The sequence below is a fragment of the Streptomyces sp. S4.7 genome (assembly GCF_010384365.1).
Lineage (GTDB): Bacteria > Actinomycetota > Actinomycetes > Streptomycetales > Streptomycetaceae > Streptomyces.
Map to the genome: position 1 here is coordinate 2,580,298 of NZ_CP048397.1, position 115,343 is coordinate 2,695,640.

At 71.3% G+C, this 115,343-nt stretch carries 89 protein-coding genes, 1 tRNA gene, 1 other RNA gene, 1 pseudogene and 1 riboswitch (1 of these 93 running past the window's edge); of the genes and pseudogenes, 30 read left to right on the forward strand and 62 right to left on the reverse strand.

Annotated elements, in window-relative coordinates; all coding sequences use genetic code 11:
• The 7 genes from SSPS47_RS11325 to clpS all read right to left on the reverse strand — a co-directional run.
• Positions 1 to 75 carry the beginning of an ABC transporter ATP-binding protein gene (locus tag SSPS47_RS11325; RefSeq protein WP_164250735.1) on the reverse strand. 729 nt of this gene lie to the left of the window's left edge, so the window shows 75 of its 804 coding nt (coding positions 1-75); the start codon lies at positions 73 to 75; its stop codon lies off the left edge, out of view.
• Positions 72 to 1,124, reverse strand: a complete 1,053-nt coding sequence (locus SSPS47_RS11330; protein WP_164250737.1) for an iron ABC transporter permease — start codon at positions 1,122 to 1,124, stop codon at positions 72 to 74. Before SSPS47_RS11330 ends, SSPS47_RS11325 begins: the two co-directional genes overlap by 4 nt.
• A 409-nt stretch (positions 1,125 to 1,533) precedes the next feature.
• A complete protein-coding gene (locus SSPS47_RS11335) occupies positions 1,534 to 2,520 on the reverse strand; it encodes an ABC transporter substrate-binding protein (RefSeq protein WP_164250739.1) in 987 nt (328 codons plus the stop codon).
• A 40-nt stretch (positions 2,521 to 2,560) separates the two neighbouring features.
• Positions 2,561 to 2,695: riboswitch (cobalamin riboswitch) on the reverse strand.
• Complete coding sequence (locus SSPS47_RS11340; protein ID WP_164250741.1) at positions 2,695 to 3,108, reverse strand: M67 family metallopeptidase; 414 nt, start codon at positions 3,106 to 3,108, stop codon at positions 2,695 to 2,697. Its footprint overlaps the riboswitch before it by 1 nt.
• Positions 3,109 to 3,225: 117 nt before the next feature.
• Positions 3,226 to 4,686, reverse strand: a complete 1,461-nt coding sequence (locus tag SSPS47_RS11345; protein WP_164250743.1) for an amino acid permease — start codon at positions 4,684 to 4,686, stop codon at positions 3,226 to 3,228.
• Between the two features lie 296 nt (positions 4,687 to 4,982).
• Positions 4,983 to 5,570, reverse strand: coding sequence for a DUF2017 domain-containing protein (locus SSPS47_RS11350; protein WP_164250745.1), 588 nt, complete (start codon positions 5,568 to 5,570; stop codon positions 4,983 to 4,985).
• Positions 5,570 to 5,875 carry an ATP-dependent Clp protease adapter ClpS gene (clpS, locus tag SSPS47_RS11355; protein WP_147875504.1) on the reverse strand — a complete coding sequence of 102 codons (306 nt, stop codon included), beginning with the start codon at positions 5,873 to 5,875 and terminating at the stop codon, positions 5,570 to 5,572. Before clpS ends, SSPS47_RS11350 begins: the two co-directional genes overlap by 1 nt.
• Before the next feature lie 201 nt (positions 5,876 to 6,076).
• Here clpS and SSPS47_RS11360 point away from each other — a divergent pair, with 201 nt between their 5' ends.
• Positions 6,077 to 7,432 carry a nicotinate phosphoribosyltransferase gene (locus tag SSPS47_RS11360; RefSeq protein WP_164250747.1) on the forward strand — a complete coding sequence of 452 codons (1,356 nt, stop codon included), beginning with the start codon at positions 6,077 to 6,079 and terminating at the stop codon, positions 7,430 to 7,432.
• Between the two features lie 136 nt (positions 7,433 to 7,568).
• Complete coding sequence (locus tag SSPS47_RS11365; protein WP_147875506.1) at positions 7,569 to 8,153, forward strand: isochorismatase family protein; 585 nt, start codon at positions 7,569 to 7,571, stop codon at positions 8,151 to 8,153.
• Positions 8,154 to 8,406: 253 nt separating this feature from the next.
• Here the strand turns inward: SSPS47_RS11365 and SSPS47_RS11370 are convergent.
• Both SSPS47_RS11370 and SSPS47_RS11375 read right to left on the reverse strand, forming a co-directional pair.
• A pseudogene (locus SSPS47_RS11370) lies at positions 8,407 to 8,709 on the reverse strand (hypothetical protein); the annotation flags it as partial.
• Between the two features lie 123 nt (positions 8,710 to 8,832).
• Positions 8,833 to 11,247 carry an immune inhibitor A domain-containing protein gene (locus SSPS47_RS11375; protein WP_147875507.1) on the reverse strand — a complete coding sequence of 805 codons (2,415 nt, stop codon included), beginning with the start codon at positions 11,245 to 11,247 and terminating at the stop codon, positions 8,833 to 8,835.
• Between the two features lie 397 nt (positions 11,248 to 11,644).
• Here SSPS47_RS11375 and SSPS47_RS11380 point away from each other — a divergent pair, with 397 nt between their 5' ends.
• On the forward strand, positions 11,645 to 11,944 hold the full coding sequence (locus SSPS47_RS11380) for a hypothetical protein (RefSeq protein WP_164250749.1): 300 nt from the start codon (positions 11,645 to 11,647) through the stop codon (positions 11,942 to 11,944).
• Here SSPS47_RS11380 and SSPS47_RS11385 read toward each other — a convergent pair.
• Positions 11,930 to 12,637 (reverse strand): RDD family protein, encoded by a 708-nt coding sequence (locus SSPS47_RS11385; protein WP_164250751.1) that lies wholly within the window; start codon positions 12,635 to 12,637, stop codon positions 11,930 to 11,932. The two genes, SSPS47_RS11380 and SSPS47_RS11385, sit on opposite strands and share 15 nt — an antisense overlap.
• 86 nt (positions 12,638 to 12,723) lie before the next feature.
• Positions 12,724 to 14,316 carry an RDD family protein gene (locus SSPS47_RS11390; protein ID WP_164250752.1) on the reverse strand — a complete coding sequence of 531 codons (1,593 nt, stop codon included), beginning with the start codon at positions 14,314 to 14,316 and terminating at the stop codon, positions 12,724 to 12,726.
• Positions 14,317 to 14,546: 230 nt separating this feature from the next.
• Here SSPS47_RS11390 and SSPS47_RS11395 point away from each other — a divergent pair, with 230 nt between their 5' ends.
• Complete coding sequence (locus SSPS47_RS11395; RefSeq protein ID WP_164250754.1) at positions 14,547 to 15,023, forward strand: SsgA family sporulation/cell division regulator; 477 nt, start codon at positions 14,547 to 14,549, stop codon at positions 15,021 to 15,023.
• Positions 15,024 to 15,065: 42 nt separating this feature from the next.
• Here the strand turns inward: SSPS47_RS11395 and SSPS47_RS11400 are convergent, their stop codons facing one another.
• Positions 15,066 to 15,452 carry a VOC family protein gene (locus SSPS47_RS11400; protein WP_147875512.1) on the reverse strand — a complete coding sequence of 129 codons (387 nt, stop codon included), beginning with the start codon at positions 15,450 to 15,452 and terminating at the stop codon, positions 15,066 to 15,068.
• Positions 15,453 to 15,590: 138 nt separating this feature from the next.
• Entirely contained in the window at positions 15,591 to 17,018 is a 1,428-nt protein-coding gene (locus SSPS47_RS11405; RefSeq protein ID WP_239064853.1) for an FAD-linked oxidase C-terminal domain-containing protein, read from the reverse strand.
• Between the two features lie 98 nt (positions 17,019 to 17,116).
• Between SSPS47_RS11405 and SSPS47_RS11410 the strand changes: the two genes are divergently transcribed.
• From SSPS47_RS11410 to SSPS47_RS11430, 5 genes are all read left to right on the forward strand, one after another.
• Positions 17,117 to 18,718: a tetratricopeptide repeat protein gene (locus tag SSPS47_RS11410; RefSeq protein ID WP_239064854.1), complete on the forward strand. Its 1,602-nt coding sequence runs from the start codon at positions 17,117 to 17,119 to the stop codon at positions 18,716 to 18,718.
• A 117-nt stretch (positions 18,719 to 18,835) separates the two neighbouring features.
• Positions 18,836 to 20,497: a hypothetical protein gene (locus SSPS47_RS11415; RefSeq protein WP_164250756.1), complete on the forward strand. Its 1,662-nt coding sequence runs from the start codon at positions 18,836 to 18,838 to the stop codon at positions 20,495 to 20,497.
• A 344-nt stretch (positions 20,498 to 20,841) separates the two neighbouring features.
• Positions 20,842 to 21,582 carry an ABC transporter substrate-binding protein gene (locus SSPS47_RS11420; RefSeq protein WP_147875591.1) on the forward strand — a complete coding sequence of 247 codons (741 nt, stop codon included), beginning with the start codon at positions 20,842 to 20,844 and terminating at the stop codon, positions 21,580 to 21,582.
• Between the two features lie 13 nt (positions 21,583 to 21,595).
• Positions 21,596 to 22,381: an amino acid ABC transporter permease gene (locus SSPS47_RS11425; protein ID WP_164250758.1), complete on the forward strand. Its 786-nt coding sequence runs from the start codon at positions 21,596 to 21,598 to the stop codon at positions 22,379 to 22,381.
• 5 nt (positions 22,382 to 22,386) lie between these two features.
• A complete protein-coding gene (locus SSPS47_RS11430; RefSeq protein ID WP_275405147.1) occupies positions 22,387 to 23,223 on the forward strand; it encodes an amino acid ABC transporter ATP-binding protein in 837 nt (278 codons plus the stop codon).
• A 28-nt stretch (positions 23,224 to 23,251) separates the two neighbouring features.
• Here SSPS47_RS11430 and SSPS47_RS11435 read toward each other — a convergent pair whose 3' ends face one another.
• From SSPS47_RS11435 to hppD, 4 genes are all read right to left on the reverse strand, one after another.
• Entirely contained in the window at positions 23,252 to 26,920 is a 3,669-nt protein-coding gene (locus SSPS47_RS11435) for a CHAT domain-containing protein (protein WP_164250760.1), read from the reverse strand.
• Complete coding sequence (locus SSPS47_RS11440; protein ID WP_164250762.1) at positions 26,917 to 28,068, reverse strand: hypothetical protein; 1,152 nt, start codon at positions 28,066 to 28,068, stop codon at positions 26,917 to 26,919. Before SSPS47_RS11440 ends, SSPS47_RS11435 begins: the two co-directional genes overlap by 4 nt.
• 69 nt (positions 28,069 to 28,137) lie before the next feature.
• Entirely contained in the window at positions 28,138 to 28,410 is a 273-nt protein-coding gene (locus SSPS47_RS11445) for a hypothetical protein (RefSeq protein ID WP_164250763.1), read from the reverse strand.
• Between the two features lie 107 nt (positions 28,411 to 28,517).
• Complete coding sequence (hppD, locus tag SSPS47_RS11450; RefSeq protein ID WP_164250765.1) at positions 28,518 to 29,672, reverse strand: 4-hydroxyphenylpyruvate dioxygenase; 1,155 nt, start codon at positions 29,670 to 29,672, stop codon at positions 28,518 to 28,520.
• 141 nt (positions 29,673 to 29,813) lie between these two features.
• Here hppD and SSPS47_RS11455 point away from each other — a divergent pair, with 141 nt between their 5' ends.
• From SSPS47_RS11455 to SSPS47_RS11490, 8 genes are all read left to right on the forward strand, one after another.
• Positions 29,814 to 30,299 carry an Lrp/AsnC family transcriptional regulator gene (locus SSPS47_RS11455; protein ID WP_164250767.1) on the forward strand — a complete coding sequence of 162 codons (486 nt, stop codon included), beginning with the start codon at positions 29,814 to 29,816 and terminating at the stop codon, positions 30,297 to 30,299.
• A 97-nt stretch (positions 30,300 to 30,396) separates the two neighbouring features.
• The gene (locus SSPS47_RS11460) at positions 30,397 to 31,044 is read left to right on the forward strand and encodes an ABC transporter permease (RefSeq protein ID WP_164250769.1); all 648 of its coding nucleotides are present in this window, start codon (positions 30,397 to 30,399) and stop codon (positions 31,042 to 31,044) included.
• 55 nt (positions 31,045 to 31,099) lie between these two features.
• A complete protein-coding gene (locus SSPS47_RS11465; RefSeq protein ID WP_164254515.1) occupies positions 31,100 to 32,353 on the forward strand; it encodes a betaine/proline/choline family ABC transporter ATP-binding protein in 1,254 nt (417 codons plus the stop codon).
• Positions 32,350 to 33,192, forward strand: coding sequence for an ABC transporter permease (locus SSPS47_RS11470; protein WP_147875523.1), 843 nt, complete (start codon positions 32,350 to 32,352; stop codon positions 33,190 to 33,192). The genes SSPS47_RS11465 and SSPS47_RS11470 overlap by 4 nt, the downstream gene beginning before the upstream one ends.
• Positions 33,192 to 34,187: a glycine betaine ABC transporter substrate-binding protein gene (locus SSPS47_RS11475; RefSeq protein ID WP_239064855.1), complete on the forward strand. Its 996-nt coding sequence runs from the start codon at positions 33,192 to 33,194 to the stop codon at positions 34,185 to 34,187. The genes SSPS47_RS11470 and SSPS47_RS11475 overlap by 1 nt, the downstream gene beginning before the upstream one ends.
• Before the next feature lie 77 nt (positions 34,188 to 34,264).
• Entirely contained in the window at positions 34,265 to 34,873 is a 609-nt protein-coding gene (locus tag SSPS47_RS11480) for a winged helix-turn-helix domain-containing protein (RefSeq protein WP_164250771.1), read from the forward strand.
• 98 nt (positions 34,874 to 34,971) lie between these two features.
• Entirely contained in the window at positions 34,972 to 35,157 is a 186-nt protein-coding gene (locus SSPS47_RS11485; RefSeq protein ID WP_147875525.1) for a hypothetical protein, read from the forward strand.
• Complete coding sequence (locus tag SSPS47_RS11490) at positions 35,154 to 36,482, forward strand: MFS transporter (protein WP_164250773.1); 1,329 nt, start codon at positions 35,154 to 35,156, stop codon at positions 36,480 to 36,482. Before SSPS47_RS11485 ends, SSPS47_RS11490 begins: the two co-directional genes overlap by 4 nt.
• A 117-nt stretch (positions 36,483 to 36,599) precedes the next feature.
• Here the strand turns inward: SSPS47_RS11490 and SSPS47_RS35305 are convergent, their stop codons facing one another.
• The 6 genes from SSPS47_RS35305 to SSPS47_RS11520 all read right to left on the reverse strand — a co-directional run bounded on the left by SSPS47_RS35305 (position 36,600) and on the right by SSPS47_RS11520 (position 43,845).
• A complete protein-coding gene (locus SSPS47_RS35305) occupies positions 36,600 to 36,911 on the reverse strand; it encodes a hypothetical protein (RefSeq protein WP_239064856.1) in 312 nt (103 codons plus the stop codon).
• Positions 36,826 to 38,307: a hypothetical protein gene (locus SSPS47_RS11500; protein ID WP_239064857.1), complete on the reverse strand. Its 1,482-nt coding sequence runs from the start codon at positions 38,305 to 38,307 to the stop codon at positions 36,826 to 36,828. Before SSPS47_RS11500 ends, SSPS47_RS35305 begins: the two co-directional genes overlap by 86 nt.
• A 230-nt stretch (positions 38,308 to 38,537) precedes the next feature.
• Positions 38,538 to 39,335, reverse strand: coding sequence for a S16 family serine protease (locus SSPS47_RS11505; RefSeq protein ID WP_164250775.1), 798 nt, complete (start codon positions 39,333 to 39,335; stop codon positions 38,538 to 38,540).
• Between the two features lie 70 nt (positions 39,336 to 39,405).
• On the reverse strand, positions 39,406 to 40,047 hold the full coding sequence (locus SSPS47_RS11510) for a helix-turn-helix domain-containing protein (protein ID WP_023541417.1): 642 nt from the start codon (positions 40,045 to 40,047) through the stop codon (positions 39,406 to 39,408).
• 305 nt (positions 40,048 to 40,352) lie between these two features.
• Entirely contained in the window at positions 40,353 to 42,137 is a 1,785-nt protein-coding gene (locus SSPS47_RS11515) for a DEAD/DEAH box helicase (RefSeq protein WP_164254517.1), read from the reverse strand.
• Between the two features lie 226 nt (positions 42,138 to 42,363).
• On the reverse strand, positions 42,364 to 43,845 hold the full coding sequence (locus SSPS47_RS11520; RefSeq protein ID WP_164250777.1) for an MFS transporter: 1,482 nt from the start codon (positions 43,843 to 43,845) through the stop codon (positions 42,364 to 42,366).
• A gap of 169 nt (positions 43,846 to 44,014) precedes the next feature.
• Here SSPS47_RS11520 and SSPS47_RS11525 point away from each other — a divergent pair.
• Positions 44,015 to 44,086, forward strand: a tRNA-Cys gene (locus SSPS47_RS11525).
• A 91-nt stretch (positions 44,087 to 44,177) separates the two neighbouring features.
• Here the strand turns inward: SSPS47_RS11525 and SSPS47_RS11530 are convergent.
• The 7 genes from SSPS47_RS11530 to SSPS47_RS11560 all read right to left on the reverse strand — a co-directional run bounded on the left by SSPS47_RS11530 (position 44,178) and on the right by SSPS47_RS11560 (position 53,009).
• Positions 44,178 to 46,487 carry a xanthine dehydrogenase family protein molybdopterin-binding subunit gene (locus SSPS47_RS11530; RefSeq protein ID WP_147875530.1) on the reverse strand — a complete coding sequence of 770 codons (2,310 nt, stop codon included), beginning with the start codon at positions 46,485 to 46,487 and terminating at the stop codon, positions 44,178 to 44,180.
• A complete protein-coding gene (locus SSPS47_RS11535) occupies positions 46,484 to 47,905 on the reverse strand; it encodes a (2Fe-2S)-binding protein (RefSeq protein ID WP_239065247.1) in 1,422 nt (473 codons plus the stop codon). The genes SSPS47_RS11530 and SSPS47_RS11535 overlap by 4 nt, the downstream gene beginning before the upstream one ends.
• 92 nt (positions 47,906 to 47,997) lie before the next feature.
• Positions 47,998 to 48,894, reverse strand: coding sequence for an FAD binding domain-containing protein (locus tag SSPS47_RS11540; protein ID WP_147875531.1), 897 nt, complete (start codon positions 48,892 to 48,894; stop codon positions 47,998 to 48,000).
• Positions 48,895 to 49,202: 308 nt separating this feature from the next.
• Positions 49,203 to 50,849, reverse strand: a complete 1,647-nt coding sequence (locus tag SSPS47_RS11545; RefSeq protein WP_164250779.1) for a beta-N-acetylhexosaminidase — start codon at positions 50,847 to 50,849, stop codon at positions 49,203 to 49,205.
• 263 nt (positions 50,850 to 51,112) lie between these two features.
• A complete protein-coding gene (locus tag SSPS47_RS11550; protein ID WP_031231446.1) occupies positions 51,113 to 51,415 on the reverse strand; it encodes a DUF3039 domain-containing protein in 303 nt (100 codons plus the stop codon).
• 80 nt (positions 51,416 to 51,495) lie between these two features.
• Positions 51,496 to 52,296 carry an ABC transporter permease gene (locus SSPS47_RS11555; protein ID WP_164250781.1) on the reverse strand — a complete coding sequence of 267 codons (801 nt, stop codon included), beginning with the start codon at positions 52,294 to 52,296 and terminating at the stop codon, positions 51,496 to 51,498.
• A complete protein-coding gene (locus tag SSPS47_RS11560; RefSeq protein WP_164250789.1) occupies positions 52,293 to 53,009 on the reverse strand; it encodes an ATP-binding cassette domain-containing protein in 717 nt (238 codons plus the stop codon). Before SSPS47_RS11560 ends, SSPS47_RS11555 begins: the two co-directional genes overlap by 4 nt.
• 113 nt (positions 53,010 to 53,122) lie before the next feature.
• Between SSPS47_RS11560 and SSPS47_RS11565 the strand changes: the two genes are divergently transcribed.
• Both SSPS47_RS11565 and SSPS47_RS11570 read left to right on the forward strand, forming a co-directional pair.
• Positions 53,123 to 54,415 carry a histidine kinase gene (locus SSPS47_RS11565; protein ID WP_164250792.1) on the forward strand — a complete coding sequence of 431 codons (1,293 nt, stop codon included), beginning with the start codon at positions 53,123 to 53,125 and terminating at the stop codon, positions 54,413 to 54,415.
• Positions 54,412 to 55,182: a response regulator transcription factor gene (locus tag SSPS47_RS11570; RefSeq protein ID WP_164250794.1), complete on the forward strand. Its 771-nt coding sequence runs from the start codon at positions 54,412 to 54,414 to the stop codon at positions 55,180 to 55,182. Before SSPS47_RS11565 ends, SSPS47_RS11570 begins: the two co-directional genes overlap by 4 nt.
• Here the strand turns inward: SSPS47_RS11570 and SSPS47_RS11575 are convergent.
• A complete protein-coding gene (locus tag SSPS47_RS11575; protein ID WP_078077097.1) occupies positions 55,155 to 55,715 on the reverse strand; it encodes a YqgE/AlgH family protein in 561 nt (186 codons plus the stop codon). The genes SSPS47_RS11570 and SSPS47_RS11575 overlap by 28 nt on opposite strands.
• 285 nt (positions 55,716 to 56,000) lie before the next feature.
• Here SSPS47_RS11575 and murA point away from each other — a divergent pair, with 285 nt between their 5' ends.
• Positions 56,001 to 57,341 (forward strand): UDP-N-acetylglucosamine 1-carboxyvinyltransferase, encoded by a 1,341-nt coding sequence (gene murA / locus SSPS47_RS11580; RefSeq protein ID WP_147875535.1) that lies wholly within the window; start codon positions 56,001 to 56,003, stop codon positions 57,339 to 57,341.
• Positions 57,342 to 57,412: 71 nt separating this feature from the next.
• Here the strand turns inward: murA and SSPS47_RS11585 are convergent, their stop codons facing one another.
• The 11 genes from SSPS47_RS11585 to SSPS47_RS11635 all read right to left on the reverse strand — a co-directional run bounded on the left by SSPS47_RS11585 (position 57,413) and on the right by SSPS47_RS11635 (position 70,021).
• On the reverse strand, positions 57,413 to 57,694 hold the full coding sequence (locus SSPS47_RS11585) for an HU family DNA-binding protein (protein ID WP_003954777.1): 282 nt from the start codon (positions 57,692 to 57,694) through the stop codon (positions 57,413 to 57,415).
• Positions 57,695 to 57,964: 270 nt separating this feature from the next.
• Positions 57,965 to 59,398 carry an NAD-dependent malic enzyme gene (locus tag SSPS47_RS11590; RefSeq protein ID WP_147875536.1) on the reverse strand — a complete coding sequence of 478 codons (1,434 nt, stop codon included), beginning with the start codon at positions 59,396 to 59,398 and terminating at the stop codon, positions 57,965 to 57,967.
• Between the two features lie 393 nt (positions 59,399 to 59,791).
• Entirely contained in the window at positions 59,792 to 62,368 is a 2,577-nt protein-coding gene (locus tag SSPS47_RS11595) for a UvrD-helicase domain-containing protein (RefSeq protein ID WP_164250796.1), read from the reverse strand.
• A 61-nt stretch (positions 62,369 to 62,429) separates the two neighbouring features.
• Positions 62,430 to 63,314, reverse strand: coding sequence for a zf-HC2 domain-containing protein (locus tag SSPS47_RS11600; RefSeq protein WP_164250798.1), 885 nt, complete (start codon positions 63,312 to 63,314; stop codon positions 62,430 to 62,432).
• Positions 63,311 to 63,943, reverse strand: a complete 633-nt coding sequence (locus SSPS47_RS11605) for a sigma-70 family RNA polymerase sigma factor (protein ID WP_239064858.1) — start codon at positions 63,941 to 63,943, stop codon at positions 63,311 to 63,313. Before SSPS47_RS11605 ends, SSPS47_RS11600 begins: the two co-directional genes overlap by 4 nt.
• A 561-nt stretch (positions 63,944 to 64,504) precedes the next feature.
• On the reverse strand, positions 64,505 to 65,107 hold the full coding sequence (locus tag SSPS47_RS11610; protein WP_164250800.1) for a CGNR zinc finger domain-containing protein: 603 nt from the start codon (positions 65,105 to 65,107) through the stop codon (positions 64,505 to 64,507).
• A 161-nt stretch (positions 65,108 to 65,268) separates the two neighbouring features.
• Positions 65,269 to 65,796 carry a GNAT family protein gene (locus SSPS47_RS11615; RefSeq protein WP_164250802.1) on the reverse strand — a complete coding sequence of 176 codons (528 nt, stop codon included), beginning with the start codon at positions 65,794 to 65,796 and terminating at the stop codon, positions 65,269 to 65,271.
• A 79-nt stretch (positions 65,797 to 65,875) separates the two neighbouring features.
• On the reverse strand, positions 65,876 to 67,018 hold the full coding sequence (locus SSPS47_RS11620; protein WP_164250804.1) for a uroporphyrinogen-III synthase: 1,143 nt from the start codon (positions 67,016 to 67,018) through the stop codon (positions 65,876 to 65,878).
• A gap of 115 nt (positions 67,019 to 67,133) precedes the next feature.
• Positions 67,134 to 68,540, reverse strand: a complete 1,407-nt coding sequence (locus SSPS47_RS11625) for a nitrate/nitrite transporter (RefSeq protein WP_164250805.1) — start codon at positions 68,538 to 68,540, stop codon at positions 67,134 to 67,136.
• Positions 68,541 to 68,692: 152 nt separating this feature from the next.
• Positions 68,693 to 69,604, reverse strand: a complete 912-nt coding sequence (locus tag SSPS47_RS11630) for an MBL fold metallo-hydrolase (RefSeq protein ID WP_164250807.1) — start codon at positions 69,602 to 69,604, stop codon at positions 68,693 to 68,695.
• A gap of 165 nt (positions 69,605 to 69,769) precedes the next feature.
• Positions 69,770 to 70,021, reverse strand: a complete 252-nt coding sequence (locus SSPS47_RS11635) for a hypothetical protein (RefSeq protein ID WP_164250809.1) — start codon at positions 70,019 to 70,021, stop codon at positions 69,770 to 69,772.
• A gap of 96 nt (positions 70,022 to 70,117) precedes the next feature.
• Between SSPS47_RS11635 and SSPS47_RS11640 the strand changes: the two genes are divergently transcribed.
• Positions 70,118 to 71,029 carry a LysR family transcriptional regulator gene (locus SSPS47_RS11640; protein ID WP_164250811.1) on the forward strand — a complete coding sequence of 304 codons (912 nt, stop codon included), beginning with the start codon at positions 70,118 to 70,120 and terminating at the stop codon, positions 71,027 to 71,029.
• Here SSPS47_RS11640 and SSPS47_RS11645 read toward each other — a convergent pair.
• From SSPS47_RS11645 to ftsE, 8 genes are all read right to left on the reverse strand, one after another.
• Complete coding sequence (locus SSPS47_RS11645; protein WP_164250813.1) at positions 70,971 to 72,269, reverse strand: acyltransferase; 1,299 nt, start codon at positions 72,267 to 72,269, stop codon at positions 70,971 to 70,973. The genes SSPS47_RS11640 and SSPS47_RS11645 overlap by 59 nt on opposite strands.
• Entirely contained in the window at positions 72,266 to 74,386 is a 2,121-nt protein-coding gene (locus SSPS47_RS11650) for a glycosyltransferase (protein WP_164254520.1), read from the reverse strand. The genes SSPS47_RS11645 and SSPS47_RS11650 overlap by 4 nt, the downstream gene beginning before the upstream one ends.
• Before the next feature lie 89 nt (positions 74,387 to 74,475).
• Positions 74,476 to 75,162 (reverse strand): hypothetical protein, encoded by a 687-nt coding sequence (locus tag SSPS47_RS11655; RefSeq protein WP_164250815.1) that lies wholly within the window; start codon positions 75,160 to 75,162, stop codon positions 74,476 to 74,478.
• A gap of 476 nt (positions 75,163 to 75,638) precedes the next feature.
• Positions 75,639 to 76,026, reverse strand: a transfer-messenger RNA (tmRNA) gene (ssrA, locus tag SSPS47_RS11660).
• 97 nt (positions 76,027 to 76,123) lie between these two features.
• Positions 76,124 to 76,609, reverse strand: coding sequence for an SsrA-binding protein SmpB (gene smpB, locus SSPS47_RS11665; RefSeq protein ID WP_078077082.1), 486 nt, complete (start codon positions 76,607 to 76,609; stop codon positions 76,124 to 76,126).
• A gap of 18 nt (positions 76,610 to 76,627) precedes the next feature.
• Complete coding sequence (locus tag SSPS47_RS11670) at positions 76,628 to 77,821, reverse strand: S41 family peptidase (RefSeq protein WP_164250817.1); 1,194 nt, start codon at positions 77,819 to 77,821, stop codon at positions 76,628 to 76,630.
• A 67-nt stretch (positions 77,822 to 77,888) separates the two neighbouring features.
• Complete coding sequence (ftsX, locus tag SSPS47_RS11675) at positions 77,889 to 78,806, reverse strand: permease-like cell division protein FtsX (RefSeq protein WP_147875549.1); 918 nt, start codon at positions 78,804 to 78,806, stop codon at positions 77,889 to 77,891.
• Between the two features lie 35 nt (positions 78,807 to 78,841).
• Complete coding sequence (gene ftsE / locus SSPS47_RS11680; RefSeq protein ID WP_078077079.1) at positions 78,842 to 79,531, reverse strand: cell division ATP-binding protein FtsE; 690 nt, start codon at positions 79,529 to 79,531, stop codon at positions 78,842 to 78,844.
• 266 nt (positions 79,532 to 79,797) lie between these two features.
• Between ftsE and SSPS47_RS11685 the strand changes: the two genes are divergently transcribed.
• The gene (locus SSPS47_RS11685) at positions 79,798 to 79,995 is read left to right on the forward strand and encodes a hypothetical protein (RefSeq protein ID WP_147875550.1); all 198 of its coding nucleotides are present in this window, start codon (positions 79,798 to 79,800) and stop codon (positions 79,993 to 79,995) included.
• 84 nt (positions 79,996 to 80,079) lie between these two features.
• On the opposite strand, the gene SSPS47_RS11690 is transcribed toward SSPS47_RS11685, so the two are convergent.
• The 4 genes from SSPS47_RS11690 to SSPS47_RS11705 all read right to left on the reverse strand — a co-directional run bounded on the left by SSPS47_RS11690 (position 80,080) and on the right by SSPS47_RS11705 (position 85,572).
• The gene (locus tag SSPS47_RS11690; protein ID WP_164250818.1) at positions 80,080 to 80,913 is read right to left on the reverse strand and encodes a hypothetical protein; all 834 of its coding nucleotides are present in this window, start codon (positions 80,911 to 80,913) and stop codon (positions 80,080 to 80,082) included.
• A gap of 327 nt (positions 80,914 to 81,240) precedes the next feature.
• On the reverse strand, positions 81,241 to 82,347 hold the full coding sequence (gene prfB / locus SSPS47_RS11695) for a peptide chain release factor 2 (protein ID WP_147875552.1): 1,107 nt from the start codon (positions 82,345 to 82,347) through the stop codon (positions 81,241 to 81,243).
• A 129-nt stretch (positions 82,348 to 82,476) separates the two neighbouring features.
• Positions 82,477 to 83,727 carry a serine/threonine-protein kinase gene (locus tag SSPS47_RS11700; protein WP_147875553.1) on the reverse strand — a complete coding sequence of 417 codons (1,251 nt, stop codon included), beginning with the start codon at positions 83,725 to 83,727 and terminating at the stop codon, positions 82,477 to 82,479.
• 192 nt (positions 83,728 to 83,919) lie between these two features.
• The gene (locus tag SSPS47_RS11705) at positions 83,920 to 85,572 is read right to left on the reverse strand and encodes a serine/threonine-protein kinase (protein ID WP_164250820.1); all 1,653 of its coding nucleotides are present in this window, start codon (positions 85,570 to 85,572) and stop codon (positions 83,920 to 83,922) included.
• Between the two features lie 415 nt (positions 85,573 to 85,987).
• Here SSPS47_RS11705 and SSPS47_RS11710 point away from each other — a divergent pair, with 415 nt between their 5' ends.
• From SSPS47_RS11710 to SSPS47_RS11730, 5 genes are all read left to right on the forward strand, one after another.
• Complete coding sequence (locus SSPS47_RS11710) at positions 85,988 to 89,362, forward strand: FHA domain-containing protein (RefSeq protein ID WP_164254521.1); 3,375 nt, start codon at positions 85,988 to 85,990, stop codon at positions 89,360 to 89,362.
• Between the two features lie 345 nt (positions 89,363 to 89,707).
• Positions 89,708 to 91,102: an ABC transporter substrate-binding protein gene (locus tag SSPS47_RS11715; protein WP_164250822.1), complete on the forward strand. Its 1,395-nt coding sequence runs from the start codon at positions 89,708 to 89,710 to the stop codon at positions 91,100 to 91,102.
• 40 nt (positions 91,103 to 91,142) lie between these two features.
• Entirely contained in the window at positions 91,143 to 92,471 is a 1,329-nt protein-coding gene (locus tag SSPS47_RS11720) for a sugar ABC transporter permease (RefSeq protein WP_239065248.1), read from the forward strand.
• Positions 92,468 to 93,385 carry a carbohydrate ABC transporter permease gene (locus SSPS47_RS11725; RefSeq protein WP_147875557.1) on the forward strand — a complete coding sequence of 306 codons (918 nt, stop codon included), beginning with the start codon at positions 92,468 to 92,470 and terminating at the stop codon, positions 93,383 to 93,385. Before SSPS47_RS11720 ends, SSPS47_RS11725 begins: the two co-directional genes overlap by 4 nt.
• Before the next feature lie 138 nt (positions 93,386 to 93,523).
• Positions 93,524 to 95,764 (forward strand): bifunctional glycosyltransferase family 2 protein/CDP-glycerol:glycerophosphate glycerophosphotransferase, encoded by a 2,241-nt coding sequence (locus SSPS47_RS11730; protein ID WP_164250824.1) that lies wholly within the window; start codon positions 93,524 to 93,526, stop codon positions 95,762 to 95,764.
• 452 nt (positions 95,765 to 96,216) lie between these two features.
• Here SSPS47_RS11730 and SSPS47_RS11735 read toward each other — a convergent pair whose 3' ends face one another.
• The 7 genes from SSPS47_RS11735 to SSPS47_RS11765 form a co-directional block, all read right to left on the reverse strand.
• Positions 96,217 to 97,347, reverse strand: coding sequence for a glycosyltransferase (locus SSPS47_RS11735; protein WP_239065249.1), 1,131 nt, complete (start codon positions 97,345 to 97,347; stop codon positions 96,217 to 96,219).
• Between the two features lie 71 nt (positions 97,348 to 97,418).
• The gene (locus tag SSPS47_RS11740; RefSeq protein WP_164250826.1) at positions 97,419 to 100,316 is read right to left on the reverse strand and encodes a CDP-glycerol glycerophosphotransferase family protein; all 2,898 of its coding nucleotides are present in this window, start codon (positions 100,314 to 100,316) and stop codon (positions 97,419 to 97,421) included.
• Positions 100,313 to 103,837, reverse strand: a complete 3,525-nt coding sequence (locus tag SSPS47_RS11745) for a bifunctional glycosyltransferase family 2 protein/CDP-glycerol:glycerophosphate glycerophosphotransferase (RefSeq protein ID WP_164250829.1) — start codon at positions 103,835 to 103,837, stop codon at positions 100,313 to 100,315. The genes SSPS47_RS11740 and SSPS47_RS11745 overlap by 4 nt, the downstream gene beginning before the upstream one ends.
• 66 nt (positions 103,838 to 103,903) lie before the next feature.
• Complete coding sequence (locus SSPS47_RS11750) at positions 103,904 to 104,746, reverse strand: TylF/MycF/NovP-related O-methyltransferase (RefSeq protein WP_164250831.1); 843 nt, start codon at positions 104,744 to 104,746, stop codon at positions 103,904 to 103,906.
• Positions 104,747 to 104,805: 59 nt separating this feature from the next.
• Positions 104,806 to 105,573: a methyltransferase domain-containing protein gene (locus SSPS47_RS11755; RefSeq protein ID WP_164250833.1), complete on the reverse strand. Its 768-nt coding sequence runs from the start codon at positions 105,571 to 105,573 to the stop codon at positions 104,806 to 104,808.
• Between the two features lie 124 nt (positions 105,574 to 105,697).
• Complete coding sequence (locus SSPS47_RS11760; RefSeq protein WP_239064859.1) at positions 105,698 to 107,311, reverse strand: glycosyltransferase family 4 protein; 1,614 nt, start codon at positions 107,309 to 107,311, stop codon at positions 105,698 to 105,700.
• Positions 107,312 to 107,521: 210 nt separating this feature from the next.
• Positions 107,522 to 108,151 (reverse strand): TetR/AcrR family transcriptional regulator, encoded by a 630-nt coding sequence (locus SSPS47_RS11765; RefSeq protein ID WP_164254524.1) that lies wholly within the window; start codon positions 108,149 to 108,151, stop codon positions 107,522 to 107,524.
• Positions 108,152 to 108,318: 167 nt separating this feature from the next.
• On the opposite strand from SSPS47_RS11765, the gene SSPS47_RS11770 reads away from it, so the two are divergent.
• Both SSPS47_RS11770 and SSPS47_RS11775 read left to right on the forward strand, forming a co-directional pair.
• The gene (locus tag SSPS47_RS11770) at positions 108,319 to 109,251 is read left to right on the forward strand and encodes an ABC transporter permease (protein WP_164250835.1); all 933 of its coding nucleotides are present in this window, start codon (positions 108,319 to 108,321) and stop codon (positions 109,249 to 109,251) included.
• On the forward strand, positions 109,244 to 110,038 hold the full coding sequence (locus tag SSPS47_RS11775) for an ABC transporter ATP-binding protein (RefSeq protein WP_164250836.1): 795 nt from the start codon (positions 109,244 to 109,246) through the stop codon (positions 110,036 to 110,038). Before SSPS47_RS11770 ends, SSPS47_RS11775 begins: the two co-directional genes overlap by 8 nt.
• A gap of 156 nt (positions 110,039 to 110,194) precedes the next feature.
• On the opposite strand, the gene SSPS47_RS11780 is transcribed toward SSPS47_RS11775, so the two are convergent.
• Positions 110,195 to 115,234: an NAD-glutamate dehydrogenase gene (locus SSPS47_RS11780; protein WP_164250838.1), complete on the reverse strand. Its 5,040-nt coding sequence runs from the start codon at positions 115,232 to 115,234 to the stop codon at positions 110,195 to 110,197.
• Positions 115,235 to 115,343 lie beyond the last annotated feature (109 nt).

Below are 115,343 nucleotides of genomic sequence, written 5' to 3' on the forward strand. Positions count from 1 at the left end.
GACGAGGTGCCGGCCGTCGCCGACTCCGTAGGAGAGTCCCTCGACGCGGAGCGAGGCGGCCGTACGGTCCTTCATACAGGGGCTCCTTCGGGGCGGCGGCGCATCAGCCACAGGAAGAACGGGCCGCCGGTGAGGGCGGTGAGGACGCCGACGGGGATGTCCTGCGGGGCGGCGACGGTACGGGCGGCGAGGTCCGCGACGACGAGTACGACGGCGCCGCCGAGCGCGGCGACGGGCAGCAGCGGCCGGTGCGCGGCCCCGACCGCCATGCGCGCGGCGTGCGGCACGAGCAGTCCGACGAAGCCGATGGCGCCGCTCGCGGCGACCATCACACCGGTGACGAGTGAGGCGAGGACGAACACGGCGGCGCGGAAGCGGGCGGTGTCCAGCCCGAGTACGGTCGCGCCCTCCTCCCCCACCAGCAGCAGGTCGAGCGGTCTGGCGAGCGCCGTGAGGACGGCGGTGCCGGCGACGAGGACGACGGCCGGGCCGGCGAGGGTGCCCCAGCGGGCGCTGCCGAGGCCGCCGAGGGACCAGAAGAGGGCTTCCTGGAAGTGCTCGGGCCGGGCCGAGACGACCAGGACGAGCGTGGTGAGCGCGGACAGGATGTACGAGACGGTCACCCCGGCCAGTACGAGCCGCCCGCCGGTCATCGTGCCGCCGCGCCGGGCCAGCGCGTAGACGAGGGCCATCGCGGTGAGCGAGCCGGCGAAGGCGGCGGCCGGCATGGCGAGGGTGGTGGTGATCCCGGCGCCGATGCCGCCGCCGACACCGAGGACCAGCACCAGCACGGCGCCGGCGGACGCCCCCGAGGAGATACCGAGGAGGAACGGGTCGGCCAGCCGGTTGCGTACGAGGGCCTGGAGGACGGTCCCGACGACGGCGAGCCCGGCGCCGACGACGGCGCCGAGCAGCACGCGCGGCAACCGCACGTCCAGGACGATCGTGCGGAAGGGGCTGGGCTCCGCGCCGCCGGTGAGGATCGTGAGGACCTCACCGGGCGGGATGCGGACGGAGCCGAGCGCGAGCCCGGCGACGACGGCGCACAGGAGGGCCGCGGCGAGCGAGGCGAGCACGAGGGCGTACCGCAGCCGGCGGGGGCCGGGCGGGGTCCGACAGGTCATGACGTGGTCCTAGGGCGTGTCCGGAATGCAGCGCCGTCCGCTCGCGGGACGGGGCCGCGGCGGCCGGCGGGTGCATCGCAGGCGGATGATCGGTGTGGTGGACGAACCGGCCGTACTCGGACGACTCCGGCAACGCGGCAAAGTGCCGTGCCAGGCGTCCCGGGCCCCCAAGATCCGCCGGACAGGGCCCCTGGCGTGTCCGGAAAGTAGCGCCGTCCGCCCGGAGGGGCGGGGCCCGCGACGGCCGGTGCGGTGCCTCGCAGGGCGGAGGACCGGTGTGGTGGATGGACCGGCCGTACTCGGCCGACTCCGACAACGCGAGGGGGCACCTCCCGGGCCCCCTCGGGGGCTACGGGGGAGAGGCGCCGTGCCAGGCGTCGCGGGCCGGGCGGGACTTTCCGGACACGGCCTAGAGGCCCGCCTCGGGGTGGAGTTGGGTCGCGAGGCGTTGGACGGCGGCGGGGGCGCGGACGCCGAGGACGGCGTCGGAGAGCGGCAGGACGGCGAAGCTCTTGTTCCTGATCGCCGGGACGTCCTTCAGTACGGGGTCCTCCAGCAGGCGCTTCTTCTTCTGCGCGACGGTGGTGGCGCCGTAGTCGTAGATCACGACCGTCTCGGGCTCGCGGGCCACGACCTGCTCCCAGGTGGCGTCGCCGAAGGACTTGTCGAGGTCGGCGAAGACGTTGCGCCCGCCGGCCCGCCGGATCAGCTCGTTGCCGATGCCCTTGCCCCCGGCGGTGAACGCGGTCTTGTCGCCGCTGTCGTAGACGAAGACCGGGACGGGCTTCACGTCTTCGAGCCCGGCGGCGGTGGTGGCGAGGGTGGTGCGTGCCCCGGCGGTCCACTTCTCGGCGCGGCCGGCGACACCGAAGGTGCGGCCGACCTCCCGGACCTCGCGGAACACGTCGTCCATGGAGGTCCGGCCCTCGGCGCAGTTCTCAAGGTTGAGCCGGGTGTCGATGCCGGCGCCCTTGAGCTCGTCGCGGGTGCGGCCGTCCTTGGCGGCGAAGGCGCTGGCGTAGCCGCCGTAGACGAAGTCGGGGTTCGCGGCGAGGAGTCTCTCCTTGGAGGGGTACTCCTCGGCGATGACCGGGACGCTGTCGTACGCCTTCTTGTGGGCGGGGAGGACCGCGTCGTCCAGCCAGGCGGTGCCGATGAGGGACTTGGTCAGACCGAGCTCGATCATGATCTCGGTGACGTGCTGGTTCATCGTGACCACGCGCTTCGGGGGCGCTTCGAAGGTGGTCTTCACACCGCAGTTGGTGACGGTGTACGGAAATCCGCCGGCCGGTGCCCCGGAGGCGGGGACGGGGTCCGGGCCGGTGCCGCAGGCGGCGAGCGGGAGCAGCAGCGGGAGCAGGACCGCCGGTATGAGGGCGTGGCGTCGCGAGGGCATGACTGGGCCTCCTCCGGGGGATTTCCGCGTCCCCTGGCATGGTGGGAGAAGGGCGACAGGTCAGTTCCTGGCTTCCGGGCCCCCGCTCGCGCGCGGGGCCCGGTCACAGTGGCGGGACCGTGCCGGATTCACACCGGCTTCCTGGGTCCTGCCGCCCTGGACGGCGTCAGTGTGTCAGATGACCTCGACCTCTTCTTCCGTGACCTCGCCGTCGACGATGCGGTACGAGCGGAACTGGAACGGGCCCATGTCGTCGGTGTCGGCCGTGGAGACCAGGACGTAGTGGGCGAACGGCTCCATCGCCAGGTCGATGTCCCGGCGCGAGGGGTACGCCTCGGTCGCGGTGTGCGAGTGGTAGATCACCACCAGGTCCTCGTTGCGCTCGCGCAGCTCGTTGTCGAGCTTCTTGTGGTCGTCCGCGTCGAACTCGTAGAACGTGGGCGAGCGGGCCGCGTTGAGCATGGGGATGAAGCGCTCGGGCCGGTCGCTGTCCTCGGGGCCCGCGATCACGCCGCACGCCTCGTCGGGGTGGTCCGCCCGCGCGTGGGCGACGATCTGGTCGTACAGCGCCTGGGTGATGGTCAGCATGAGGTGAAGGATAAACAGGTGGCCTCCGTGTGTGAGATACGGAGGCCACCTGGTGAGACGGGTTCCGGGACGCCCGGCGGCTGACGGGGAGCTGCCGGGGCGGCTGCCGGGCGGGCGTCAGTCGGAGGCCTTGACGAACTCCGGCTCGTTCGGGCCCTCGGGGGCGCGCGCCGCGAGTTCCGGGTTACGGCTCTTGAGCAGGGCCCAGCCCGCGACCAGGAACACCGCCCAGAGCGCGCCGACGTACAGCGAGACGCGGGCGTCGGAGTCGTACGCGATCAGACAGGTCACGAAGGACAGGAAGGCCAGCGCCGCCCAGCTGAGGGCCGAGCCGCCCGGAGCGGGGAACGAGGACGCCGGGAGCCGGCCCGCGACCACGGCGGAGCGGTACTTGATATGGCTGATGAGGATCATCATCCAGGTCCAGATACCGGCGGCGGTGGCCACCGAGGTGACGTACAGGAACGCCTTCTCGGGGACGACGTAGTTGAGGACGACGCCGATGCCCATCAGGGCGACGGACGCCGCGATGCCGGCGGCCGGTGTCCTGCGGCTGTTGAGCTTGCCCAGGGCCTGCGGCGCCTCCTTGTTGGCGGAGAGGTCGCGGAGCATCCGGCCGGTGGAGTACATGCCGGAGTTGCAGGACGACAGGGCTGCCGTCAGCACGACGAAGTTGACGATTCCGGCGCCGAGCGGGATGCCGATCTTGGCGAACGCGTGCACGAACGGGCTCTCGCCCTCACTGAATTCGGTCCACTTCACGACGGCGAGGATGACGGTGAGCGCGCCGACGTAGAAGACGATGATGCGCCAGGGCAGCGTGTTGATCGCCTTGGGGAGTGTCTTCTCCGGGTTCTCGGACTCGCCCGCCGTGACGCCGACGAGTTCGACGGCGAGGTAGGCGAACATGACGCCCTGGAGGGTCATCAGGCTGGAGCCGATGCCGTTGGGGAAGATCCCGCCGTGCTGCCAGAGGTTGCCGGTGGCGGCGGTGTCGCCCGCGTCCGAGAAGCCGAGGGTCAGGACGCCGAGGCCGATGACGATCATGCCGATGATGGCGGTGACCTTGACCATCGAGAACCAGAACTCGACCTCGCCGAAAATCTTGACGGAGATCAGGTTGACGCCGAAGAGCACCAGGAGGAAGACCAGGGCGCTGACCCACTGCGGGATCGCCGGGAACCAGAAGTGGATGTAGATCGCCGCCGCCGTGAGCTCGGCCATGCCGGTCACGATCCACATGAGCCAGTACGTCCAGCCGGTGACGTAGCCGAAGAACGGGCCGAGGAACTCGCGGGCGTACTCCGCGAAGGAGCCGGAGACCGGCCGGTAGAGCAGCAGTTCGCCGAGCGCCCGCATGATGAAGAAGATCACCACGCCGGCGAGGGCGTACATCAGGATGATGCTCGGCCCGGCCTTGGCGATGTTCGCGCCGGCGCCCATGAACAGGCCGACGCCGATCGCGCCGCCGATCGCGATCATCTGGACCTGGCGGCTGCCGAGTCCGCGTTCGTAGCCCTCCTCCGAGGTGTCTGCGGAGGGCTTGTCCGAGGTGTTGTCGACCTGTGGGGAGGTCATGGTGATGCGCCCTTTCTCCCTGCCTGTGCCGGTGGTCGTGAAGATTTACCACGGGCCGGGCCGCGATTCACGGAGGCGGCTGTGGTGCGGCCCACAGGAAGAAGCGGACAAATTTCCCCCGGAATCGCAAAGCATGCGGGGGCGGCGACGCGATCGTTATCCGGAGTCGAGTGTCCGTTGAGGAAACGGAGCATGTCCGTCCGCAGACTCTGCGACGGGGGTACACAGACCCTGTGACGGACCGGCCGGACGGACCCGTCGCGGGGCGGGGCGCGGGAGGTGCGACCCCGCATCCGTCACGGCATCATGGTCTCGACGAGCGTCTCCTGGAGCGCCCCGAGCCACAGGTACGCCATCACCATCGGCTTGCGGGGGTCCGAGTCCGGCAGCCGGTACAGGCTCTCGCCCTCGTCCTCGTCGGAGACGTCCAGCCTGCTGCCGATCGTCAGGCGCAGGTCGTTGAGCGCGCCGAGCCAGTGCCGGCAGTCCTCGGGCGTCAGCTTCAGTACGGCCCCGCCCTCGCCGGACGCGGAGAGGGCGTCCAGGTCGCGGACGACGGCCAGGCCGTCCTCGCGCTTGCGGCTCCGCAGGTCGTTCTCGGTGAAGCGCCTGAACTCGGAGGCGTACTCGCGCAGTTCGTCGTCGGTGTCGTCGCCGAAGCCGTACGCGTCCGGGAAGAGCCGGGCGAGCGCGGGGTCGGACGGCGGTTCGCTCGGCCCCTCCGCGAAGAGCGCGGCCAGGGGGTCCTCGCCCTGGGCCGGTTCGTCGCCGGGGCCGATCAGCTCCAGGAGCTGCACGGCGAGGGAGCGCAGGATGGAGATCTCGACCTCGTCGAGCGCGACGGCGGCGCCACCGCCGGGGATCGCCTCGAACTGCCCGGCCATCAGCCGGCGTCCTGGGAGAGCGTGGCCCACAGGCCGTATCCGTGCATCGCCTGCACGTCGCGTTCCATCTCCTCGCGGCTGCCGCTGGAGACGATGGCGCGGCCCTTCTGGTGGACGTCGAGCATCAGCTTGTGCGCCTTGTCCTTGGAGTAGCCGAAGTACGTCTGGAAGACGTAGGTCACATAACTCATGAGGTTGACCGGGTCGTTGTGGACGATCGTCATCCACGGCACGTCAGGTTCCGGGACGGTGAACGTCTCCTCGGCCGACTCGGGAAGTTCGATCTCTGTCGGGGCAACACTCACGGTTCGGGACGACCTTCTTCTCCGCCGGGGGTCCCGGGACGCGCCCCGGGATGCACAGCCTCACAGCCCCATGCTGCCACCAGGAGGGGCCTGTCGCACAAACGGCGGCCCCGGAGGCTTCCGAGTCGCCTCCGACCCGCCGGGCTCAGGGCGTTCACTAGAAATCGTCAAACTGACGAGATCCGCTGTAGCATCGCTCGTATGAACTCTGCGGACCTTGAGAACGGCCTGGCGAAGGACGAGGGCGGCCGACGGGTCGGCGTCCCGTCGACCGCGCTCTTCACCGACCAGTACGAGTTGACGATGCTGCGGGCGGCGCTGCGGGCGGGCACGGCCGAGCGCCGCTCCGTCTTCGAGGTGTTCACCCGGCGGCTGCCCGAGGGGCGGCGTTACGGAGTGGTCGCGGGTACCGGGCGCGTCCTCGACGCCGTCGAGAACTTCCGCTTCGACGAGGACGTCCTCGGCTTTCTGCGCGAGCGCGAGATCGTCGACGGCGCGACGCTCGACTGGCTCGCCGGCTACCGCTTCAGCGGGGACATCTGGGGCTACCGGGAGGGCGAGGTGTACTTCCCCGGCTCGCCGATCCTGCGGGTCGAGGGCTCCTTCGCCGAATGCGTGCTGCTGGAGACCGTGATCCTGTCGATCCTCAACCACGACTCGGCGATCGCCGCCGCCGCGTCCCGGATGTCGGCCGCGGCCGGCGGGCGCCCGCTGATCGAGATGGGCGCGCGCCGCACGCACGAACTGGCCGCCGTCGCCGCGTCGCGCGCCGCGTACGTGGGCGGCTTCGACACCACGTCGGACCTGGCGGCCGGGTTCCGTTACGGCATCCCGACGGTGGGCACCAGCGCGCACGCCTTCACGCTGCTGCACGACGACGAGCGGCACGCGTTCCAGGCCCAGGTCGACGCGCTCGGCAGCGGTACGACGCTGCTCGTGGACACCTACGACGTGGCGGAGGCGGTCCGGACGGCCGTGGACGTCGCGGGGCCCGAGCTGGGGGCCGTGCGCATCGACTCCGGCGACCTGCTGCTCGTCGCGCACCGGGTGCGGCAGCAACTGGACGAACTGGGCGCGGTGAACACCCGGATCGTGGTCACCTCCGACCTGGACGAGTACGCGATCGCCTCGCTGGCCGCGGCGCCGGTGGACGCCTACGGGGTCGGCACCCAGCTGGTCACCGGCAGCGGCAACCCGACCTGCTCCATGGTGTACAAACTGGTCGCCCGTGCCCACTCCGGCGATCCGAAGGCGCCGATGCACGCGGTGGCGAAGAAGGCGGTGGGCGGCAAGACGTCGATCGGCGGCCGCAAGTGGGCGGCGCGGCGGGTGGACGCCGAGGGGTACGCGGAGGCCGAGGTCGTCGGGACCGGGCCCGTACCCGCGGACCTGCTGGACCGGCAGCTACTGGTTGAGCTGGTCAAGGGCGGCGAGGTGGTCGCGCGCGAGCCCCTGGACGCGGTACGGGACCGGCACGTCGAGGCGCGGGCGGCGCTGCCGATGTCGGCGATCCAGCTGTCGCGCGGTGAGCCGGTCATCCCGACCGTCTACATGTGACGGGCACGAGGTTTGGAAGAGGGGTGGCACGCATGAACGGACGGCGACCGGGAACGCCAGGCTCCGAGAGGCCAACCGGAACGGGAAGCCATAGGCTCGGTGGCCCCCGCCCGCTCCCCAGCGAAGGACACCCGCCATGCACCGCGCACTGATAGTCGTGGACGTTCAGAACGACTTCTGCGAGGGCGGCAGCCTCGCGGTGTCGGGCGGCGCCGACGTGGCCGCCGCCATCACCGATCTGATCGGACAGACGACGGCCGGCTACCGCCACGTCGTCGCGACACGTGACCACCACATCGATCCGGGTGACCACTTCTCCGCGCGCCCCGATTTCGTGCACTCGTGGCCGGTGCACTGTGTGGCGGGCACGGAGGGGGTGGGCTTCCATCCGAACTTCGCGCCCGCGGTCGCCTCGGGTTCGATCGACGCGGTCTTCGACAAGGGCGCCTACGCGGCGGCGTACAGCGGCTTCGAGGGCGCCGACGAGAACGGGGTCCGGCTGGCGGAGTGGCTCAGGGCGCGCGAGGTGTCGGAGGTCGACGTGGTCGGCATCGCGACCGACCACTGCGTACGCGCGACCGCCCTGGACGCGGCGCGCGAGGGATTCACCACCCACGTGCTGCTGGACCTGACGGCGGGCGTCTCCAAGGAGACGACGGACCGCGCCCTGACGCAGATGCGCGAGGCGAACGTCCACCTGACGGGCAAGCCGGTGGTGTAGGCCGCGGGACCGGACGCAGCCGGCCCCCGGCCGGACCGGCCCCCACCGCGCCGCCGCAGCGCGGGCGGCCCGCGCCCCGTGCGGCTCTGCCACCGGACGTCCCGAGCCCGCCGGGTGGCCGCTACGCCGCGCTGCCGCTGTCCGTGCGAAGACCCGGGCGGCGCCAGGAGGGGGAGCCGGGTGGGGGGAGCGCCGGCGGGGGCGTGAAGGTGGGGCGCAGCGGTGGGCGGGGGTCGGGGGGCCCGTAGCGGCGGGCCGGGCGCAGCAGGGACCGTATGGGCTGCCAGAGCTCCTCCGCGCACTCCGGGGTGGCCCGCCAGACCAGACCGTCCGGATGGTGCAGCACCGCCGTGATCTCGTCCGGTGTCGGCGGTTCCGCGTTGCCGCGGAGATAGACGGCGCGCAGTCCCAGATTCCGCAGCCTGGTCAGGGCGCGGGCCCGGTTCATCGCGTGCACCAGGATCCGTACGGTGCGGCCCTCGGCGGCCGGGCTGGGCACGGTCAGCGCCACCACCACGGTCCCGTTCGGGAGCCTGCTGAAGCCTCCACCTGCCATGTGTCCTCGATCCCCCCGTGAGACGTCGTGTCAATAAGAGTCGGTAGGACGCACCTAAACACGATCGGCCGCCGCCCGCTAGGGGGCGACGGCCGATCATGGTTTGACCTGCGGTTATGCCTTTTACTTGGTCGAGCGGTCCACCTTCACCGTGACCGTGGAGCCACTGAGCGGCTCCTTCACGATGCTGATCTTGGTGTTGGTGTCAGGAACGTCGACACCGGCGGTGGGGTTCTCCTCGTACCAGTACGTGCCCTTGCGGTCGTCGAAGACGGGCTTGCCCGCCTGCGCGGCGATCCGCTGCGCCACGTCGGCCTTGTGGAGCTTGAACGAGTCGGTCGGGAACCAGCTGAACGACGAGTCGAACGCCTGGATCCTGTTGCGCATCAGCGTGCCGTCCGCCCACTTCAGGGGCTTGGCGTGCGCGTCGACCGGCAGGATCAGACCCTTGCCGGGGTGGACGCTGGTGTTGTTGTCCTTCTGCGAGGTGTCCCAGAGCCAGATCATCAGGCCGTTCTGGTACGCGTAGTGCTCGACCCAGCCGTCCTTCGGCGCCTTGAAGCCGAAGTTGTACGGGCCCGACTTGAGGGTCTTGTCGTAGCTGACGTACTGCCGGTTCTCCGCGATGTAGAACTGGTCGTAGTCCTGGGTGAACGACTCACCGATGCGCGAGAAGCCCTTCGCGGTCCAGCCCGCGTCGTCCGCCTCGGCGTTGTCGGTGAACAGCGGGGCGCCGTCGGCGACGACACTGATCGTGTCGGCCGCGAAGCCCTTGCCGCCCGCGCCGCCGTCCGTCTGGTAGCGGAAGCGGACGTCGACCTTCTTGCCCGCGTACGCGTCCAGCGTGTAGACGAGCTTCTTGTGGGCGCCGGAGACACCGGTCAGGGCCGGCTTGTCGCCCGCGTCACGCGTGATGGCCTTGCCGTCGGCGGTGCCGTCGACCGGGGTCCAGTTGGTGCCGTCCTCCGACACCTCGGCGTACAGGTAGTCGTAGTTGGCCTCGATGTCCCACCAGCCGTCCAGTTCCAGCGACGCCTTGGCCTTGCCGGTGAGGTCGACGGAGCGGGTGAGGGTGTTCTTGAGGTCGTCACCCATGTCGCTCCACCACTGCTTGGAGCCCTCGGCGGGCTTCACGACAGTCGTGGTGACCGGCTTCTTCGGCAGCTCGACGACGAGCGCCTGCGGGTTCTTCGTGTTGTACGCGGAAACGCCCAGCTTGTGGGTCGACGCCGTCGCGGCCTTGGCCTCGTCGTAGTCGAGCCAGCCCAGCTGGAGCTTGTCCCAGGCGGTCATGTCGCCGGGCAGGTCGCCGATCTCGCCCTGGCCCCGGCCGAGCCAGGAACCGGAGGACATCAGGGACCAGAATCCGGTGGAGTTCTCGCCGCCGCCCGAGGTGTCGTACAGGTCGGGCAGACCGAGGTCGTGGCCGTACTCGTGCGCGAAGACGCCGAGTCCGCCGTTCTCCGGCTGCATCGTGTAGTCGCCGACCCAGATGCCGGTCTCACCGATCTGGGTTCCGCCGGACTTGTTGTCCGCGGGGCCCGTCTTGCCGGCGTCCGTGCCGTACGCGTACCAGCGGTGCGCCCACAGGGCGTTCTCGCCCTCGGCGCCGCCGCCGGCCGACTCGTCCTCGCCCGCGTGGACGATCTGGAAGTGGTCGATGTACCCGTCGGGCTCGTTGAAGTCGCCGTCGCCGTCGAAGTCGTAGCGGTCCCACTCGTCGTACGACGCGAGGTCGGCCTTGATCTGCGCGTCCGTCCGGCCCTTGGCCTTCTGGTCGGCGGCCCAGGCGGTGGTGCCGTCGCGCACCGCGTCCCAGACGTTGGCGCAGTTGGAGTCGCCGCAGTAGTTCGAGCCGTAACGGGCCTCGTTGTACTTGACCTTGACCCAGTCGGAGACCGCACCGTCGACCGAGTACCGGCCGGACGAGGTCTTCTCGTAGTAGGTCTTCAGCGACTCCTTCGGCTTGCCGGCCGCGTCCTTGCCCTCACCGAAGTAGAGGTCCTGGAAGTGCTGCTGGTTGTAGTCGGCCTGCCAGGCGGTGGAGTTGTCCACCTTCCGGTCGGGCTCCGCTATCTCGTTGTGCTGCGGGCCGGGCTCGCCGCCGTACTTCTTGATGGGGGCCTCGGGGCCGTCCGCACCGTCGGGGTCGTACATGGTGGTGTCGTCGACCTCGTCGCCGAACTCCACCAGGATCGTGAAGATCTTGTCGGTCTTCTCCCGGCCGAGCTCGACGTACTTCTTGTCGTCGAGCTTGACGACCTTGGAGCCGTCGCGCTTGAGGACCTTCGCGTCGCCGGCCAGCACCTGCTCCAGGGCGGCCTTCCGCTGCTGCTCCTGCTGCTTGCTGAAGGGGCCTTCGAGGTCGTGCTCGACATGGCCCTTCTGCGGCGCCGGGTCGCGGCGCTCGATACTCGCCGGACCTGCTGTGGGGCTGTCCTCGGCCTGCGCCGGGGTGAGCGCCGACGCCGTCGCGGCTGCCGTGGCGAGGGCCACGAACACCGCGGACGCTCTGATCGCCCGTCGATTGATGGTCACTTGACGTTTCCTCTCCCCGCACCCGGAGTCCGCGGACCGGATGTGTGGGGATCCGCGCGCGGGGTGCGCGTCACAAGTGACGACATTCGACCGGAGTTGAAGGAGAAAAGACAGCCCTTGACTTGAACAGGCCAAGTGCACTATGCACGAGTTCAGTTCCGGAATCCGGACACCGAAGGACCGGACTGCGGGCGCACCGAGGTGTCATATAGCGGGGGCGTGTGACTCCGTGCGCCCCCCATGCTCCGGCCTCGTGGGTTAGGTCACGCTTACTGTCGGTTCCTGCCGGGCATTCACCGTCGTAGGGTCATTTGACAGAGCGACCCCGCGGAGACACGCGAGACACCCCCAACACCCCCGAAATCAATCCCGATTGCCCCGAGGGACGGATACAGCCATGCCGCGTCCGACTGCCGCACAGCTTGCCTACGGTTCCGCAACCGTCGTCCTCGCCACACTCTCGATGCTGCTGCTCTCCGGCGTCACGTCGGTCGTCGGCATCGCGGTGATCGCGCTCGTCGCCCTCTGTCTCGGCGTTCTGGTGTCCGTGAAGGCGGCCGAGCCACGCAGCTCGACAGCCACTCATCCGGTGTCCGCCGGTCGTACGGAGCACGTCAGTACCTCCTCGTCCTCGGGCCCCGCCACCGGATCGTCGTCCGCCGCGCAGACCCGGGTTCCGGCGTCACTGCGCCGCTGACACCACCACGGTCTTCGCCGCCTTGTCGTGCAGCCCCTGCCGGTAGGGCCGGTCGACCAGGATCAGAATCAGGATCAGCAGCGGCCAGAAGCAGGCGCAGCAGACGAGTGCGGGGACCCAGAGCACGAGGGCCCGCAGGAGCGAGGACCGGGAGTCGGGCACGCGTCCGTCGTTGAGCATCGCCACGCGGATCTTGAAGAGCCGCTTGCCGAGGGTCTGGCCGCCCCACTGCGTCATGACCGCGTCGTAGCCGACGAACGCCACGATGGTGATGATCCGGAAGACCCACTGCCCGCCGCCGTTCACGCCGTTGACAGCGTCGTCCCAGTTGTCGGAGCTGTTCGACCAGCGGTGGTAGACGTTGAACGGGATGCTGATGAGCGCGAGCGGGATCGCGACGATGATCCAGTCGACGATCCGCGCGAGGATGCGCTTGCCCATGGGCGCGAGCGGCGGCATGCCGCGGAGCGGATCGTTCCCGCCGTACGGGTCACCGGGAGGCGGCGGCGCGGATCCGCCGTACGGGTCGCCCGGCGGCGGCGGGTTGGCACCGCCGTACGGTTCACCGTAACGAGGCGGCGTACCGCCACCCGGAGGCGTACCACCGGCCGGCGGCGGCCCGTCGGGCGGCGGCTGCTTGCGGAACGGGTCGTCCTCGGGCGGCTGACCGGGCGTCGGCTGATCGTTGCTCATGGGGGCAGTGCACCCCGCCGTGCGGCTGCCCGCAACGGCTCACCGGCCGTTCGGGGGAGCCGCCACCGCCCGCGGATGACCCCGCGTCACCCCGCGACGAACGTACGCGCCGCCTTGTCGTGCCAGCACTGCCGCCACGGCCGGTCGAAGACGCACCACAGCACGTTCAGTACGCCGACGACGAGCACCCCGAGCACCCCGTACACGAGCCAGCGGCGCAGCGCCGAGCCGAAGGAGGGGGCCTCGAACGACTCGATGTCCCGCACCTCCAGACCGCACAGCTTCTTGCCGAGTGTCCGGCCCCACTTGGCGGTCGGCAGCGCCTCGTACAGGACGCCGATGACCAGCAGCGCGGCGAGCACCGCGCCGAAGTAGCCGGCGGTCGTGCCGTCGATCAGCCAGACCGTGACGGTCTCGCCGGTCTGCTTCGCGGCCTCGACCTTGTCGTCGATGTGGGCGAGCGCCTTGGACACCAGAGGTACGGAGACGGCACCGACGATCCCGAGGAGGACGACGCTGTCGATCAGCCGGGCGGCGAACCGCTTGCCCAGTCCGGCGGGGCGCGCCGCCGCCTGGGCCTGGGCGGCTTGCAGGAACGGGTCGTTGACCGGTGGCTTCCACGGCACCACCGGCCCTCCCGCGGCCGGGTCGGCGCCGGTGGACGGCGTGCCCGGTGACTGCGCGAGCTGGTGCACCTGCTGCGCCCAGGAGGGCGAACCGCCGCCGGGGCCGGGTGCGAGCGGGCCGGTGGCGGGGGGCTGCATGGAGCGGAACTGGAGCGGGTCGGGCTGCTGCGGGGTGTGCGGCTGGGGTTGGGGCTGGTGCGGCTGAGGTTGGGGCTGGTGCGGCTGCTGAGGTGTCTGCGGCGGGGCCGCCGCCGGGCCGCCGGAGCGGGGCCGCACGGCGCGGATGGCCATGGTGCCCTCGGTCTGACCCGTACGGCCCGTGGCCTGCTCGCCTCGCGGACCGCCGCCCACCGGGCGGATGGTGACGGTGCCGTCGGTGGGCGCCTCGGCGCCTCGCGGCGCGGGGCCGGTGCCCGCGTCCGGGCGCGGGCCCCGGCCCCCGCGTCCGGGGCGCGGGACGCGGATCGCGACCGTGCCCTCGGGGGGTGAGTCGCCGTCACCCGGGCCCGAGCCGGGGCCGGGGCCCAGGGCCCGTACGCCGGGCAGCGCGCCGCCGGTGGGATCGGCAGGGGGCTCCGCCGCCTGGCCGGGCACCCGGGGGTCGCGCGAGTCCCGCCCGTACCGGGGGTCCTTGGCGTCCTCCGGTTCCGGCGCGCCCTGCGCGGCGGGCCGGCTCCGCGCGTCCTGCGGACCCTCGCCCCAGGAGACGCGGGCGTCGCGCTCGCCGCCGAAGCCGCTCTGCCTGCGGGCGTCGGCCTGCCAGACGGAGGCCGGTTCCTGACGGGGCTCCCCGGCGGGGTCCTCGTCGAAGAACATCGGCCCCGTCTCCTCGACCGCCGGGGCCGGGGTCCGCCGGGCCGCCGGGCCGGGGGGCGCCGCGGCCACCCCCGGGGGCGGTTCCGGCATGGCCTCGCCGGACTGCGGCGCCGGCCGGCTGGTGCCGGGTACCCAGGACCCGCCGTTCCAGTACCGGACATAGCCGGGGATGGACGGGTCCGGGTAGTAGCCGGGGGAAGGGCTGCCGTCTCCGGTTGCCGAGGTCGGGGCGCTCATCACCGTGGTCCCGTATCTCTTCGATGGGCTCAACTCAAGGGTCCACATCTATCAGACCACCGCACGGCCCCGGGTCCATCCAGCCGTTTGGACCTCGATTCGGTCACGAAAGAGTCACGGTACGTCGCGGGAGCAAGTTCTTGCCCGAAGTCGCGTAATCAACGCGGGAGTCGGCGCTCTCAAACGGTACGGCCCACACCCCGGGCACCGTACGACGAAGGAGCACTGACATGCACAGCGTGATGGAACGCGAACTGGAGCTCAATCTGGTGCTCTCGCCCGAGCGCAGCATCCCCGTCCCCGCCCGGCTGACGTATCGCACGGCGGATCCGTACGCGGTGCACATCTCCTTCCACATCGGCTCGGACACCCCGGTCAACTGGACGTTCGCACGCGAACTCCTGGTCGAGGGGGTGTTCCGGCCGTGCGGCCACGGTGACGTACGGATCTGGCCCACGAAGGTCGACGGGCGCACCGTCCTGTGCGTGGCCCTGTCCTCCCCCGACGGCGACGCGCTCCTGGAGGCGCCGTCGGGGGCGGTGTCGGCGTGGCTGGAGCGGACGCTGCGGCTGGTGCCGCCGGGGACGGAGACGGACCGGCTGGGGATCGACGCGGGGCTGGAGCTGCTGCTGGCCCCGATGCCGGCCGACGATCTGTGGCTGCGGGACCCATGGCCCTCCGACGAGTCCGCCGACGGAGAGTCCTGACGCCCGCCGCCGGTGTCCGGGTCCGCGTCGGCGACCGTGCCCTCAGTCGACGATGTACGTATGGGTGATGAATTCGAGCGAGTGGCCGTCGGGGTCGTCGAGATAGACCCCGCGGCCCCCGTGGTGATGGTTGATCCGCTGCGGCTGCTCGTGCCTCGGGTCGGCCCAGTAGGGGAGTTCGCGGTCCTTCATACGTGTGAAGATCTCGTCGAACTCCTCCTCGGACACCAGGAAGGCCAGGTGCTGGCTGACGATGTCCGAGTCCGGGGACGAGTCGAGATAGTCGAGGGTGACTCCCCCGTCGAGCGGCAGGCTCGCGAACGGCCCGAAGGGCTTGGGCTCGGGCTCACCGATCAGCTCCGCGAGAAAGCGCGCGGAGGCGAACCGGTCGCGGCTGAGGACGATGGTGTGGTCAAGACGGGCGGGCACGGAACCTCCCCGGTCGAAGTGCGGTCAACTGCGGCTGACCTGCTCCTTGTCGCCTTCACGGTAGGCCGCCCCGCTCCGCCGGGCCATCGGACTTTGGCCGTACGACGTACTGTGTACGGCCAAAGTCCGACGGCCCGGTCAGAAGAGCTTCCCGGGGTTCAGCAGGTCCAGCGGGTCGAACGTCTTCTTGATGCCGCGCTGCAACTCCATGCCGACCGGGCCCAGTTCGCGGGAGAGCCACTCCTTCTTCAGGACGCCGACACCGTGCTCCCCGGTGATGGTGCCGCCCAGTTCGAGGCCCAGCGCCATGATCTCGTCGAACGACTCCCGGGCACGCCGGGACTCGTCCGGGTCCGAGGCGTCGAAGCAGACCGTGGGGTGGGTGTTGCCGTCACCCGCGTGGGCGCAGACGCCGATCGTGAGGTCGTACTTCGCCGCGACGCGGTCGATGCCCTCAAGGACGTCGGCGAGGCGGGAGCGCGGGACGCACACGTCGTCGATCATCGTGGTGCCCTTGACCGCCTCCAGCGCGACGAGCGCCAACCGGCGGGCCTGGAGCAGCATTTCGGACTCGGCGGGATCGTCGGCGGGGACGACCTCGGTGGCACCGGCCGCCGTACAGAGTTCTCCGACGGCGGCGAGGTCGGCCGCCGGGTCGGCGGTGTCGAACGCGCAGAGCAGCAGGGCCTCGGTGGTCTCGGGCAGGCCCATGTTCGCCAGGGAGTTGACCGCGCGGACGGTGGTGCGGTCCATCAGCTCCAGCAGGGACGGGGTGTGGCCGCGCTCCATGATCCGGCAGATGGCGTCGCAGGCGGCGGCCGCGGAGGCGAACTCGGCCGCCAGGACGAGCTGCTGGGGCGGTGCGGGCTTCAGCGCGAGGACGGCCTTGACGACGATGCCGAGGCTGCCCTCCGAACCGACGAACAGCCGGGTGAGGTCGTATCCGGCGACGCCCTTGGCCGTGCGGCGGCCGGTGGTCAGGAGCCGGCCGTCGGCGAGGACGACGTCCAGGCCCAGTACGTACTCGGCGGTGACGCCGTACTTCACGCAGCACAGCCCGCCGGACGCGGTGCCGATGTTGCCGCCGATGGTGCAGGTCTCCCAGCTGGAGGGGTCCGGCGGGTAGTAGAGCCCGTGCTCGCCGACGGCGCGTGAGAGCACCGCGTTCACGACGCCGGGCTCGACGACCGCGATCCGGTCGACGGGGCTGATCTCCAGGATCTTGTCCATCTTGACGAGGGACAGCACGATGCAGCCGTCGGAGGCGTTGGCGGCGCCCGACAGTCCCGTACGGGCGCCCTGCGGCACCACGGGGACGCGCAGCGCCGTCGCGGTGCGCATCACGTGCTGGACCTGCTCGACGGTGCGCGGCAGTACGACCACCGCCGGGGAGCCCGCTTCGCAGAAACTCGCCATGTCGTTCGCGTAGGACGCCGTGATGTCCGGGTCGGTGATCAGGGCTTCGGCGGGCAGCCCTGCTCGCAGCTCGGCGAGGAGGCCGTCCGTGGCGACGGGGGCGGAGGAGGCGGAGGAGCTGGCGGGCACTGTCGCGACGAGGTCATCCATGATCCCAGCGTGGCACTGCGGGGCCATCGGTGTGAACCCGTCTGCGATCCACATCCACAAGGCCAGGTGTGGTCTTCGTATTGACGCACAGTAATCACATGAACGCCAAGAACACCATGAACACGCAGCACATGAGGCACATCAAAAGGGCCGCGCTGGCGACAGGTGTGGGGGCGGTCCTCGTCGCGGGCGTCCTCGTGTTCGTACCGGACAGAGGCGAGGAGCCGCCGGCGCCGGGTCCCGAGGCACGTGCCAGGGCGGCGGTCGGCGCGGGTGCGCCCGCCGCCCTGAAGGACGTGGCGGCGCTGATCCGGGACCGGGAGGCGTGGCTGCGGAAGAACCCGAGGGACGCGGAGTCCTGGGCGGTGCTGGGCGCGGCGTACGTGGAGCGCGGCGGGCTGCGGGCGGACACGGCGTACTACCCGAAGGCCGAGCGGGCACTGCGCCGCTCGCTCGACGTCACACCGGGTGAGCGGCGCAACCCGGCGGCGACGGCGGGCCTGGCCACGCTGGCCAACGCGCGGCACGACTACGCGTCGGCCAGGAAGTGGGGCGAGGCGGTACGGAAGGCGGACCCGGCCCGCTGGGCGACGTATCCGGTGCTGATCGAGGCGTACAACGGACTCGGTGACTACGTGGCGGCGGGCAAGGCCCTGGACAGGCTCCGGGCGCTGCACTCCGGTACCCGCGTGCTGTCGGTGTCGTCGCTGGTCTACCGCGACCGGGGGTGGCGCGAGGACGCGGCGGCCAAGGCGGACGAGGCGCTGATGAAGGCGGGTACGCCGGTGGAGAGGGCGGCCGCGCTGCACGCCCTCGGCGCGCTCGCCTGGGAACGCGGTGAGCCGAAGGAGGCGCTGAGGCACTACGACGGGGCGCTGAGGACGGCACCGGACCACCACCAGTCGCGGGCGGGCCGGGCGCGCGTCCTGGCGGCGCTGGGCCGGACGGACGAGGCGTCCCAGGACTACCAGTCGGCCCTCGCGGAGCGCCCACTGCCCGAGTACGCCCTGGAACTGGGCGAGTTGTACGAATCGATGGGGCTGGACGGGGACGCGCGGAGCCAGTACGAGCTGCTCAGGGAGCGTACGACGAGGGCCGCGGCCGACGGGGTGAACGAGGAACTGCTGCTGGCCCGTTTCGAGACCGACCACGGCTCACCGAAGGCGGCGGTGGACCGGCTGGAGTCGCAGTGGCGGCGCGGCCACCGGAGCATGCGGGTGTCGGACGCGCTGGCGTGGGCGCTGTACCGGGCGGGGAACGCCAAGAAGGCGCTGCCGTACGCGAAGAGGGCGACGGACCAGGGGATGCGGAGCGCGCTGTTCTCGTACCACCGGGGTGAGATCGAGCGCGCGCTGGGGATGGCGGGCCCGGCGCGCCGCCATCTGGAGGAGGCGCTGCGGACGAACCCCCGGTTCTCGCCGCTGCTGGCGCCGAAGGCCCGTAAAGCGCTGGAAACACTGGGCCCGCTGCCGGGCGGTGGTCCGAAGGACATGTACGGGGACGGCGGGAGCACGCCGCTGACGCCGTCGCCCACGGCCCCGTCGAGGAGTGCGGCGCCGGGGCCCCGGACGCCGTCCGCATCGCCCGCGCCCTCGGTTGCGCCCTGGACGCCGTCGGTGCCGTCCGCGTCGCCGGCGCGTTCGGAGCCCGTATCCACACCCACGGTGCCCGTATCGGCACCGTCCGCCGCCCGAAACTGAATGATCGGCTCCACTGGGCCCGGAACTGGGTCCTGAGGCCCTGCTTCTGGGCCATGCCTCGTCCTTAGTCTCCATTTCGCTCGGGGAAATGGCTGACCACTTGGGCGAGGAGTCCGGATGAACGGCACGCAGTGCGCAGACGGTTCGCGACATCGGCGCGGTGAACGGGGCCAGGGCGGTGTCGAGTACGTCGCGCTGATAGGCGTCGTCGCCGCGATCGTCGGCGCGATTCTCGCGCTGACGGTCCCCGACGACACGTCCGTGGCGCTGAAGGACGCGGTCTGCCGCATCGTGGGCGCCGGTGACGGCGGCGAGGGTTGCGACTCCGGCGACGGAGGCGGGGACGACGGCGGAGGCGGTGGCGGTGGCGGTGGCGGTGGCGGGGACGGCGAGATACCCGAGGCGCCCCCCGGCGATCCCTTCCAGCCGGCGAAGTGCCTGCTCTCCCAGGATCAGACCAAGACCACGGTCGTCGTCCAGATCCTCTTCATCAAGATCAGCGGCTCCGAGCAGCTCAAGGTCCAGCAGTGGTCGGACGGCACCGTCACCCTGGAACGCGTCGGCGAAGGCAGCGTGGGGGCCACGGCCAGCATCTCGGCCGGTATCCCCGGGCTGAAGGAGTGGGGCGGCAGTGCCTCGCTCAGCGGCAGTTACATGAAGGGCAGCGGCAGCGGCGGTCAGTGGCTGTTCAACGGCAACAAGACCGGCGATCCGCAGAAGGACCTTGAGCTGAACCTGGAGGACGCCAAGAAGTTCGCCGCGTACCTCAAGCAGAACGACGGCTGCCGCTACCAGAGCGGGTACAACCCCGGTGCGAACATGGGTGCCTGCCAGCAGGACGCGGCATCCAAGAAGCCCGATCTGCCGCCGGAGCGTGCGCCGGACGTCGACATCACCAAGACCAGCACCGAGGTCTCGGGCGGTGTGAGCTTCGGCAAGGGGTTCAAGAAGGGCAAGGGCGGCAAGGACAAGGACGGCAAGCCGACCGACCTGGGGAACATCTCGGGTGAGTTCGGCAGCGGCACCATGACCGAGGACGTCGTGGTCATGCGCGCCAACACCGGCCCCAACGCCGGGAAGATCACCTTCGTCTACACCTTCAGCGTCGACGCCAAGGGCGGCGAGATCGCCCAGGGCAAGGCCACCCGTATGCAGCAGGTCTCCGTGACCTACGACGCGGCCACGTTCGACCAGGAGGAGAAGAACGGCAAGGAGCACCGCCCGGAGAAGCTGGTGATCACGACCAGTCAGGAGAACGGTGAGGGCGTCGGCATCCAGGCCGGTGCGGGCGCCAATGTTCCCGGTACGCCGGTGACGATCGATGTGGGTGGTGGTGGCGGCAACATCAAGTCGCAGATCCACACCGAGTCGGCCGAGGTCGCGCTGGACAACGACGCCGACAGCAAGCTGGTCGAGGACTGGCTGCGCGGCCGGGGCGACTTCCCGGCCAGTGACGTCCTGCCCACCCCCTCGGACGCGGCGGAGGTCCCGGGCAGCGACGCCGGCCCGCTGGAGCGCCTCCTCCACGACAAGGGCAAGCTGTCGCGACTGGACTACAACGCCAACACCGACTGGTGGAACGCCTCCCTCGGCATCGGCTTCGGGATCTCCGCCGGCCAGGTCACCGCCGGGTTCAAACTCTTCGGCATCGACATCACGCACGAGGAGAAGAACCAGACGATCACCGGCAACCCGGAGTACGCCACCGGCCCGAAGAACGGCGGGGCGCGCCCCTGGGTCGAGTGGAAGAACTGCACGCAGACGAAACCCATCACCTAGGCCGTGTCCGGAAAGTCCCGCCCGGCCCGCGACGCCTGGTTCCGCCGACCGGGCGGGTGGCCGCACGAACGGTCACCCGCCCGGCCACCGTTCCCGGCCCGAACGGGCCGGACGAGAGACCGAACGGGCAGCCGGGCAGGGCGCCGGACGCGGCGCCGTCACGCTGCCGTGACGACCTGGTTAACCCCGTCCCCGGTGAGGAGACATCGGGGACCACCGATGGCAAGATCGGCGCAACTCACACACCATGTGGGCTGTTGTCCGTCCCCCGCCCTGGAGGCGTCTTGTCCACCCGTACGCGTAACGTGTTGCCCGTCATAGCCACCGCAGCCGCTCTCGTCGCCATGACGGGGTGCACGAGCACCGAGTCCACCGCGACCGACGGCTCGAAGGTGGAGCTGGTGAAGTCCGGCAAGCTCACGACCTGCACCCATCTGCCGTACGAGCCCTTCCAGTCCCGCCAGGACAACAAGATCGTCGGGTTCGACGTGGACCTGGTGGATCTGGTCGCCAAGGAGCTCAAGGTCACCCAGGAGATCGTCGACACGCCTTTCGAGGGCATCCAGACGGGTGAGGACCTCAACGCCCGCAAGTGTGACGTGGCCGCCGCGGGCATGACGATCACCCCCGTCCGTGAGGAGAACCTGGACTTCTCCGCGCCCTACTTCGACGCCACACAGGCGCTCGTCACCAAGAAGGGCTCCTCCTACGACTCGCTGGCGAGCCTCAAGGGCAAGAAGCTGGGCGTCCAGCAGGGCACGACGGGTGAGGAGTACGCGAAGAAGAACGGGAAGGGCGTGGAGACCGTCCAGTTCGAGGACGTCGCTCTGCTGCTCACGGCCGTGAAGACCGGGCAGGTCGACGCCGCCGTCAACGACAACGGTGTCCTCTTCGAGTACGTGCGCAAGAACCCGGACACCGAGGTCACCGCCGAGTTCGAGACCGGCGAGCAGTACGGCGTCGGTGTGCGCACCGGCAACGACGCGCTGCGCAAGGAGATCGACAAGGTGATCAAGGCGGCCCGCTCGGACGGCCGTTACGACGAGATCTACAAGAAGTGGTTCCCCGCCGCTCCCAAGAAGTGAGGAACCACCACCGATGTCCATGTCCCGCCGACAACGGACCCGCGTCATACGCGCCGTTCAGTACGCCGTCCTCGTCGCCGTGCTGGTCACCATCGCCCTGGCGGCCGACTGGGGCGAGATCCAGAGGGCGTTCTTCGACGTCGAGGTCGCCAAGGCGCAGTTCCCCGACATCATCACCACGGCGCTGGTCAACACCGTCATCTACACCCTGCTCGGCTTCGGGTTCGGGCTGGCGCTGGGGCTGCTGCTCGCGCTGATGCGGCTGTCGCAGGTGCCGCCGTACCGCTGGCTGGCAGTCGTCTACATCGAGTTCTTCCGCGGCATTCCGGCGCTGCTCGTCTTCATCGCGCTCGGATTCGGTGTGCCGCTCGCCTTCCAGGTGGCGCTCAACCAGTACGTGACCGTGATGCTGGCGCTGGGTCTGGTCGGCGCCGCCTACATGGCGGAGACGATCCGGGCCGGTATCCAGGCCGTGCCCAAGGGGCAGACGGAGGCGGCGCGTTCGCTCGGGATGTCGCAGGGCCGGGCGATGATATCGATCATCATCCCGCAGGCCCTGCGGATCGTACTGCCGCCGCTGACCAACGAGTTGATCCTCCTGACGAAGGACTCGTCGCTGGTCTATCTGCTGGGACTGTCCCTGTCGCAGTACGAGTTGGCCAAGTTCGGCCGGGACGCCCTGAATCAGAATCGCAGTCTCACCCCGATCCTCATCGCCGGTCTCTGCTATCTGGTCATCACCCTGCCGCTGGGCCATCTGGTCCGGCGGCTCGAAGCGCGTACGGCAAGGGCGAGGTGAGCGCGGTGGGCAAACCGTTGGAGAAGCCGGACACGGGTGCGGAGACGGATGCGGGAGCGCCCGCGATCGAAGTACGCGCCCTGCACAAGTCGTTCGGCACGCTGGAGGTCCTGGCGGGCATCGACTTCACGGTGGCACGCGGCGAGGTCGTCTGTGTCATCGGCCCGTCGGGCTCGGGCAAGTCGACACTGCTGCGCTGTGTGAACCGGCTGGAGGAGCCGACGTCGGGCACGGTCCTGGTGGCCGGCGACGAGGTCACCGACCCGGACGTGGACATCGACAAGGTGCGCCGGGGCATCGGGATGGTCTTCCAGTCCTTCAACCTCTTCCCGCATCTGACCGCGCTGGAGAATCTGACGCTGCCTCAGCGGCGGGTGCTGGGGCGGGACAAGGCGGAGGCTGCCCGGGTCGCCCGGGAGCGGCTGGCCCGCGTCGGTCTGACCGACAAGGAGTCCTCCTATCCGGCACAGCTCTCCGGCGGGCAGCAGCAACGGGTCGCGATCGCACGGGCGTTGGCGATGGACCCGCAGCTGATGCTCTTCGACGAGCCGACGTCCGCGCTCGACCCGGAGCTGGTGGGGGACGTCCTGGCGGTCATGCGCTCCCTCGCCGACGAGGGGATGACGATGCTCGTCGTCACGCACGAGATGAGCTTCGCCAAGGAGGTCGCCGACCGGGTCGTCTTCATGGACGGCGGGGTCATCGTCGAGGAGGGCAGCCCGGCGCAGGTGATCGGCGCGCCGAGCCAGACCCGTACGCAGTCGTTCCTCTCGCGTCTGCTCGACCCCGCCGCGGCGGGGCTGAGCGGGGGCGGGACGCAGACGGAGGCCGCGAAGGAGTAACGCGGCGCACGGTCGGCGGTCGGCGACTTCAGCGGCCGACCGCCACCAGACCGGCCCAGAGGGCCGGATCGGCCGGGTCGCGGCCGGCCGCGAGCAGAAGGCCGAGCAGTTCGGTCGCCGCCGGGTGTACGGACCGCGGGAACGCCGCTGCCACGCTCCGCGCCGGGTCGAGCATCCAGAGCTGAGCCGTGCGCAGGGCGTGCGCGGGCGCGTCGCCCTCCCGCAGCCGGTGGTGGAACAACAGGTCGAGCAGCGCGGTCGCGTGGAGCCGTACGGGCCACAGCGAGCCGAGCACGGACGACGCGCCGCCCGCCAGGAACGCCGCGGCCATCGTGAAGGACTCGTCGTGGTGTCTGCGCGGCAGGCTGTTGATGCACGAGGCCAGCGAGACGCAGAGCCCCGGCCCGGCGGGCGGCACGGGGAACCGCCGTGCGGCGATGGTCTGTACGGAGAGCCGGTCCACGTCCGCGCCGGTCCGCGTGCCGGGCCGGGTGTCGCCGAAGACCAGATGGCTGCGCCAGCTGTCCGACGGGTCCGGCATCAGATGCGCCGAGATGTCCACGATCCCGTGCTCACCGCAGGCCCGCCCGATCTCGGCGAGAATCGTCTCGGGTCTGGTGTCCCCCTCGCGCTTCGCGTCGGGGGTCAGCAAGCGCGTGTTGCCGTAGAGCCGGTCCAGACCCCTGCTGGAGGAGACGCCGATCTCCTTCCCCGTGAGGCCGAGCAGCAGCAGCGCGGAGTCGGCGGCGCGCACCGGCGGCCGGGCGGCCGTGGCGGCGAACATCCGGGCGGACGGCGCGGTCGACAGCACCAGACCGTCGGCCGCGAGCCGGCGGCGTCCGGCGGTACGGCCGCCGGTGCGCGCCGCCGACCAGGGGACGGCAGCGAGCGGGCCGAGTGGCACGAGCACCAGACGCGGGACACGGCCCGGCCCGCGCCACGGCCCCAACTGCCCCTCCAGTGGCCCGATCACGGCCGATCCGGCCCAGTCGCACAGCTCGTCGAGCCGGGTCCGCCACTCCCGCGCCGCCTCCGGCGAACCGGGCGAGGTGAGCAGCGACTCCAGCGCGATCAGATACTCGTCCAGGTGCGCGGTGGCCGCCAGGCCCGGCAGTGCGCTCCACCGCACCCGGCCGTCGCTGCCGACCCGCAGTGCGCCGCCGGAGGCCGGGCCGGAGCCGGCGGGCAGCAGATGGACCAGTTCGTCCGCCCCGGTGCGCCGCAGGGCGGCGGCGATGTCCGGTACCGACGGCGGGCCGATCAGCTCGTCGAGCGCGCCGTGCTCCTCCAGCACCTTCCTGACCGCGACGCCGAGCTGGTCGGGCAGGGGGTGTTCGACGTACGGGTCCCAGGGCGTTCCGGGGACGGGGGGCACAGCCGCACGGTCGCCGGTCCGGGAGGCGCGAGCCGCGGTGCGCCAGTCGTGCCACCGCCCGGCGAGGTCGGCGTGCCCCAGCCCGGTCAGCCGCGCGCGTACGTCGGTGCCCGCCATCTCGGTGTGCAGCGCGAGTGCCCGGCCCCTCTCCAGCGCCCCGACCGCCTCCTCGTACGCGCCGTCCTGGACGCACCACCCGGCGATCTCGCGGGACAGGGCGCCGGCGCGTTCGGCGGTGAGGACGGCGTCGGCGGCCACGTCCTGCACGAGCACGCGGCGGGCCAGCATGCCGAGCACCTCGATGCCCAGCTCCCGTGCGCGCCGCCGGTCGGCGCCACCGGAGCGTGTCCCGCGCCCGAGGTGCCGCCGTCCCGCCGTGAGCAGGGCGCCGAGCGGCCCGGCCGCCGCCGGCGGACCGCCGTCCGTGCGGTAGGTGCGCGCCAGATGCATGCGCACCTCCACCGCCGCCGCGTGCACGGCGTGCGGCTGCGCGGCGCGGCGCGCCTCCAGCGCCCGCAGGGTGTCGGCCCGCGAGACGACGGTCCGCGCTCCTGATCCGGAGTCCGAGGCGTAGGAGTGCGCGGCGCGGATGATCTCCTGGAGTGCCGGGCGGGCCACCACGTCCGGGCGCTCAGCGAGCCGTCCCAGCGCGTCGATGTGCCCGCGGACGGTGGCGGCGTCGCCGGACCGGGTCCGCTCGTGCGTCAACGCCGCGATGCGGTGGTGCAGTTCGCGCCCGGCCCAGTAGGGCGACTCCTCGGCGGTCCTGGCCAGCGAGTCGGCCATCACCTGCCGCGCCTCCGCCACCAGTTCGTCGCGCGCCGCGCCCCGGTGCGGCCCCGCGCCGGGCCCGTCGGGATAGGCGGCGGCGAGCAGCAGTGCCCCGCCGAGCATCTGGAGGATCAGCGCCAGTACCTCGACGGCCTGGCCCTCGCGTTCGGCCGCCATGGTCCGCGCCTCGTCGGCGTAGAGCCGCATCTGCTCGTGGGTACGCGCCGAGTGACCGGCGCGGTGCTCCGCCGGGCCGGCGTCGTCGCCGGTGCCCGTGCAGTCGGCGTCGTCCGATCCGGCGTGGAAGTGGAAGCGCAGATGGGTGGAGGCGAACGCGGCGTCGGCGTACAACCGGTTGAGCGGGTCGGCCAGTTGCCCGGCCCGGACCCGGCGCAGCAGCGTGAGCGCGGAACGGATGTCGCTCAGCGAGCCGGTGTGGTCGGCCCGCGAAGTCAGCAACTGGCCCTGTACGAGCAGGAGGTTGAGCATGTGCTCGTGGTCGGGAGGCAGCAGGGCACGGACGGCGTCGAGCTGTCGCAGCGCCACGTCCACGTCGCGGTCCGCCGACACGTCGACGGCGACGGACTGCGCGTGGGCCAGGGCGCGCACCGTCAACACCTCGGGGCGTTCGGGGGCCTCGTCGTCCATGTCCCGCAGGGCGGCCTCCAGTGCCTCGACCGCGTCCCGCAGGCCCAGCCCCTCGACGGCCACGCCCAGTTGGACCGCCCGGAACAGCTCTCCCCCGAACCGCGCGGCGGCCAGCGGACTGCCCGGTGAGGCGAGCCAGTTCGCCCGGTGGTCGAGGACTCCGGCCGCCAGGCCCGTCGTACGGCTCGGGTCAGCCCCCGTGTCGATGTACATGGTGAGGCTCGACGCGATCTCCCGCAGGTGCGCGCGGACGTCGTCGTCCAGCACGCTGCCGGGCCGTCGCAGCTCCTTCGCCTCGTCGCGTGCGCGGGTCAGCTCCGCGTGGCTCGCCGCGCCGTACTCGGCGAGCCGCTGGGTGAGGAACGCGTCGAGGTAGCGCCACTGGTCCCGGCGCGCGTCGCCGGGCGGCAGCACTCTCAACGCGCGCCGTGCCACACCCTGGTGGGCCGTCCTGGCCGCCACCATGCGCGCGGACGCCCGGGCGGGCGGGATGCCGTCGCGCCGGTTGACCAGCGTGCGCAGACAGCGGTCCGTCTCCTCGTGCACGTTGTGCAGCGTGCCCAGGTAGTCGGCACACTCCTCGGCCGGGTCCCGGTCCCCCGCACCGGTGGTCCGGCGGTGCTCCTCCAGCAGCCGGCGGTAGGGGTCGAGGCAGCGCGTGGCCGACGCGAGCCACCGCTCCAGGGTGTCGGTCAGGGGTACGGTCGGCGGATCCTGCCGCCCGGCGAAGGCGTCGCAGGCGGCCTGCACCTCGCCGAGCGACCACCTCAGGTCCTCCAACGCCCGCGTGCTGTCCGGGGATTCGAGGAACCGGGCCGCGCGCTGGGAGGAGGTGCGCAGGACGGCGCCGAACCCGCCGCCGTCCGGCCCGGGTCGGCGTGCGGGGTGGGTGTGGTCGATCACTGGGCGGTGCCTTCCTGCCGGGGAGAGGGCCGTGGGGAGAGCGGGGAGGGCTCCGCCGGTGGCGGCGGGCGCTCGAAGGTGACCTCCGGCCGCGCCCCGTCGACACGGTTGAGATAGGCGGTGAACTCGGCGCCGGTGCGCCTGGCGGCCTCGGTGTCCGCCGGGAGCGGCCAGCCGGCCGCCTCGTACAGAGCGTCGTGGTGACGCAGGACCGCGGCCTCCACGGTGTCCGTGTAGGCGTCCACGCTGTCGCCGAGGCCGACGAGCAGCAGGAGCGCGATCACGCACCCGGCCACCGCGACGATCCCCGCCGGCAGGCCGTGGACCCGGTCGAGGAAGGAGATCGCGAGGCAGACGAGCACCGTGAGGACCGCCCAGAGGAGATTGCGGGCGCGGCTGAGCACCTGGTCCGAGCCCTGTTCGAGCCGGTGGCGCGCCGCGTCGTCGAAGAGCTGTTCCAGGAGGGGCCAGCCGAGGCTCGGGTCGATGCCGTGCCGGCCACGGACGCGGCCGTTCATGGCGGCGAAGCTGTTGCCTATCCGGGTGGGCAGCATCAGGTCGTCGTGGACCGGCAGCCGGTGGAGCCTGCGCCGGGCGCGCGCGACGCGTGTCGCGGCCTGGGCCCGGCGTGCGGCGGCGAGGGGGGTCGGCGGCGCACCGGCGGCGGGCCGGGCGGTCGGTGGGCCCGCCTCACCCGCTCCCCGCGCCCCGTCCGACCTGTCCGCCCCGTCCGACCCGTCCGGCCCCTCCGTCTCGGCGAGCGCGGTCAGCCGCCGCTTGACGACGTACCGCCGACGCAGTGCCAGCCGGACCAGCGGGGCGACGAGGGCACCGTGGGCGGGCAGCGAGGTGCCCGCGAGCAGTTGGAGGAGCGGCACCGCGAGCGCCGCGACGACGAGGGACAGGCCGGTGGCGACGACCACGGCCAGCACCCCGAGCGCGGTCAGTGCCAGAGGCCCGCCGTCGGCGAGGTCGGCGAGGTCGCACACCGCCGCGTGCAGGTCGTCTCCCGCGCAGGACTCCGCGGTCGGGCCGACCCAGGGCCGCAGCAGCAGCACCACGACGGCCAGGAACGCGTACGCTCCCCCGCTGATCAGCGCCGTCCAGCGCTTGGCGGGCCCGGACGCGAGCGCGGAGATGGCCCCCATGGTTGAAACCGCCTCTGTGTGGTGGTGTCCTCGGCCGGGGCCGGCCGAGGACAGGGGTCCGGCGCGGGGTCAACGCCGGTCGCGGGACCGGTAGGTGAGCCGCTCGCCGTGCTCGCACCTGCCGTTGCCGTACTGGGGGAAGTCCATGCTGCCGGGGATGTCCGTGGAGCAGGGGGACGAGGTGTCGGCACAACGCCAGCTGTACGGGGAGGGGTCGGCGGCGGCGGTCGCCACCGGCTTCACCACGAGCTCGCCGTCGGCGGTCCCGACGTCGACGGGCGCGCCCGACTCGAAGTAGTCGTCCTCGTCGCCGCTGTCCCGGTACCGCTCGTTCTGCGCCATCTGCCCAGTCTGACGGAGAGTCACCCGGATGGCCCATGAAGCGAAGAAAGCGCGGCCCCACGGTGAACTCCCGTGGGGCCGCGCCTCGTTCCGCCGACAGCTCCGTGTCAGAGGTTGCCGCGCTTCTCCTGCTCGCGCTCGATCGCCTCGAACAGGGCCTTGAAGTTGCCCTTGCCGAAGCCCATGGAGCCGTGCCGCTCGATCATCTCGAAGAACACGGTCGGCCGGTCCTGGACCGGCTTGGTGAAGATCTGGAGCAGATAGCCGTCCTCGTCGCGGTCCACGAGGATCTTCAGCTCACGGAGGGTCTCGACGGGCACCCGGGTCTCGCCGGCCCACTCGCCGAGGGTGTCGTAGTACGAGTCGGGGGTGTCGAGGAACTGGACACCGGCCGCCCGCATCGCGCGCACCGAGCTGACGATGTCGTTCGTCGCGAGCGCGATGTGCTGGACGCCGGCGCCGCCGTAGAACTCCAGGTACTCGTCGATCTGCGACTTCTTCTTCGCGATCGCCGGCTCGTTGATCGGGAACTTCACCTTGAGGGTGCCGTCGGCCACGACCTTCGACATGAGGGCGGAGTACTCGGTGGCGATGTCGTCGCCCACGAACTCCTTCATGTTGGTGAAGCCCATGACCTTGTTGTAGAACGCCACCCACTCGTTCATCCGGCCCAGCTCGACGTTGCCCACGCAGTGGTCGACGGCCTGGAAGGTGCGCTTCGCCGGGGGCGCGACCATAGGGGCGGCGGCGGCGTAGCCCGGCAGGTACGGGCCGTCGTAGCCGGTGCGCTCGACCAGGGTGTGGCGGGTCTTGCCGTACGTGGCGATGGCGGCGAGGACGACGGTGCCGCCCTCGTCCTTGATCTCGTACGGCTCCTGGACGCCGGTGGCGCCGTTCGCGGTGGCGTAGGCGTACGCGGCGCGGGCGTCGGGCACCTCGATGGCGAGATCGATCACACCGTCGCCGTGCTCGGCGACATGGTCGGCGAGGAAGCGGCCCCACTCGGTGGACGGCTTGATGACGGACGTGAGGACGAAACGGGCCGAGCCGTTCGTGAGCACGTAGCTCGCGGTCTCGCGGTTGCCGTTCTCGGGGCCCGAGTAGGCGACCAGCTTCATGCCGAACGCCGTCGAGTAGTAGTGGGCCGCCTGCTTGGCGTTGCCGACGGCGAAGACGACGGCGTCCATCCCCTTGACGGGGAAGGGGTCGGCGCCGCGCGCGGTGGCCGGGGCGGAATCGAGGTTCACCGAGGTATCTGCCATGAGGGCAGCGTCCCGCCGTTCCGCAAGGTGCGCAACAGTTCGCGTTTTCACTGGTCAGTCTGTACAGCGAGGGGTGAGGATGACCGGACCATCTGCACAGGATGACCACCGATATGGCCACCAACCGCCTCAGGAGGCGCCATGGCGATCGACGGACTGGACGGCAGGCTCATCGCCCTGCTGGCGCGGGAGCCGCGCATAGGGGTTCTGGAGGCTTCGCGCCGGCTGGGGGTGGCGCGCGGGACGGTACAGGCCCGGCTGGACCGTCTCCAGACGAACGGCGTCATCCGCGGATTCGGCCCGAACGTCGATCCGGCCGCTCTCGGTTACCCCGTAACGGCGTTCGCAACCCTGGAAATCAAACAGGGTCAGGGTTCCGATGTTCGAGCCCATTTGAGCAGCGTTCCAGAGGTCCTCGAACTGCACACCACCACTGGAACGGGGGATATGCTCTGCCGACTCGTCGCTCGTTCGAACGCCGATCTCCAACGGGTGATCGACCGGGTTGTCGGTTTTGATGGCATCCAGCGGGCTTCCACGGCGATCGTCATGGAAAACCCCGTTCCGCTGCGGATCATCCCGCTGGTGGAGCAGGCCGCGCGGGACACCGAAGGTGACCGACAGTGACCGGCCGGCGAGGACCGAACGACGTGAACGAACCGAACGACCTGATCGGCCGGCCGGCTGACCCGCCGACCGGCTCCGACCCACCGAGAGGAGCGCCGTGGACTTCTGGGACTACCTGGCCAACCGCCACCAACAGCTGCTCACCGACTCGTTGCAGCACGCCAGCGCCGTCTTCCAGTGCATGGTGATCGCCACCGTCCTGGGTGTCGTCATCGGCGTACTGACCTACCGCAGCCCCTGGGGCGGCAGTCTGGCGATTCTCTCCACCGCCTCGATCCTGACCATTCCCTCGCTGGCGGCGATCGGTCTGCTCATCCCGCTGGTCGGTCTCGGTGTCGCGCCCACGGTGATCGTCCTGACGCTGTACGGGCTGCTGCCCATCGTCCGGAACGCCGTGGTCGGGCTGCGCGGTGTGGACCCCGATCTGGTGGACGCCGCCAAGGGCATCGGCATGTCACGCACCACCCGGCTCCTCAAGGTCGAACTGCCGCTCGCCTGGCCGCCGATCCTCACCGGGATCCGGGTCTCCACCCAGATGCTGATGGGGATCGCCGCCATCGCCGCGTACGCGTCGGGGCCCGGCCTCGGCAACGAGATCTTCCGTGGCATCGCCTCACTGGGCAGCGCCAACGCGATCAACCAGGTGCTCGCCGGGACGATCGGCATCGTCATTCTCGCCCTGCTCTTCGACGCCGCGTATGTCCTGCTCGGCCGACTCACCATCCCGAGGGGGATCCGTGTCTGAGACCGCTGACCCGAAGACGGCCGGGGCGGCCGACGACGCCTCGCAAGGTGCCGCGATCGTCACATCGAACGGCGCCGCGGGGGGCGCCGGTTCCACGAGCGGCGCCACCATCCAGCTCGACGGCCTCACCAAGCGCTATCCGGGCACCGCGAACCCGGCCGTCGACGACGTGTCGATGGAGATCAGGGCGGGCGAGACCGTCATCCTGGTCGGCCCGTCCGGCTGCGGTAAGTCGACCACCCTCAAGATGATCAACCGGCTGATCGAGCCCTCGTCCGGGCGGATCAGGATCAACGACGAGGACGTCACCGACATGGACCCGGTGAAGCTGCGCCGGCAGATCGGTTACGCGATCCAGTCGTCCGGCCTCTTCCCGCACATGACGGTCGGCGAGAACATCGCGCTCGTGCCGAAGATGGTCGGCTGGTCGAAGTCGAAGGTGAAGGACCGGGTCGAGGAGATGCTCGACCTGGTCGGGCTCGACCCGCGTGAGTTCCACGGCCGCTATCCGCGCCAGCTCTCGGGCGGCCAGCAGCAGCGGGTGGGGGTGGCGCGGGCGCTCGCGGCCGATCCGCCGGTGCTGCTGATGGACGAGCCGTTCGGCGCCGTCGACCCGATCACACGCGACCATCTCCAGGACGAACTGATACGTCTGCAGCACGAGTTGCACAAGACGATCGTGTTCGTGACGCACGACTTCGACGAGGCGATCAAGCTCGGCGACCGGATCGCGATCCTGCGGGAGCGTTCGCACATCGCGCAGTTCGACACCCCCGAGGCGATCCTCACCAATCCCGCCGACGACTTCGTGTCCGGCTTCGTGGGCGCGGGGGCGGCGCTGAAGCGGCTGAACCTCACCCGCGTACGGGACGTGGAGATCGCCGAGTTCCCGACGGTGACGGTCGAGGACCCGCTCCAGTCGATCTTCAACAAGCTGAACGGCGGCCCGCACAACGAGCTGCTGATGCTGGACCGGAAGAACCGCCCGTACAAATGGCTGCGCCGGGGCGACCTGTCGCGCGCCAAGGGCTCGCTCGCCAACGCGGGCCAGCTCGTGCACGACACCGTGACCAGGGACGCCACCCTGCACGACGCGCTGGAGGCGGTCCTGACCGACAGCGGCGGCCGGGTCGCCGTGACCGGCAGGCGCGGCGAGTACATCGGTGTCGTCGACATGGAGACGCTGATGACGTCGGTCCAGGAAATGCTGGAGGCGGACCGGCTCACCGCCTTCGAGCACCAGCACGAACTGGCGCAGCAGCGCCGGGAGCGGACCGGGCAGGAACCGCAGGGCGGTGCGGACGCATGAGTGCTCCCGCGCAGAAACAGCGCCCGCCGGGCGAGTACGACGTCAAGGGCCACGCCTTCCGGGACGAGGAGTCGGAGCCGGCCGCGCCGCCCGCCGCCCCCCGGCGCAGGATCACCCGGGCCAAGCTGGTGACGGTGCCCGCCGTGATCGCGGTCTCCCTGCTGCTGACCTACGTCTGGATCACCAACGTCCCGCTCGACTCGATCGCGAAGAACTCGCTCGTCGGCGGCAATGTGCAGCTGCGCCTGTGGCAGCACATCGAACTGACCGCGATCTCCACCTTCTGGGTGCTGGTCATCGCGATCCCCCTCGGTATCGCGCTGACCCGGCGCGGCCTGTCCAGGGCGGCGCCGGCGGTGACCGCCATCGCCAACATCGGGCAGGCGACCCCGGCCATCGGTCTGCTGGCGCTGCTGGTGATCTGGCTGGGCATCGGCCCCTCGACCGCGATCATCGGCATGGTCATCTACGCGGTGCTGCCGGTGCTCGCCAACACCGTGGCGGGGCTGAAGGCCATCGATCCACAGCTGGTGGAGGCGTCGCGCGGCATCGGGATGTCGTCCCTCGGGACGCTGACCAGGGTCGAACTGCCCCTGGCCGTACCGCTGATCCTGGCGGGCGTACGGACGGCGCTGGTGCTCAACGTGGGCACGGCGACCCTGGCGACCTTCGGCGGCGGTGGCGGGCTCGGTGACCTGATCACCTCGGGCATCCAGACGCAGCGTATGCCGGTCCTGGTCCTGGGCTCGGTGCTGACGGTGACGCTGGCGCTGCTGATCGACTGGCTGGCCTCGCTGGTCGAAGTGGCCCTCACCCCGCGCGGACTGGAGGAGCGCTGATGCGCACCATGCGATACGGCCACCGGAAGCTCGTGACCGGCGGGCTGGCCCTGCTGCTGAGCGCGGCCACGCTCGGCGGGTGCGGGCTCAAGAGCGGCTCCCCGATGGTGGACGACGTCGTCCCCGGCTCGGTCGGCCGGGGCGAACCCCTCAAGGGCGCCTCGCTGACGGTCACTTCGAAGAACTTCAGCGAGAACATCATCCTCGGCCAGATGATCGGCCTGATCTTCAAGGCGGCGGGCGCGGAGGTCCTGGACCGGACGAACCTGCCGGGCTCGATCAGCGCGCGCGAGGCGATCGTCAAGGGTGACGCGGACGCGATGTACGAGTACACGGGCACGGCGTGGATCACCTACCTCGGCAACGCGAAGCCGATCGTCGACTCGGGCGAGCAGTGGGCGGCGGTACGGGACGCCGACCGCTCGCACGACGTGAGCTGGCTGTCGCCCTCCACGCTCAACAACACCTACTCGCTGGGCATCAGCAAGCAGAACAACGCGAAGTACAAGCTCAAGACGATGTCGGACGTCGCCGCGCTGTCGAAGAAGGAGCCGGGCGCGGTCACGATCTGCGTCGAGAACGAGTTCGCGTCGCGGGACGACGGACTGCCCGGCATGGTGAAGGCGTACGGGATGAACATCCCCGCGTCCGCCGTGAAGAAGATGGACGCCGGCATCATCTACACGCAGGTGTCGAAGTCCAACTCCTGCCTGGTGGGTGAGGTGTTCACGACGGACGGCCGGATCAAGTCCCTGGATCTGGACACGGTCTCCGACGACAAGCGCTTCTTCCCGAACTACAACGCGGCGCCGGTAATCCACAGCTCGACGTACGAGAAGTACCCGGAGATCGCGGATCTGCTCGATCCGCTGAGCAAGCGGCTGAACACCGGGATCGCGCAGGAGCTGAACGCGAAGGTGGACGTGGCCGGCCAGGATCCGCACGAGGTCGCGAAGGACTGGCTCATCGAGGAGGGCTTCATCAAGCAGGGCTGAGCCCCGCAGCCGACATGCAAAGAAGTGGTTGCAAAGAAATCCTTGCAACCACTTCTTTGCATGTCTACGATGAGGCCATGTCCGAGAACCCACCCGCGCCCGAGCGGACGGCCCGCACCCTGGACCCGCGCTCGCTGCGCGGCCTCGCCCACCCCCTGCGCATGCGGCTGCTGGCCTCCCTGCGGCACCACGGTCCGGCCACCGCGTCCCAGCTCGCGGAACGGCTCGGCGAGTCCAGCGGCGCCACCAGCTACCACCTGCGCCAGCTCGCCGGGCACGGCTTCGTCGCGGACGACCCGGAGCGCGGCAAGGGCCGGGAGCGCTGGTGGAAGGCCTCGGACTACGGCGTCATGATCGACGACACGCTGCACCTCGACCCCAGCCCGGAGGTACGGGGCGCGCTCAACACCTTCATGCACGAGGTCGCCTCCATCCACGGCCAGGAGGTGAGCACCTGGCTGGGCACCATGCACGACTGGCCGAAGACGTGGTCGACCAGGGCCGACCTGAGCGACTTCACGCTCCGGCTCACCCCCGACCTGCTGGCCGAACTGGACGGCCGGATGCACGACTTGATCGCCAGTTACACGGACCGCGCCACATCCGAGGACGACGAGTCCCTGGCGCAGGTACGGATCCATCTGCACGCCTTCCCGCAGAGGCGGCTCGACCCTCCGGACGCCTGAGCACCGCCGCCGCCCGAGCACCACTCCACCCCGACACCGCCTCCATCCCGGCACCACTCCCGCGCCCCGGCAGTCGGCGCGCGAAGGGACGATTTGTCATGCCGTTTTCTGATGTGCACCTCCATCTCCACGCCATACGCGCCACCGAACTGCGCGCCGAGGCCGCCGCGCACCGCCACCGCGCGGTCCGCCCCGATTCGCGGGCCCGACTGGGCTGGCTCCTCGTCGAATTGGGCCTGCGGCTCGTCAACCGGCCCCCGCGGCCCCGTGTCCACCCCGTGTGAGCGCCGCACCGGTACGGCGGTGGCCGCTCACCGCCGTCCTGACCGCCAACGCGATCTCCGCCACGGGCCGCACCCTCAGCCTGATCGGCATCCCCTGGTTCGTCCTCCAGACCACCGGCAGCGCCGGCCGCGCGGGCGTGGTCGCCTTCTGCGCCACCCTCCCGGTGGTGCTCGCCGCGCTCATCGGCGGCCCCGTCATCGACCGGATCGGCCGGCGCCGCGTCTCGATCGCCTCCGATCTGCTGTGCGCGTTCTCCGTCGGGGCGATCCCCCTGCTGCACCGCGCCGACGCCCTCCCCTTCTGGACGCTCTGCGCGCTGGTGGCGCTGCACGGCCTGGCCCACACACCCGGCGACACGGCCCGCTACGTCCTCGTACCGGATCTCGCCGAGCACGCGGGCACCTCGCTCACCCGCGCCGCGAGCCTCTTCGACGCGGTCGAGCGCGGCGCCCGGATGCTCGGCGCGGCGCTCGCGGGCCTGGTGATCGCGCTGCTCGGCGCCGAAGTCGCGCTGCTGCTCGACGCGTTGACGTTCCTGCTGTCGGCGCTGCTGATCGGCACCGGACTGCGCGGCGTACGGGGAGCGGAGCCGGTCAAGGACCTGCCGCCGGTGTCACTGCGTGGCTACGGCGCCGAACTGCGCGAGGGCTGCGCCTACTTGACGCACACCCGGCTGCTGGCGGCGGTCGTCCTCATGGTGATGTTCATGAACGGCATCGACCAGGGATGGAACGCGGTCCTGCTCCCCGTGCACGCCGAACGCAATCTGGGCGGGGCGGCCGAACTGGGCCTGGTCACGGCGGCGTTCGGGGCGGGCGGACTGCTGGGGGCGCTGCTGTACGGCGCGGTCGGCCACCGTTTCCGGCGCCGTACGGTCCTCGCCGTCGCCGCCCTGCTCTGCGGCGCGCCACGCTTCGCGGTCGCGGGTCTCACCGACTCCACGGTGGCGCTCGCCGTCGTCATGGCCGCGGCGGGGGTGGCGGGCGGGACGATCAACCCGATCCTGACGACGGTGATGTACGAACGCGTCCCCGACGGACTCCGCAGCCGGGTGGCCGGCGCGATGACCTCCGGGTGCGAACTGACCATGCCGCTGGGCGGTCTGACGGCGGGTCTGCTCGTCGAGGGCGCCGGCCCGACCTCCGCCCTGCTGCTGATGGGCGGCGTCTACCTGCTGGCGACGCTGAGCCCGGTGCTGCTGCCGGTGTGGCGCCAGCTGGACACCGCCGCGCGCCCGGACGACCCTACCGACGTCAGCGGCCCGGCACCTCGCCCCCCTGCTCCCGCGCCTTCGGCGACGACACCGCGCCCTTCAGAGTCGTGACGGGGATCGCCGCATGCCGTACGGGAGTTCGGACGGGGAGTCCCGGATCGAGTGGCTGTCCAGGCCGTCTCCACCACCGTGACCACCTCACGCGCCGCCCCGTGGTCGGGGAAGCCCTCAGGGGGTGCTGCTGGGGATCACACAGTTCTTCGGCTGTTCCCGGCCGGTGGGCCAGCCCAGGCCGACGAACTTCAACGTGCCGGGACCCTCGCCGCCCGGGTCCAGCTCGACGACCGCGACCGGCTCGTCGTACGCGTTCCCGCCGGTGGTCAGGCAGATCAGGCCGCTCGTACCCGGCACCCTGTGCCGGGACTGGAGGAGTGACCACTGCCCGCGGACGTCCTCACGGCCGGGCACCGTTTCGGCACCGCCCCGCTGCGCCTGGTGCAGTGCCTTGCCGATGGTGACGAGGCCGTCGTACACGAGCATCGTCCGGGAGTCCTCCAAGTTCGGTGCGGAGCCGAGCCGCACCCCCTCGCCGCGGGTGGTCTCGATCCGCTTCTTCAGGGTGTCCAGGGCCGCTTTGGGCTCGGTGAGGTACTGGGGGAGTTCCTCCGCGGTGGGCTCGCGGTCGTTGTCCGTGTCCCACTTCTTGTTCCAGGCGGCCAACTCGGCACTCCAGGAGTCCGGGTGCGCGGGGGCGGCGGCGGTTCGTGCCACCCTCCGGCTCCGCGCGCGTCTGCCTGCGCTCGGTCTCCTGACGGAGTTGGTCGCCGGTGAGAAAAGGCATACGCAACAGGAGTACCCCGTCGGCCAGCGGGGCCCGGTCCGCTCCTGAGTCCGTGCGGCGGGACCACGCCGGCGGCCCGCCGGCGGCGGGCCGGAACTCCGCCGGGGGCACCACCTCGTCCGGTGGCAGGCCGCCGTGCAGAAGGGCGCCGCCGTCCGCGCGACGCGCCGTGCCCACGACCACCACGCGATCGCGCTGCCCGCCCCGGCGGTCCGCGAGCACGGCGCGCAGCAGCCGCTCCCCCAGCGGCGACTCGGCGTGGTCGAGCAGCAGCCCGGGGCGGCCGACCCGGCGCAGCCAGCCGGCCGCCGAGGCGTACGACGCCTCAAGGTCCTCGCGCAGCGCCCGGAAGAGGAAGCCCTCCGCCAGCTCCCGCGCTTCGCCGCCGGCCTGGAAGTCGGCGGCGAGATTGAGCAGCCCGTGCTGCGGCTGACCGGCCGCGCCGGGATACGCGCCGTAGATCCGCTCCAGTTCCGCCCTGCCCCGGGGTGCCGCGCGCTCGAAAAGGGCGTCCAGCAGGGCGTTGCTCACCGCCGCCGAGTACGGATCGAGCGCTTGCCCCGACAGGGTCGTCAGCAGGTTCCGGATGCTTCCGCGGAGCACACCACGCCAGAAGTCACCCGACCCCAGGCCGTGGAAGCGCTGCTTCTGAGGCAGATCCTCGTACCGTTCGGCCTCGGTCGCGACCGTTTCGGGGGTGCCTTCCGTGGCACCGGTCGCGATCATCGCGAGGCCCGTGAAGAGACGCGGGAAGGCGAACGACCCGCCCGTCCCCTGCCAGGCGCACAGCCGCCGGGCGACCTCGACCAGGACCTCGGTCGCGTCCGAGCGGGCACCCGGCTCCGGCTCCGCCCGGTCCGCGTACACCGGCGAGCCGCAGTCCAGATAGATCACCGGCACCTTGGTGGCGAACCCGTCCCGCACCGCGCGCAGCAGCCGCCCCTTGCCCATGCCCGGCCCGCCGGTGAGCAGCACCGCGGGAAGGTCGGGGCCGTACAACGGCTCCCGGGTGCCGCCGGACGGCGACCGCCCGAACAGGCGCGCGAAGAAGCCTTCCTCGCCGAGTAACTTCTCGAACCCCAGCTCTTCACGCACAGCCCCCCGTGGAGTGCTCTCCCGCCCCGGGAGATGGTCACCGACGACCGATGTGCCAGAAAGAGGTCAGCGGAACACGAAACCTTCTGTTCGAGCAACGGCCGCCACATGGAAGGGAGTTGAGAATCGCAGTGCCGCCGTCCCAGGAGTGACGGAGCGATCCTGTCCCGCCGCGGACACCCTCCCGCCGCCCCGGCCCGCCGGCATGGGGTCCCGCGACCGGGACGTCGTCAGCAGCCCGGCACCTCGCCCCCCTGCTCCAGCGCCTTCAGTGACGACACCGCGCCCTCCAGGGTCCGGACCGGGATCAGCCGCATCCCGTCGGGGAGTTCGGACCGCGCGTCCGCACACTCCGCCGCCGGGACGAGGAAGACCGTGGCGCCGTCGCGGCCCGCCGCCTGGGTCTTGAGCGAGACGCCGCCGACCGCGCCGACGTCCCCGTCCGCGCTGATCGTGCCGGTGCCCGCGATGTTGCGGCCGCCGGTGAGGTCGCCGCCGGAGCCGTCGCCGTCGAGCATGTCGACGATGCCGAGCGCGAAGAGGAGGCCCGCGCTGGGGCCGCCGACATCGGCGAGATGGAGGGTGACGTCCACGGAGTCCCGCTTCCGGCCGAGCTGGCCGAGCGCCGCGTCGACGGCGGAGTTCTGCGACTTCACCATCTCGTCGGTGTTGTGCTTCTGGATCTCCTTGTCGGACTGGCCCGCCGGGTAGACGGAGTCGCGCGGCAGTACGGCGCGGTCGGTCCGGATCCAGCCGTCGAGGACATCGCCGAAGTCGACCTCGGCGGACGGTCCCGTCGCCAGGATCGTCGTCATCCGCAGTTCACCCTCGGTCTCGCGGGTCGGCGCGCCCTTGATCGAGATGACGGGCGTTCCCTGGTAGTCGCCGAGGACGTTCGCGGTCAGGCCCGGCTGGGCCACCGCGTACGGCAACGGGGCGACTCCGACGACGACGAGCAGCGCGACGATCGGGATCGCCGAGAGGGCGAGGGTGCGGGGGCGCGAGGGGCCGGAGAGACGAGAGAGCACGGCGCCAATCTATCCGCCGCCGCGGGGGCAGCCGAAACCCCCGGGGGCCCCGGCCCCGCGCCGGGCCTGCTCAGCGCAGTGCGTCGGCCACCTCACGCGCGGCGTCGACCACGCGCGGTCCCACCCGCTCCGGCACCGAGTCGGCGAGCATCACGACGCCCACGCTGCCCTCGATCCCGGTCACCCCGACGAGCGCGGCGGCGGCGCCGCTCGCGCCGGCCTCCAGTTCGCCGTGGGTCAGCGTGCACCGCGCCTCGGTGTACGAGCCCTGCCGTGCGGCCAGGATCGCCTTGCCCGCGGCGCCCCGGTCCAGCGGGTGCCGGAAGCCGGCGCGGTAGGCGACGTGGTAGTCCGTCCAGGTCGGCTCCACGACGGCCACGGCCAGCGCCTCGGCGCCGTCCACGAGCGTGAGATGGGCGGTCGCGCCTATGTCCTCGGCGAGCGAACGCAGGGCGGGCAGCGCCGCTTCCCGTACGAGGGGATGCACCTGGCGGCCCAGACGCAGCACCCCCAGGCCCACTCTGGCGCGTCCTCCGAGATCGCGGCGGACCAGCGCGTGCTGTTCCAGGGTGGCGAGGAGCCGGTAGACGACGGTGCGGTTGACGCCGAGTTTGTTGGACAACTCGGTGACGGTCAGCCCGTGGTCGGTGTCGGCGAGCAGTTTGAGGACGCGCAGTCCCCGGTCGAGCGTCTGGGAGGTCTCCGCGGTCACGACGCCCCTCTCCTTCGGAGTTTCGGAGTGAGCCGCCAGGCAGGCCATGGCGCACCGGCTGCGCTCCGCGGCGGTCCTGCCACGGCGCGTATGTGTTGCCGGGACATTAGCGATCCGTACCGCTCAGCGGAAGACCTCGTCCAGAATCCGGTCATGGGCGGTCGGTTGCTCCCCGTTCGCGCCACAACAAGCACCGAAAAGGTACTCTTACTGACTATTCATGCGATTTCCCATGAATGGACGCGCGTAGAAAGCCTCCCGGACGCCACGACGGCGTCCGGGAGGCGGAAAAAATACCCTCGCGCTCAGCGCATTCGGGTCGCCCATTCCTGAACTTTTCTGATCCGCTCGCGGAGTTGGCCGCCCGTGGCCTCCGCGCTGGGCGGTCCCCCGCACACACGGCGCAGCTCCGTGTGGATCACTGAGTGCGGTTTGCCGCTCTGGTGGACGTACGCGCCCACCATCGTGTTGAGCTGCTTGCGCAGTTCGAGCAGTTCCTTGTGGGAGACGACGGGGCGCCGGTCGGCGGGCAGCTCCAGCAGATCCGCCTCGGCGTCCGGCTTCTTGCGGCTGTGCGCGATCTGCCGGGCCTGCCGCTTCTGGAGGAGCATCTGCACCTGGTCGGGCTCCAGAAGGCCGGGGATGCCGAGGTAGTCCTGCTCCTCCTCGCTGCCGGGGTGCGCCTGCATGCCGAACTCGGCACCGTCGTACAGCACCCGGTCGAAGACCGCGTCGGACTCCAGCGCCTCGAAGGGCAGCGTGTCCTGCTCGCCGGTGTCCTCGTCCTCCTGGCGCTCGGCCTCCGCCATCTCCTTCTCGGACTCGGCGTACGGGTCCTCCTCGCCGGCCTTCTTCGGCTTGTCGAGGACGTGGTCGCGCTCCATCTCCATCTCGTTGGCGAAACCGAGGAGACCGGGGATGGTGGGCAGGAAGACGGACGCCGTCTCGCCGCGCCGTCTGGACCGGACGAAACGGCCGACGGCCTGCGCGAAGAACAGGGGCGTCGCGATGGTCGTGGCGTACACGCCGACCGCGAGGCGCGGCACATCGACGCCCTCCGACACCATGCGCACGGCGACCATCCAGCGCTCCTGGCCCGCGCTGAACTCGTCGATGCGCTTGGAGGCGGCGGCCTCGTCGGAGAGCACGACGGTCGCCTTCGTCCCGGTGATCTCACGGACGATCTTGGCGTAGGCGCGCGCCGAGGCCTGGTCGGTGGCGATGACCAGCCCGCCGGCGTCCGGGATGGACTTGCGCACCTCGGTGAGCCGGCGGTCGGCGGCGCGCAGCACGTTGGGCATCCACTCGCCGCGCGGGTCGAGCGCGGTGCGCCACGCCTGCGAGATCGCGTCCTTCGTCATGGGCTCGCCGAGCTTGGCGGCGATCTCGTCACCGGCCTTGGTGCGCCAGCGCATGTTGCCGCTGTAGCTGAGGAAGATGACGGGGCGCACGACGCCGTCGCCCAGCGCGTTGCCGTAGCCGTAGGTGTAGTCGGCGGACGAGCGGCGGATGCCGTCGTCGCCCTCCTCGTACGCGACGAAGGGGATCGGGTTGGTGTCGGACCTGAAGGGCGTGCCGGTCAGCGCGAGCCGCCTGGCGGCCGGCTCGAAGGCCTCGAGACACGCCTCGCCCCAGGACTTGGAGTCACCGGCGTGGTGGATCTCGTCGAGGATCACCAGGGTCTTGCGCTGCTCGCAGCGGTTGCGGTGGAGCATGGGCCGTACGCCGACGCCCGCGTACGTCACGGCGACCCCGTGGTACTCCTTGCTCAGCGGCCCCGCGCTGTACTCCGGGTCGAGCTTGATCCCTATCCGCGCGGCGGCGTCCGCCCACTGCTTCTTGAGGTGCTCGGTCGGCGCGACGACGGTGATCTGCTGCACGACATGGTGGTGCAGCAGCCAGGACGCGAGGGTCAGCGCGAAGGTGGTCTTCCCGGCGCCGGGGGTCGCGACGGCGAGGAAGTCGCGCGGCTGCTCCTGGAGATATCGCTCCAGCGCCTTCTCCTGCCAGGCGCGCAGCTTGTTGGCGGTGCCCCAGGGCGCGCGGCCGGGGAAGGCGGGTGAGAGGTGGTGGGAGGCGGTAGTAGTCACGGTCTCCGGTTCGCGGACGCTCGGGTGCACGGGCTGGGGCACGGGATCGAGGACGCCCCGACCCCCGGGCTCAGATACGACAACCGGGCCACCCTACCGGCGGCCCGGCCCGATCCCCGTACGAACGAGCCGGGGCCGCCCAGGTGCGACCCGGCTCACATCCCGCCGCGCGGGGCGCGCGGCCGGCGTTCGGTCCCGGCGGTTCGCCGGGCCGCGACGGCGGCGGTCACCGCGTCCGTACCCTCGTCGCCACCCACACCCCAGCCAGCGCCACCGCGGCCATGGGGAGGAACACCGCGGCGAACGCGGCCGGGTGGGAGGCGTCGGCCGAGGTGAGGTCGTGGGCGCCGACCGCGCCGCCGCCCAGGGCCGCGAACGCCGCGCCGCCCGCCGCCAGCAGCAGGACGTTCGAGAGGCCGTCGGATATCTGGAGCGCGGCGGAGTTCGTGCCCGCCTCCTCGGGAGGTGAGAGCTTCAGCAGCAGCACGCTCGTTGACGCGATCACCGCGCCCATGCCGAGACAGCCGACCGCCCAGGCGACGCCCACGACCCAGACCGGGACCCACTCGATCAGCACGCTCGGGGCCGCGGCGATGGAGGCGGCGACCAGCGCCATGCCGCCCATCAGCAGCCGTTCGCGGTGCGGTTCCATGCGGGGGCGGGACTGGATGTACGAGCCGAGGGCCCACGTCGCGCCGCCGACGGCCAGCGAGAGGCCCGCCAGCGTCGGGGACAGGCCCCGCTGGGTGACGAGCATCAGCGGTACGAAGCTCTCCGCCGCGATGAAGGAGCCGGCCGCGACGCCGCGCAACAGGACGACCGACGGCATGCCGCGGGCGGCGCGGTAGGTGCCGGGCGGCAGCAGGCCGAGCACGGCGGGCACGATCAGCGCGGCACCCGCCGCGCCGGGCAGCAGGGACCACCAGTTCAGGTCCTGGCCCGCGTACTGGAGCAGGCCCGCGCCGAGCGAGATCGCCAGCGCCAGCCGGATCCGGCGCCGGTCGAAGGCCGGTACGGGCACAGTGTGGTCGGCCGGCTGGGCGGGCCCCGCCGCCATCTTCCGGATCGCGGGCAGCGCGGTCGCCAGCGGCAGCACCACCAGCACCGGGATGCCGATGAACACCCAGCGCCAGCCGAGGTGTTCGGTGACCGTGCCGGAGGCGAGCGGCCCGACGACCGAGGGGATGACCCAGCTCGCCGCGAACGCGGCCATGATCGCGGGCCGCAGCCGCTCCGAGTAGGCGCGGCTGACGACGACGTACAGCGCGACGATCACCAGCCCGCCGCCGAGCCCCTGGACCGCCCGGCCCGCGATGAACAGCCACATCGCGCCGGCCGTGCCGGAGAGCAGCAGTCCGACCGCGAAGGCGGTGATCCCGGTGACGAGCGGCCGGAGCGGGCCGCTGCGGTCGGCCCACTGCCCGGAGAGCACCATCGCGAAGAGGCTGGTGGTGAAGTACGCGGAGAAGGCGAACGCGTACAGCGAGACGCCCCGCAGTTCGCGGGCGGCCACCGGCATCGCCGTACCGACCGCCGTGGCCTCGAAGGCGATCAGCAGGACGACGCAGATGATGCCGATGCTCAAGCCCCGGTGGGCCCTGCCGAGGATGCCGTCGCCGCCGGGGCCGACCGCGAGAGGTGGGGCGGGCGGCGCGGGCGGGGCGGCTTCGGCGGCGACGGCGGCGTCGCTCGGTTCGAGGGCGGTCATGGCATCAGAGTAAGGGGCATGGACCCGTATGAACCCTGTCGCTGGTCGCGGCGGAGCTGGTCCCTTGGTCGTACGCCCATGAACGCCGTGTGGCAGTCGTGTTGCGGGACGCGCCGTTCCCTTGAGGGGTGCCCGCCGGCCCGCCTACGGTCGGTACAACGGTACGCACGGCCGTGTGCCCGAGTGGTTCAGGGGCTCGACTGCAAATCGAGTTACGTGGGTTCGATTCCCGCCACGGCCTCTTACAGAAGTCCTTCTCCCAGCGGCGTTCCCGCACTCCCCCGCCTACGAGCCGGCGCGCCCACGCGCCCGGCTCGTCTCGCGTCCGACCGTCAGGCCCCCGCCGTCACGACCGCCGACTGCGGCCTGACCGGCAGCCTGTTGACCGGCCGCCCCGTCGCCGCGCGCACCGCCGCCGCCACCGCCGCCGGGGACGTCACGACCGGTGCCGCGCTCGCCGGCTTCGCGCCGAACGGGGCGACCACGTCGCGCTCCTCGACCAGTTTGACGATCCGGATGTCGGGCGCGTCCAGGGACGTCGGCAGCGCGTAGCCGGTGAGGTCGGGACGGCGTACCAGACCGCGCGTCGTACGGAGGTTCTCCGTCAGGGCCGTACCGATGCCCTGGGTGACGCCGGCCTCGATACGGGTCGCGAGCTGAGCCGGGTTGAGGACCCGGCCGACGTCCTGCGCGACGGCCATCTCCACGACGCGGATCGAGCCGAGTTCGATGTCGACGTCCACGACCGCGCGGATCGCGCAGAAGGCGAGGCCGACGAACGCGTCGCCCTGGCCGGAGTCGTCCAGCGGTTCGGTGGGGTGCGGGCGGCACTGCGCGGTGGCCCACAGCTCCTTGCCGTCCATCGCCTCGGTGACGGTGGTCGACAGCACACCGTCGTAGGAGGTGATCTTTCCGTCGGTGATCTGGAGCAGCTCCGTCGACATGCCGAACTTGTGCGCCAGCGGCTGGAGGAGCTGCGTACGGACCATCTTCGCGGCGCGCTCGACGGCGCCGCCCGAGACCCAGGTGTGGCGGCCGTGCGTGGCGGGGCCCGCCGGGGGCTGGTCGGTGTCGACCGAGGCGACGTGGACCTCCTCGATGCCGAGCGTCTCCTGGACGATCTGGCGGGCGAGGGTGGAGAAACCCTGTCCGGTCTCGACGGCCGCGCAGATGACCGTGGCGACGCCGTCGTGGACCTTGACGGTGGCCGTGGAGACCTCGTCGGCGCCCTCGGCGCCGAGCATGTGGACCATGCCGAGCGCGTAGCCCACGCCGCGGCGTACGGCGCCGGGCTCGCCCGCGCCCTCGGGGCCGCCCGGCAGCAGCCAGGACGACTCGGGGATGTCCTTGGGCAGTGCGGGGAGCGGGAAGTCCCGGACCGCACGCAGCAGTTCGGCGACGGGCGCCGGGCAGGTCACCGTCTGCCCGGTGGGCAGGATGTCGCCGGTCGCCAGCGCGTTGCGCAGACGCAGTTCGGCCGGGTCGATGCCGAGTTTGGTGGCCAGCTTGTCCATCTGGCCCTCGTAGGCGGCGCAGACCTGCATCGCGCCCTCGCCCCGGACATGGCCCGACGGCGGGTTGTTGGTGCGCACGGCCCAGCCTTCGATGAAGGCGTGCGGGACGATGTAGGGGCCGCAGGCGAACGCGACGGCCGCCGCGAGGGATTCGGACGAGGCGTCGGCGTACGCGCCCGCGTCGAGGAGGATCTGCGCCTCGACCTTGACGAGCCGGCCCTCGCTGTCGGCGTGGTGGCGGTAGCGCAGCAGCGTCGGGTGCCGGTGCGCGTGTCCGAGGAAGGACTCCTCGCGGGTCGCGGCCAGCTTCACCGGGCAGCCGGTGCGCAGCGCGAGCAGGCCGAGCGGGATCTGGAAGCCGGGGTCCTCGCGGTCGCCGGTGGCGCCGGGGACTCCGGTGACGACGACCTTCACCTGGTCGGGTTCGAGGCCGAAGCAGGCGGCGGCCAGATCGCGGTCGGTGTGCGGGTCGGTGGACCCGGTGTAGATCTCCACGCCGCCGTCGGGGCGCGGTACGGCGAGGCCGGCCTCCGCGCCGATGGGGGCCGGGTCCTGGCGGCCGATCCGGTACAGGCCCTCGACGACCACGTCGCCGGTGAGGTCGGGGTCCCCGTAGCGCAGCGGGATGTGGCGGATCAGATTGCCGTCGGGGTGCAGCGGCTCCGCCTCGAAGGCCTTCTCCGGGTCGGTGACGGGATCGAGGACCTCGTACTCGACGGCGATGGCGGCGGCGGCGAGGCGGGCTGTGTCGGGATGGTCGGCCGCGACGGCGGCGATGGCCTCGCCGTGGTGGCGTACGACCTCGGAGGCGAAGACGGGGCGGTCGGCGACGAGCCGTCCGTAGGAGGGGTCGCCGAGGACGTCGAGATGGGTCACCACGGCCCGTACGCCCGGCATCCCGGCCGCCGCGCTCGTGTCGATCGACAGGATCCGCGCGTGCGGGTGCGGTGAGCGCAGGAGCGCCGCCCACAGCAGGCCCTCGGCCCAGAGGTCGGCGGCGTACGGGAACGTGCCCTCGGTCTTGGCGCGGGCGTCGGCCGGGGGGAGGGAGGCGCCGAGACCCAGCGCGGGCGGCTCCTGCCGGGGGCCGTCGAGCGCCTGGGTCTCGGTGGCCGCGTCGTTGCTCACGCCATGCCTCCGTCGTGCGGGTCGAGAGGTGCCGGGTGGGCGCCGCCTGCGCCCGGTGGTGCCTGGTGCGGGATGCGGGCCTCGTCGGCGGCCTCGGCGCTCGCCGCGCGTTCGGCGACGACCTCGCCGACGGCGTCGAGGACGCCCCGGTATCCGGAACAGCGGCAGAGGTTGCCGGACAGTGCCTGGCGGGTCTCCAGCTCGCTGGGGTCGTGGTTGCCTTCGAGGAGGTCGTGGACGGTCATGGCCATGCCGGGGATGCAGAAACCGCACTGGACGGCGCCGCAGTTGGCCAGGGCGCGCTGCACGTCGGACGGTTCGCCGTCGGAGGCCAGGCCCTCGACCGTACGGACCTCGGAACCGGCCGCGGTGGCCGCCGGGACGAGGCAGGAGGCGACGAGCCGGCCGTCGACCTGGACGTTGCAGGCACCGCACTCGCCCTGCGAGCAGCCGTCCTTGGCACCGGCGAGGCCGAGGCGCTCGCGCAGGACGTAGAGCAGGGACTCGCCGATCCAGGCGTCGGTGACGGGGCGGTCGCCGCCGTTGACGCGCAGGACGTAGGAGTTGGCGGGGTGTTCGGCGCTGTCGTTGCTGCTGGTGAGGGGGGTGGGTTCGGGCTCCGGTGCCGGCTCCGCGAGGGCGCCGGGCGCGGCTTCCGCTTCCGTCGCCGTGTCGGCGTCCGTTTCCGTGTCGGCGCCCGCTTCGGCGTCCGTGTCCCCGTCCGCTCCGGTCTCGGTCGCGGCCGCCGCTTCGGCGCCGGGCTCCTCGTCCGTGTCCGGTCCGGTCGCCGGAGCGGCTGCCTCGGTCTCGTCGGGCGCGGCCTGCGGCGGCTGTTCCGCCGCGGGCTCCGGAACCGGTTCCGGTTCGGGCGCCCAGGGAGCGCGCGCGCCACCCGGAAGCGTGGCGGGCGGAGCGCCGCCCGACCACTGCGAGGTGATGGGCACGGACGTGGTGAACTCGCCCGATTCGTCCGGAAGATCGTCCGTGACGACGGGGATCACCCACTGCCCCGTGAGCTGCGACGGGGACTCCGGCTCCGTACGGGCGTCCGGGGCGCCGCCGCCGTCGGCCGTGTCCGCGAAGGACCACTGGCCGGTCGCCTGCGGGTCGTGCGGCACGTCCGGGCCGGTGGCCGCGCCCGGGTGGTACGCGTGCGGATGGCCCTGCCCGTAACCCTGGCCGTACCCCTGCCCGTAGCCGTACGGATCGGGCTGCGTCTGCGGGGTGTGCGGCGCCCACTGCCCGACATCGGCCGGGCCGCCGGGACCCGCGCCGTCGTCCGGCTGCCGCTGGTCGATCGTCGGTGGTACGTAGCCGTGTCCGGGCGCCGCCAGCGGCGCGTCCGTCCTGTCCGGATGTGTGGGCGGCATCTGGACGAAGGCGGTCGACTCGCCGTCGTACTCGCCGCCCTGCGGGATCGGCTGCCACGCGCCGCGCTCCTGTGGATACCCGTGCGCGTGCGCCTGCGGACCCCCCTCCGGATTCCCGGAGTTCTCGTTCTCGTCGGTGGTCACGGCAGCGCCCTCCCCAGTGCTCGTCGAGCCAGCGTGGCGACGGTACGCCTCAGGTGCAGTACGGCGGGCGGCAGGGCGGGCGGCTCGCTCCCGTCCGCCTCCGGGACCGGGTCGGGGATACAGGCCGCGGCGACGTACTCCCCGAAGGCCGCCAGCGCCTCGGGCGCCAGCCCCCTGTCCGCGTCCCAGTCGATCAGCGAGGCGATCCAGCGCTCGGCCTCCATCGGGCGCAGCGGCATCGGCGCGATCGCGCCGACCGCGCAGCGCACGCCCCGGCGCGCCGGGTCGAGCACGACGGCGACGGACGCGGTGGCCCGGCCGGGGCCGGTGCGGCCGGTCGCCTTGAGGTAGACCTGCGGGGCGTGCAGCAGCGGTACGCGGACGAAGCCGATGAGTTCGGCGGGCGCCAGCATCTCGCGGCCCGCCAGCAGATGGGAGACGGGGATCTCACGGCGCGCGCCGTCGGGGCCCGCGACGACGAGGTCCGCCTCCAGGGCCGCCAGGACGGGCAGTGAGTCGCCGGTGGGGGCCGCGGTGGCGATGTTGCCGCCGAGCGTGCCCGCGTTGCGGATCTGGGGCGGGCCCGCGGCGCGCGAGGACGCGGCGAGCGCGGGGATGAGGGCGGCGAAGTCGGGCCGTCCCATGCGCGCGTGGGTGAGTCCGGTGCCCAGCAGGGCGTGTCCGTCCTGGTAGTGCCAGCCGCGCAGTTCGCTGATCCGGCCGAGTCCGACCAGGCCGGCCGGCCTGAGCAGGCCCTTGTTGACGGCGGCCATCAGATCGGTGCCACCCGCGACGGGCACGGCGGCAGGCATGGCGCTCAGTGCCGCCACGGCCTCGTCGAGCGAGACCGGCAACGTCACCGACTGCGCGGTCTGCGGTGCGTGCGTGGTCAACCCAGCTGCCCCTTCCCGGTGTCCCGGCTGTCCGCCTGTGTTGGCCGTACCGTACGTGCTCACAGGGCGGACGAGGCAACTCTGGCACATCTTCCGCGCCTACCGGTCCGAGGGTCCACGAAGGGGGTATCCGCCCCTGAACGAGGGGAAGATCCGCTTTCGCGCCTCTTGACCGACACATACGGAATGCCATTCTTCGGCACCCATGTACGACTTAAGAGTACGGACAACCCCCGTCGGGGGGCTCGCGATTCACCGGGTTCACGGTCTCAGACCGACGCGCGCGGGGCACGCGCGCCGGCGCGGGCTCACACGTTCGGGGGCGGTCCCTCGATCGGGCGTCCGAGACTCGCGGAGTCCCCGTTCGGCGCCGGGCGCCGCTGCCAGGGCAACGGGCCGCCGGGCGGCCGGTAATCGACCCCGAGCGCGTCAAGGCGCTTGTAGTGCACGGTCATTCGCCGTTCGAAATCCGTGAAGTCACGGTCCGCGGACGCGGGCAGGGCGGACCAGGCGACCTCGGCGAACGCGCAGAGTCTCGGGAAGAGCTGGTAGTCGACACGGGAACGGTCCTGCATCACCTCGGTCCACACATTGGCCTGGGTGCCCAGGACATGGGCGGCGTCGGCGCCGGTCAGCTCCGGCGGCACGGGCTCGAAGCGGTAGACGTCCTCCAGCGTGCGGACGTATCCGATGGGCATCGGCTCGTCCGCGCCCGCCGCCTGCCGGTGGTCCAGGTAGACCTGCTGCTCGGGGCACATGACGACGTCGTGGCCGGCCTTGGCGGCCGCGATCCCGCCGGCGTATCCGCGCCAGGAGGAGACGGCGGCGCCCGGCGCCAGACCGCCCTCCAGGATCTCGTCCCAGCCGATGAGGCGCCGGCCGCGCGCGGAGAGCCAGCCGTCGAAGTGCCGGATGAACCAGGACTGGAGCTCGTCCTCGTCGGCCAGGCCGAGTTCACGGATCCGCTCCTGGGCGGCGGGCGAGCGCTTCCACTGGTCCTTGGGGCACTCGTCGCCGCCGATGTGGATGAACGGCGAGGTGGCGGCCGGGAAGAGGTCGAGCAACTCCTCGAAGACGCCCTCGAAGAAACGCAGGGTGCTGTCGGAGGGCGCGAGCACGTTCGGGTTGACGCCCCAGGTGTCCCAGACCTCCAGCGCCGAGGTGTCGACGACGTCCGTGTTGCCCAGCTCGGGATAGGCGGAGATGGCTGCCTGCGAGTGGCCCGGGACGTCGATCTCGGGGACGACGGAGATGTGCCGCTCGGCGGCGTACGCGACGATCTCGCGGATGTCGTCCTGGGTGTAGAAACCGCCGTGCGGCTTCTCGTCCCAGATGTCCGAGAACCGGTGGCCGTACTTGGTCCGCGACCGCCACGCGCCGACCTCGGTCAGCTTCGGGTACCGCTTGATCTGGACGCGCCAGCCCTGGTCGTCCGTGAGGTGGAAGTGGAAGACGTTGAGCTTGTGCGCGGCCATCAGGTCCAGGAAGCGCAGGACGCCGTCCTTGGGCATGAAGTGCCGTGACACGTCGAGCATGACGCCGCGCCAGCCGAAGCGGGGGCTGTCCTCGATGACCTGACGGGGGATCTCCTGCCGTACGCCGGGGGACAGGGGCGCGCGGCGGAACGCCTTGGGGCCGAGGAGCTGACGGAGCGTCTGGGCGCCCCAGAAGACACCGGCCGCGCTGCCGCCGTGGATCTCCGCGCCCCACTCGGCGGTGATGTCCAGCCGGTACGCCTCGGGGGCCATGGACTCGTCGATCCGCAGCGACACCGCGTTGCTGCCGCCGGGCGGGCCGGGGGCGAGCGGGAGCCCCAGGGCCGCCCCGAGAGTGGTGCGCAGCCAGCGCTCGGTGCCCTCGGTCCCGGGCGCCGCCCAGAGCGTGGTGGCCGAGTCGGGGACGAAGCCACCGCTCTGCGGGCCTTCGACACTGACAGGCGCCGGGATCAGGTCCATCTCGTCAGTCCTCAGTCCTCGTTCGGCTGGCATATGCCGGAGTCAATGGGTCGTTGAACGTCCGGGCTGGACACTAGGCCCGGCCCTGACGAACGGACAAGTGGTCTCGACCAATCGGTGACCAGGCACACGTGTACCCGCCATCCGCCCGTGTACCCCCGCCTACCCCGCCCGTGCCCCCGCGAACGCGAACCGCCCCGGGGCGCGATGGAACGCACCCCGGGGCGGTCGAACCTGCCGGGCTACCGGAAGAAGAGCCGGTTCTAGCTCTTGCCCTTGCCGCTCTTGTCCTTGCCGCCCTTGTCCTTGTCCCCGCCGGGGCCCATGGACTCGTAGATCTCCTTGCACATCGGACAGACCGGGTACTTCTTGGGGTCGCGCCCCGGGACCCAGACCTTCCCGCAGAGTGCCACCACCGGAGTGCCGTCGAGGGCACTCGCCATGATCTTGTCCTTCTGGACGTAATGGGCGAAGCGCTCGTGGTCGCCGTCGCCGTGCGACACCTTCGGTGTCGGCTCCACGAGGGTGCCCGTACCTGCCCCGCGCTCGGGCTCAAGAGTGCTCATAACCGCCAAGGGTACCCACCCTCGCGCCATCCTGAAGGCCCCGGGCCCGAAGGGGTGTCCCGCGCTCCGCGACCACCCGCTCACGCGTCGCGTCGACGCAGCGTGACGAGCCCCCCGCAGAGCGCCGCGGCCGTCCACAGCAGCAGCACCGCGAGGCCGCCCCAGGCGCCCACGTCGATCCGGTCGTCGGGGACGACCCGCAGGATCCGGGCCCCGGCGACATTGGGCAGATACCGCGCGACGGCCCCGACGCCGGGCAGGCTCGCGAGAATGTCCGAGACGATGAAGAACAGCGGGACGAGGATGCCGAGCGCCAGGACCGTGCTGCGGAGCATCATCGCGACACCGGCGGAAATCAGACACAGCAGCGTCAGGTAGACGGCGAGCCCGACGACCGCGCGCAGCGAGCCCGGGTCGCCGAGCGAGGCGTTCTGCCGCTCCCCCATCGCCGTCTGCGCGACGGCGAAGGTCACGAAGGCGGTGGGCAGGGTCACCGCGAAGGCCGTCACGGCGACGGCGGTGAGCTTCGCCGCGCCGAACACGCCCCGGCGCGGTACGGCGGTGAGCGAGGCCCGGACCGTCCCGGACGAATACTCGGCGCCCACCGCGAGCACCCCGAAGCAGACGAGCGCGAGCTGCGCGACATTTGTGCCGGCGAAGCCGAAGCCGACCGCGTCAAACTCGGGCTTGGCCCCGAAGTCGTCGTAATTGCCCTTGATCACCGAGCCGTAGAGATACCCGATGCCGACCGAGAGGCCCACGACGGCGGCCAGGTTCCACCAAGTGGAACGGAGCGTACGGAGCTTGAGCCCCTCGGCGGACAGGACGGCCAGGAAGTGACCCGCCGGACGGCGGCCGGACCCGCCGCGTACCGCGCTCATCGCACACCGCCCGACGTCAGCCGCATGAAAGCCTCTTCGAGTGAGCCGGCCGGACCCGCGTGCGTACGGACGATCTCGTCCACAGCGCCCTCCGCGAGGAGTCTGCCGTGCCCGATCACCACGACGTGGTCGACGGTCAGCGCCGCCTCGCTCATCAGGTGCGAGGAGACCAGGACCGTCCGCCCCTCGGCGGCCAGCTCCCGCATCAGGGTGCGGATCCAGACAATGCCCTCGGGGTCGAGCCCGTTGACCGGCTCGTCCAGCAGCAGCACGCCCGGGTCGCCGAGCAGCGCGGCGGCGATCCCGAGCCGCTGCCTCATGCCCAGCGAGAACGTCTTCACACGGCGGCCCGCGACACCGTCGAGCCCGGTCATGCCGATCGCCTCGTCCACACGGCTGTCCGGAATGCGATTGGTCCTGGCGAGACAGCGCAGATGGGCGCGGGCGGTCCGCCCGCCGTGCACGCAGGAGGCTTCGAGCAGCGCGCCCACCGTACGCAGCGGATCGCGCAGCCGTCCGTAAGGACGCCCGTTGATCAGGGCGCGCCCCCGGGTCGGGCGGTCGAGGGCCAGCAGCATGCGCAGCGTGGTGGATTTACCGGCGCCGTTGGGGCCGAGGAAGCCCGTGACGCGGCCCGGTGCGACCGCGAAGGACAGCGCGTCCACGGCGGTCGTCGAGCCGTAACGCTTGGTCAGGTCAGACACTTCGATCATGCGCCGTACGCTCCCGCCCGCGCCGCCGTCCGCGCATCGGGCCGGGGGCGGAGCGGCGCCCTCTCCCTCTCGGGAGGGAGGCGGTGGACGCCCGCCACCTCTACGGTCGGAGCATGAGCGTCGACAGCCGCGCACGAGCGGTGTTCGGGCGCCGCGTCCCCGCACTCCTCGGGCGTGGCCTCGTGGCCGAGCGTGCCGTTGTGGGGCGAGACGCGCTCATCGTTCTCGTGTACGCCCTGCTGCTCACCGCCACCGGCAGCCCCGACGCCACCGTGCCGGGAGGGGCGAGCGGGACGACGGTCGGCGACCAGGAGGTGCCGCTCTGGCTCCAGTCGTCGCTGATGGCCGCCGCGACGCTCCCGGTGGCGCTGCGCCGCCTCGCCCCGCTGCCGGTCTTCTGCTGGGTGAGCGGGGTGTCCGCCGTCGCCGTGGTCTGCGAAGCCCTCTGGGACCCGTTCCTGCCGGCCGCGTTCGCGCTCTACACGGTCACGGTGACGCGCGAGGGCCGCCGCTGGTGGGAGCGCCGGCTGCCCGGTCTGGCGATCCTCCTGCTGTCCGTCGCCGCTCTGTTCGCGCCGTCGGACTTGGCGGACACGTACTGGTGGTCGACGGGCCCCGGCCAACTGCTGCTCGGTTTCGCCGCGCTGCTGGCCGCCGGGGAGCTGGGCCGGGTCGTACGGGAGCGGCGCGCCCTGGTGCTGCGGACGGGGCAGCAGATGGCCCAGCGCGCCGTCACCGAGGAGCGGCTGCGGATCGCCAGGGAGCTGCACGACGTGGTCACGCACTCGATGGGCCTGATCGTGGTCAAGGCGAGTGTGGCCAACCATGTCGTTCGGACCCGGCCCGAGGAGGCGCACGACGCGCTGCGGATCATCGAGGCCACCGGCCGGGGGGCGCTCACCGAGATGCGGCACATGCTCGGTGTGCTGCGCTCCGACACCACCGGCGAGCGTCTGCCGGCCGCGCTCGGCCCGGCCCCGGGACCCGGCGCCCTGCCCGAACTGGCCCGCCGCGCGGGCGCGGAGCTGACCGCCGAGGGGCTCGACGGGCTGCCTGAGGGTGTGGGGCTGGCCGTCCACCGGATCGTTCAGGAGGCGCTGACGAACGTGCTGCGGCACGCGGGCCCCGCGGCGCCCTGCCGGGTGCGGGTCACTGCCGCCGACGGTGTGATCCACGTCGAGGTCGTGGACGACGGGTGGCCCTTCGAGACCGGCGTGCCCGTCGAACGGCATCGGCGCGAGACCCGGCGCCCCGAGGGCCACGGCCTGGTGGGCATGCGCGAGCGCGTCGCCCTGTACGGCGGCACGTTCACTGCCGGTCCCCGGGACACCGGCGGTTTCGCGGTACGGGCGACCCTGCCGTACGCCGAGCCGCCCGCCGACGCGCGCGTGGAGGCCGCCCGGTGATCCGTGTGCTGGTCGCCGACGACCAGGCTCTGCTGCGCGGGAGTCTGCGGCTGCTCGTGGACGCCGAGCCGGGGATGGTGGCCGTCGGAGAGGCGGCGGACGGGGCGGAGGCGGTACGGCTGACCGCCGCCACACGCCCCGACGTGGTGCTGATGGATGTGCGCATGCCGGGCGTGGACGGGATCGAGGCGACGCGTCTGATCTGCGCTCCACCGAAGACCTCACCGAACGCGGGGCCTGCCGAACGAGCGCCGGGCGGCGGTCCGCACGTACTGATCCTGACCATGTTCGACCTGGACGAGTACGTGTACGGCGCGCTGCGCGCGGGCGCCGGCGGCTTCCTCCTCAAAGACGCCCCGCCCGCCGAACTGCTCGCCGCGATCCGGGTGGTGGCGGCCGGTGAGGCGCTGATCGCCCCGGCGGTCACGCGCAGGCTGATCGCCGAGTTCGCCCGCAGACCCGGCCCGGTACGGCGCGACAGCGCGGGGCTCGCCGGGGTCACCGACCGGGAGCGCGACGTGCTGGAGCTGGTCGCGCGGGGCCTGACGAACACCGAGATCGCCCAGCGGCTGTTCGTCGGTCTGTCGACGGTGAAGACCCATGTGAGCCATCTGCTCACCAAGTTCGGGGCGCGGGACCGGGCGCAGCTGGTGATCGTGGCGTACGAGACCGGCCTGGTCACCGCCGGGATCTCGGCGCCAGGCAGCCGTCAGCCCGACGAAGGCGCCCGCGCGGCACGTCAGTTGAGCGAGGGGTCGTCCGGATAGGTCGCGACCATGGCGAGTTCGCTGCGCTGTCGGCGCAGCACCGCGCGCCACAGGCTCTCGGGGCGCGGGGACGACACGTCGCCGGGCTCCGACTCGACCACGTACCAGGCGCCTTCGGTCAGTTCGTTCTCCAGCTGGCCCGGCCCCCAGCCCGCGTATCCGGCGAAGATCCGCAGCGAGCCGAGCGCCCGCGCGAGCAGTTCGGGCGGTGTCTCCAGATCGACGAGGCCGATCGCGCCGTGCACCCGCCGCCAGCCGAGCGGCCCCTCGTCGCCGGGGATGACGGCGAGGCCGAGCGCCGAGTCGAGGGAGACCGGACCGCCCTGGAAGACGACGCCGGGATCCCCGGCGAGGTCGCCCCAGGACTCCAGGATGTCCCCGACGTCCACCGGGGTGGGCCGGTTGAGAACCACGCCGAGCGAGCCCTCCTCGTCGTGGTCGAGCAGGAGCACCACCGCGCGGTCGAAGTTCGGATCCGCCAGGGCCGGAGTCGCGACGAGCAGCCGCCCTGTGAGCGAGGACACCTCGGTCATGCGACACATGATCCCGCACATTGGCCTTCGTTGGGGCCCGCGCGGCAGAGTGGGCGTGATAGCAGCTCAGGCGCACGGCGGCACGGGGCGCGCGAGGACGCGCCGTAACCGGGACCGAAGTGGACACCACCTGAAAGGTGACTCATCGCAACGGACGCCGAACAGAAAGTGTTCCGTCACCTTCCCTACGGCTTCAGGACGTCCGATGCCTTACGGGAGAGGGGCCCGAGCCCCTTACCCTTTTGCTTTGGCCCCCTGTCCGACGACTCCCGGAACGCGAGATTCATGACCGGCACAGACGATGTAATGCTTGTCCACGGCGGAACCCCGCTGGAGGGCGAGATCCGCGTCCGCGGCGCGAAGAACCTGGTGCCGAAGGCCATGGTCGCCGCCCTGCTCGGCAGCGGGCCCAGCAGACTGCGCAACGTGCCCGACATCCGTGACGTACGGGTGGTCAGGGGGCTGCTCCAACTGCACGGTGTGACCGTCCGCCCCGGCGAGGAGCCGGGCGAACTGATCCTCGACCCGTCGCACGTCGAGAGCGCCAACGTCGCCGACATCGACGCCCACGCGGGCTCGTCACGCATCCCGATCCTGTTCTGCGGCCCGCTGCTGCACCGCCTCGGCCACGCGTTCATCCCGGGCCTCGGCGGCTGCGACATCGGCGGCCGGCCCATCGACTTCCACTTCGAGGTGCTGCGCCAGTTCGGCGCGACGATCGAGAAGCGGGCGGACGGGCAGTATCTGGAGGCCCCGCAGCGGCTGCGCGGCACGAAGATCCGGCTGCCGTACCCCTCGGTCGGCTCGACGGAGCAGGTGCTGCTGACGGCCGTCCTGGCCGAGGGCGTCACCGAGTTGTCGAACGCCGCCGTGGAACCGGAGATCGAGGACCTGATCTGCGTGCTCCAGAAGATGGGCGCGATCATCTCCATGGACACCGACCGGACGATCCGCATCACCGGTGTCGACAAGCTCGGCGGCTACAACCACCGTGCCCTACCGGACCGTCTGGAGGCCGCCTCCTGGGCGTCGGCCGCGCTGGCGACCGAAGGCAACATCTATGTGCGCGGGGCCCAGCAGCGGTCGATGATGACGTTCCTGAACACCTTCCGCAGGGTGGGCGGCGCGTTCGAGATCGACGACAAGGGCATCCGCTTCTGGCACCCGGGCGGCCCGCTGAACGCGATCGCCCTGGAGACCGACGTACACCCCGGTTTCCAGACCGACTGGCAGCAGCCGCTGGTGGTGGCGCTGACGCAGGCCGCTGGCCTGTCCATCGTCCACGAGACGGTGTACGAGTCGCGGCTCGGCTTCACCTCGGCGCTCAACCAGATGGGCGCGCACATCCAGTTGTACCGGGAGTGCCTGGGCGGCTCGGACTGCCGGTTCGGCCAGCGCAACTTCCTGCACTCGGCCGTCGTATCGGGGCCCACGAAGCTCCAGGGCGCCGATCTGGTCATCCCCGACCTGCGCGGCGGCTTCTCGTATCTGATCGCGGCGCTGGCGGCGCAGGGCACCTCCCGGGTGCACGGCATCGACCTGATCAACCGCGGCTACGAGAACTTCATGGAGAAGCTGGTCGAGCTGGGCGCGAAGGTCGAACTGCCGGGCCGCTCACTGGTCTGACGCCTGGCCCTCATGTGACAAGGGCGGTCCCCCCGACCGGGGTGACCGCCCTTGTGCTCTGCCTGAGGGTGTTACTTGCCCTTGGCGGCTTCCTTGAGCTTGGAGCCCGCGGAGACCTTCACGCTGTAGCCGGCCGGGATCTGGATCGGGTCGCCGGTCTGCGGGTTACGAGCGGTGCGAGCGGCACGGTGGGTGCGCTCGAAGGTCAGGAAGCCGGGGATGGTGACCTTCTCGTCGCCCTTGGCGACGATCTCGCCAACGGTCTCGGCGAGGGCGGCCAGCACGGCGTCGGCATCCTTGCGAGTCACCTCGGCGCGGTCGGCCAGGGCGGCCACCAGCTCACTGCGGTTCATTTTGTTACTCCCGTGTTCTTCTTGCGTGTGAGGCGTGAGATCGAAGCCGATGCTGCCAGGACCCTCTGACAGTCCCTGTGACCGGGTCTGTCCTTCAGGTCTTCGCGCCCCAGTGGGGTATCCCCTGGACATAGTCCTTGAGAAAGCATCCTGCCCCCACCAGCGGCGGGAAAGCGAATCCGGGCCCTGAAACCCCCTTGGAGCAGCGGGCTCATGGTCCGCCACCCTAGAGGTGGGTGCACGGTGCCGCTAATCGCGACGCGCCGGGCGTCAGACGGACGTGGCGCCTGTCACAACGTCACCCGCGGCCTTGGCGGCGGACCTTACGGCCCCCGCGACGGCGCCCGCGACCTTGTCGTTGAAGACCGAGGGGACGATGTAGTTCGGGTTGAGTTCGTCACCCGTGACAACGTCGGCGAGGGCCGCGGCGGCGGCGAGCATCATGTCCGTGTTGACGGCGCGTGACTGCGCGTCGAGGAGGCCGCGGAAGACGCCGGGGAAGACCAGGACGTTGTTGATCTGGTTGGGGAAGTCGGAGCGGCCCGTGGCCACAACTGCCGCTGTCTCGCGGGCGATTGCCGGGTCGACCTCGGGGTCGGGGTTGGCCAGCGCGAAGACGATCGCGCCGTCCGCCATGGCCGCGACGTCCTCGCCGCCCAGTACGTTCGGGGCCGACACGCCGATGAACACGTCGGCGTCGACGACGGCCTCCTTGAGGGTGCCCGTGACACCCTCCGGGTTGGTGTTGTCGGCGATCCAGCGCAGGGGTGACTCGGCCGCCGCGGACACCAGGTCGGCGCGCCCGGCGTGCACCACTCCGTGGATGTCGGCGACGACGGTGTGCTTGACACCGGCCGCGATGAGAAGTTTGAGAATCGCTGTACCGGCCGCACCGGCGCCGGACATGACGACCCTCACGTCACCGATCGCCTTGCCGACCACGCGCAGGGCGTTGGTCAGCGCGGCGAGCACCACGATGGCCGTGCCGTGCTGGTCGTCGTGGAAGACCGGGATGTCCAGGGCCTCGCGCAGCCGCGCCTCGATCTCGAAGCAGCGGGGGGCGGAGATGTCCTCCAGGTTGATGCCCGCGAAGCCGGGGGCGATCGCCTTGACGATGGCGACGATCTCGTCGGTGTCCTGGGTGTCCAGGCAGATCGGCCAGGCATCGATCCCCGCGAACCGCTTGAAGAGGGCGGCCTTGCCCTCCATGACGGGCAGCGCGGCCATCGGGCCGATGTTGCCGAGGCCCAGCACCGCGGAGCCGTCGGTGACGACCGCGACGGAGTTGCGCTTGATGGTGAGCCGACGGGCGTCCTCGGGGTTCTCCGCGATCGCCATGCAGACCCGCGCCACACCCGGGGTGTAGACCATGGAGAGGTCGTCACGGTTGCGGATGGGGTGCTTGGACTGCATCTCGATCTTGCCGCCGAGGTGCATCAGGAACGTACGGTCGGAGACCTTGCCGAGGGTGACGCCCTCGATGCCCCGCAGTTCCTCGACGATCTCGTCCGCGTGGCTGGTGGAGCTGGCGGCGATCGTGACGTCGATCCGCAGCTTCTCGTGGCCGGACGCGGTGACGTCCAGGCCGGTCACCGAGCCGCCGGAGGACTCCACGGCCGTGGTCAGCTGGGACACCGCCGTACCGCTCGCGGGCACTTCCAGTCGGACCGTCATCGAGTACGAGACGCTTGGCGCCGTTGCCATGACCGTGTTCCTCTGCTTTCCCTGGCTTCGCTTGCCGCACCGCCTCGCGCCTGGCGTCCGGCGGGACCGTCCGATGGTCGCACCTACCTGCTGGTAGGCGGTAACGGGGGTGGAAACCGGGAAAAGCGGCAAGCACGAGCGGGTCCGCGCCAGTTTGTGGCGCGGACCCGCTGGTGTGAAGACCTGTTCCGGGGAATCCCCGTGAACACTAAGAAGAAAAGGATGGCACCGACCCGCCATGCTCGCCTCGCGGCAAGTGGTCGCTCGAAGCGACGAAGGTTGGGCCCGGGGGCTTGGATCGGGCCGGTGCCAACACCAGGCTAACAAACCACCCCGGAAAGTGATTCCCGCACGCGAGTTGACTTCACGGCCGGTCCCCGGACGGCGTGCGGATCACTCCCTGAGGAGGTCGGGAACCCCCTGCGCGTCGGGGTCGTCGCGGCCCGCCGAGACGACCGTGAGCTGCTGCGTGGCACGGGTGAGGGCCACGTACAGCACCCGCAGTCCGGCCGGTGACTCGTCGGCGATCTCCGCCGGTGAGACGACCACCGTGGCGTCGTACTCCAGCCCCTTCGCCTCCAGGCTGCCGAGCGCCACGACCCGGTCGCCGAGCCCCGCAAGCCAGCGCGCGGCCTGCTCCCGGCGGTTCATCGCGACGACCACGCCGATCGTGCCGTCCACGCGGTCCAGGAGCCGCCGGGCCTCCTCCCGTACGACCCCGGCCAGATCGCCGTCCCGGACGGCGCTGAAGCGCGGCTCGACGCCCGTGGAGCGGACGGCGGCCGGGGACTCCATGCCCGGCATCGCGAGCGCGAGCACCTTGGCGGCGAGCGCCGCGATCTCGGCCGGGTTGCGGTAGTTGACCGTGAGGGTGAAGTGGCGGCGGGGGCGGTTGCCCAGGGCCTCGTCGCGGGCCTCCGCGGCCTCGTCCGGGTCGGACCAGGACGACTGGGCGGCGTCGCCGACCACGGTCCAGGTGGCGTGCCGGCCACGGCGGCCGACCATCCGCCACTGCATCGGGGTGAGGTCCTGCGCCTCGTCGACGATGACGTGCGCGTACTCGGTGCGCTCGGCGGCCAGCCGCTCCGCGCGCTCCCGCTGCGACTCCTCGCGCTGCGGCATCAGCTCTTCGAGCCCGGTCAGCTGGTCCAGCGGGTCCAGCTCGCGGCGCTTGCGCGGGCGGGAGGGGGTGCCGAGCAGTTGCTCCAGCTCGTCGAGCATCGCCACGTCGTGCACCGACAGCGGCCCGGTGCCGTCGGGGCCGGCGCGCCGCAGCGAGCGGGCGACCTTCCTGGTCTCGTTCGGGTTGAGGATCCGTCGGGCCCAGCGGCCGAGGCGGCGCTCGTCGGCCATCGCGGCCAGCACACCGCGCGGGGTGAGTTCGGGCCACCAGGCGTCCAGGAACTCGGTGAAGCTGTCCTCGGACGTCACGTCGTCGTCGAAGCCGCCGCGCAGTTCGGCGGCCAGTTCCGCGTCGCCCTTCGCGATGTGGTCCCCGGCCCGCGACGCGGCGCCGGACTTCGCCCACAGCGCGTCGAGGAGCAGCTTGCGGGCACGCGGACGCAGCAGGTTGACGGGTGCGGTGCCGCCGAGGACGGACTGTCTGATGCGGTGCAGCTCGTCGGATTCCAGCTCCAGCCGGCGGCCGAAGGCGACGACCCGCAGCCGGGTGGGTGTGGCGGGGCGCCCGGATGTCCCGGGCGGGGCGCCGGTGGCGCTGTTGCCGCCGCTGTCGACCCGTGCCGCGCCCGGGTCCTCGTCCCCGAAGGCGAGCTGGCCGCTGGAGCGCCCGGCGGGCTGTCCCGCCGTACGGGCGCCGCGTCCGCCACGGCCGCCGTTGGGTGTCCTGTCCCCCTCCAGGGCTCCGCGTGCCGCCTTGCGCAGCACCTTCAGCATGCGCGCCGAGCCCTTGACGCGGGAGACGGCGGGCTCGTCGTACGCGGTGGCCTCCGCGCCGTCCACGAGGGATCCGACCGCGCGGATCGCGACCTGTCCCTCCTCGCCCAGCGACGGCAGCACGCCTTCGGTGTAGGCGACGAGCAGCGGGGTCGGTGAGACGACGAGGATGCCGCCCGCGTACCGCCGTCTGTCCTGGTACAGCAGATAGGCGGCGCGGTGCAGCGCGACGGCGGTCTTGCCGGTGCCGGGGCCGCCGGACACCTCGGTGACGGAGGCGGCGGGCGCGCGGATCACCAGGTCCTGTTCGGCCTGGATGGAGGAGACGATGTCGCGCATGGTGTGGCTGCGGGCCTGGCCGAGGGCGGCCATCAGCGCGCCGTCGCCGATGACGGGGAGCGTGGCGCCGTTCAGTGTGGCGGTCAGCTCCGGGCGCATCAGGTCGTCCTCGACGCCGAGGACCTTGCGGCCCTTGGAGCGGATGACCCGGCGCCGTACGACACGGCCGGGGTCGACGGGTGTCGAGCGGTAGAAGGGCGCGGCGGCCGGCGCGCGCCAGTCGATGACCAGCGGCGAGTAGTCGGAGTCGAGGACCCCGATGCGGCCGATGTGCAGCGTCTCGGCGATGTCGGCGGTGTCGTCGTCGCGTACGGCGTCGTCGGCGGGCTCGACGGAGGTGTACGCGCCGTCGGGGCCCTTCTTGCCGTCCTTGCCGGGCAGCAGGTCGACCCGTCCGAAGAGGAAGTCCTCGAATTCGTTGTTGAGCCGGTTGAGGTGGATCCCGGCCCGGAACACCTGGGCGTCGCGTTCGGCGAGCGCGCCGGGTGTGCCGACCTGGCCGCGTTTGGCGGCGTCGTTCATCAGGAATTCCGCCTCGTCGATCTTCTCTTCGAGGCGGCGGTAGACCAGGTCGAGATGTTCTTGCTCGACAGCGATCTCGCGGTCGCGCACGGAGTCGGCGCCCGCGGAGTTCCCCGTCGGGCGGGCGGGGTGGCTTATGGCGTCGTTTCCCTTGTCGCGTACGGGATCGACAACCGATCCAGCGGATTCAACAGCGGCATCCTGCGCGGCCACCGAGGCCCCCTTCTGACGTGCACTGGGCAGCCGTCAACCGTACGCGAAGGGGGCGGGTATGTCAGGCCTCGACCTCCACCAGACGTTTGCCGTCGAATGTCCGGACCTCGAAGTGGTCGATGTCGCCCAGGTCCATGGCGGAGCCGCCGTGCACGTAGAGCGGGTTCTTCGCCACGTCGTGCGTGCTGTCCGGGAGGCCGTAACCCCACTTCGGCACGGCCCACGAGGTGACGATCTCCTCCTCGCCGGTCTTGGACACCGCGATGAGGCTGCACTTGAGCGGGCCCTTGACGTTCTTCAGCTCCAGAGCCGCGTGTGTCCCCCAGCCCTTGCGTTCCATGCCCACGGTCGCGCTGACCTTGGTGACCGGGTCCGTCGCCCTGACCTTCTCCGGCATGTGCTCCATGAAGGCGTCCTCGGCGGGACTGGTGGGGTGCGGGTCGGCGGCCTGGTTGCTCGTGCCACCGTCGGCGGAGGTGGCGACGACCGCGACGGCGGGTCCGCCGATGACCAGCGCCGCCGCGGCGGCGACCAGATACATCGAGCGGCGCCTGCGCTTGGCGCGCTTGACCGCGACCTCGTCGACGAGCCGGTCGAGGAGCCGAGGGCTGGGCTGCACGGTGACCGCGGGCGCCGGTGGCGGCGCGGGCGTGGCGGCGCGCCCGAACGGGGAGGCGGGGACGCCGGACGCGGCAGGCTGGGCGAAGGGGTCGGACCGGCCGAAGGGTGACGACTGCCCGAACGGGTCGGGATTGTCCGCCAGCATGGCCAGCATCGGCTCCATCCCGGCGAACTCCTCCAGATGGAGCGCGCAGATGTGGCAGCCCGCCAGGTGCGCCTCGAAGGCGGTGGCGTCGGCTTCGTCCAGGATGCCGAGCGCGTACGCCGCCGCCGCGTCGTGCGCGGTCGTGCCGTCGCCCTGCCCGGACTGCTCGTACGTGGTCATGCCGAGACCCCCCTTTCCTCCAGCGCGAGCTTCATGGAACGCAGTGCGTAGAACACACGCGACCGCACGGTCCCACTGGGTATGCCGAGCGTCTCGGCGGCCTCGTTGACCGTGCGTCCCTTGAAGTACGTCTCCACCAGAACTTCCCGGTGGGCGGGGGTCAAATCATCGAGGGCATCAGAGAGCGTCATAAGCCACAACGCCTTGTCGATCTCGTCCTCCGCGGGCATGACCTCCAGCGGCGACGGGTCGACCTCCTGCGGCCGGGCCTGCCGGCTGCGGTGACCGTCGATGACGATGCGTCGGGCGACCGTCACCAGCCAGGGTCGGACAGAACCGGTCGCCCGGTTGAGCTGACCGGCGTTCTTCCAGGCACGGATGAGCGTCTCCTGTACGACATCCTCGGCCCGTTGGCGGTCGCCCGCGACGAGGCGCAGGACGTAGGCGAGCAGGGGTCCCGCGTGTTCCCGGTAGAGCGCGCGCATCAACTCCTCGTCGGGAACGGAGATGTTGGTGCGCTGTGCCTCGCTCCGGTGCCGGGCCCGGTGAGGTCGGTCTTCGGCCACGGCCGCATCCTTGCGCACCTGAACCTCCCGGGTCGAGACCTTGAGATGGCTGCTTGTTCCCATCACTGGTGACTTACGGACCGGTGGGGAGATGTACTCAACGGAGCAGCGGAAATCTTTCAAGATCTTTTACGGGGGCGGGGAGGGCGGATCCGCGGGGCGGGGGGGGTCGGCGGGCGGAGGAGCCGCCCCGCGGGGGCATCGCGCCCGGCGCGCCGGAAGCCGCCGGGCACGGAGCGCGGCCGACCCGCCGGGAGCCGCCCGGCACGGGGAACGGCGCGACGCGGAGAGCCACCCCGCGTGGGAAACCACCCCGCGCGGGCGTCGCGCCCGGCACGGAGAGCGGCCCGGCGCGGGGAGTCGCCCCGCTCGGGAAACCGCCCCGCGTGGGCGTCGCGGCCGATACGAGGAACCGCCCGGCACGGAGAGCGGGAAGCCACGCGGCGCGGGAACGGCGCGACGCGTGGGCAACCGCCCGGACCGGAGCGCGGTCGGCCCGCCGGAAGCCACCGGCCGCGGAGAACCGCCCGGCGCGGGAAACCACCCGGCACGGGGAACGGCGCGGCGTGGGGATCGTGCCCGGTGTGGGCAACCGCCCCGCGTGGGGACGGCGCCCCGCGGGGGTCAGGCGCGGGTGACCGCCGCTCGGCGGCGGTGTCTGGCGACCCGCTCCCTGTTGCCGCACACCTCGCTGGAGCACCATCGCCGACGGCGCCCGCGCGAGGTGTCCAGATACACCCGGCGGCAGCTGTCGCCCTCGCACTGCCTCAGGCGCGCACGGGCGACGGGGTCGGTCAGCAGGTCCACGGTGTCCCTGGCCACGGCCGCGAGCAGCGCGCCGCATTCGGGCTCGTCGCTCAGCGCCCGGACAAGTGCGCCGCCCGGTTCGCGTACGGCCCTGATGCCGGGCGGGGCTCCGGCGGCAATGGTGTTGACGCGCTCCAGCGCGGCCGCCGCGTACCGCCCGTCGATCTCCGCGCGCACCAACTGACCGACACAGTCGCGCAGTTCCGCGAAACGCCGGACCCAGGCGGTGTCGACGCCGGTCAGCGGGGTACCCGCCGGCACCAGACCGGAGCCGGTGAGCCAGCGGCCGAGCAGTCCGGCGCCGTCGGTCCGTGGCTGTTCGTCGAAGCCCTTCGGGGCCGGTTCCCCGGTGGCCACCAAGTCCAGGCACAGGCGCCCGGAGTCGAATCGCCACTCGTACGAGCCCACGCCCGTAGTCATGTGCCTGTCACCGCCTCGGTCACCGTCCTGCCGCGTTCTTCCCAGAGTGCATGCCCCGGAACGCGCCGGGAACCCCTCGGGGGACCACTCACTTGAACCGCGCACCACGAATGCACCGGCCGCACGCGGAACCCGGACGCCGGGAACACCCTCTTACCGTCTTACGGCGCGGTGTTCGGCGGACCGTCGTGCAGGATCCGCTGGAACAGCTCGCGGTCGCGCCACGCGCCGTCGATGTGCAGATAACGCGGCGCCGTCCCGATGAGTTCGAACCCGCATTTGCGCACGACGCGCAGCGAGCCGGTGTTGGACGGCATGGTGCTCGCCTCGATGCGGTGCAGTCCCAGGTCCTCCAGCGCGGCCCTGCCGACCTCTTCGACCGCGCGGGTGGCCAGTCCGCGCCCGGTGTACTCGGCGTCGATCCAGTAGCCGAGGCCGGCGCTGCGGAACGGCCCGAGGACGATGGTCGAGAGCCTGGCCTGACCCACCACGCGCCGCCCGTCGACGAAGTGCCAGCGCAGGGCGGAGGGGTCGGCCAGCAGATGGGCCTGTGCCTCCGGGGTGAAGTAGTCGGCGGTGCGGTACGGGGACCACGGGCCCATGTGGTCCCTGTTGCGCAGAAGTGCTTCGGCAAGAGGGCCGGCGTCTTCCGCTCGCGCGGGCCGGAACAAAAGGGAGTCGTTGACCATCCGATGAAAATAGACGCCCCGGTTCCGGTTCGGGTACCCAAAAGCCCACCGTGATCGACGGACGGTCACTTCGCACTGTTCAGGCGCCCCCGTACTTCGTACCCGCCGCCGGGTCCAGCGCCAGCCGGTAACCGCGCTTGACGACCGTCTGGATCAGTTCCGAGGCGCCGAGCGCCGCACGGAGCCTGGCCATGGCCGTCTCCACCGCGTGCTCGTCGCTGCCCGCCCCGGGCAGGGCCCGCAGCAGGTCGGCGCGCGAGACCACCCAGCCGGGCCGTCTCGCGAGCGCGGTCACCAGAGCCATCCCGGCGGGCGGTACGGGCCTCAGCTCGCCGTCCAGCAGCACCGCGTGACCGCGGATCTCGAAACGGCGGCCCGCGACCGTCAACGTGCGGGTGCGGCCGGGGAGTTCGAGACAGAGCACCTGGACGAGCGGGCCGAGGCGGAAGCGTTCGGGCTGGACGGTGTCGATGCCGTGCTCCTGGAGCGGCAGGGCGGTGACGGGGCCCACGCAGACGGCGAGCACGTCGTGGTGCAGGGCATCGACCAGATCGGCCAGCAGACCGCGCTCACCGGCCCGGGAGAGCAGCGAGGCGGCGGCGGGCGCGCTGGTGAAGGTGACGGCGTCCAGGGAGCGCGCGACGGTCGCGTCGATGAGCCGGTCGACGGGAGCTATGTCCTCGGGCGGCATCCAGCGGTAGACGGGTACGACGACGACATCGGCGCCCCCGGCCCGCAGCGCCTCCACGAAGCCCGGCAGCGGCTCCCCGTGCAGCTGGAGCGCGACACGGCGGCCCTCGACGCCCTCGGTCAGCAGCCGGTCCAGCACCTCCGCCATGGACTCGGAGTCCGGCGACCACTCCTCGGTCAGCCCGGCGGCGCGGATCGCGCCCTTCACCTTCGGCCCGCGCGCCAGCAGTTCGGTGCCACGCAGACAGTCGAGCAGTTCCTGGCCGTGGCCCCAGCCGTCGGCCGCCTCGACCCAGCCGCGGAAGCCGATCGCCGTCGTCGCGATCACCACATGGGGCGGGTTGCCGACCAACTCCTTGGTGGCCGCGAGGAGTTCGGCGTCGTCGGAGACCGGCACGATGCGCAGGGCGGGAGCGTGCATGACGGCGGCGCCGCGCCGCATGAGCAGCGCCCCCAGTTCCTCGGCGCGCCGGGCGGCGGTGACCCCGACCGTGAATCCGGCGAGTGGGCCGTGCTGCTGCTGATCGGACATGGTCCTCGTCCCGCTCTCTCGTCCGTACGGCTCCGGTGGCGGAGCCGGGCGCTTCACGGAGCCGGCCCCGCGGAGCCCGCCCGCGCCCGGCGCCGGGCCCCGCACGGAGCCCGGCTCATACCTCTGCGTAGTCGAGCCGGTGGCTCACATCGGCGCCGGCCCCCGTCTCCGCCTCCGTCGCCGGTCGGGCCGCCTGCTTCCGAAGGTATACCGCCCAGGTGAGCGCCGAGCACACGGCGTAGAAGCCGAGGAAGGCGACGAACGCGGCGGTGCCCGTGCCCGCCTCCTGCTGGAAGGACTGCCGGAAGGCGAGATTGACCCCCAGCCCGCCGAGTGCGCCGACGGCCCCGATCAGCCCCATGGAGGCGCCGGAGAGCCGGCGCCCGTACCGGGCGGCGTCCTCCCCCGTCCTCCCCCTGGCCAGGGCCTTCATCTGGAAAATGCCGGGGATCATCTTGTACGTCGAGCCGTTGCCGAGGCCGCTGAGCAGGAAGAGCGCGGTGAAGCCGACGAGGAACACGGGCAGCGACTCGGTCACCGAGGCGAAGATCACCACGACGGTGGCCGCCGCCATCCCCCCGAAGTTCCACAGCGTGATGCGGGCGCCGCCGTGCCGGTCGGCGAGCCTGCCGCCGACGGGCCGTATCAGCGAGCCGAGCAGCGGACCGGCGAAAGTCAGCGATGCGGCCTCCAGGGGCGTGCGCCCGAACTGGGTCTGGAGCACCAGGCCGAAGGCGAAGCTGTAGCCGATGAAGGAGCCGAACGTCCCGATGTAGAGCACCGCCATGATCCAGGTGTGCCGGTCGCGTACGGCCTCCTTCGCCGCCCCGGTGTCGTTCTTCACCGGCGCCAGGTTGTCCATGAACAGCGCGGCGCAGACGGCGGCGGCGACGATCAGCGGGAGGTAGACGGCGAGCACGATCCGGGGGTGCGTGGCGCCCGCCGTCCCGATCACCAGCAGCCCGACGAGCTGCACGACCGGCACGCCGATGTTCCCGCCGCCCGCGTTGAGGCCGAGCGCCCAGCCCTTCTCGCGCAGCGGGAAGAAGGAGTTGATGTTGGTCATGGACGAGGCGAAGTTGCCGCCGCCGAGCCCGGTGAGCGCGGCGACGGCCATGAAGGTGGTGTACGAGGTCCCCGGCTCCATCACCGCGTAGGCGGCGCCGGTCGGCAGGAGCAGCAGCAGGGCGCTGACGACGGTCCAGTTGCGGCCGCCGAAGCGGGCGACGGCGAAGGTGTAGGGGACCCGCACGAGGGCGCCGACGAAGGTGGCCATGCCGATGAGGAAGAACTTCCCGGCCGGGTCGATCCCGTACTCGGGCCCCATGAACAGGACCATCACGGACCAGAGGGTCCAGATGGAGAACCCGATGTGCTCGGAGAGCACGGAGAAGAGCAGATTGCGCCTGGCGGTCCGGCGCCCCGTCCGCTCCCAGAAGTCGGTGTCCTCCGGATCCCAGTGCTCGATCCATCGTCCCCGTCCGGCGCCGGGTGCCGGATCGGTGGTCGTCGGGCCAGTCATCGCGCCTCCACTGACGGTGCGGTTCGGTGACCTCTGAGGGTAGGGACGGCGCGTTTCACCGGGATGCCGCGAGATGACCGGCGCGCAACCTTGGTCTCACCCGGTGGTGGGCGCGACTGTGAGACCGGCCGCCGGCCCGTCTGCCGCCGCCCTCACCAGCGCGTCGCCGTGAAGTCGACCGGCCGTGGCCGCAGCGTGGCGGTGCGGGTCACCAGGGCCCGCATACGCCGCCGCGCCTCGGCGGCGGGCAGGTGCTTCCGGTCGCCGTGGCCGGGGAGCAGCCACTCGAAACGCAGGGCGTCGGCCGTACGGGCCAGGGAGGCGGCCAGCGCCTCGATGGAGTACCAGGTGACGTTCTCGACCACCTCGATGTCGCCGGTGGTGCGGGACCAGTAGAAGCTGTCGCCGCTGAAGCAGTACCGGTCGTCGGCGACGTACACCACGCTGCCGCGCGTGTGGCCGGGAAGCGGATGGGCCACGACACCGTCGGTGATCTCGACGGCTTCGGTGCCCCGCAGCACCTGGTCGGCGTCGGGTGCGGCGGCGAGGTCGCCCTCGTGGATCCAGAGCCGGGCGCCGAACCGGTCGGCGTACGCGCGGCCGTGTGCCGCGTGGTCCTGGTGGGTGAGCAGGACGTCGGAGACGGGGCCGAGCGCTTCGAACCGGGCCGCCAGCGCCTCGCTCCAGCGCGGGGTGTCCACCATGACCTGGCCGCCGGACGGGCGCCGGACGAGATAGGAGTTGGCGGCCGCGGTCATCGGGGCGTTGTGTCCGCAGAGGGAGACGGTGGCGTCGAACGGCAGCGGGTAGGGGTCGAGATCCCGGTCCAGGCGGTGGCCGGCCGGCGGGCGCACGGACCGGGTGTGACAGGCGAAGGCGGCGGCGTGGAGCAGATGTTCCTCCGCGGCGTCGAGCGGCTGGCGTACGACGGCGGAGCGCCCGTCGACCTCGTCTATCAGTCCCGGTGCGAGCTGGCGGGAGACGTCGCAGTTCGTGCAGCGGTCGTCCACGTGCCAGCCGGCGTCGGTGGCGGCCGTTCGGGTCCGGGTGGAGGTGTCGTTCACGGTGTCACTCCTGTGCGGTTCGGCCCTGTCCCGTACCGGTCGCGTACGGGACGGCGTCGCGGCCGGGTACGGGTCGGGTACCGGCCGGACGGGAACGAGAATCCCCCTCCCCCGCGGGAAAGCGGAAGGGGGTCCCGATCTTGTTTCTCGGCGCCGCGGGCCATCTCACGGACCCGCGTGGCACTCCGCTTTTGGCGCGAACATGACACTATTGCCGCCCACCACCAGCCTCGGCCCACCGCCCCCGCACGGCTCCAGCCAGACCCGCACCCGCCCGCAGGCGCACCGCGTGTAGACGACGGTTCCCTCGGCGACCGTGTGGCGCGACGCCTCCTGGAGCGGGGCCTCGACGGGCCAGCCGCAGTCGGCGCAGGCGGCGATGTCCTCGGGACGGATATCTGTCGGATCAGCTTCCATACGGCCAAGCGTCCGCCCTCGGACCGTGCGCGTCCATCGCATCTTTCGGGACGGAACCATGCCGAAACAGCGTACGAATGGCGCACGATGGAGGGCGTGATCAATCTGCGCCTCCTCCAGACGCTGCGCGTCATGAACGCGCAGGGCACCGTCGCGGCCACCGCCCGCGCGCTGAACCTCTCGCCGTCCGCCGTCTCCCAGCAACTGCGCCAGCTCTCCCGCGAGGTCGGCGCCGAGCTGTGGGAGCCGGACGGCCGACGGATCCGCCTCACCACGGCGGGCTGCGTCCTGCTGCACCACGCGGACCTGCTCAGCGCCCAGTGGGAACGCGCCAGGGCGGACGTCGCCGAGCACGGCGGCGGCTCGTACCGGACGCTGCGCATCGGCGGCTTCGCGACCAGCATCGGCCCGCTCCTCGCGCCCACCGCGCAGCAGCTGCGCGACGCGTCGCCGTCGACGCGTACGACCGTCGCGGACATCGACACCCGCCACTGCTACGAGCAACTGCTGGCCGGAAAGCTCGACATCGCCGTCCTCACCCCACTGCCCGGCAGCCCCACCATGGACGATCCCCGCTTCGACCAGCGGCCGCTGATGGACGACTACCTGGACCTCGTCGTCCCGGCGGCGCACCCGCTGGCCGGCTGTGAGCGCGTCGAGCTGTGCGAGACGGCCGACGACGACTGGATATCGCCGCACCACGACCAGAGACGCCTGATCGAAGCGCTCTGCGCCGCGTCCGGCTTCGCCCCGCGGATGGTCCACCACGCCGACGAGTGGCCGGCGGTGCTCTCGCTGATCAGCCACGGCCTCGGCATCTGCCTCGTGCCGCGGCTGGTCCCCCTCACCACCCATCCGGAGCTGGTGAGGCTCTGCGTCACCGGCGACCCGCCGCCCTTCCGGCGGGTCCTGACCTGCGTACGGCGCGGCAGCGGTACCCAGCCGACGATCAGCGACGGTCTGGCGAGCCTGCGTGCGCGGGCGGCGCTGAGCCCGTGGGCCGACTAGAGCCGTTCGAGCCGTTCGAGCCGTTCGGCCAGAGTCTCGGCCGCCGTCTGGCCGCGACGTCCTCGACCCACCCGAAGGCCAGGATCGCGACCGCCAGCAGCGGCCAGATCAGCACCAGCGTCAACGCCGGGTAGGCGGCGTCCAGTTGCTCCCCGTACTTCCACATGTCGGGAATCTTCCAGAGCTGGTCGATGATCGGTACCGTCGCCATGATCAGCAGGTTGTGCCAGAGATAGATCGTCACGGCACGGTTGTTGGCGAGAGTGATCGTGGAGTCGAACTGCGCCAGTTTCCCGGGCAGTTTCCGCCACGACGGCGAGTACTGGAGCAGGATCGCGCAGAACCCGAGCGACCAGGTCGCCTGGGCCAGCGGGATCTCGTCCAGGTTCCAGCCCTCGTCGGTGAGATGCCCCGACGCCCACCAGATCCCGAAGGCCATGACGAACGCGGCGAGCGAGACCGTGATGTAGCGCGGCACCTTCTTGAACATGCCGTCGTTGTGCGCGAAGCCGAGGATCCAGCACGCGCCGTAGACCGCGAAGTCGGTGAGCGCCAGCCCCGCCTCGCCGGGGATCTCCACCAGACCGGTGCCGATGACGGCGGTCAGCGCGAGCGGCGCCAGCAGCGTCGCCCACGGCACCCGCCGGAAGGCCCACAGCAGCAGCGGCGACGCCAGCACGAACCAGAGGTACGCGCGGATGTACCAGAGCGGCCCGGCCGCCTGGTCCGCCCACGACTGGTCCAGCCAGCCGCCCTCCGAGCCGCTCTCCCACGGATACGGCGGCGCCCCGACCGGCAACAGATAGTTGGCCAGCTTGAGGAACCACCACAGCCCCTCCTCCCTGACCGGCTTCCAGCCCATCGCGAACATCACCGGCACGACGACCAGCGCGAACGCCCACATCGGCGGCAGCAGCCGCCGCATCCGGCCCCTGATGACACCCGGCGAGGGCCGGGCCAGCGAGCGCGCCATCAGCGAACCCGCCAGCGCGAACATCACACCCATGGAGGGGAAGAGAATCGTCAGCCAGGCCCAGCCGAAGATGTGGTAGACCACCACCCGCCCCAGCGCGATCGCGCGCAGCAGGTCGAGATAGCGGTCCCTGCCGGACGGACGCCCGGCGCCCTCCGCCGGCCCCGCTTCCGGCCGCGCGCCTCCCTGCGCCCTGTTCCTGGCTCGCGGAACACCTCCGGTGTCCCCGGCGGCCACTCCCCCGGTGCCGACGAAACCGCCGCTCATGCCACCGGCCTCCGAACGTCCTCGCGCCGCCGCCCGGTCGTGGCCCCCGGTGCCTCGACGGCGCCCGTGCGGCGCAGCTTCTGCCAGCGGAGCCGGCCGCCGGTGAGTGCCGTGATCCAGGACTGGAGCAGCACGACGTACATGAGCTGCCGGTAGAGGATCTGCTGGAGGGGCAGCGAGATCAGATGGATCATGCGTTCGCCGTCGAGCCGGAAGGCGTACGCGGCGCAGACGGCCTGTACGGCCAGCACACCCAGCCACGCGATGACGGTGTTCCTTGTGGGGCCGAAGATGAGCCCGTACAGGAGGAACACGTCGATGAGCGGCGCGAGCAGCGGGAACAGCACCATGAACAGCGAGACCAGCGGCAGTCCGACCCGGCCGAAGCGGCCCGAGGGCCCGCGCTCGATCACCGCGCGGCGGTGCTTCCAGATCGCCTGCATCGTGCCGTAGCTCCAGCGGTAGCGCTGGGACCACAACTGCTGCACGGACTCCGGCGCCTCGGTCCAGGCGCGGGCGCGCTCCGCGTACACGACCCGCCAGCCGTCGCGGTGCATCGCCATGGTGATGTCGGTGTCCTCGGCGAGGGTGTCCTCGCTCATCCCGCCGACCCGCTCCAGGGCCTGGCGGCGGAAGGCGCCGACCGCGCCGGGGATGGTGGGCATGCAGCGCAGCACGTCGTACATCCGGCGGTCCAGGTTGAAGCCCATCACGTACTCGATGTGCTGCCAGGCGCCGATGAGGGTGTCGCGGTTGCCGACCTTGGCGTTGCCCGCGACGGCCCCGACCCTCGGGTCGCCGAACGGCTGGACCAGCTCACGCACGGTGGACGGCTCGAAGACGGTGTCCCCGTCCATCATCACGACGAGGTCGTGACCGGCGTGCGCGATGCCGTTGTTGAGCGCGGCGGGCTTCCCGCTGTTGACCTGCCGTACGACCTGGACACCCGGCAGCCACATCGCCTCGACGATGTCCGCCGTGCCGTCCGTCGAGCCGTCGTCGATGACGATGACCTCGATGGGATGGTCACTCTCCATCAGTGAGCGGACCGTGTTGGCTATGCACTCGCGTTCGTTGTACGCGGGCACGAGCACCGTCACCGGTTCGGTGACCGGCTCGCCCCAGCCGAAGCCGCGCCGCCGCACCTTGCGCGCGTGCGCGAAGGAGAGCACCAGCATCAGCCCGAACCGCCCGATGACCAGCACACCGATCACGGCGAGCCCGGCCACCAGTACGGCGGTGGTGCCCTCCGAGACGGCGACGGCCCCGACGAACGCCTTGCCCTTGAGCAGTTCGACTCCGGAGACGGGCGTATGGGCGCTCGGGGCGCCCAGCGCCTCGGTGAGGTTGGCGAACTCGTATCCGCGCTCCTGCATGCTCGGCAGGAAGCGGCCCAGCGCGGTGACGGTCTGCGAGCGGTCGCCGCCGGAGTCGTGCATCAGCACGATGGAGCCGCGGGTGCCCTCCGGTGTGGCCCGCTCGATGATCTCCTCGACACCGGGACGCTTCCAGTCCTCGCTGTCGGTGTTGTTGAGCACGGTGATGTAGCCGAGGCTGCCGATGTACTCGGTGACCGGCCAGGACTTGTCGTCCATCGCGTCGGCGAAGGAGGAGTACGGCGGCCGGAACAGCGAGGTGCGGATGCCGGCCGCGCCCGCCAGCACGAGCTGGTTCTGTGTCAGCTCCCAGTCGATGCGGGACTTGGTCTGGTACGCGAGATCCGGGTGGTTGAAGGTGTGCAGGCCGATCTCATGGCCCTCGGCGACCATCCGTCGCACCAGGTCGGGATGGCGCGAGGCCATCGTGCCGGTGACGAAGAAGACGGCGTGCGCGTCGTATTCCTTCAGCTTGTCGAGGACCTTGGGCGTCCACTCGGGGTCCGGTCCGTCGTCGAAGGTCAGCACGAGCCTGTGGTCGGGGACCTTCAGCGCCTTGGGGGTGGTCGTCCCACGCGCGTCTATGACCGGGCCGCCCTTGAGGATCCGGTCCGGCACCTGGTCGGTGGCGGCCGGGGGGCGTACGCGATGGTCCGCCAGGATCTCGCTGTGCACATAGCCGCGCAGCATCAGCATCGCGAGCAGGGCGACGAGCAGCAGCGAAGGCAGCAGATAGCGCATGGGCAGTCTGCGTCCGGCGACGCGACCCCGCTTCTGCTTGTGCTGGCCGTGCTTGTGGGACGGGGCCCGTCTGCCAGAAGAGGTCATTTTTACTGGGCGCCTTCCGCGACTGCGTGCTGGCCGTCCTGCACGACGGGTGGATCGACGGGCGCGGAGTCCGAGGGAGTGGGGTCCGTGCCGGGATCGGGGCCGGGATCGACCGGTCCTCCCGGGTCGGACTCACCGGGGTCGGGGTCGGGGTTCTCTCCCGGGCCCGGATCGGCGTCGCCGGGGTCCGGCTTCGGATCGGTCTTCCCGGGCTTCGGGTCGGGGTCCGGCTTACCGGAGGCCGAGCCTGACGGGTCGGGGTCGTTCGACGCGCCGGGGCTCTCGCCGGGCGCGGACGGTGTGCCGGAGACGGAGTCCGCCGGGCTGGGGTCGAGGCCCCCCGCGCCGGGCGTGGCCACCACGGTGGGCCGGTCCGTCGGGGGCGGCTGTATCTCGACCTTGTCGGAGTCGCGCTTGTCACTGACGCCGGGTATCTGGAGCCAGGGGGCGCTGGAGCTGCCGCCGACCAGGGCCGCGACCAGCGCGACGGCGTAACAGGCGCTCGCTATCGCCAGCACCCAGCCCAGACGCCGGAGCTTCTTGCTCCGACGGCCGCTGGCGTCGACGAAGACGGGGCCTTCGGCGCTGTCCGCGGCCCGCGCCGCGGGCATGCCGGTGGCCTCTGTGGTCCGGCCGGGCAGTTCGGAGAGCTGCCGCCCCAGACCGTCGAGCTCGACGGTGACGTCCATCGGCTCATGCGTATGCCCTTTTCGGGCATCTTCTCGCCAATTGTCCACTGCTGTACGCACATCCCCCACAAGATCACTGGGTGCGTGCATGAACATGGCCGGAATTCGGCCGTCGGCCGGGCCCCCACCCGAACCGAGCGCCCCCCAACCACTTGCACCCGGACCCAGAATGTAGCGCACGGCGACCACACACGTGCTCCTGCTTCACCAGTTGATATGCATCTGTACGAGTTCGCTGCCGAAGGACCGATCTTGACGCAAAAATTCCGGCCATGCGGTCCGTTCTCGCGGAGCGGCCCCACGGCCCTGAACTGCCCTTGTTCCAGGGCGTTGTGACCCGGGACGGCAGGGGCCGGCGGATACATGAGGGACATCGCACCGCGCCGCGCCGGGGCGCTGTGTCCGACATCACGACGTCCGGCGCACGGCGAAGGCCCCGCTGCCAGCGGCAGCGGGGCCTTCGCCTCACATGGGAACTGTGGAGATGGCGGGAATCGAACCCGCGTCCAACGGTGCGGAACCAGGGCTTCTCCGAGTGCAGTTCGCTACGTTTTTACTCGGCCCCGGAGGTCACGCGAACAAGCCTCCGACAGGCCCAGTCACTGTTTGATTTCCCACCGTGTCCCGTGACCGAACGCGGTGGTTTAGTTCCCTAGTTGATGCCAGGATCCGGGTCGGGAACACCCCCGGGCTGACACTCCACGGAGTCTTCGCTAGCTGCTAATTAAGCAGCGAGAGCGAAGGTGGAGGAATCGCGCTTGGAATTGGCGATTATTGTTTGCGACATATGGTTAACGAGATCATTGCCGCTTCCTCGACTCGCTTCCCCTGCCTCGACATCCGCTGTCGAAACCGATCATCCCCATGTTGATTTTTCAAACGCTGTCCCTGCTCTGCGGGACGTCAACCATCGTACGTGACCAACGCGGGCCGCGGCCACCTTATTCCGCCCGTCGGGCGATCAGGCGCGCTGACGTCGGCGTACCGCCGAGACCGCGCGCTCCGTCTCCCGCCGGTCCTGCTTCTCACGGAGCGTCTGGCGCTTGTCGTACTCCTTCTTGCCCTTCGCCAGCGCGATCTCGATCTTGGCCCGGCCGCCCTTGAAGTAGAGGGCCAGCGGCACGATCGTGTGACCGGACTCGTTCGACTTCTGCTCCAGCTTGTCGATCTCGATCCGGTGCATCAGCAGCTTCCGCTTGCGCCGCGCCGAGTGGTTGGTCCAGGTGCCCTGGGTGTACTCGGGCACGTGCACGTTGTGCAGCCACGCCTCATGGTCGTCGATCTGTACGAAGCCGTCCGCCAGGGAGGCGCGTCCCTGGCGCAGCGACTTGACCTCGGTACCCGTCAGCACGAGACCGCACTCGTAGGTGTCGAGAATGAGGTAGTCGTGCCGCGCCTTCTTGTTCTGCGCGACCAGCTTGCGCCCTGTGTCCTTTTCCTTTGCCATAGTGCGTTCATTTTCGCACTACGACCCGCCTCCGAGGCCACTCAATACTGTGCGGGCCCGCTCCTGGGCCCGTTCGGCCACGACCAGGTCGGGCGTGATGCCCCTGTCGTCGACCTTGTGACCTGCCGGTGTGCGGTAGTGCCCGACCGTCAGCTCGGCCACGGAACCGTCCGGCAGCCGGCTCGGCATCTGTACGGAACCCTTGCCGAAGGTGGGCGAACCGACGGTGATCGCCCGGCCACGGTCCTGGAGGGCGCCGGTGACCAGCTCGGCGGCGCTCATCGTGCCGCCGTCGACGAGCGCGACCACCGGCCGCTCGGTGTCGCCGCCCGGGTCCGCGTACAGGGACCGCTGCTCACCCCGTATGTCGTAGGTGGCGACCAGGCCGCCGTCGAGGAAGGCGGAGGCCGCCTGGACGGCTTCGGTGATCAGCCCGCCCGCGTTCCCCCGGAGGTCGAGGAGGACGCCGGTCCCCCTGGGGGCCTCCAGCACCGCGTCCCTGATCTGCTTGCCGCTGCCCTTCGTGAAGGCGGCCACCTTGATCACGAGCGCGCCGTCGGCGCCGGTGTGGAGTGTGACGGCGTCCGTACTGAGGCTGGCCCGGCGCAGCGTCTGGCTCCACTCGTGCCCCTCGCGCGCCAGACCGAGGACCACGGTGGTGCCCGCGGAGGCGTCCTCGGACTCGCCGGTGTCCCGGTCCCTGCCGTCACCGCGCAGCAGCGCGACGACCTCGGTCACGGGGCGCCGGCCGACCGGTTCGCCGTCGATCGTACGGAGGATGTCCCCGGCCTTGATCCCGGCCAGCGCCGCGGGGCCGCCGGGCTGGACCTTGCTCGCCGCGATCCGGCCGTCGGCCAGCCGCTTGGCCGAGAGACCCACCCCGGTGTACTTGCCGTCGAGGGCCTGCTCGAACTCCTCGTACTCACCCTTGTCGTACACGGCGCCCCAGCGGTCACCGCTGCGGCTGACGACGTCCTCGGCGGCCTCGGTGCCGGACTTACCTTCGGCCATGGCCTCGGCGGCGGCTCTCGCGACCTCGTCCCTGTCGGCCGTGGAGGCGACGGAGCGGGTGCTTATGCGGGCGGCTTCCTCGTCGGCACGAGGCAGCGAGTCGGTGGCCGCGGCGGTGGCGAGCACACTCGCGAAGAGCACGGTCAGGGCCGCCCCGCGGTAGAAACCGTGGGGCCTGAGGCGATTTTCGGGGCCCGGCATGGCGCCGAGTCTAGGACAACCCCCGGCGCCGCAGAGCGGCTTGGCGAGACGACGCCAGGGGCCATTGTCACACCTTGAGGTACTTGCGCAACGCGACGGAAGCGGCCACGGCCGGCATGAGCAGACCGATCACCAGCACCAGCGGAAGGACGGCCAGCACCGCGTCCCACCCGATGAAGTTGACCAGTTGCATCTTGTCCGCGAGCGCGAGTCCGCCGTCGATCAGGAAGTAACGCCCGGCGAGCAGCAGTACACAGGCGACGACACCGCCGATCAGTCCGGCGAACGCGGCCTCCATGATGAACGGCATCTGGATGTAGAAACTCGACGCTCCCACCAGCCGCATGATGCCGGTCTCCCGCCGTCTGCTGAACGCGGACACCCGGACGGTGTTCACGATCAGCATCAGGGCAATGACAAGCATCAGCGCCATCACTCCGAGCGCGGCGACGTTCATGCCCTGCATCAAGTTGAAGAGGTTCTCCAGGATGTTGCGCTGGTCCGCGACGGACTGCACACCGTCCCGGCCCTCGAAGGCGGTCGCCACCACCTTGTACTTCTCCGGGTCCTTCAGCTTGACCCGGAACGACTCCTGCATCTGGTCCGGGGTGATCATCCCGGCGATGGGGGTCTCGCCGTACTGCTCGCGGTAGTGCTTGTACGCCTCGTCTGCCGTCTCGTGGTAGACCTCGTCGACGATGTCCATCTTGTCGAGGTCCGTCTCGATGGTCTTCCGCTGATCCGCGGTGACCGGGCCCTTCTCGCACTTGTCGGTGGTCTCGGCGTCTCCCTTGTTGCACAGGAAGATCGAGACGTTGACCTTGTCGTACCAGAAGTCCTTCATCACGCTGACCTGCTCGCGCATGAGCAGTGCGCCGCCGAACAGCGCGAGCGAGAGGGCTACGGAAATGATGACGGCGAACGTCATCGTCAGATTTCGGCGGAGACCGACGCCGATCTCCGACAGGACGAACTGGGCGCGCATGGCGTCCTTTCAGCTTTCGATGCTCTTCGCGTTGCTCAGTGCTGGTAGCCGTAGACGCCTCGCGCCTGGTCTCGCACGAGACGGCCCTTTTCGAGCTCGATGACACGCTTGCGCATCTGGTCGACGATGTTCTGGTCGTGCGTCGCCATCACGACAGTCGTGCCGGTGCGGTTGATGCGGTCCAGCAGCTTCATGATGCCGACGGAGGTCTGCGGGTCCAGGTTGCCCGTCGGCTCGTCCGCGATCAGCAGCATGGGGCGGTTGACGAAGGCCCGCGCGATCGCGACGCGCTGCTGCTCACCACCGGAGAGCTCACCGGGCATCCGGTCCTCCTTGCCGCCGAGTCCGACGAGATCGAGGACCTGGGGGACGGATTTACGGGTCTCGCCACGGGACTTGCCGATGACCTCCTGTGCGAAGGCGACGTTCTGCGCGACGGTCTTGTTCGGCAGGAGGCGGAAGTCCTGGAAGACCGTGCCGAGTTGACGGCGCATGCTCGGGACCTTCCAGTTCGACAGGCGCGCGAGGTCCTTGCCGAGGACGTGCACCATGCCGTGGCTGGCGCGCTCCTCACGGAGGACGAGCCGCAGGAAGGTCGACTTGCCGGAGCCCGAGGAGCCCACCAGGAAGACGAATTCCCCCTTCTCGATGTCGAGGGACACATCGCGCAGGGCGGGGCGGTTCTGCTTCGGATAGGTCTTGGAGACGTTGTCGAATCGGATCACGGGTGCACCACGTCGGCCGGGAGTAGGTGAGCGAGACCTTACGCGAACCGGCGAGGGCCGCGCAGTCGGCCACCGGGGTTGGTCCTGGCGTGGGCGATTTGTCACGGATGACGGCCGGCCGCCCGCGGGGACGGACCGGGCGCAATCCGACGGGGCGCGCCGAATCGAGCGAGAGCTGGCACAGTGGTACGGGGAACGGTCGCGTTTCCCGGAGCGTTGGGCGCAGAGAGTGACCGCGGCTCCGCGGCGCGGGAGGAGAAGAGCGCATGACCTTTGATCGGCTGGTGTGCGCCAACTGCGCGGGACCGGTCAGTGAGGGCCGGTGCCATGTCTGCCGTGCGAACAGGCAGCGGCTGGAGCAGGAGGGCCCTCTCGGCGGCCTGAGCCCCATGGCGCTGCTCACTCTGCTGGTGGTGCTGATAGCGGCGGTGGCGCTGGTGGCGGTGGGGCATCAGACGGCCTGAGCCGTCCCCGAGCATGCGGAAGGGCCCGGACACCGGTTGGGTGTCCGGGCCCTTCCCTGCGTGCGGGACGCCTGAAGCGGGTGCTCAGGCAGCCGTGGCGCGGTTGCCGACCAGACGCGGGAGCATCCGGAAGCCGATGCCACCGGCGATCATGGTCGCGGCACCGATGAGCAGGAAGGTGGTCTCGGCGGCGCCGGTCTCCGCCAGCTCCTCCTTGGCCTCGCCCTGCTCGACCGGCTGCGAACCGGCGTTGTCGGTGTCGGTACCGCCCGTGGTGCCGGCGCTGGTGCCGGCGTCGGCACCACCGGTCTGACCCTCGTCGGTGCCACCGCTCTGACCCTCGGCGGCGCCTTCGGATGTGCTGCCTTCATTGGCGCCTTCGGAGGTGCCTTCGGAGGTGCCCTCGGAGGTGCCCTCGCTGGTGCCTTCCGAGGTGCCCTCGGACGTACCTTCGCTGGTGCCCTCGGAGGTGCCCTCCGACGTACCCTCGCTGGTGCCCTCGGACGTACCCTCCGACGTACCTTCGGAGGTTCCCTCGGACGTACCCTCGCTGGTGCCTTCCGAGGTGCCCTCGGACGTACCCTCGCTGGTGCCCTCGGAGGTGCCCTCGGAGGTGCCCTCGGAGGTGCCCTCGGACGTACCTTCGGAGGTGCCCTCGGACGTGCCCTCCGTGGTACCGACGACTGTGTTGCCGCCGTCGGTGCCTTCGGTGCTGCCCTCCGTGGTGCCCTCGGTGTCACCGAGGCCGAGGCCGACGTCCAGGCCGTTCTCGTTGACGTCCGCGTTGGCGCTCAGGCCACCGACGTTGACATCGATACCGACGGCCGAAGCGGCGCCCGCGGCGGTCAGCGAAGCACCGGCTGCGATCACCGCGCCGGCGGCTATCCGCGCTACGCGGATCCGCGTCTTCTTGGTCATGTGCTTGCTACCCCCAGTAGCTGATCGTGAGTGGTGCAGCGGTCCGGGGCCGGCCGGTTGGGGGTCCGTGCGTGCGGGTCCCCCGAATCACACGCGCCCCGGAAATACGCATGCCGCGCGTCACCATTCCGAGTTTTCGCATAAGCGTCAAGGTCGTTGCGCGCACGTTGCCCGGTTTTCAAGCCAGTTGTCCGCCGGGTGAGGGGTAACTGTGACATAAACGGGAACTGCCGCCTCCAGGACGGCAGTTCCTTTGTCGACAAAGCGAGTCCTTTGCGAGGACTGCCAGTTGGCCTCTGACCTCGGCCGGAGCATTTGGGAGGTGGCTCAGCGTTCCTGCTGCTTGCGCCAGCGGATTCCGGCTTCGAGGAAGCCGTCGATCTCGCCGTCGAGCACGCCCTGCGGATTGCCCACCTCGAACTCCGTACGGAGGTCCTTGACCATCTGGTACGGATGCAGGACGTACGAACGCATCTGGTTGCCCCACGAGTTGCCGCCGTCGCCCTTGAGGGCGTCCATCTTGGCCTGTTCCTCCTGGCGGCGGCGTTCGAGCAGCTTCGCCTGGAGGACGTTCATGGCGCTGGCCTTGTTCTGGATCTGCGAGCGCTCGTTCTGGCAGGAGACGACGATGCCGGTCGGGATGTGCGTGATCCGGACCGCGGAGTCCGTGGTGTTGACGCCCTGGCCGCCGGGGCCCGAGGCGCGGTAGACGTCCACGCGCAGCTCGGTCTCGTCGATCTCGACATGGTCGCTGGACTCGACGACGGGCAGCACCTCGACGCCCGCGAACGAGGTCTGGCGGCGGCCCTGGTTGTCGAACGGCGAGATGCGGACCAGCCGGTGGGTGCCCTGCTCGACGGAGAGCGTGCCGTAGGCGTACGGCGTCTTGACGACGAAGGTGGTCGACTTGATGCCGGCCTCCTCCGCGTACGACGTCTCGTAGACCTCGGTCGGGTAGTCGTGCCGCTCGGCCCAGCGGATGTACATGCGCTGGAGCTGCTCGGCGAAGTCGGCCGCGTCGACGCCGCCGGCCTCGGCCCGGATGTTGACGAGCGCCTGCCGCTCGTCGTACTCGCCGGACAGGAGGGTGCGGACCTCCATCTCGTCGAGCGCCTTCTTCACGGAGGCCAGTTCGGACTCGGCCTCGGAGCGGGCGTCGGCGTCGGCCTCGCTCTCGGCGAGCTCGAAGAGCACCTCGACGTCGTCGATCCGGCTCCGGAGCGCCTCCGTCTTGCGCAGCTCCGCCTGGAGGTGCGAGAGCTTGCTCGTGATCTTCTGCGCCGCCTCCGGATCGTCCCAGAGGGACGGGGCGGCTGCCTGGTCCTCCAGGACAGCGATCTCGGCCCTCATCTTGTCGAGGTCGAGGACGGCCTCGATCGACCCCATGGTCGAGGAAAGGGACTTCAGCTCTTCGGATACATCGACGACTGCCACGCACCCAGCCTAACGGCTGACGGCCCGAACCCCGCCGCCGATCCCCGCGGGAATGTTCCTCCTTCGCCGGACGGGCTCGATACGCCCGTCCGTCGATCGAGGAGGAACCGGTCCCCGGCGGTCAGAGGCCTACGGGGTGGGGGACGCCGTCGGCGCCGGGCCCCTGGGGGTGAGCTCCGCGCCGTCGCTGCTCGTCGCCAGCCAGCCCCCGACGCCGAGGACGGCGACCAGCAGAACGGCCGTCACGCCCAGCGTGATGCGCCGCTTGCGGACGGCCTCCGCCTTGTGCCGGGCCGAGCCCGGCCTGCGCTGGCCCGCCGCGCGCGGTGCCCTGGCCGTGCCGCGCGCGCCGCCCGCGAGCTCGTCGGGGGCCGGGACACGCATGCTCGTGTGGGTGTCGCGGTTGGAATCCGGCGCCGCTCCCGGAACGAGGGGGACGGCGCCCCTGCGCCGCGGCTGCTCGTCCGCCGGGGCCCGCGCGGCCTCGGTGTCGCCGTACGCCCGCTCCTCCTCCGTCGGCTCGGCGTCGGGCTCGTCCACCTCCAGGGAGGGGATGCCGGCGAGCTGGGGAAGCTGCTCGCGGAGCCGCGCGGCCAGCTCGGAGGCGCGCAGCCGGGAGGCAGGGGCCTTGGCCAGGCACTGGACGAGGAGCTGCCACAGCTCGTCGGGGATGCCGGGCAGCGGCACGACGGTCTCGGTGACATGGCGGCGCAGGACGGCTCCGGGGTGGCCGCCGCCGAAGGGCGTGAAGCCGGCGAGGAGCTCGTACAGGACCGTGGCGAGCGCGTAGATGTCGACGGCGGCACGCGGCGGCAGGCCCTCGACGATCTCGGGCGCCAGATAGTCCGGGGTGCCGATGATCCTGGTCGCCTTCGTACGGCGGGGCGTGTCGATCAGCTTGGCGACGCCGAAGTCGGTGAGCAGCGCCGGGTGCGCGCCGCCGGGGCCGATGGGGCCTTCCATGTCGAGCAGGATGTTCTCCGGCTTGACGTCGCGGTGGACGACACCGGCCGCGTGCGCGGCGGCGAGGCCGTCGGCGACATCGGCGACGACGGCGACCGCGGCCTCGGGTGCGAGCCTGCGCTCGCGGTCGAGGCGGGTGCGCAGGTCGGTGCCGCGCACCAGCTCCATCACCAGTGCCAGGTCGTTGCCGTCCACGACGAGGTCGCGGACGGCGACCACCCGAGGGTGGTCGAGTCCGAGCAGCGCGGTGCGCTCCTGGACGAAGCGCCCGACCAGTTCCTGGTCGGAGGCGAGGTCCTCGCGCAGCAGTTTGATGGCGACGGGGCCCTCGGGGCCCTCGCCGAGCCACACCGTGCCGGCGCTGCCCCGCCCCAGGATCTGATGGGCGGTGTACCGGCTGCCGATATTCCGTGCCAAGACTGCTCCCTCAGCGGCTGGCTTTGCCCATCAAAGTACGCGGGTATCGGGGTGTTGATTGCCCGGTACCGCGTCAACGTTCACTTCTGCGGGGGAATTGATCCCGCGGGTATCGACAAAGAGACAGAAGCGCCGGAACAGCTCCGGAATCGGTGGGAGCCCCACCGGTTCCGGTCACCGGCGTCGGTGATGTCAGTTGGTTCCGGCGTCCGAACCGCCGAGGTCCTTGACCCAGCCCGACACCGTGTCGACGGTGTCGGTGATCGCGTTCCAGTAGCTCTTGCCCTCGCCGATCCAGCCCTGGAGCGGCGTCAGCTCCCAGACGAGCCAGCCTGCGACGAAGAGCAGGACCAGCGTGAACAGGCAGCCCTTGAGACAGCCGAGGCCGGGGATCCGCATCGGGTTGGCGCTGCGCTGGCGGGGCTGGCGCGGTGCGGGCGGCTGCGGCTGCTGGGGCGCCGGCTGCTGCGGCGGGGAGTACTGCTGTTGCTGCTGCGGAGGCGGCGCGTAGCGCTGTCGCTGGGGCGGGCGGGACTGCTGGGGCGGGTACGGCTGCGGGGCCCGCTGCGGCTGGTGCTGCTGGGGTGGCGGGCCCTGGCGCTGGCCGCCCTGGCCCTGGGGCCGCTGGGGCCTGCGCCTGAGCGGGTCCTGGCTCGGGTCCAGGTACTGGACCTGGGTCTGTTCGTTGCGGTCGCGCGCGGCCCTGAGCTGGTTCTGCCAGGGGTGCGGGTCCTCGGGGCCGGGTCCGGCGCCGGGAGCGCCCGGTCCGCCGGGGCCGACGGGCATGACCGACGTCGGGTCGGACGCGCCGGGCGCGTTCGGAGCGTTCGTCGGCAGAACGCTGGTCGCGGCGGCCGGGTCGTACGATCCCGCGTTGCTCGGCAGCACCTGGGTCGGGTCGGCGGCGCCGGGCTCACCGGGCACCGTGGTGGGAGACGGGTCGGGCGCCAGCAGGGCACCCACGCCCATCGCCGCGTTGACCTGGGCGGATGTCGAGTGCACACCGACGCCGGAGGCGACGGTGCGCAGGGCGCGGGCGAGATTCACGGCGCTGGGCCGCTCGTCGGGCTCCTTACGGAGGCAGCGCTCGATGACCGTCCACAGCGGATCGGGGACGGTGGAGGGGCGGCGGGGCTCCTCACTGAGGTGCCGGTGGAGCACTTCGAGGGCCGTGCCGCCCGCGAACGGAGGACGGCCGGTGACCAGCTCGTACAGCAGGATGCCGGCGCCGTAGATGTCGACCGCGGAGGTCTGCGGGCGGCCCTCGGCGGACTCCGGCGCGACGTACGCGGGCGTGCCGACGAACTCGTGTGTCCGGGTCAGCCCCGGGGAGTCGGCGAGCCGAGCGATACCGAAGTCGGTCAGCATCGGGTGCAGCTGGTCGCCGTCGTCCTTCAGCAGGACGTTGGCGGGCTTCAGGTCGCGGTGCACGACGCCGTCGGCGTGGCTCGCGGCCAGCGCGTCGGCGATCTGGGCCGTGAGCAGCGAGGCGGCGACCGGGCTGAAGGGGCCGTTCTGCCGCAGGTAGTGGTGGAGGTCCGGGCCCTCGACCAGATCCATCACGAGGGCGAGGAGGTCACCCTCGACGACCAGGTCACGGGTCCGCACGATGTTGGAGTGGGTCAGACGGAGCAGGACGGAGCGCTCCCGGAGGAAGCGCATCACCACGTCCGCGTCGTTCGCCAGCTCCTCCTTGAGGACCTTGATCGCGACGGTCTCACCGGGCTGCCCGGCCACGGCGGCCTCGGCGCCGGCGGTCTCCCGCTGACGGGCGCGCCAGACGGTGCCCGTGGCGCCGCGCCCGATGGGCTCCTCCAGGAGGTACTTGCTGCCTACCGGCCGCACGTCATGCGCTCCCTGCTGCTGGTGGTCCTTGCATGGCCCCGGGCCCACCCGGGTGTCCGACCCACTTTAGAGGTCGCACGTGGGTTCCCGTCGCGGTCATGTTCGAGAGGAAGACGCGAGCCTCCTGTGGATGGTTGCCAATCACGTGTACCCGCGAGGTCCGCGGATGATCCCAACCCGTTCCCAACCATGCACTTTTGCACGCACAGCCGACCATTCAAGATCACTTACCCCCGGTCCGTGGGCGTGTTGTCGGTGGCAGGTGCGAAGATGCCACCCAGCACTCGATGTGTGGGGTCGTTCGCTCACCGTCCGTGCCGACCTGTACCGGACGATGTGTCGGTGCCGGGTGGGGGGATTCACACAGGGCAGCACCCCTGCCGGGCACCCCGCGCAGAAGGGACCGCTGACGGCGATGCAGATCCGGCTGACCGTCCTCGCGCCGCGCAGCGGCCATCCCGCGGGGCGCGCGTGCGACGTGCTCGTCACCGCGCCTGCGGGGACGGCGCTCGCCACCGTCGCCTCCGCCCTGGCCACGGCCGTCGCCGGACCCGACGTCTCGGGCGCCGTCGTGCTGTACGCGGGGCGGGAGCGGCTGGACGCGCAGCGCCGCACCCTGGGCGATCCCCCACTGGTGGACGGCGCCGTGCTCTGTCTCCAGGTCCCCGGCGAGGACGAGGCGCCCACCGACGACGTCCCGGCCCAGCTCCATGTGGTCGCGGGTCCGGACGCGGGCGGGGTCCATCTGCTGCACGGCGGGCAGGTCAGGATCGGCCGGTCGGCGGACGCCGACGTACCGCTCGACGATCCGGACGTCTCACGGCTGCACTGCTCGGTGACCGTGGCCGATGACGGTCATGTCTCGGTGGCGGACCTGCATTCCACGAACGGCACGACCGTCGAAGGCGTCCGGGTCGGGTCCCGCGCGGTCCCGCTCCCGGCGGGCGCCCTGCTGCGGCTGGGCGAGTCCGCGCTGCGGCTCACCACGGGCGGCCGGATGCCGACGCTCACGCTCACGCCGGACGGCGAGGGGCATCTGCGGATCACCCCCGGGGCCCAGGAGGGCGCGGGCGGCGACGGCGCGAAAGGCGGCGGGAGCGAAGGCGCGGGTGCGAACGCGGCCTCCGGCGCGACGGGACCGGGGACGGGGGCCGGAGCGGCACCGGGGGCGCACACCACCCCCCGGTCCGGCCCGGAGACGGGGGCGTACGGAACGGGCGGCGCCCCCGGCGGCCGTACGGTCCACGCGTACGGCCGGCGCGGCCAGGGCGGTCCCGGTGGCCCGGCCGTCACCCCCCGCGTGCCCGACCCGCGCACTCCCCGCTCCGACGCCGACACCAGATACGGCGACGCCCTGTACGCGCCGGCGCCCGGCAGCACGGGGCGCCCGCCGCACGACCGCGCCGACAGCGACGACGCCCACGGCGCGGCCGACGACGGCCCGCAGGGACACAGCAGGGCACCCGGCTCCCGCCGTCAGGGCACGCCCATGCGCGGCACGGAGCTGCCCGAGGCGCCGGGCAGGCGGCGCGGCGGCATAGGCGCCTGGGCCAGGCGGCTGGCGGGCACGCGTGACGAGCAGTTCCCCGGCGACGACGGCGTCCCGGCGGCCACCGGCTCCGGCGCCCGCCCCACGGGCCGCGCGCGGCCCGACGAGACCTGGCCCGACCCCGCCTCCGTACTGATGACGGCGCTGGGCCCCGGCCCCCGTCTGTGGGAGCGCGGCCCCGGCCATCCCGAATCGCTGGTCCTGCGGCTGGGCACGACGGAGCGGCCGTCCCCCGACGGGTCGGGGTCGCTGCCCTCGGTGCCCGTGACGGTGAGCCTGCGCGAAGCCGGCTCGCTCGGTCTCGCGGGTCCCCGCGAGCGGCTGACCGGTCTCGCCAGGTCGGCCGTGGCGCAGCTCGCCGCCCTGCACTCCCCCGCCGATCTGGAGATCGTCCTGATCAGCGCCGACCGGAACAGAAGTGTGGAGCAGCGCAAGCGGGATTGGGGCTGGCTCGGCTGGCTGCCGCACACACGGCCGGCCCACGGCCAGGACTGCCGGCTGCTCCTCGCCTACGACCGCGATCAGGCCGCCGCCCGGCTGGGCGAGCTGACGCGCCGGCTGGACGACGGGCCGCTCGGTGCGGCATGGGCGTCGGCCGACAGCGGGTCCGTGGCGGAGGCGGCCGGGAGGTACGCGGGGACGTCCACGCTCGTGGTGGTGGACGGCGATCCCGGTTCGGCGGCGCTGCGCGAGACCACGGCGCGGCTGGCCGGTGCGGGCTCAGTGGCCGGTGTCCATGTGATCTGTCTGGCCGAGACTCCCGCTGCCTCGCCCGACTCCCCGCCGGCGGCGACCTACGAGACGGCGTGCGCGGCCTCGACGGCCTTCCGGGAGTGCGGGGCGGTGGCCCTGCTGAGCGGCGATGTGGCGACGGCGCTGCGGCTGCTGCGCACGGCGGTGGGCCGGCCCGCCGGGCCCGGCACGGTCGCGACGGTGGACGCGGTGTCCCCGGCGTGGGCCGACCGTTTCGGCCGGGCGCTGGCCCCTCTCCGTACGGAGGCGGGCGGCTTGGCCGCGGGGCGGCGCAGGCAGGCGGCCGTGCTGCCGCGTACGGCGCGACTGCTGGACGAGCTGGGGCTGGCGCGGGCGACCCCCGCGTCCCTGATGGCGCGCTGGGCGTCGGCGGCGGGCAGCACCACGGTTCTGGGCACCGGGCCGCACGGCCCGGTGACGGTGGATCTGGTGGAGGAGGGCCCGCATCTGCTGATCGAGGGACCCGCGGGCAGTGGCCGTACGGAGCTGCTGCGGGCCGTCGCGGCGTCCCTGGCGGCCGGTGGCCGCCCGGACAGGCTGGGCCTGCTCCTGGTGGACGGCGCGGGCGGTGAGCGCGGCGAGGGGCTGCTGGCCTGTACGGAGCTGCCGCATGTGACCGAGCACCTGGTGGCGTCGGACCCGGTCCGGATGCGGGAGTTCGCGCAGGCGCTGGGGGCGGAGCTGAAGCGGCGCGCCGAGGTGCTGGGGCGGCTGGACTTCGCGGAGTGGCACAACCGGCGTGAGGTGGCCGAGCGGATGGTGGGCCAGCGGACGCCGAGCCCCGCCGAGCAGCACGGTCAGCGGCGGGAGCGCGCCGAGCACCAGGGCGGCGCGCGGCCCACCGGTCAGGGGGCGCCGACCGGCCGACCCGGGCAGCCGCCCGGCGCCGGCCCGGCGGACGGCGGCACCCTCAGGCTGCGGCAGACCGCTTCCCGTACGCGCGGGGAGCCCGGCCCCGGCCCCGTCCTGCCGAGGCTCATAGTCCTGGTCGACGACTACGACGCCCTGGTCGCGCCCGCGCTGGGCAGTCCGGGCCGCCCCGCGGCCGGTTCGGTCGTCCGGGCGCTGGAGGCGGTGGCGCGCGACGGCGAGCGCCTGGGCGTCCATCTGGTCGCGACGTCGGCCCGTCCCGACCGGACCTCGGAGACGGAGCTCGCGGGCCGGACCCGGCTGCGGGTGGTGCTGGACACGCCGCCGGTGGCGCCGGGCCCGGACGATCCGCTGCCGGGGCGCGGCAGGCTCGGGCATCCGGACGGCCGGGTGACGCCGTTCCAGGGCGGCCGGGTGACCGGCCGGATCCCGCGTACGGCGACGCTGCGGCCCACGGTCGTCCCCCTGGAGTGGGAGCGGATGGGCGATCCGCCGGCCCGCCGGCCGGTGCGCGAACTGGGCAACGGACCGACGGATCTGGCGCTGCTCGCAAGTGCCCTGGAAAGGGCGGCCCGTTCGGTGTCGGCGGTGCCGGTGGGACCGCTGGGGCCGGTCTGACGGAGCCCGTCGACCGGGCGTTCGGCGGGCGTTCGGCGGGGTGTTCGACCGTCGGCCGCCCGGTGGCCGAAAGCGGACATCCTGAGGTCGGAGCGCTTTTTGATCCAGACCTCGGCACCTCGCCGTGTCTTCACATCTCTGAAATTCCCCCTACGTCCGTAAACGACGTCACGAGCCCATCACGATCTTCGAATTGAAGCCCAGGACAGTATTGCGGCCTGCGGTCACGGCGCGTAGGACTTACCGAACGGGACAAGGACGGCGTCGTCGGTTCGCTCGGGGCGCCGGTCCGCATGCGTAAACATGCGTCAAGATCCGCACGCGCACGGGAGAGACGGGGCAGTCATGCGTACAACTCTTAACGGCCGCAAGGCCTTTGGAGCACGCTCAGCGGCACGAGGCACACAGAGAGCGGCGGTGGCGGCCGCGGTCGTCGGCGCCGTGGTACTCAGCGGCTGCGGCGGCGGCTCCGATGACAAGGGTGACGACGGGGCCGAGAGCAAGAAGCCCGCCTCCACGGTCGAACTGCCCAAACTGGACGGCGAGAAGATCGAGGTGGCCGCGGTCTGGACCGGGGCCGAGCAGGAGAACTTCACGAAGGTCCTCGACGAGTTCGAGAAGCGCACCGGGGCGACGGTCACGTTCGTCCCCGCGCAGGACCCGATCGTGAACTTCCTCGGTACGAAGATCGCCGGTGGCAGTCCGCCCGACGTGGCGATGCTCCCGCAGGTCGGCGCGATCACCCAGGCCGTCGAGAAGAAGTGGGCCAAGCCCGCGGGCGCCGAGGCCAAGGCCCAGCTGGCGAAGAACTACAGCAAGGGCTGGCAGGACCTCGGCGCCGTCGACGGCGAGCAGTACGGCGTGTACTACAAGGCCGCCAACAAGTCGCTGGTCTGGTACAACAACACGGCCTTCGAGAACGCGGGCGCGGCCGAGCCGAAGACCTGGAAGGAGTTCCTGACGACCGCGGAGACGATCTCGGCGTCGGGTGTCACCCCGGTCTCCGTCGGCGGCGCCGACGGCTGGACGCTCACCGACTGGTTCGAGAACGTCTACCTGTCGCAGGCCGGTCCGGAGAAGTACGACCAGCTGGCCAAGCACGAGATCAAGTGGACCGACCCGTCGGTGGCCACCGCCCTGACGACGCTCGCCGAGCTGTGGGGCAAGCCCGCCCTGGTCGCCGGCGGCGCGAACGGCGCGCTCCAGACCGAGTTCCCCGCCTCCGTCACCCAGACGTTCACCGGCGGTGACGCCCCGAAGGCCGGCATGGTCTTCGCCGCGGACTTCGCCGGCGTGAACGTCACCGAGGCCGGCGCCAAGGTCGGTACGGACGCGAAGGTCTTCCCCTTCCCGGCCGTGGGCAGCGACTCCCCGGTGGTGACCGGTGGTGACGCGGCCGTGGCGCTCACGGACAGCAAGGGCGCGCAGGCGCTGCTGACCTTCCTGGCCTCCACGGACGCCGCGGAGATCCAGGCGGAGCTGGGCGGCTTCATCTCGCCGAACAAGGGCCTGGACGGCAAGGCGTACCCGAACGACGTGCAGCGTGACATCGCCAAGGCGCTCATCGACGCCGGTGACGACTTCCGCTTCGACATGTCGGACCAGATGCCGCAGTCGTTCGGCGGTACGCCCGGCAAGGGCGAGTGGAAGGCCCTCCAGGACTTCCTGAAGAACCCGAAGGACGTCAAGGGCGCTCAGCAGCAGCTGGAGTCGGACGCCGCCAAGGCATTCAAGAGCTGACGCGGTGAAGTCGGCGACAACAGGGGGCACCGGCACTTCGGTGCCGGCGCCCCCGCCCCCTGCCAAGGGGAAGCGCAAGAGCGTGACAGGCACACGTAAAGGCTTCGCGGTGGCGTTCCTGCTGCCCGCGCTGGTCCTGCTGGGCGCGCTCGTGGTCTACCCGATCGGGTTCTCCGTCTACAGGTCGTTCTTCGACCAGTCCGGCGACGCTTTCGCCGGTTTCGACAACTATGTGGAGATATTCACCGAGGACACCATCCGGACCGCGATCAAGAACAACTTGATCTGGGTGATCGTGGCCCCGACGGTCGCCACCGCCCTCGGTCTGATCTTCGCCGTACTCACCGAAAGGGTGCGCTGGGGAACGGCGTTCAAGCTGATCGTCTTCATGCCGATGGCGATCTCGATGCTCGCCTCGGGCATCATCTTCCGGCTCGTGTACGAGCAGGCCCCGGAGCGCGGCATCGCCAACGCCGTCGCCGTGGGCGTGCACGACACCTTCTCCGAGTCGGCCGGCTATCCGAAGGCGCGCCCGCTGCCGGTGCATCCGCTGAAGGCGGGCGAGGCCAAGGGCTCGTTCGTCACGAAGACGCCGGTCACGGCCGGCACTCCGGTGCTGATCCCGCTGGTCGGCGTGCCGCCGGGCAAGATGCCGTCGGACGCCGAGCCGGCCGAGGCGGCCGGGAGCGGCGGCGGCGAGATCACCGGAACGGCCTGGCTGGACTTCACCAAGGGCGGCGGCGGCAAGCCCAACGTCGTCGACTCCGAGGAACTCGGCCTGCCCGGCCTCAAGATCGAGGCGGTCAAGGACGGCAAGGTCGTCGCGTCCGCCAGCGCCGCCTCGGACGGTACGTTCACCCTGCCGGCGTCGGCCGACGGAGCCCTGCTCCAGCTCCCCGAGAGCAACTTCAGGGAGCCGTACAACGGCGTGGACTGGCTCGGTCCGAACCTGGTGACCCCCGCGATCATCGGCAGCTATCTGTGGATGTGGGCGGGCTTCGCGATGGTGCTGATCGGTGCCGGTCTGGCGAGCATGCCGCGTGAACTGCTGGAGGCCGCACGGGTCGACGGCGCGAACGAGTGGCAGGTGTTCCGCCGGATCACCGTGCCGCTGCTCGCACCGGTCCTGGCCGTCGTGATGGTCACCCTGATGATCAATGTGCTGAAGATCTTCGACCTGGTACTGATCATCGCGCCAGGCTCCTCCCAGGACGACGCGAACGTGCTGGCGCTCCAGCTCTACCGCTCGTCGTTCGGCACGGACGCCAACGTCGGCGTGGGCAGCGCGATCGCCGTATTCCTCCTGCTGCTCGTGATCCCGGTGATGCTCTTCAACATTCGCCGGATGCAGAAGGAGAACCGCCGATGACTACGACTGACACTGCGGTCAAGGCGGAGCGGTCGCTGCCCGCCGACACGACGGCCAAGCCGAAGCCGTCACTGCCGGCCCGGATAGCCGCGAAGGCGGGCAGCGGGGTCGTCCAGGTCTTCCTCATCCTGGTCGCCCTGTTCTGGATGATGCCGACGATCGGTCTGCTGATCTCCTCGCTGCGCGGCTCGTCGGACATCGCGGCGAGCGGCTGGTGGGAGGTCTTCACCAAGCCGGCGCAGCTCACCACCGAGAACTACTCGGAGCTGCTGTCCAACGACATCATCACCAACTCCCTCTGGTCCACGGTGATGATCACGGTCCCGTCGACCGTGCTGGTCGTGGTGATCGGCGCGCTCGCCGGATACGCCTTCGCGTGGATGGACTTCCCGGGCCGCGACTGGTGGTTCATGCTGGTCGTGGGTCTGCTGGTGGTCCCGGTCCAGGTCGCGCTCATCCCCGTCTCCGAACTCTTCGGCGAGATCGGGATCTTCGAGACGACCTTCGGCGTCGTGATGTTCCACGTCGCCTTCGGACTCCCCTTCGCGATCTTCCTGCTGCGGAACTTCTTCGCGCAGATCCCGCGCGAACTCCTGGAGGCGGCCCGCCTCGACGGTGCGGGCGAGATGCGGCTCTTCGCCCGTGTCGTGATGCCGCTCGGCGGTCCGGCGATCGCCTCGCTCGGCATCTTCCAGTTCCTCTGGGTCTGGAACGACATGCTGGTGGCCCTGATCTTCGCGGACTCCGAGTCCCCGCCGATCACGGTCGCCCTCCAGCAGCAGGTACGGCAGTTCGGCAACAACATCGACGTGCTGGCGCCCGGCGCCTTCCTGTCGATGATCATCCCGCTGGCCGTCTTCTTCATGTTCCAGCGGCAGTTCGTCAGCGGCGTCATGGCGGGGGCGGTCAAGTAGGGCCACATCGGGCACCCGTTCGAGGGAGAAGTACGCCAAAAGGGGCGGGCCGGTTCAACTACCGGTCCGCCCGGCGTATTTGTCCCCCGTATGCCACGTCTGGCGTAACCAGGTCACTCCATCGGCCGTTCCCGAGCCATGGCCCGGTTCAGCATCATCGTCCCCGCGTACAAGGTCCAGGCGTACTTGCAGGAGTGTCTGCAGTCGGTGCTCGGCCAGACCTATGAGGACTTCGAACTCATCGCCGTGGACGACGGATCACCCGACGCCTGCGGGACGATCATCGACGAAGTCGCCGCCGCCGACCCGCGTGTCGTCGCCGTGCACCTCCCGGAGAACGAGGGCCTCGGCCCCGCCCGTAACGCCGGCATCGCCCGAGCCACCGGCGACTACCTGATCTTCCTCGACGGCGACGACACCCTCACCCCCGGCGCGCTCCAGACGATCGCCGACCGGCTCAAGGAGACGGACAGCCCCGACGTCCTCGTCTACGACTACGCCCGTACGTACTGGTCGGGCGAGGTGGTCCGCAACATCCTCTCCGACCTGCTCGACGAGAGCGGTCCCGCGCCTTTCCGGCTCATCGACCGGCCGGACCTCCTGCGGGTGCTGATGGTCGTCTGGAACAAGGCCTACCGCCGCGAGTACATCGACCGGCAGGGCTTCGCCTTCCCGCCCGGCTACTACGAGGACACGCCCTGGACCTTCCCCGCGCTGATGGCCGCCGAGTCGATCGCGACGCTCGACCGCGTCTGCGTGCACTACCGGCAGCGGCGCCAGGGAAACATCCTTTCCACCACCAGCCGCAAGCACTTCGACATCTTCGACCAGTACGACCGTGTCTTCGCGTTCATCGACTCACGGCCCGCCCTGGACGCCTGGCGCCCCGTGCTGTTCCGGCGGATGCTCGACCACTTCTCCAAACTCGTCGCCGTACGGGGGCGGCTGCCGCGCCGCAGCCGCCCCGAGTTCTTCCGCCGGGCCCGCGCCCACCACCGCCGCCACCGCACCCCCGGCTCCGCGCCGCTGCTGCGGGCCCGGCTGCGCCACACCCTGCTGCGGTTCGGTGCCCACCGCACGTACCGCGCCCTGTGGACGGCGCAGCGCGTGCAGATGGGCGCCCGGCAGGCCGCCGCGGCCCTGGGCCGGGCCGCGCGCGCCGGGGCGCTGCACCTGCACTACCGGATGCAGCGGTGCCTGCCGGTACGGGAGAACAGGGCGGTCTTCGCGGCGTACGACGGCCGGGGCTACGCCTGCAACCCGGCGGCCATCGAGGAGAAGGTGCGCGAACTCGCCCCGCACATCGACACGTCGTGGATCGGCCGCGCCGAGTACCACCACACCGTGCCGACCGGCACCCGCAGACTGCGCCCCGACAGCTTCGGCTACTGGACGGCGCTCGCCCGCGACAAGTACCTCGTCAACAACGTCAACTTCGACCGGCGCCTGGTCAAGCGCCCGCAGCAGATCCTCCTCCAGACGCACCACGGCACCCCGCTCAAGTCCATGGGCCTCGACCTCCAGGACCACCCGGCCGCCGCACGCCGGACGGAGTTCGACCGGCTCCTGACGGGCGTCGACCAGTGGGACTTCTCCCTCTCGGCGAACCGTCACTCCACCCTCGTCTGGGAGAAGGCGTATCCGGCCGGTCACACGGCGCTCGAATACGGCTACCCGCGCAACGACGTGTTCCAGCGCGCCACTTCGGCCGATGTCGCCCGGCTGCGGGAGTCCCTGGGGATCCCCGAGGGCTTCACGGCCGTGCTGTACGCGCCGACACAGCGCGACTACCGGCGCACCCCGTACGTCCCGCTTGACCTGGAGCGGCTCGCCCAGGCGCTCGGCCCGCGCTTCGTGGTGCTGACCCGCGCCCACCACACGTACGAGGCGCCGCTGCCGCACACCCCGCACCCGCGCATCATCGACGTCTCGGGCCACCACCGGGTCGAGTCGCTGTGTCTGGCCGCCGACGCGCTCGTCACCGACTACTCGTCGCTGATGTTCGACTACGTGAACCTGGACCGGCCCGTCGTCATCCACATCGACGACTGGGAGGCGTACGAGGCGGCCCGCGGCACCTACTTCGACGTCCGGGCGTTCCCGCCGGGCGCGGTGGCGCGCGACGAGGACGATCTGATCGACATCTTCACCACGGACCACTGGCGCGGCTCACGCTCGGCCCAGCTCCGGGCGGCCTTCCGCGCGCGGTTCTGTCCGTACGACGACGGGCTGGCGGCGGAGCGGGTGGTACGCCGGGTGTTCCTCGGCGAGACGACGGGTCTGCCGGAGCCGGTGCCCCTGGCGGACCGCACACCGGCGCCCTCCCCACTGCTGCCCCACCAACGGCACGGACGGAACATGTCGGACGCGGGACGCTGAGCCCGATCGCAGGCCGGGTCGCGGACGCGGCCCGGCCTGCGATGGGAGGACCCCCAGGGGGTGTCCGCAAAGCAGCGCCGTCCGCCCGGAGGGGCGGGGCCCGCGGCGGCCGGCGCGGTGCCTCGCAAGGCGGAGGACCGGTGTGGTGGATGGACCGGCCGTACGCGGCCGACTCCGACAACGCGAGGGGGGCACCTCCCGTGCCCCCCTCGGGGGCTACGGGGGAGAGGTGCCGTGCCGGGCGTCCCGTGCCAGGCGCTACATTCCGGACACGGCCTGGGTCCTGTCTTCGAACTGGCGTCGTCCGCCCGTAGGGCGGGGCTCACGGCGTCCGGTGCGTGCGATCACAAGACGGAGGATCGCATCCGTACCGGGCGTACTCGGGCGGTCCGACAACGCAGCGGGCGTGCGTGCCAGGCGTCGTGAGCCAGACGCCAGTTCGAAGACAGGACCTAGCGGTCCAGCAGCTCGAACAGCTCGTGCCAGCGGCGCAGGATCTCCTCCTGGGAGTACCGCTGGACGTTCACCCGGGCCCGCTCCCCCAGGCTGTCCCGCAGCCGCGGGTTGCCGGTCAGCCGCAGCAGCCGGTCGGCCAGCGCGTCCGTGTCGCCCGGTGGCGCCAGCAGCCCGTCCTCGCCGTCCCTGACGATCTCCCGGACGCCCGGCGCGCAGTCGAACGCCGCGCACGGCACCCCGCTCGCCATGGCCTCCATGAGCGCCAGTGGGAAGCCCTCGCCGCGCGAGGACTGGACGAAGACCGAGCACTCGGCCAGCGCCCCCGCCACGTCGTCGGTACGGCCCATCCAGTCGACCGAGCCGTCCAGTCCGAGCGCCGTGCACCGCTCCTTCAGCGCACTCTCGTCCTGGCCGGCGCCGTAGATCCGCAGCCGCCAGTCGGGCCGCGCCCCGGCCACCGGCGCCCAGCTCTCCAGGAGCAGGTCGATGCCCTTCTGGTCGTCCAGCCTGCCGATGCTGGCGACGTTCTTCCGCGTGCGCGGAGAGGGCTGTTCGGGCAGCGAGCCCAGCGCGTTGGGCATGGCGCCGACGTTGTCGAAGCCCTCGGCGATCCAGGCGTCCGCGTCCTCCTGGGTGAGGGTGAGCCAGCGGTCGACGTGCGGATAGCTGTTCTTGATCCAGCGGAAGCGGTGGCACCGCTTGCTGTACTCGTACGACTCGTGGCTCATCCCGATCAGCCGCAGACCCGTGGTGTCGGCCTCCAGGACCCACTCCATCGGCCAGACCTGGGTGACGATCACCAGCGCGCCGGGCCCGGCCGCCCGGAAGATCTCCGAGAGACGCGCGACGGCCCGCCGTTTGCCCGCGCCCCTGGCCGCCTCACGGCGGCGGGCGAGCAGGTCGAAGTGGTCGAGCGGGGAGCGCGGGCGCCAGGGAGTGGGCGGGTGGCCGGGATAGAGCGCGGTCACCGGGTAGGCGGGCGGCTCGGGGAGGGTGAGCTTCAGCTCCGCCTCGTGGATGCCGACGACCTGGACGCGGTGGCCGTGGGCGCCGAAGAGGCGGGCCATCTGATGGGTCCAGGCGGTGACACCGCCGAGGATGTCGGTGGCGTTGGCGAGCAGGATCAGCTCACGGGGCCCCGCGACGGGAGGCCCGGCGGCGTCGGTCGTCGTATCGGTCGTCGAGTCGGCCGCGGCTGTCACCGGCGGGTCCTTCCTGCGAAGAGCACGTCCACGGCGGTACGCGCGGCCTGGCCGCTCTCGAAGCCGCCGAACTTCTCGGCGAACCGCGCCCGGTCCTCCCGGTGCGCGGTGTCGGTTTTCTTCAACTCGCCCATGAGCCGGTGCAGTTCGTCCTCGGACTCGGCCACGGGCCCGGGGGCCTCGGCACGCAGGTCGAAGTAGCTGCCGCGCTCGGCCACGTACGCGTCCAGGTCCGGCGCGAAGAAGACCATCGGCCGGTCCAGCAGGGCGTAGTCGAACATGATCGACGAGTAGTCCGTGATCAACGCGTCGGCGAGACAGAGCAGTTCACTGACGTCGTGGTGGGCGGACACGTCGATCAACGTGCCGGGCGGACAGACCGGCAGGGCCGCGGACTCCAGGTAGTGGGCCCGTACGAGCAGGACGTATTCGTCAGCGAACCGCTCCGTGAACCGCCGTACGTCGAGCGGCAGTCGCGTCGTCCGGCCCTTCTTCGGCATCCCGCGGAAGGTCGGCGCGTACAGCACCACCTGACGGTGGTCGGGGATGCCGAGCTCGGTGGCGAGCGCGGGGCGCGGGAAGCGCCCCCGGCTCTCGTCGGTGGCGCGGGCCCGCACCAGACGGTCGTTGCGCGGATAACCGCAGCGCACCAGCGAATCGGCGGGCAGCCGGTAGTCGCGCGCCAGCGTCCGGACGTCGTGCTCGGACCGTACGAGGAAGTGGTCGAAGCGGGCGAGCGCGGTGCTCAGTTTCTCCCGCTCGGGGGCGTTCTGCGCCTTGATCCGGCTCTCGGCGAAGCCCATGCGCTTGTACGCGGAGCCGTGCCAGGTCTGGAGGTAGGTGGTGGCGGGGGGCTTTCTCAGATCGAGCGGGAAGCCCTGGTTGTCGACCCAGTACTGGGCGCGGGCGAGGGCCCACAGATAGCGCCAGGACAGCCGCCGGACCAGCCGCGCGTCGGCGGGGAATCCGTCGGGGGACGACGCGTAGGACCAGGTGTGGCGCATGCCCCGGCGGCGCTGCTCGCGCAGTTCCTCGTGGATGGCGCGCGGGCTGTCGCCGTAGCACTTGCCCATGTGGCTCTCGAAGACCACCGAGCCCTTGCGGACGGGGAGCCGGATCAGCAGCCGGTTGTAGACGCGCGTCTTGACGGAGCGGGCGCAGAGCCGGTCGAAGCGCCGGCGCACCGCCTTGGCGAGCCGCTTGGCCTTGCGGGCGGGGCGGAAGTGGGTGAGGTAGTGGAGCGCCGCGGCCGCGAGGCGGCCGGGGCGGCGCCGCGCCTGGAGCTGGAACGCGAGGTGGTGCTTGACGGTGACGTACGGCTTCCAGGTGTCGCCGAACAGGCGCCCGAGGCGCGGGCGTGCCCGGAACCGGCCCACCGCTTCGGCCCGGTCCCGCTCCAGGAACAGCGGTCCTGTGGTGGTGCCGGTGGGTGTGTGCAGGGCGAGGCGGGGGTCGCACACGCGGTCCCGCGCGCCGCCGACGCGCAGGAGCGCGCCGAGGTCGACGGAGGCGCGCCAGCGGACGGTGTCGGCCTCGCGCCACATCTCCTCCACGGGTGCGCGGAAGACGAGGCGTCCGTCGCTGCCGCGTGCCACGAACTCCAGGGTGGCAATCAACGGGGCTTCTGCGGGCAGCAGTTGGAGCGGTGCGGGTAGCTGTCCTTCGAGTACGAGCCGGGCGCCCTCCTGCCCGCAGTGGGTCAGACGGTTCAGCAACGGGGTGTCGGCGGCCGGTCGGTAGTGGTGTCCCAGCTCCGTGACGTCGAGCGCCGCCCGCTCCCCGGGGTCGTCGGGGAGATCGGCCCGCCAGTACACCTTCCCCTCCCGCTCGGTCAGCGCGGAGGCGACGGCGCCCGGCCTGCCGAGCGCGTAGCCGGCGGCCAGTACGCCGTCCGTGTCCCCCTCGGCGAGGAGTTGGAGGCAGACCCGTTCCAGGGGCGGCAGGTCGAGCCGCAGGGCGGGTTCGGTCCGGGCGACGGGCAGTGCGGCGACGAGGGCGGCGGCATGCGCCCGTGTCCCGGCGTCCAGCTTGGGGAACTGCCTTGCGAGGGCCACGAGTTGATCGGCGAGGAAGGCGCGGTCACGGGCCTCGCACAGCGCCGTACGGCCCTGGAGCGTGAGGAGTCCGGCGACCCGTACGTGCGCGGCGAGCTGTCCCTCCAGCGTGCCGGCCGGGTCGTCGGGTGCCCGGCCGCCGACGATCAGGTTGGGGACGAGGGCGATACGGCTCGCGGCGGTGGCCGCCTCGGCGCCGAACAGGATCTCGCCGCGGTCCAGGTCCTCGGCGTAGCGCAGTCCCGTCCGCTCAATCAGGTCGGCGCGCACACAGAATCCGGTCACCAGGGCGTCGGCGACGACGAGTTCGGGGGCGCCGGCCAGGTCGTCGATGGCGCGGGAGCGCGCGTACAGCTCGCTCTCGACGATCCGCGCCGGGGGCTGCTCCTTGGCGCGGCGGCCCGCGCGCCGGGTCCAGCGCCCGGCGGCGAGTTCGGCGCCTGAGCGCTCGGCCGCCTCCCACAGATTGCGGCAGGCGTCCCGCTGGAGCCGCTCGCCCTCGCCGAGCACCATGACGTACCGGCCCCGCGCCTGGTCGAGGCCGTGGTTGCGCAGTGCGGCGGTGGTGGGCGCTTCGGCGCCGGAGGTGACGATCCGGACGCGCGCCGGGTCCAGTTGGGCGAGTTCGTCCGCCACGGCCCGTACGTCATCGGCGGCCGACTCGGCGTCGTCCGGGCCCGCGCCCGCCGGTCCACCGGCCGGCGGCTCGAGGGCCGGGCCGAGCACCACCACCGCCTCGGTGGCGCGCATGGTCTGCGCGACGACGGACTCCACGGACCGGCGCAGCGCCTGGGCATCGGATCCGGCGGTGACGACACAGCTGATCTCGACCGTGCTCATGCGCCGCCCCCCACGGGCATCAGGTCCGCGAGGCGGGCGGCGGCGGTGCCGTCGTCCAGATCGCAGAAGGTCTCCCGGAATCGTTCGTACGCGGCGGTGGGCACCCGGGACCCGGGGGCCCGCAGGGCGGCCACGAGCGCGGCGGTGTCGGTCACGACCGGTCCGGGCGCCGCGGACTCGAAGTCGAAGTAGAAGCCGCGCAGCGTGTCCCGGTAGTGCTCCAGGTCGTACGCGTGGAAGTACATCGGCCGGCCCGTCTGCGCGAAGTCGAACATGAGTGACGAGTAGTCGGTGACCAGCGCGTCGCTGATCAGCATCAGCTCGGCGACGTCCGGGTGGCGGGACACGTCCCGTACGAAGTCGGCCGCGCCCCGCCCGGCGCCCGGGACCGTGCCGCCGACCAGATAGTGGCGGCGGACGAGCAGGACATGGTCCTGCGCCAGCTCCTCGGCCGCCTGTGCCAGATCGAGCCGGAGGTCGAGCCCGTACCGCCCGCCCTTCTTGGGCTGGTCCTCGCGCCAGGTCGGCGCGTAGAGGATCACGCGCTTGTCCTCGGGGATCTCCAGAGCCTCGCGCAGGGCGTCGGCGACCTTCCCCCGGTCGGGCGCGTGCAGCAGGTCGTTGCGCGGATAGCCGGACTCCAGGACCGTGCCCTCGTATCCGAAGGCACGGCGCATGATCGGTGTGGAGAAGCCGTTCGGCGAGACGAGCACGCTCCACTGGGCGGACCGGCGGGGCAGGGTCGCGATGTACCTCTCGTCGGCGTGGGCGCTGCCCGAGAGGTCGCGGCCGATGCGCTTGAGCGGGGTGCCGTGCCAGGTCTGGGCGACGTACTGGCCGTCCGCCCGCTCGAACCACTCGGGCAGATGGGTGTTGGTGACGACGCATCGGCTGCGGGCCAGCGCGTCGTACCAGTCGCCGCTGTGGAGTTCGACGGCGCGGACACCGGCCGGCAGGGTCACCTGCCGGTCGCGTACGACCCACAGGTGCTCCACCGGGGCCCGCCTGCGCACCAGTTCCTCGTGGAGGGCGCGCGGCGAGTCGGAGTACTGGCGGCCGTCGAAGCTGCTGTAGAGCACGGCGCCGCGCAGCGGACCGGCGGTGGCGCGGGCTGTCGCGTACAGGCTGCGCAGTCGCTGTTGCCGGTAGGCGCCGCGGTCCTGTTCCGGGAGCGCGGAGCCGGAGTGCAGCTGGAGCATGTCCTGGTGGTGCCGGTCCAGGGTGAACTCGCGTCCGTCCAGGTTCCGTACGAGCGGCAGCGTCTGGTGCCGCGATGGCTGGACGCGTACGGCGGTGTAGCGCTCCGGGTCGCTCTCCCCCGGCTCACGGACGTACAACAGCCACCGGCCCTCGGCCAGTTGGCGCACACCGTGCAGTCCTTCGACTGCGGCGGGCAGCAGGGTCATGCGGAAGCGGCCGTCGGCGAGTGTGTCGACGGCGAAGACGTTCTCCTCGTGGTGGCCGCTGTGGCGCAACACCAGCTCGGCCCGTCCCGGCACGGGCCGGCTGCCCGTCAGGATCAGCTCGCCGTCCGCCGTCCAGTCGACGGTGTCGACCACCGGCTGCTCGGTCTGGTCGCTGAGGACGAGGTCGCCCGCCGCGTTGGCGGTGACGTACACCTCGCGGCCGTCGCCGAGCGCGTAGTGTCCGGGCCGGATCGCGGCGCGGGCGGCCACGGCGAAGCGGCTGCCGTCGGGCCGTACGAGGTGGACGCCCCAGGGCACGGTGGCCTGCCGCCGGGCCGTGGGGTCGCCGAAGACGGTGAGCGGGACGTCGGCGGTGAACGTGCCCTCTCCGAGGCTCAGTTCGGCCTCGTGGACATCCTTGGTGTACCAGTTCTGGACGGCGAGCACGGTCGGCGGAGTGCCGGTGGGGTGCAACAGACCTTCGATCCGCAGGGCGCCGCCGCCAACCGGCGCGTGGCCGGTGAGCAGGGCGCGTACGGGCTCCACGCGCAGTTCGAGCTTGTTGCCGGAGAGTGCGGGCACGACGCGCGTGGTGTCGTCCACGTAGTGCACGGCCGGTACGGCGGGCGCGGCGGCCGAGCCCGTCAGCCGCAGCGGCGCCCGGCGCAGCCGGCCCGCTCCGAACACGCCCATCTCCAGCTTCCAGACGGTGCGGACGGAGCCGCCGCCGGAGCCCTGGGCCCTCACGAGCCGGCGCGGGTCGACGACCGTCTCGAAGCCGGCCCAGTCGTAGACGTGCAGGCCCTGCTTCGACTCGTACGTCGCCGCCGGCATCCGCACGGTGCGCGTCCGCAGCGGCAGCACACGCCGCTTCCCGGTCCGCAGCCAGGCGGCCTTGACGGACTTGCGGCGCGCGTCGGCGGGCACGTTGCGCACGTACGCGTAGCCCTTGAGGTGCAGTCGCCCCTCGCGCCACACGGCCTCGGTGATGTGCGAGGTCACCGGCAGTTCCTTGGGCCTGAGGGTGGCGACGGCCCGGGGCAGACCGCCGGTGAGCACCGGGTACTCGGCGCGGGACCTGCGCAGTCCCCGGACGCCGAAGGCCCCGGGGTCGGCCTTCTCGTGGGCGAGCAGCGCGAGGAGTTCGGGCATCCGGCGTTCCCGGATCAGATGCCATTTGACGCGCAGATGCAGCGGCAGGGCGTCGAAGACACCCTGGTGGACCGTCGCGGCGAAGGCGTTGGCGTGGTCGAGGAGGGCCGCGTGGAACTCGGCGTCACCGTCGGGCAGCGCCTCGATGAAGAGCCACAGGTCGCCGGAGAGCACGTGCTGGTGGTAGCGCCGCAGCGCGTCGGCCCAGTCGGTGCCGCTCCCGGTGTCCGTGCTCGCCCGGCCGGTCAGGAAGCCGGCGACCGACGACACGGCCGTGACCCGGTCCCTGATCCCCTTCGGTACGGCGCGCTTCGCGGTGATCGAGCCGTCCCTGGTCCGCCAGTGGTAGACGGGGGCGGACAGCACGTCCACACCGCACGCCAGGAAGTACGCGGGCAGTACGACGGCGATGTCCTCGTACAGCACCCCGGAGGGGAAGACGAAGGAGTGCCGGTCCCAGAAGGACTTCCGGAAGACCTTGTTGCAGGCGATACGGTCCCCGAGCAGCACCCAGTCGCGGGTGAGCCGGGTTCCGGAGCGCTCGGTCGCCATCGGCTTGCGGAACATCGGCGCCTGCGTCAGCGCGCCCCCGGGGCCGAGCCTGAGCACGTTGCCGGTCGCGAAGTCGGAGCCGGACGCGTCGAGCGCCGCGAGCATCCGTTCGTACGCGTCCTCCGGCACGGTGTCGTCGCTGTCGACGAAGGTGAGGAACTCGCCCCGGGCGTACCGGACTCCGGTGTTGCGCGCGGCGCCGAGCCCGGCGTTCTCCTGCTCGACCAGCCGGAACCGTCCGTCCGCCTCGGCGAACCGTCTCGCGATCCGTGCGCTCCCGTCCGTGGAACCGTCGTCGACCATGACGATCTCGGAGTCGGCCATGGTCTGTCCGGCCAGTGAGCGTAGGCAGTCGTCGAGGTAGTCCTCCACGTTGTAGATGGGCACGACGACGGTGAGGCGGGGGGTCATGCGCGGTGCACGGTCCTTCCGAACTTCCGGACTTCCGAACTTCCGGACTTCTCAGCAGCGGTGGATTCAGGGCTTGACCGCGATCCGGCCCTCGTCCATGCGCAGCATGAGCAGCCGTTCGCCTGTCTTCTCCAGGAACTCGTCCACGGCCTGGCGGGAGCCCTGCCAGTAGCCGTAGTCGTCGATGAGCAGCACTCCGCCGCTCACCAGACGGGGGTAGAGAAACTCCAGTTCGTGCTTGGTGGAGGCGTACCAGTCGGTGTCCAGGCGCAGGATGGAGATCTGCTCGGGGGCCTGCTGCGGCACGGTGTCCTCGACCAGGCCCTGCACGTAGTTCACCCGCTCGCCGGGGTACGGCACGTCTCCGAAGCCCGCCTGTACGTCCTCCAGCGAGGCGACGGCCCAGATCGGCCGGTCCCTGCCCTGCGCCGCGAGCAGGTCCTCGGCGGACTTGCCGTCGCGCCGCAGGTCCTCGGCGGTGGGCGGTGGCATGCCCTCGAAGGTGTCGAAGAGGTGCAGTCCGCGGTCGGTCTCGCCGAGCGCGAGCAGTGTTCTGGCACAGGCCTGCATCGAGCCGCCGCGCCAGACTCCGCACTCGACGATGTCGCCGGGGATGTTGTGCCGTACGACGTGGCGGGTGGCGAGGATGAACGCGTTGAGCCGCTCCGGGGAGGTCATCGTGAACGGCTTGACCGCCCGGATGATCTCCTTCGCCTCGTCGTCGTAGTCGGCGGGCAGCGCCGCCGGCCTGGGCTTGGGCCTGGGCGCCGGTTCCGCGGCCTGCGGGGCGGGCGACCGCACGACGGGGGGCGCGGGCGTCGCCGACCGCGGGGCGGGGACCGGGATCCGCCGGAGCTGATATCCGGTGAGCTTCTCGAGTGCGCCGTTCACTGCGCTTCGCCATGCCATGCCGACGGACGGTACGCGGAGAACTCATCCGATGTCACCTTTCGTCAACTCACCTTCGTTTATGCCTCTTTCGTGTTGCTCTCGACCGTTACGGGCTGTACGGCTCCGGGCTGCGCTTCGGGGGCTGGAGCGGGTACGACGGGCGCTCCCCGGCCGCAGCGGTCGCGTCCCGCGACCGGCTCGGGCAGCGGGATGCCGTCGACGCCGCCGACGCGGTTGGCGTAACGGACGGTCAGTTCCCTTACCGTGTACTCCCACAGCCGCCGCCTCGGCCTGCGCGGCCTGCGGAACACGCCCACCGAGTCGCCCCAGTAGGCGCGCTTGCCGTCGATGGCGGCGTAGTCGAAGCGGATGCCCTTCATCGGCGGGAAGTCCGTGTAGCCCTCGGCCAGTTCGAGCCCGGAGAACGCGGCCATGGCCCGCAATCCGTCGGGGTAGTACCGCCAGCAGTCCTGCGCGTCGTGGACATGACCGCGCGAGGGCGCGGTGACGAAGGCCAGGCCGCCGGGGCGCAGGACACGGGCGATCTCCATCATCGACGCCCAGAAGAACGGGATGTGTTCGAAGGCCTGGCCCGAGATGACGAAATCGGCGGTCCTGGACCGTACCGGAATGCGGTACGGCCGGCGCATCACGATGTCGACGTTGGGGCCGTCGAGGACATCGACGCCGATGTAGTCGACATCGCGTCCGTCGAGCAGACTTCGGTGGGTGAGGGACTGCTTGGGCGAGATGCGCGAGCCCAGGTCGACCACCCGGTGACGGCCGGACGCGGGCATGTACTCCTTCACGCAGAGTTCCATCTGCTCGTACGCGGACCTGTGCACGGTGACTCACTTTCCAATCCGGCTCGTTGGGCTCGGCGCTCCCCGACGCCGGTGACGTCTCCCGACGTTCGAGGACATCAACGCCCGTACGGCCGTATGGTCACGTGATCACGCGCGCCCCCGGTCAGGTCGCGGTGGCGCCGGCCGGGTCGCCCGGCTCGGTCTCGTCGCGCTCCTCGGTGTCCTCCTGAGGGACCACCGCGACGGCGGTCGCCTCCGCCGGGGTCGCCAGCAGCCTTCCGTAGAGGCCGTCGAGGATGTCGGCCTGTGTCTCCCAGGTCCACCGCTCCAGCAGGCCGGGACGGTCGTACGCCTTGCGGTAGGCGGCCGGATCGTCGAGCACGGCGCGTGCGGCCCGTACGAAGTCCGCCGTGTCCTCGGCGCGGAACACCTCGCCCTGACCGGTCTCGCGTACCTCCGCCGCCATGGTGCGCACGTCGCTGACGACGATGGGCAGCCGGGCGTGCGCGTACTCCATGAACTTGGTGATCAGGGCGAGTTCGTGGTTGGGCCAGTGGTGGATCGGGATGACGCCGATGTCGGCGGAGGCCAGGAACGGCACGATCTGCCAGTGCGGGACGTACGGCAGCGGGTGGACGCGGTCGGCGACACCGAGGTCGGCCGCGTGGTCGAGCACCTTGCGCACGACCCACCCGTCGGGCGCGGGAACGACGAGCGCCGCGTGGGCGCCCGGCAGTTGGGGCAGCGCCTCGATGAGCGTGGCCAGCCCGCGCTGCGGGGCGAGGGCGCCGCTGTAGACGAGCAGCGGCGTACCGGCGTCGATCCCGCACAACTCCCGCAGATCCGGGACGGGTTCACCGGCCCGGTCGGCGGGCGGGCCGCCGCCGGGGGCGTTGAGCACGACGGCGGGCAGCCGGGGCAGCCGGTGCTCCTTGTACAGCAGTTCGGCCAGGCTCTGGGAGACGGTGACGACCGCGTCCGCGCAGCGCCCGTACTCCCGCTCGTGTGCGACGTGCGCGGGCATCCAGCGCCGGTAACCGGCCCGGGGTTTGATGCCGGGCAGATATTCGTGCGCGTCCCAGACCAGCCGCACGCTCCGGCCCCGGCCCCGCGCGCGGTGCACGGCGCGGGCGCCGACACCGATCATCCGGAAGTCGTTGGCGTGGATGAGATCGGGTTCGAGCGCGTCGACGACGGGGCCGAAGGCGAACTCGTAGTCCCACAGATACGGTTCGAGCCTGCGCCAGCACCGGTCGCCGAGCAGGGCGCGCCACATGGCCGTACGGAGCCGCTCCGGCAGCGAGTCGGGGTTGCGCCTGCCCTCCACCAGGGCGAGCTGACGGTGCCGGAAACCGACCCAGCGGGCGAGGATCCGCGCCGCCGTACGCCGGACCAGGAACCGCCGGCCCTCGGCGGACCTGCGGGCCAGCAGATCGGCGCGCCACGCCTTGACCCACTGCCTGCGGTGCTGCGCGATGCCGCCGCGCCGGTAGGCGAAGAGACGGGGAATCACGACTCTGCGGTAGTCCCTGCGGCGTTTGGCGAGGGTCATCACGACGGGGACCAGCCGGACCTCGGCGGCGCCGATGGTCCAGCGGTGCCGGTCGCGGTCCGGGGACTGCCCGAGCAGCACCACGTCCCACCCGGCGTCGGCCATGGAGCGGGCGGCCTTCTGGACGCGGGAGTCCCCGTTGACGGCGTTGTCGACGAGCATGACGACCCGGCCCCGGCCGCGTTTCGAGTGCCGCCCGGACTCCGACGTGGAAGCGACACTCATGGGGCACCCGTCCTTCGGCTCGTCTCCGCGGAGGGACCTGCCATGGTCTCCCCCACACGTGAAACGAAGATTCATCCGCCAGGGCTACGGAGACCCCCTCCATGTCACCCATACGGCGGCCCACCCGGGCACACATTCCAAGCCCGCCCGGCGATTGAGGGCAGAGTTTCCAGCCCGTCCGGCGCTTGAGGACACCACCCCGCCCCGCCCTCAGCCGACGCGCCCACCCTTCATCGCATCCACCGCCACCGCCGCGAGATCGTCCAGATACCCCGCCGGCAAATCCCCCCGGACAACCACCAGCCGCCAGTACAACGGCCCCGCGATGAGGTCCAGCGCCCGGTCGGGGTCGGTCCCCTCGGGCAGTTCCCCTCGCGCGACCGCCTCTCGTACGACCACCGCCGCGATGCCCTGCTGCCCATCCAGCAGCGCCGCCTTGATCGCCTCGGAGATCTCCGGGTGCCGGGCGGCCTCCACCAGCAGATCGGGGATCACCCGCGACGCCAGCGGGTGGCGCAGGGCGTGCGACGCCACTTCCAGCAGGGCACGTACGTCCCCGTACAGCGAACCGGTCGCGGGCACGGGCAGCCCCTGCGCCGCGACGGCGGAAACCAGGTCGAGCACCAGCGCCAGCTTGGACTTCCAGCGCCGGTAGACCGCGGTCTTGCCGACGCCCGCCCGCCGCGCGATGCCCTCGATGGACATCCGGGCGAACCCGACGGCGGCCAGTTCCTCGAAGACGGCGGAGCGGATGGCGTCGGTCACGTCCTCACGGAGCACGGCGGCTCCCGCTGGGGCGCGCCGTGAGAGGCGGGGGTCCGTGGACATGGCGACGAGCATAGCGTCACGCACGTCACGACGAAACGGTTGCGTTGCGACGCGTTTCCGTTCTAACCTCTTCGTTACGACGAAACGGTCCCGTCCCGGCGCAGTCCGCACCGGACACCACCCCCGCCCCGCCCCCTCCGCTCGCCTCCGTTCGATGTCCCTCGTCGAAAGCGACCCCTGTGAGCCAGACGACCGCACCCCCCGCCCGGCCGAGACCGGCGCCGCAGGACCCGGCCCCGGACCCCACGGACCTGCGCGCACTCGCCGCCCGGCACGGGCTCACCGAGAGCGCGGCCCGCCCTCCACTCCTCGCGTATCTGCGCGGACTGCACTCCCGCCGCCACTTCGTCACCGCGTTCGCCACCGCCAAGCTGACCTCGCAGTACAGCAAGGCCAAGCTCGGACAGCTCTGGCAGATCATGACGCCGCTGCTCAACGCGACCGTCTACTACTTCATCTTCGGCGTCCTGCTGAACACCAGGGACGGAGTGCCGGACTACGTCCCCTTCCTGGTCACCGGCGTCTTCATCTGGACGTTCACCGCCGGCACCGTCACCGCCGGGACCCGCGCGATCTCCGCCAACATCGGCCTCGTCCGCGCCCTGCACTTCCCGCGCGCCTCGCTGCCGCTCGCGTTCGCCCTCCAGCAGCTCCAGCAACTGCTGTTCTCCCTGGGCGCGCTGACCGTGATCCTGGCCGTCTTCGAGCAGTACCCGAGGCCCGCCTGGCTGCTGGCCGTGCCCGCCCTCGCGCTCCAGACCGTGTTCAACACCGGGCTCGCGATGATCTTCGCGAGGCTGACGGCGGCGACGCCGGACATCGCGCAGCTGATGCCGTTCCTGCTGCGCACCTGGATGTACGCGTCCGGGGTGATGTGGAGCCTGGACACGGTCTTCAAGAACCAGGAGCTGCCGGAGCCGGTCCGGCTGGCCCTCGAATGCAACCCGGCGGCCGTCTACATCGACCTGATGCGCTTCGCGCTCATCGACAGTTTCACCGCCGGCCAACTCCCGCCCCATGTCTGGCTGGTCGCCACCGGCTGGGCGGTACTCGTCGGGGCCGGCGGATTCCTGTTCTTCTGGCAGGCGGAGGAGAAGTACGGCCGTGGCTGAGACCGAGCGTGTTCCGACCGTCGTCGTGGACGACGTACACATCACCTACAAGGTGCACGGCACCAAGGGCGGCAAGGGCAGCGCCACCTCGGCGCTCAGCCGGATCGTCTCGCGCCGGAAAGCTCCCGGAGTGCGCGAGGTGCATGCCGTACGGGGGGTGAGCTTCGTCGCGTACAAGGGTGAGGCGATCGGCCTCATCGGCTCGAACGGCTCCGGGAAGTCGACCCTCCTCAAGGCGGTCGCCGGGCTGCTGCCGCCGAGCGAGGGCAAGGTCTACACCCGGGGCCAGCCGTCACTCCTCGGCGTCAACGCGGCGCTGATGAGCGATCTGACCGGTGAGCGCAACGTGATACTCGGCGGGCTCGCGATGGGCATGACGCGCGAGCAGGTCAAGGAGCGTTACGCGGGCATCGTTGAGTTCTCCGGGATCAACGAGAAGGGTGACTTCGTCACGCTGCCGATGCGCACGTACTCCTCCGGCATGGGCGCCCGTCTCCGCTTCTCCATCGCGGCGGCCAAGACCCATGACGTACTGCTGATCGACGAGGCGCTGTCCACGGGGGACGCGCGGTTCCAGAAGCGCAGCAAGGAGCGCATCGCCGAGCTGCGCGGGGAGGCGGGCACGGTCTTCCTGGTCAGCCACAGCAACAAGACGATCACCGAGACCTGCGACCGGGCGATCTGGCTGGAATCGGGAACTCTTCGCATGGACGGCCCGGCGGCGGAAGTCGTCACGGCGTACGAGAACTTCACGGGTCCCCCGAAGAAACGCAAACGCTCGAATTGAGCCCGTCCACGCGATCGAGGACGAGCCGGCCACCGGGCGGACCCGGTGACGCCGGCCCGGCCAGGGCGGCGGGACCTGTCACTTCCGCCGGGCCTCGCCGGACGGGCTCATTTCGAGCCCGTCCGGCGACTGAGCGCGGGTCCCGCCGGGACAGGCTTACGCGTGCGTCCTCAGCAGCGTCCTCATCGTCCTCATCGCCACCGACAGATTCGCCAGGTCGAAGGAGTCCGAACCCTGGATCTCCTCCAGCGTGGCACGTGAACGCCCCAGAATAGCCGCGTTCTTCTGCTCCCACGCCTTGAAGCGCTCCTCCGGCTTCGACGTTTCGTCGCCGACGGACAGCACGTCCGACGCCAGCGCGGCGTGCGCCGCGTACAGGTCCTCGCGGATCGACGCGCGCGCCATGGACTGCCAGCGGTCCGCCCTCGGCAGCTCGATGATCCGGTCCATCAGCTGGGTGATCCGCAGGCGGTCACCGAGGTCGTAGTACACCTCGGCCACGTCCAGCGGGTCCTTGCCCGTACGGTCGGCGATCTGCACGATGTCGAGCGTCGGGAACGCCGCCGAGAACCCGGCGACCCGCAGCGCCAGCACCTCGGGCACACCCACCGCGGTGAGCTCCTCCACGATGTTCTGGTACCACTCCAGGTCCGCGCCCCGCAGCAGCCGCGACAGTTGCTGCCACACCTGCTCCACGCCCTCGGCGAAGAACTCGACCGTCCCGGCGATCTCCACCGGCTGCGGCCGGTTGCCCAGCAGCCACCGCGTGCCACGCTCGACGAGCCGCCGCGAGTGCAGCCGGATCCGGGTCTGGACATCGGCGGCGACGCTGTTGTCCAGCGCCTCGACCGCGTCCCAGACCGCGCCGAGCCCGAAGATCTCCCGGGCGGCGGTCTGCGCCCGTACGATCTCCTCGATCGACGCCCCGGTCTCCTCGCGCAGCCGGTGCAGGAAGGTCGAACCTCCCGCGTTCACGGTGTCGTTGACCAGCACCGTCGTGATGATCTCGCGGCGCAGCGCGTGCCCCTCGATCTGCTCGGAGAACTTCTCGCGCAGCTGCGCGGGGAAGTACGCGTACAGCAGCTTGCGCAGGTACGGGTCGTCGGGCAGCCCGGTGGAGATCAGCTCGTCGGCGACCGTGATCTTGGTGTAGGCGAGCAGGACGGCGAGCTCGGGCTGCGAGAGCCCCTTGCCCGCGTTGAGCAGCTCCCGGATCTGGCGGTCGTTCGGCAGGAATTCGAGCTCCCTGTCGAGGTTGCCGTCCCGCTCCAGACGGCGCATGAACCGCTGGTGGGCGTGGAGCAGCGAGGGGGCCTGGAGGACCGCGTTGGCGAGTGCGACGTTCTGCGCGTAGTTGTTGCGCAGGACGAGCGTGCCGATCTCGTCGGTCATGGCCGCCAGCAGCTTGTTGCGCTGCTTGACGGTCATGTCGCCCTCCGTCACGAGGGCGTTGAGCAGGATCTTGATGTTCACCTCGTGGTCGGAGGTGTCCACGCCCGCGCTGTTGTCGATGGCGTCGGTGTTGATCCTGCCGCCCTGGCCGTCGGCCCCGCGCCGGGCGAACTCGATCCGGCCGAGCTGGGTCGCGCCCAGGTTGCCGCCCTCGCCGACGACCTTGGCCCGCAGGTCCTCGCCGTTGATGCGGATGGCGTCGTTGGCCTTGTCGCCCACGTCGGCGTTCGACTCGGCGGAGGACTTGATGTACGTACCGATGCCACCGTTCCACATGAGATCGACCGGCGCCTTGAGGATCGCCCGCATCAGATCGGCCGGCGTCAGCTTGGCGACGCCCGCCTCGATCCCCAGCGCCTCGCGCACGTGCGCGTTGACGGGAATCGACTTGGCGCTGCGGGGGTGGATCCCGCCGCCCTGGGACAGCAGCGACTTGTCGTAGTCGGCCCAGGAGCTGCGCGGCAGTTCGAAGAGGCGGCGGCGCTCGGCGAACGAGGTGGCCGCGTCCGGGTTCGGGTCGATGAAGATGTGCCGGTGGTCGAAGGCGGCGACCAGCCTGATGTGCTCGGAGAGCAGCATGCCGTTGCCGAAGACGTCGCCGGACATGTCGCCGACGCCCGCGACGGTGAAGTCCTCGGTCTGGGTGTCGTGGCCCAGCTCGCGGAAGTGCCGCTTGACGGACTCCCAGGCGCCGCGGGCGGTGATGCCCATGCCCTTGTGGTCGTATCCGGCGGAGCCGCCGGAGGCGAAGGCGTCGCCGAGCCAGAAGTCGTAGGCGATCGCGACCTCGTTGGCGATGTCGGAGAAGCTGGCGGTGCCCTTGTCGGCGGCGACGACCAGATAGGTGTCGTCCTCGTCGTGCCGCACCACGTCGGCGGGGTGCACGACCTCGCCGGCCACCATGTTGTCGGTGATGTCGAGGAGCGCCGAGATGAACGTCCGGTAGGAGGCGATGCCCTCGGCGAGCCAGGCGTCGCGGTCCACGGCCGGGTCGGGGAGCTGCTTGGCGACGAAGCCGCCCTTGGCGCCGACCGGCACGATCACCGTGTTCTTGACCATCTGCGCCTTGACCAGGCCGAGGATCTCCGTACGGAAGTCCTCACGCCGGTCGGACCAGCGCAGTCCGCCGCGGGCGACCTTGCCGAAGCGCAGGTGCACGCCCTCGACCTGTGGCGAGTAGACCCAGATCTCGTACGCCGGGCGGGGCGCGGGCAGATCGGGGATGGCCTGCGGGTCGAACTTCATCGACACATAGCTGTGGTGCTTGTCGGCCGTGGGCTTCCGGTCCGTCCCCTCGGGCCCCTTGCTCGCGCTCTGGAAGAAGTTCGTCCGCAGGGTGGCCCTGATGACGGTGAGGAAGGAGCGCAGGATGCGGTCCTCGTCGAGGCTGGCGACCTGGTCGAGGGCGCCGGTGAGCTCTTCGAGGAGCCCTTCGATGAGTTCCGTGCCGGCCCGCTGCCGGTTGGGCGCCATCCGGGCCTCGAAGAGGGAGACCAGCAGCCGGGTGGTGTGGACGTTGTTACGGAGGGTGTCCTCCATGTAGTCCTGGCTGAAGGTCGCGCCGGCCTGGCGCAGGTACTTCGCGTAGGCGCGCAGCACCATCGCCTCGCGCCAGTTGAGCCCGGCGCGCAGGACGAGGGAGTTGAAGCCGTCGTTCTCCGCCTCGCCGGTCCAGACGGCCGCGAAGGCGTCCTGGAAGCGCTCGCGCGCGTCCTCGGCGAGGTGGTCGTCCTTGGCCTGGTTGTTCTCGCCGCGCGGCATGCGCAGCCCGAAGTCGTAGATCCAGGCCTGGGCGCGGTCCGCGCAGCGCAGCTCGTACGGCCGCTCGTCCACGACCTCGACACCGAGCTGCTGGAGCACCGGCAGGACGGCGGAGAGGGAGACCTGTTCGCCCGTGCGGTAGATCTTGAAGCGGCGCTCGCCGGGACCGGCGCCGACGGGCTCGTAGAGGGAGAGCGCGAAGTCCTTCTTCCCGCGGCTCAGCTCCTCGACGCGCACCAGGTCGGCGACGGCGGAGCGCGGCGAGTGGTCGGCCTTGTAGCCCTCGGGGAAGGCGTTGGCGTAGCGGCGCAGCAGTTCGGCGGCGCGCTCCTCGCCCAGCTCGGCGTTGAGCGCCTCACCGAAGCCGTCGGCCCAGGAGCGGGCGGCCTCGACGAGCCGCCCCTCGACGCGGTCGACGTCCGCGTCGGTGAGCCCGGCCAGTTGGGTGCCCTGGGGGACGCGGACGACGAAGTGGAGCCGGGAGAGGATCGATTCTGTGTTCCAGGCGGTGAAGTCGACGTTGGTGCCGCCGAGCTCCTCCTTGAGGATGTCGATCAGGCGCAGCCGGACGCCGGTGGTGTAGCGGTCGCGCGGCAGGTAGATGAGGGCGGAGTAGTAGCGCCCGTACTCGTCCTGACGGAGGTAGAGGCGCAGCCGGCGCCGCTCCTGGAGGTACAGGACGCTGGTGACGATGGAGCGCAGCTGGTCGACGGGCGTCTGGAACAGCTCGTCGCGCGGGTACGTCTCCAGGATCTGCATCAGGTCGCGGCCGTCGTGGCTGTTCGGCGAGAAGCCGGCGCCTTCCAGGACCTCGGCGACCTTGCGGCGTACGACGGGCACGCGGCGTACGGATTCGGTGTACGCCGCCGAGGAGAAGAGGCCCAGGAAGCGGCGCTCGCCGATGACGTTGCCCTTGTCGTCGAACTTCTTCACGCCGACGTAGTCGAGATAGCTCGGGCGGTGCACGGTGGAGCGGCTGTTGGCCTTGGTGAGGATGAGCAGCTTGTGCTCGCGGGCCTTGGCCCGCGCGTCGGCCGGGAGCCGGTTGAACGACGGGCTCACCGGGTGTGCCTCGTCGTCGGTGTGCTTCGGGTCGGAGCGCAGGATGCCGAGGCCGGTGCCGGGCACGGCGGTGAGGGCGTCTTCGCCCGTCAGCTCGTACTCGCGGTAGCCGAGGAAGGTGAAGTGGTTGTCGGCGAGCCAGCGCAGCAGCTCGCGGGCCTCTTCGACCTCCTGGTCGCGCAGGTCGTCGGCGGTCGGCTCGCTGGGCAGCTCGTCGGCGATGCGCAGCGCGGACTGGCGCATCTTGTCCCAGTCCTCGACGGCCTCACGGGCGTCGGACAGGACGCGCAGCAGATCGGCGGTGATCTGCTTGAGGTCGGCGCGGTCGGTCTCGCGGTCGATCTCGACGTGGATCCAGGACTCGATCAGGGTGTCGTGGGTCTGCTCGGCGCTCTCGCCGCGGCCCTCGGGGAGGACCTCGATGAGCTTGCCGGTGAGATCGCGGCGCACCAGGATCTGCGGGTGGATGACGGCGTGGATGCCGCGGTTCTGCCGGGAGAGTTCGTTGGTGACCGAGTCGACCAGGAACGGCATGTCGTCGGTGACGACCTCGACGACGGTGTGGGTGCACGTCCAGCCGTTCTCCTCGACCGACGGCGTGTGGACGCGCACGTTGGCCGTACCCTGCGGGCGGGTCTCGGCCAGCCGGTAGTGGGAGAGCGCCGCGCCGTAGATGTCGACCGGATCGCGGTCGGCGAGGTCGTCCGGGGCGGTGTGCAGGTAGTACTTGTGGAGAAAGGCGAGGAGCGTCCCGGTGTCCGGCCGCTTCTCGTCGTACGTCTCGTCGTCGGTCGCCTTCGCGGCCGAGTTGTTCCGGGAGGTGCCCCCCAGACCCCCAACCCCCCCGGCTGGGCTGTTCTCAGCGACCCGGGCCGCCCGTGCGAGCAGCTCGGCCTTGGCTTCGTCCAGCTTGGTCTGCATGTCCTCTGGCTCCTGTCGCGCGCCATTGCGTGACGTCGATGAAAGAAGCGACACAACGCCACGACGCGGGGTCTCCGGTCGATGTCGACGCTATGCCGCGATGAGAGAT

Coding starts and splice junctions, on each gene's coding strand:
- SSPS47_RS11330 (WP_164250737.1), bottom strand. CDS start 1,124: ATGACCTGTCGGACCCCGCCCGGCCCCCGCCGGCTGCGGTACGCCCTC.
- SSPS47_RS11335 (WP_164250739.1), bottom strand. CDS start 2,520: ATGCCCTCGCGACGCCACGCCCTCATACCGGCGGTCCTGCTCCCGCTG.
- SSPS47_RS11340 (WP_164250741.1), bottom strand. CDS start 3,108: ATGCTGACCATCACCCAGGCGCTGTACGACCAGATCGTCGCCCACGCG.
- SSPS47_RS11345 (WP_164250743.1), bottom strand. CDS start 4,686: ATGACCTCCCCACAGGTCGACAACACCTCGGACAAGCCCTCCGCAGAC.
- SSPS47_RS11350 (WP_164250745.1), bottom strand. CDS start 5,570: ATGGCCGGGCAGTTCGAGGCGATCCCCGGCGGTGGCGCCGCCGTCGCG.
- SSPS47_RS11360 (WP_164250747.1), top strand. CDS start 6,077: ATGAACTCTGCGGACCTTGAGAACGGCCTGGCGAAGGACGAGGGCGGC.
- SSPS47_RS11365 (WP_147875506.1), top strand. CDS start 7,569: ATGCACCGCGCACTGATAGTCGTGGACGTTCAGAACGACTTCTGCGAG.
- SSPS47_RS11380 (WP_164250749.1), top strand. CDS start 11,645: ATGCCGCGTCCGACTGCCGCACAGCTTGCCTACGGTTCCGCAACCGTC.
- SSPS47_RS11385 (WP_164250751.1), bottom strand. CDS start 12,637: ATGAGCAACGATCAGCCGACGCCCGGTCAGCCGCCCGAGGACGACCCG.
- SSPS47_RS11390 (WP_164250752.1), bottom strand. CDS start 14,316: ATGAGCGCCCCGACCTCGGCAACCGGAGACGGCAGCCCTTCCCCCGGC.
- SSPS47_RS11395 (WP_164250754.1), top strand. CDS start 14,547: ATGCACAGCGTGATGGAACGCGAACTGGAGCTCAATCTGGTGCTCTCG.
- SSPS47_RS11405 (WP_239064853.1), bottom strand. CDS start 17,018: ATGGATGACCTCGTCGCGACAGTGCCCGCCAGCTCCTCCGCCTCCTCC.
- SSPS47_RS11410 (WP_239064854.1), top strand. CDS start 17,117: ATGAACGCCAAGAACACCATGAACACGCAGCACATGAGGCACATCAAA.
- SSPS47_RS11415 (WP_164250756.1), top strand. CDS start 18,836: ATGAACGGCACGCAGTGCGCAGACGGTTCGCGACATCGGCGCGGTGAA.
- SSPS47_RS11420 (WP_147875591.1), top strand. CDS start 20,842: ATGACGGGGTGCACGAGCACCGAGTCCACCGCGACCGACGGCTCGAAG.
- SSPS47_RS11425 (WP_164250758.1), top strand. CDS start 21,596: ATGTCCATGTCCCGCCGACAACGGACCCGCGTCATACGCGCCGTTCAG.
- SSPS47_RS11440 (WP_164250762.1), bottom strand. CDS start 28,068: ATGGGGGCCATCTCCGCGCTCGCGTCCGGGCCCGCCAAGCGCTGGACG.
- SSPS47_RS11445 (WP_164250763.1), bottom strand. CDS start 28,410: ATGGCGCAGAACGAGCGGTACCGGGACAGCGGCGACGAGGACGACTAC.
- hppD (WP_164250765.1), bottom strand. CDS start 29,672: ATGGCAGATACCTCGGTGAACCTCGATTCCGCCCCGGCCACCGCGCGC.
- SSPS47_RS11455 (WP_164250767.1), top strand. CDS start 29,814: ATGGCGATCGACGGACTGGACGGCAGGCTCATCGCCCTGCTGGCGCGG.
- SSPS47_RS11470 (WP_147875523.1), top strand. CDS start 32,350: ATGAGTGCTCCCGCGCAGAAACAGCGCCCGCCGGGCGAGTACGACGTC.
- SSPS47_RS11475 (WP_239064855.1), top strand. CDS start 33,192: ATGCGCACCATGCGATACGGCCACCGGAAGCTCGTGACCGGCGGGCTG.
- SSPS47_RS11480 (WP_164250771.1), top strand. CDS start 34,265: ATGTCCGAGAACCCACCCGCGCCCGAGCGGACGGCCCGCACCCTGGAC.
- SSPS47_RS11485 (WP_147875525.1), top strand. CDS start 34,972: ATGCCGTTTTCTGATGTGCACCTCCATCTCCACGCCATACGCGCCACC.
- SSPS47_RS35305 (WP_239064856.1), bottom strand. CDS start 36,911: ATGCTCGTGTACGACGGCCTCGTCACCATCGGCAAGGCACTGCACCAG.
- SSPS47_RS11520 (WP_164250777.1), bottom strand. CDS start 43,845: ATGACCGCCCTCGAACCGAGCGACGCCGCCGTCGCCGCCGAAGCCGCC.
- SSPS47_RS11545 (WP_164250779.1), bottom strand. CDS start 50,849: ATGGACCTGATCCCGGCGCCTGTCAGTGTCGAAGGCCCGCAGAGCGGT.
- SSPS47_RS11550 (WP_031231446.1), bottom strand. CDS start 51,415: ATGAGCACTCTTGAGCCCGAGCGCGGGGCAGGTACGGGCACCCTCGTG.
- SSPS47_RS11555 (WP_164250781.1), bottom strand. CDS start 52,296: ATGAGCGCGGTACGCGGCGGGTCCGGCCGCCGTCCGGCGGGTCACTTC.
- SSPS47_RS11560 (WP_164250789.1), bottom strand. CDS start 53,009: ATGATCGAAGTGTCTGACCTGACCAAGCGTTACGGCTCGACGACCGCC.
- SSPS47_RS11565 (WP_164250792.1), top strand. CDS start 53,123: ATGAGCGTCGACAGCCGCGCACGAGCGGTGTTCGGGCGCCGCGTCCCC.
- SSPS47_RS11575 (WP_078077097.1), bottom strand. CDS start 55,715: ATGACCGAGGTGTCCTCGCTCACAGGGCGGCTGCTCGTCGCGACTCCG.
- murA (WP_147875535.1), top strand. CDS start 56,001: ATGACCGGCACAGACGATGTAATGCTTGTCCACGGCGGAACCCCGCTG.
- SSPS47_RS11585 (WP_003954777.1), bottom strand. CDS start 57,694: ATGAACCGCAGTGAGCTGGTGGCCGCCCTGGCCGACCGCGCCGAGGTG.
- SSPS47_RS11590 (WP_147875536.1), bottom strand. CDS start 59,398: ATGGCAACGGCGCCAAGCGTCTCGTACTCGATGACGGTCCGACTGGAA.
- SSPS47_RS11600 (WP_164250798.1), bottom strand. CDS start 63,314: ATGACCACGTACGAGCAGTCCGGGCAGGGCGACGGCACGACCGCGCAC.
- SSPS47_RS11605 (WP_239064858.1), bottom strand. CDS start 63,943: ATGGGAACAAGCAGCCATCTCAAGGTCTCGACCCGGGAGGTTCAGGTG.
- SSPS47_RS11610 (WP_164250800.1), bottom strand. CDS start 65,107: ATGACTACGGGCGTGGGCTCGTACGAGTGGCGATTCGACTCCGGGCGC.
- SSPS47_RS11615 (WP_164250802.1), bottom strand. CDS start 65,796: ATGGTCAACGACTCCCTTTTGTTCCGGCCCGCGCGAGCGGAAGACGCC.
- SSPS47_RS11620 (WP_164250804.1), bottom strand. CDS start 67,018: ATGTCCGATCAGCAGCAGCACGGCCCACTCGCCGGATTCACGGTCGGG.
- SSPS47_RS11625 (WP_164250805.1), bottom strand. CDS start 68,540: ATGACTGGCCCGACGACCACCGATCCGGCACCCGGCGCCGGACGGGGA.
- SSPS47_RS11635 (WP_164250809.1), bottom strand. CDS start 70,021: ATGGAAGCTGATCCGACAGATATCCGTCCCGAGGACATCGCCGCCTGC.
- SSPS47_RS11645 (WP_164250813.1), bottom strand. CDS start 72,269: ATGAGCGGCGGTTTCGTCGGCACCGGGGGAGTGGCCGCCGGGGACACC.
- SSPS47_RS11650 (WP_164254520.1), bottom strand. CDS start 74,386: ATGCGCTATCTGCTGCCTTCGCTGCTGCTCGTCGCCCTGCTCGCGATG.
- SSPS47_RS11655 (WP_164250815.1), bottom strand. CDS start 75,162: ATGGACGTCACCGTCGAGCTCGACGGTCTGGGGCGGCAGCTCTCCGAA.
- smpB (WP_078077082.1), bottom strand. CDS start 76,609: ATGGCAAAGGAAAAGGACACAGGGCGCAAGCTGGTCGCGCAGAACAAG.
- SSPS47_RS11670 (WP_164250817.1), bottom strand. CDS start 77,821: ATGCCGGGCCCCGAAAATCGCCTCAGGCCCCACGGTTTCTACCGCGGG.
- ftsX (WP_147875549.1), bottom strand. CDS start 78,806: ATGCGCGCCCAGTTCGTCCTGTCGGAGATCGGCGTCGGTCTCCGCCGA.
- SSPS47_RS11685 (WP_147875550.1), top strand. CDS start 79,798: ATGACCTTTGATCGGCTGGTGTGCGCCAACTGCGCGGGACCGGTCAGT.
- SSPS47_RS11690 (WP_164250818.1), bottom strand. CDS start 80,913: ATGACCAAGAAGACGCGGATCCGCGTAGCGCGGATAGCCGCCGGCGCG.
- SSPS47_RS11710 (WP_164254521.1), top strand. CDS start 85,988: ATGCAGATCCGGCTGACCGTCCTCGCGCCGCGCAGCGGCCATCCCGCG.
- SSPS47_RS11715 (WP_164250822.1), top strand. CDS start 89,708: ATGCGTACAACTCTTAACGGCCGCAAGGCCTTTGGAGCACGCTCAGCG.
- SSPS47_RS11725 (WP_147875557.1), top strand. CDS start 92,468: ATGACTACGACTGACACTGCGGTCAAGGCGGAGCGGTCGCTGCCCGCC.
- SSPS47_RS11730 (WP_164250824.1), top strand. CDS start 93,524: ATGGCCCGGTTCAGCATCATCGTCCCCGCGTACAAGGTCCAGGCGTAC.
- SSPS47_RS11740 (WP_164250826.1), bottom strand. CDS start 100,316: ATGAGCACGGTCGAGATCAGCTGTGTCGTCACCGCCGGATCCGATGCC.
- SSPS47_RS11745 (WP_164250829.1), bottom strand. CDS start 103,837: ATGACCCCCCGCCTCACCGTCGTCGTGCCCATCTACAACGTGGAGGAC.
- SSPS47_RS11750 (WP_164250831.1), bottom strand. CDS start 104,746: ATGGCATGGCGAAGCGCAGTGAACGGCGCACTCGAGAAGCTCACCGGA.
- SSPS47_RS11760 (WP_239064859.1), bottom strand. CDS start 107,311: ATGAGTGTCGCTTCCACGTCGGAGTCCGGGCGGCACTCGAAACGCGGC.
- SSPS47_RS11765 (WP_164254524.1), bottom strand. CDS start 108,151: ATGCTCGTCGCCATGTCCACGGACCCCCGCCTCTCACGGCGCGCCCCA.
- SSPS47_RS11780 (WP_164250838.1), bottom strand. CDS start 115,234: ATGCAGACCAAGCTGGACGAAGCCAAGGCCGAGCTGCTCGCACGGGCG.